The following is a 110,310-nucleotide window of genomic DNA, read 5'->3' on the forward strand; positions in this document are numbered from 1 at the left end:
TACTCGTCGGCGGTGTTCAACTTCATCCCCAAGACGGCGATGGACTTCTACAAGGCGGTGGCGGCCGACGACATGGCCACGCAGCACAAGCTGCTCAAGGAGTTCTTCATGCCTTACCTGGACATCCGCAACAAGGTGGAAGGCTACGGCGTGAGCATCATCAAGGCCGGCGCCAAGCTGGTGGGCCACGATGCGGGCCCGGTGCGCGCGCCGCTGACGGACCTCAAGCCCGCCGAGCTGGAGCAGCTCAAGGCGCTGATCGACAAGCTCGGCCCGCAGTAAGCCCACGCAAGGGCCTGGACCACGCCCCAGGCCCTTTTTTCATCGCTTTCAGATCTCCAGGCGCCTGGCCGTGCACGGGCTCCCGGTGTAGACGCGGCACGCCCATCTTTTTTCAAACACAACAATGGAGACAGACAAGATGTTCAAGAAAATCGTCCTCGCAGCCGCGGCTGCCGTGGCCATCGCGGCCCTCTCGGGCTGCGCCAGCAACCCACCTGCCGCATCGTCCGCCGCATCCGAGCAATCGGTGGCAGCCGCGGCCGAACGCCTGCGCGTGGCCATGATCGACCCCACCCAGGCCGCCCTGGCCCAGCTGGTGGCCGACGACCTGAGCTATGGCCACTCGGGCGGCCGCGTGGACACCAAGGACAGCTTCATCGGCGACCTGCTCGCCGGCAAGTCTGACTTCGTGACCATCGCCATCACCGAGCAGACCATCAAGGTGGTGGGCAACACCGCCATCGTGCGCCACACCCTCACGGCCGACACCAACGACTCGGGCAAGCCCGGCAAGGTGCAGATCAAGATCCTGGGTGTCTGGCAGCAGCAGGGCAGCGGCTGGAAGCTGCTGGCGCGGCAAGCAGTGCGCGTAGCGACGTAAGATCGTCGCCATGGTCCGCCGCCACGGTGCTGCGGACCGCCATTCACAACGGCCGGTTCGGCTCCACGCCACCGGCCTTTTTCCTGCCCTTCATGACCCAGCCCTCCAAACCCCGCCTCCTGCAGATCGCCCGCCTGCCCCTTGCCGCGCTGGAGACCGACCTGGCCGCCCGCTATGACGTGGTCTGCCTGTCCGACCAGGCCGACCCGGCTGCCTTCCTGGCCGCGCACGGCACCAGCTTCACCGGTGTGGTCACGTCGGCCTCCATCGGCCTCAAGGCCGAGGTGATCGCAGCACTTTCCAAGCTGCAGGTGGTGAGCAGCTTCGGCGTGGGCTTCGATGCACTGGACATTGCCGCGTGCCAGGCGCGTGGCATCCCCGTGGGCTACACGCCCGACGTGCTCAACGACTGCGTGGCCGACATGGCGTTTGCGCTGATGCTCGACGTGTCGCGCGGCGTGGCCGCGAGCGACCGCTTCGTGCGCCGCGGCGAATGGCCCAAGGCGCGCTACGCGCCGCAGACCCGGGTGTCGGGCAAGCGCCTGGGGATCGTCGGCATGGGCCGCATCGGCCTGGCCGTGGCCGAGCGCGCCGCAGGCTTTCGCATGGAGGTCGGCTACTACAACCGCCGCCCGGTCGAAGGCTCTGCGCTGCCCCGCCTCGACTCCCTGCTGGCGCTGGCGCAGTGGGCCGACTACCTGGTGCTCACCGTGGCCGGTGGCGCCTCCACGCGCCACATGGTCAACCGCGAGGTGCTGGAGGCCCTGGGGCCCCGGAGCTACCTCATCAACGTGGCGCGAGGCAGCGTGGTGGACCAGGCCGCGCTGGTCGAGGCCCTGCAACAAAAACGCATCGCCGGTGCCGGCCTGGACGTGTTCGAGGACGAACCCCAGGTGCCTGCTGCACTGATGGACCTGGACAACGTGGTCCTTACCCCGCACACCGCCAGCGCCACGCACGAAACCCGCCGCGCCATGGCCGACCTGGTGCTGGAGAACCTGGAATCCTTTTACGCCACAGGCGCCGTGCGCGTGCCGGTACCGGTCACCTGACATAAAAAAGCCCCCACCGGCATGCGCCGGCGAGGGCCGAGACAAGGCGCGCCGCCAGGGGCGCACCATCCCTGTTACTTCAAGACGCCCTTGGAGATGTCCATGATCATGCGCGCGGCCAGGTACAGGCGCGGCACGATGGTGTTGATCTGCACGTACTCGGCATCGTTGGAATGGGCACCGTAGCCCGACAGGCCCATGCCCTCCACCACGGCGCCCTTGGTCTTGAGCGCAGCGAAGGCCGCATCGGTGCCACCGCCCGTGGCCTTCTCGACCACGGCGAGGGGCAGGCCCAGCTCCTGGTAGATGACCTTGCCGTAGCCGGCCACGCGGCGCGAGGCCTCGCTGGCTTCGAGCGGCGGGCGGCGCACCTCGAACTTCACGTCCACCTTGGAGGCGGGCAGCAGTTTCGTCTTGATCTTTTCCTGCAGCGCCTTTTCCAGCCCGTCGAAGTCCGCCACCTTGAGCGCGCGCGCATCGGCCTGGGCCGTGGCCTCGGCGGGGATCACGTTGCGGTTGGTGCCGGACTTGGAGACGGTCCAGTTGAGCTTGAGGCCTTCGTCGTTCTTGGACAGGTCCTTCATCTGCAGCAGCTGATGCGACAACTCGTACAGCGCGTTCACGCCATCCTCGGGCTTGGCGCCGGCATGCGATGCCTTGCCCTGCACCGTGAGGTAGGCCGCGCCGATGCCACTGGTGGCCAGGCGCAGCGTGCCGTCGGTGCCGCCACCTTCGAACGAGAACACCACGTCGTGCTCCGAGGCCACGCGGGTGATGGTGCTGCGCCAGCCGGGCGAGCTGATCTCCTCGTCGCCATTGATCAGCACCGTGAGCGTGCCGTAGTCCTTGAAGTTGAGCTTTTGCAGCAGGGCGATGGTGTGGATGATGAGGGCGATGCCCTGCTTGTCGTCGGAGATGCCCAGGCCATAGGCCTTGTCGCCGTCGATGCGGAAGGGCTGGCCCTTGAGCATGCCCTTCAAGTACACCGTGTCCATGTGCGCGATCAGCATGATCTTCTTCGTGCCGGTGCCCTTGAACACGGCCTGCACGGCGGGGCCCACCTTCTCGGGCGTGTCGTCCAGGCGGTAGACGTCGCTGGTCTGCAGCACGTCCACCGTGCCGCCCAGTTGCTTGAGCTGGCTGGCGATGCGCTCGGCGATCTGGTTCAGGCCCTCGATGTCCTTGCTGCCCGACTCGATGTGCACCAGGTCGCGCAGGGTGTCGAGCAGGGGTTGCTGTTCCTTCTGCGCCAGGCCATGCACCTCAGCCACGGGGGCGGCGTGGGCCATGGCGGCGGCGAAGGCCAGGGAGAGGGAGGCGATCAGGGGGCGGAGGGGGTGGGACATGGTTTGGCTGCTGGCAGCGGCAAGTGAATGGCGAAGGCTGATTATGTTGCTGATGGCGGGGGCTTTGCTGGTTGCCGCAAGTGTCGGCTGTTTTGACAGCATGCTTTGTTGAAGGGCGGGAGCCGGGATGTGCGCCCGGCGGCGCAGTAACTTTCTCTTGGGCCGCCAAGAGAAAGTCACCAAAGAGAAGGCGGCCCCGCTGCCCGTGTCCCCCTCGCCGGTGGCGAGGGGGCAGCCTGCGATGCTCGGTCCTGGGGTGCACCGCGGAACTCGCTGCGTTCCCCCTGCGGGTGAACTCCGCTCAAACATCCGCGGTGAGTCAGACAACGATGCGCGTGTCCTTCGGCACGCGCTCACCCCAGGCCCTGCGCTTCTCGGCACGGTCAGAGGGGGGTGGATACCAACACGGGCCATTGCTTCGCTCGGCCCGATCTGCCTCGCTGCGCTTGGCCTGGGCAGGGCCGCCGCGCCAGTGGCGTTGGCAGCGCACAGCGCGTAACCGACACCCGGCGCAGCTGCTAAAGCAGCAGCCGGGTGGTACCCGCTCCCCACCCCCTCTGGCTGCGCCGAGAAGCGCAGGGCCTGGGGTGGGCGTGTGTGCCGAAGGACACACACGCTTCGTGATCTGGCTCGTCGCAGATGTTTGAGCGAAGTTCGAAGAACGCAGCGAGTTCTGCGACGCCACCCCAGGATCGAGCATCGCAGGTTGCCCGAAGCGAAGCGCAGGGACGCAGACAGCGGGGTCGCCTTTTCTTTGCCTTCTTTCTTTTGGCGACGCAAAAGAAAGAAGGTGCGCCGCCGGGCGCACATCCCGGCCTCCGACCTTCAAAAAAGCATGCGGCCCAAACAGGCTCGATCACCCTCCAGAAACCCGCCTCGCCTCAGCCAACTTTACCAACACCTGCAACGCCCGGTTCAAAGGCGTGGGCACGCCCAGCGCCTCTCCACGACTCACCACATACCCATTCAGATGATCGATCTCGGTGGGCTTGCCCCGCGCCAGGTCCTGCGCGGTGGACGAATGCTGCCCCGGCATGGTGGCCGGGATACCGCGCACAGCCGCATCGATATCGCCCGGAATGGTGACGCCATCGGCCTTTGCGACGGCTAGGCATTCGGCCACGGTATCGGCAATCACGTCTGTCACACCAGGGGCCTGCACCAGTTGCCCGTAAGGCTGCTGCGACAGGGCCGACAGCGCGTTGTAGGCGCAGTTGAGCACCAGCTTGGCCCAGAGCGCGCCGCGCACGTTGTCCGAAATCTGCGTGGGAATGCCCGCGGCGGCGAACTGCGCGGCCACCGCCTCGCTGCGCGGCGACGGCGCGATCACCAGCTCGCCCCGGCCGTGGTGGCGCACATGGCCGGGGCCGGCCATGGCGGTGGCCACATAGACCACGGCGGCCGCCACGGGCGTGCGGCGGTCCAGCACGGCGCGCACGCGCTCGTCGTTGTCCACACCGTTCTGCAGCGTGAGCACCAACGCCCCAGGCGCCAGGTAAGGCTGGATCGCGCGCGCAGCGGCCTCCGAATCCGTGGACTTCACGCAGAACAGCACCACGTCGGCACCCTGCACGGCGCTGGCCTCGGTGCTGGCCTGCATGGGCACCTGTACGTCAAGCACGGCCGTCTGCAGGCGCAGGCCATGCTGCTGCACGGCCTGCACATGGGCTTGGCGGCCAATCAGGCTGACCGCATGGCCGGCCCGCGCGAGCAGCGCGCCGTAGTAGCAACCCACGGCGCCAGCGCCCATGACGGCAATGCGCAAGAGGGGAACATCGGCAGCAGCAAACGAGGCGGTGGTGGTCATGAAAAGGACGTGCGGAACACGGGCAAAGGACAGGGACGGTCTTCGACTATATCGGCCCGCAAGCACCCGCGCAGGGCATCCACCAGCCGCCACAAATCCCCTGACATCGACTCGGAAATTAATTGATTGCAAAGACAATCATTGTCTAGTCAATTAAATTACCACTCCATGACATCGACACCTCCCCCCTCTTCCCCCGACGTGTCCTTCTACGGCAACGGCCACAGCCCTGCCGAGGAGAGCGTGGGCTACCTGATGCGCAAGGTGATGTCGTCCATCCGCACGCAGGCGGACGCCCAGCTGTCCACGCACGACCTGACGTTTGCGCAGTGGCTGCCTCTGTTCAAGATCTCCAAATGCCAGGCCGTGGCCTCCGGCCAGGCAGCCACGCTGGCCGTGATGGCGCGGGAGCTGGAGACGGACGCCGCCTCCATGACGCGCACGCTCGATCGCCTGGAGGCCAAGGGCCTGGTGCTGCGCGAGCGCTCTACCACCGACCGGCGCGTGGTGCACGTGGTGCTCACGCCCGAGGGCGAGAAGGTCGCGGCCAAGGTGCCCCCGGTGCTGGCCGAAGTGCTCAACAACCACCTGCGCGGCTTCACCCATGACGAATGGCAGCAGTTGCTCAGCCTGCTGCGCCGCATGCTGGCCAACGGCGATGCCGTGCGCCTGGAACAGCAGCAGGAGCCGCCTGCCGCCTGAACGGCCCCTCCATCCCGGACCTTTCCAAGAAACAACCACAACAGACCATGTCCCAAGCCACCACCCCCCTGTCCACCCGTGCCGCCGTGGCGGCCCATTTCGCCGTCTCGGCCGTCGCGCTGGCGGCGGCCCTGTTCCTGGTCGGATGCGCCAGCCCGGGCCCGGCCCATGCGCCATTGGCGCAGACCACGCCCGCCGCCCTGGGCCTCAATGCCTCGGCCGGCGAATCGGCGGCGCCCTCACAGTGGTGGACCACGCTGGGCGATGCCCAGCTCAATGCCCTGGTCGACAAGGCCCTGCAGGGCAGCCCCAGCCTGGCCGTGAGCCGCGCCCGCCTGGAGCAGGCCGTGGCGCTGAGCCAGGTGCGCGAAGCCGCCAACGGCCCGCAGGTGAACCTGGGCGTGGACGCCACGCGCCAACGCTACACCGCCCACGGCCTGGTGCCAGCCCCGGTGGCCGGCAACACCTACAACAGCGGCACGGTGCAGGCGACGTTCAGCTGGTCGCCCGACTTCTTCGGCCAGCATGCCGCCGAGCTGCAGGCCGCCCTGGGCCAGGCGCGGGCCGCCCAGGCCGATGCCGCCGCCGCCGCCAACACCCTGGCCGCCCAGGTGGGCCGCAGCTATGTGGCCCTGGCGCGCCTGGTCTCGCAGCGCGAGGTGGCCGTGCGGGCCCTGGAACAGCGCGAAGAACAGCGCCGCCTGACCAATGACCGCGTGGCCGCAGGACTGGACAGCCAGGTCGAGCTGACCCAGGCCCAGGCCGCCGTGCCCGATGCGCGCACGCAGATCGAGGCGCTGGACGAGCAGATCACCCTGGCACGCCGCCAGGTGGCCGTGCTCACCGGCCAGGCGCCCGATGCACTCACCACCCTGACCCCGCAACTGGCCTCCCTGCAGCCCACGCCCGTGCCCGACGCGCTGGGCGCCGACCTGCTGGGCCGCCGCCCCGACGTGGTGGCCGCGCGCTGGCGCGTGGAAGCCGCCACCCAGGGCGTGAAGGTCGCACGCACGGAGTCCTACCCCAACATCAACATCGGCGCCTTCATCGGCCTCAATTCGCTGGGTCTGGACAACCTGTTCAACGCCGGCTCGCGCCAGATGGGCGTGACGCCCGCGCTGCGCCTGCCGATCTTCGATGGTGGCCGGCTGCGTGCGCAGCTGGGTGGCCGCCAGGCCGAGCTCGATGCCGCCATCGCCCAGTACAACGGCATGGTGCTCGACGCGGTCAAGGAAGCCGGCGACGCCATGGCCTCCGTCCAGTCGCTCACACGCCAGCAGGCGCTGCAGGACGATGCCGCCGCCAGCGCCGAAAAGGCCTACCGCTTTGCGCAGGAGCGCTACCGCGCGGGTCTGGGCAACTACCTGGTGGTTCTGTCCACCGAAAGCCAGGTGCTGGCCCAGCGCCGCCTGGCCGTGGACCTGCGCGCGCGCCAGCTCGACACCCGACTGCAGCTGATGAAGGCCCTGGGCGGAGGCTGGACCGACGACACGGCCACGCTGCAGACCGCCGCAGCGCACTGAACCGCATCCATCCAAAAACCATACACAACAAGCACACCCAGAGGACCCTTGCCATGAGCGAATCCGCCACCCCCAACAACCAAGCATCCAACCCCGCGCGCCGCCGCGGCCTGACCCTGATCGCCGCCGCCGTGGCCCTTGCCACCATCGGCTGGGGCGGCTGGCACTGGGCCAATGGCCGCCATGTGGAAACCACCGACAACGCCTACGTGGCAGGCAACGTGGTACAGATCACGCCGCAGATCGGCGGCACCGTGGTCTCCATCGGCGCGGACGACACCGACTATGTGAAAGCCGGCCAGTTGCTGGTCAAGCTCGACCCCGCCGACGCCCGCGTGGCGCTGGAGCAGGCCGAAGCCCAGCTGGCCCAGACCGTGCGCGAGGTGCGCACCCTGTTCGCCAACAACTCCACCCTGAAGGCCCAGGTCAGCCTGCGCAGCGCCGACCTGGCGCGCGCCCAGGCCGATGCCGCGCGCCTGCAGGACGACGTGGCCCGCCGCGCTCCGCTGATGGCCAGCGGTGCCGTGGGCAAGGAAGAGTTCCAGCACGCCAACGCCCAGGTGACCTCTGCCAAGAGCACGGTGGCTGCGGCCCAGGCCGCCGTGGTAGCGGCGCAGGAACAGCTGGCCGCCAGCCAGACGCAGACCGAAGGCACCTCGATCGAGCAGCACCCCAACGTGCAGCGCGCCTCGGCCCGCGTGCGCGAGGCCTACCTGGCGGTGCAGCGCGCCCAGCTGGTGGCGCCACTTGACGGCCATGTGGCCAAGCGCGGCGTGCAGGTCGGCCAGCGCGTGCAGGCCGGTGCCCCGCTGATGACGCTGGTGGCCCTGAACGACCTGTGGGTGGACGCCAACTTCAAGGAAAGCCAGCTGCAGAACCTGCGCATCGGCCAGCCGGCCGAGCTGGTGGCCGACGTGTACGGCACCAAGGTGGTCTACCACGGCAAGATCGCCGGCCTGGGTGCCGGCACCGGCGCCGCCTTCGCCCTGCTGCCCGCGCAGAACGCCACCGGCAACTGGATCAAGGTGGTGCAGCGCGTGCCCGTGCGCATCACCCTCGACCCCAAGGAAGTGACCGAGCACGCGCTGCGCGTGGGCCTGTCGATGGACGTGCGGGTGGATACCGCCGACCAGAGCGGCAAGACCCTGTCCGACACGCAGCGCACCACGCCCGTGGCCGCCACGGCCGTGTTCGACGCGCAGTTCAAGGCCGCCGACGATGAGGTGGCCCAGATCATCGCCGCCAACCTGGGCCGCAAGGCCGTGGCCGTGGCATCGCCCAAGGTCGGCCAGACGCCGGGCAGCAACGCCGTGCAGGCACAGAACCACGCCTCCGCCCCCGTGCGGTCCCCTGTGGTGCAGTAAGCCGGGGGCTTTTCCATGACTGCCGCCAACCCCACCGCAGACCAGGCTGGCGCCTCGGCGCCGCCTGCTGTGACAACGCCGCCGCCAGCCGCCCCGCCCGGGCCGCCTGCGGCCTACCCCCCGCTGCAGGGCACCGCCCTGCTGCTGGGCACGCTGTCCCTGTCGCTGGCCACGTTCATGAACGTGCTGGACTCGTCCATCGCCAACGTCTCGATTCCCGCCATTGCCGGTGACCTGGGCGTGAGCCCGGGCCAGGGCACCTGGGTGATCACCAGCTTCGGCGTGGCCAATGCCATCTCGGTGCCGCTCACGGGCTGGCTCACGCAGCGCTTTGGTGCGGTGCGGCTGTTCACCATGAGCGTGCTGCTGTTCGTGCTCACCTCGTGGCTGTGCGGCTTCGCCTCGTCGCTGGAGATGCTGGTCTTCTTCCGCGTGCTGCAAGGCCTGGTCGCCGGGCCGATGATCCCGCTGTCGCAGACGCTGCTCCTGGCCAGCTACCCGCGTGCCCTCGCCGGCACGGCGCTGGCCCTGTGGGGCGTGACCACGCTGGTCGCGCCCGTGGTCGGGCCGCTATTGGGCGGGTGGATCACGGACAACATCTCCTGGCCGTGGATCTTCTACATCAACGTGCCGGTGGGGCTGCTGGCCGGCGTGCTCACCTGGGGCATCTACCGCAAGCGCGAGACCCCGATCCGCAAGCTGCCGATCGACACCGTGGGCCTGTCCCTGCTGGTGCTATGGGTGGGTGCGCTGCAGCTCATGCTCGACAAGGGCAAGGAACTCGACTGGTTCGCCTCCAACGAGATCATCCTCATGGCCGTCGTCGCGGTCGTGGCGTTCGCCGTGTTCCTGGTCTGGGAACTCACCGACAAGCACCCGGTGGTGGACCTCAAGCTCTTCAAGGGCCGCAACTTCACCTTCGGGGCGCTGGCGCTGTCGGTGGCCTACGCGCTGTTCTTCGGCAACGTGGTGCTGCTGCCCCTGTGGCTGCAGCAGTGGATGGGCTACACCGCCACCTCGGCCGGCATGGCGCTGGCGCCGGTGGGCATCTTCGCCATTTTGCTCACGCCGCTGGTGGGCAAGAAGGTGGGCCAGTGGGACCCGCGGCGCATGGCGACGGGCGCGTTCATCGTGTTCGGCGTCGTGCTCTGGATGCGTTCGCAGTTCACGGTGCAGACGGACTTCATCCACATCCTGATCCCCACGCTGCTGCAGGGTGCGGCCATGGCGTTCTTCTTCATCCCGCTGACCACGCTGACGCTGGCCGGGGTGGCGCCCGAGCGCATCCCGGCAGCCGCCGGGCTGAGCAACTTCGTGCGCATCACCGCCGGGGCCATGGGCACGTCCATCGCCACCACGCTGTGGGAGAGCCGCGCCGCCATGCACCATGCCCACCTCACCGAGGGCCTGATCCAGGGCCAGGGCGTGTTCGGCGCCACGCTGGACAACCTGATGGCATCGGGCATGACCCAGCTGCAGGCGCTGGCCCAGGTGAACCGGCTGATCGACCAGCAGGCCTTCACGCGGGCGGCGAACGATATCTTCCTCGGCTCGGCCGGCCTGTTCCTGCTGCTGATCGGGCTGATCTGGCTGACCAAGCGGCCCGCGCAAGGGGGCGCTGCACCCGCCGACGCGGGTGGGGCCCACTGAGCGCCAGGCCCTGAGGCTGGACAAGGCGGCGCAGCCCTCGGGCTCGCCGCTTTTTTCATTCCTAGCCCTTGCTGGCCTTGGCCCGTGTGCGCGAGGCAGGCAGCTCGGGTGTGCTGGTGACGCTGGGCGCCCGGCTGAGCACGTTGTTGGCGTTGACCAGGGTCTTGAGCATGGCCATGAACAGCTCGCCCTGCTCGGGCGGCAGGGGCGCCAGCATGCGCTTTTGCGCGCGGCGCATGCCGGGCTCGACCTGGCGCAGCAGGTCTTCTCCCGCGGGCGTGAGCGTGAGCAGGCGCACGCGGCGGTCGCCCGGGCTGCTGTTGCGCACCATCCAGCCCCGTGTTTCGAGCCGGTCGATCACGCTGCCGATGGTCGAGGTGTCGAAACCGATGCGCCCGGCCAGGCGGCGCTGGTCCAGCCCCGGCTCGCGCTGCACGGCCGCCAGCGCGCCGAACTGCACGGGGGTGATGCCGAACTCCTGCGTCTCCTCCAGGAAGATGGCCACCGCGATCTGCTGCAGCCGGCGGATGTAGTGGCCAGGCAGTTCTTCGAGCGCAGGGGAATGGGATGGAGAGGACATGGGCAGCAGCAGGGGCGACAGAAAGGAAACGGCGTCAATCCGCGAGGCCGCAGTCTATCGGATGCCGCGGGCAGCCCGCAGGCTCAGTCCGCGTGCGCCATGGGCGCTGCCAGACGGAACGCAGGCAACTCCGCGCAGGCCGCGTCCACGGCGCTGATGAGCGGCCAGCGCGCCAGGTCGACCTGGAAGCGGCGCGCGCTCTCCACCTGGGGCACCAGGTAGACGTCGGCCAGGGTGGGGGCATGGCCGAAGCTGAAGGCACCGCGCCCGGCATCGCGCGCCAGCAGCGCCTCGCAGGCGTCGAAGCCCGCAGTGATCCAGGTGGCGCACCAGGCGTTCACCGCCGCCTCGTCGCAGCCCAGCTGGTGGCGCAGGTACTCGAGAATGCGGCGGTTGTTGACGGGGTGGATGTCGCAGCCCACCAGCGCGGCCAGGGCCCGCACCTGGGCGCGCGCATCGGCGCCGGCGGGCAGCAGCGGCGGCTCGGGGTGGCGCTCCTCCAGCCATTCGATGATGGCGGGCGACTGGATGAAGGTCTGGCCTGCATGCTCCAGCGCGGGCACCAGCATTTGCGGGTTGACCGCCCGGTAGGCCTCGCCCAGGTGCTCTTCGCGGCGCAGATCCACCGGCACATGCTCGACGGCAAGGCCCTTGAGGTTCAGCGCGATGCGCAGCCGGTGCGAGGTGCCGCTGCGAAAGAAGTGGTGCAGCTTCATTCTGCGGGGCCCACGGTGAGGGCGATGCTGCCCACGCCGTCCACATGGCCCTCGATGCGGTCGCCCGGCAGCACGGCGCCCACGCCCTCGGGCGTGCCGGTGTAGATGAGGTCGCCGGGCTGCAGGTGGTAGAACTGCGACAGGTCGGCCAGAAGCTCGCGGATGTTCCAGATGAGCTTGTCCACGTCGGACTGCTGGCGCACCTGGCCGTTGACGCTGAGCGCGATGGCACCGCGCTCGATCACCACGCCGGGCAGAGGGACGATCTCGGAGGCGATGGAGGACTGCTCCACGTCCTTGCCCAGGTCCCAGGGCCGGCCCTTGTCGCGCGCCACCAGCTGCAGGTCGCGCCGCGTCATGTCCAGGCCGCAGGCATAGCCGTAGATGTGCGTGTGCGCCTGCTCGGGCGCGATGCGAAAGCCGGCCGTGCCGATGGCCAGCACCAGCTCCATCTCGTAGTGGTAGCTCTCGGTGCCCGGCGGATAGGCCACGGTGGCGCCGGATTCCACCACGGTGGACGGCGACTTGGTGAAGTAGAACGGCCGCTCCTGCGACTTGTCCACGGGCCGGCCCATCTCGACGGCATGGGCGTGGTAGTTGCGGCCCACGAAGAACAGGCGGTTCACGGGCAGGCGCGCGGCCTGGCCACGCACGGGCAATGAGACGGTGGCGGGAGGGGTCCAGAGGTAGGTGGTGGACATGCTAAGGCTTTCCAAAAAAACAAAAGGGATTGCGCAACCATCAGCCGCGGTTCTCGAACACGCCCAGCTTGCGGTGCAGCGGGCTCTCGTCGGCGATGAAGAGAAAGGCCGGCGCATCGGCCGAGCGGTTGGCCAGCGTGACCGTGGTGTAGCCGGGGGCGCAGCAGGTGTCGGCCTCGGCCAACGCAAAGCACTGCTCCTGCACGCGCACGTCGGCCGCACCTTCGATCAGGTGGAACACCATGGCCGGCGAGCGCGCGGGCAGGCGCAGCACCTGCCCCGGGCGCAACATCTGCGCATAGAAGCCCAGGATGTTCTCGGCGTCGGCACCGGTCTCGGGGTTCACATAGGTGATCTGCACCGACGCGAGCGCGGGCTGATCGGCGGCCAGTGCCTGCAGCGCCGCCCGTGCCTGGAACCAGGGGTAGCGCAGCAGCGGGTAGGCACGCTGCGTGCGCTCGAATACCGGCGTGGGCAGCATGCCGCCGCGCGCATAGGCGCGGTCGCCCGCCGCCTCGGTGATTGCCTGGCGCGGGCCGTCCACGTGGTACGAGACCTCCAGGTAATAGGCCAGCGGCAGGTCCAGCACATCGAGCCAGATCACGGGCGCGGTGCCCTCGTGGCCATGCTCGTGCCACAGGCCGGTGGGGGTGAGGATCAAATCGCCGCGCTCCATGGGACAGCGCTCGCCGTCCACCGTGGTGTACGCGCCCTCGCCTTCCACCACCATGCGCACGGCATTGGGCGTGTGGCGGTGCGCAGGTGCCCACTCACCCGGCAGCAGCAACTGCATGCCCAGGTACATGGCCGCGCTGGCCTGCATGCTGTCCGGCCCATGGCCGGGGTTGGCCAGCACCAGCACCCGGCGCTCGGCCTTCTCGATGGGCGTGAGCTCGCCGGCCCGCATCAGCAGCGGCCGAAGCGCCGCATAGGGCCAGTGCGTGGCCTGGGTGCGCGGCCGGGGCGTGCCGGGCGGCAGCATGGCGCGCAGGCTGGGCCACAGGGGCACGAGGTTGCGCTCGGTGAGCGCATCGCGGTAGTCCTGGGGCAGGTCTTCCAGGCGTCCTAGTTCTTGCATGTGTCGTGTCTCCTCAAGGTTCAGTGCGCGGCCAGGCAGTTGCCTACGTTCCAGCCGTAGAGCCACTCCATCGCGTCGTAGAAGCGCTCGGCGCTGCGGCCGCGCCACAGGTCGTTGCGCACCAGGCGCTCCACGCCCCTGGCGTGGTAGATGCGGCCCATCTCGCGGCCGGAGAGCACGATGCGCGCGGTGCGTGCCACGCGCGAGCGCTGGTACCGATCGAGCGCAGCGCCCCAGTCGTTGCCATGCACGCGCAGGGCCTCGCCCAGGGTCACGGCATCCTCCAGCGCCATGCAGGCGCCCTGCGCCAGGTACTGGGTGGTGGGGTGGGCCGCATCGCCGAGCAGCGTGGCGCAGCCGTATGTCCACTGGGCGATGGGGTCGCGGTCGGCGGTGGCCCAGCGCTTCCAGCTCTTGGGCAGGTCGATGAGCAGGCGGGCGCGCGGGCAGATGTCCTGGAAGTAGCTCTGCACCTCCTCGCGGCTGCCTTCGGTGACGCCCCACACCTCTTCCTTGCGGCTGTGGAAGGTGACCACGACGTTGTACTGCTCGCCACCGCGCAGCGGGTAGTGCACCAGGTGGCAGTGCGGGCCCACCCAGATGCTGGCGGCGTTCCAGCGCAGCTCCTCGGGGAAATCCTCGCGCTCCACCACGGCGCGGTAGACCACGTGGCCGGTCACGCGGGCCGGGTCGCCCACATACTGCTGGCGCACCACGGACTTGACACCGTCGGCGCCGACCAGCGCCGCCCCGTGCCAGGCCTTGCCGTGCTGGTCGATGGCGGTGACGCCGCTGGCGTCCTGCTCCACGCGCTCAATGCGGGTGTGGGTCTGCAGGCGCACGCGCCCGGTGGCCAGTGCCCCTTCGAGCAGGCAGTTGTGCGCATCCACCCGGTGGATGACCGCATAGGGATTGCCGAAGCGCGCGCGGAAGGCATCGTCCGTGGGGATGCGGCCCACCTGGTACTCGTCCAGCGCGTCGTGCATCACCATGTAGTCGGTGAACACCGAGCGGCTGCGCGCCTGCTCGCCCACCCCCAGCGCATCGAAGGCATGGAATGCGTTGGGCCCCAGCTGCATGCCGGCACCGATCTCGCCGATGGCGGGCGACTGCTCCAGCACCTGCACCTCGAAGCCCTGGCGCACCAGGGCCAGCGCCGCCGCCAGGCCACCGATGCCACCGCCTGCCACCAGCACGGGAAGGCCCGCGGCGCTCTCGATTGTCTGCTCCATGGTCCACCTCTTGAAAGAATTTAATCAGTATGCTGATAATTAGTGTAGCCATGCATGGACCATGCGCGCAAGCCCTTGCCGCCGAATTTTGCGCCTCAACGGGAATCAAGGGTTTCCACCAAGCGCTTCGCCATGGAGCCGGACCTATGATTTTCATCAGCATACTGTTGATCAGTTATCCAGCAATCCACACTTCCAGGAGACACCCGTGAACCCAACCACCCGACGCCCCTTGCTCCTGTCGCTCGCCTGCGCCGGCATGCTGGTGGGCGCCCTGGGCACCAGCCATGCCCAGGGCAGCGACTTTCCGGCCAAGCCGGTCACGCTCTACACCGCCTTTGCCGTGGGCAGCGGGCCCGATGCCGTGCTGCGGCTGGTGGCACACAAGCTGTCGACCCAGTGGAAGCAGACGGTGACCGTGGACAACCGCCCTGGCGGTGGCGGCTTCATCGCCATGGATGCGGCCAAGCGCGGCGCGGCCGACGGCTACACGCTGCTGCAGCTCGACAGCGAGCACCTGGCCGCCGTGCCCCACCTGTACAAGAAGCGCAACGTGGACACGCTCAAGGCCTTCGACCCCGTGGCGCCGCTGTTCCGCACCCCCTTCATGGTGGCGGTGCCGGCCCAATCGCCCTGGAAGAACATGACCGACCTGCTGAACGACGCCAAGGCCAAGTCCGGCGGGCTGAGCTATGGATCCTGGGGCGTGGGCAGCCCGGGCCACCTGGGCGGCGAGTGGCTCGAATCCATCACCGGCGTGCGCATGACCCATGTGCCCTACAAGGAGGTGAGCCAGCTGTACACCAACGTGGCCACCGGCGAGGTGGCCTGGAGCTTTGCCAGCATTCCGTCGAGCCAGGGCGTCTACAAGGCCGGCAAGATCAAGTACCTGGCGGTGGCCGCCCCCAGGCGCATCCCGCAGCTGCCCGACGTGCCCACCGTGGCCGAGGCCGGCGGCCCAGCACAGCTCGACGTGAACTCCTTCGTGGTGCTGGTGGCCCCCAAGGGCGTGCCTGCCGCCGTGCGGGGAAAGATCCATGCGGACGTGCTGGCCGCGCTGGCGGACCCCGAAGTGCGCGAGCGCTTCAACACCTTTGCCTTCGAGCCCCTGGCCTGGTCGGTGGAGGAGATCGGCCGCAACGCGGCGGCCAAGTCCAGCCAGTACGAGCAGTTGATCACCAAGGCCGGGATCACGCTCGACTGACGCCGGCCAGCCAGCCAGCCAAGCCCGCGCCTCCCACACACTGCGTCGGAAAAGCCTGACATGGGGGCGCGCCTGCCGCCTGCGATCTGGCGCAGGGGCTGATCGAACAATGCAGTCACCACAACAAAAGGAACTGCCATGTCGCTCTCCCTCATTCTCCTGATCGTCCTGATCCTCATCCTCGTCGGCGCGCTGCCCACCTGGGGCCACAGCCGTTCGTGGGGCTATGGGCCCAGCGGCGGCATCGGCTTGGTGGTGCTGATTCTGGTCATCCTGCTGCTCATGGGCAGGATATAAACCTCCGGCGGCCTGTAGAGGGCCCAAAAAGCAAAAAGCGTGGCCAGGCCACGCTTTTTGCTTTTTGGACGTCCCTGGACGGGTGCTGGCAGGCGCTCAGGCCGCCTTGCGCAGCTGCGCGTTGGCAAAGGCCGTGGTGAGCTGCGCCAGCTCGGTCTGGTTCACGACGCCGTTGGCATTGCCATGGCGGTCCACCAGTTGCAAGAGCGACTGCGACAGCTCGCTGCCCCCCTTGTTCCCCGACGTGGCTGCAACCCCCTTGAGGAATTCATCGCGCGATATGGCGCCGTCCTGGTTGGCATCGAAGCCGGCGGCCAGTTGTTCCTTTTGTGCATCCGTGGCGCCGAAGCTGGCGAGCAGTTCCTGGAAATCCTTCTTGGACACCGCGCGGTCGGCCTGCGATGCCGTCAGCGCCGTGCCCGCATCGGCACCCGCACGCGTGCCCAGCGGGCCATCGAGCTTGCCGGAGGTCATCAAGATGCCCTTGCCGGCAAAGCCGGTCAGGGCCTCGGCCTCCTTGCTCAGCGTAACCACGGCAGATGGTTCGGCGGCGGCCGGCTGGCTGGCGCGCGCCGTGGCCGCCGACTTGCTGCCCGAGGCGGCGTTGTAGAGAAAGGACGCGACGGACGCGAGGCCGGAAATAAGGGGTGACATGGCCAGTGGACTCCTGTGCGCGGCTTGGCTGCCGGTGCTTCCCGACAAAGCACCAGGGCAGACCATCGCCCGGTGGTCCAGCATATGCGGCAAGCGCTTCCTGTAATGGGCAGAAAAGCGGCGCTGCACAGCCGCTTTTCCGGACCATGCCTCTATTTCAGCACGTAGCTGGCGAGCACGCTCTGCACGTCGTAGATGCTGAGCTTCTTGTTGAACTGCTTCTGGAACGGGGTGGCGCTGCCCGAGATCCAGATCTTGAGTTCGGCATCGAGGTCGAAGGTGCCCCCGGTCTCGATGCTGAAATGGGTGATGCTCTTGTAGGGCAGCGAGTGGTACTCGACCTTGCTGCCCGTGATGCCCTGCTTGTCGACCAGCACCAGGCGCTTGTTGGTAAAGACGAAGTAGTCGCGGATCAGTTGGTAGGCGTGCTCGACGACCTCGCCCGGCATCAGAATGCGGGCGAACTCTTCCTGAATCTTGGATGCATCGATCTTCGACGCATTGCCCATCACTCCGTCCAACAATCCCATGGTGGTCTCCCCGTTGCGAGGCGATGATCGTAGTCCGGCTAGCGATACCCCTGCCCGAAGGCGACGAATTCGCCCGTGAGCCTTGCCGCGGGCTGCCCGTGGTACATCAGCACCGATGTTTGCGCGATGCGGCCCAGGCCCTTGCGCTCGAACACGCGCACGAAGGATCGCCAGGCCTGCTCGGTGGGTGCCTCGGCCACGGCCGTGAAGGTCCCGTCGATGGGCAGCTGGTAGTCCATGGTGTTGCGCTGGATCACCAGGCGGCTGCCCAGGCCGTGGGCCGACAGCCGCAGGTGCAGCATGGACCAGGCGGCGAGAATGGCCACTGCCGAGGCGCTGCCGCCGAACACCGTCTCGCGGTGGTTGATGTTGGGCGCCAGCGGCGCGCTCAGCACCACCCGGTCCAGGGAGGCTTCGAGCACCGAGACCGCCATGGCGCCGGACAGGGGGATGTGCTGGTGCAGGTAGGCCTGCAGGTCGTTGTCAGCTTGCATGCATGGCTTTCTCAGTCAGGAGGATCCGAAGGTCGCGGCCCCAGCAGGATCCTGCGGGTCGCGGTAGACGATGTGGAGCACGCCGGGGTGCCGTTCCCGCGCGAGCGCTTCGCGCAGAAAAGGCGGCTTGAGGTCCAGGCCTGCGAGGGCCGTGCGGTCGAACCAGGCAAACTCCAGCCGGCGCCGGCCCTCCACCCCCTCATAGGGCCCCGGGGACTGGTCCAGCAGGCCCCCGGGCTGCGGCTGCACCTGCAGGTACAGGCCCGTCTCATGGTAGGCCATGCCCTCGTAGGTGAAGAAATTTTCCACCACGCAGACCAGGGCGCCGGGAGCCACCACCAGGCCCAGCTCTTCCTGCATCTCGCGCACCAGGGCTTCGCCAGCGCTCTCGCCCGGTTCGATGCCGCCACCGGGCAGGGCCCAGAAGGCATCGCCCTCTGCACGGTGCAGCAGCACCTGGCCGGCACGCTCGATGACCGCGGCGGCGCGCAGGCGCATGCGGCGCTGGGCAGGCGTGGCGGGGACAGAGAGGACGGCGGACAGGCTCATGGGCCCGATGCTATCGCGCCGGGCAGTGCGGGCAGCAGCAGCCCCTGCTGCGCCGCCACCGTCTCGCGCAGGAAGGCCCAGGTGGCCTGCATGCGCGCCACATGCTTGTTCTCCTCGGGCATGGACATCCAGAAGGTGCGCGTGAAGCGCGCCTTGCCGGGCAGCACGAGCGTGAGGGCCGGGTCCTGCGCGGCGACGAAGGCTGGCAGCACCGCCAGCCCGGCCCCGGCGCGCACCGCTTCGTACTGCGCCAGGATGCTGGTGCTGCGCAGCGCAAAGCGTGCGGGGCGGTGCAGTTCGTCCAGGATCTGCAGTTCCTTGGTGAACAGCAGATCGTCCACGTAGCTGATGAAGCTGTGGCCACGCAGGTCGTCGGCCGTGCGGATAGGCGCATGGCGGGCCAGGTAGTCGCGCGTGCCGTAAAGCTGCAGCACGTAGTCGGTGAGCTTGACCACCAGCACCGCGCCACGCGCCGGACGCTCCAGCGAGATCACGATGTCCGCCTCGCGCCGCGACAGGTGCACCAGGCGCGGCAGGGCCAGCAGGTCCAGCACCAGGCCCGGGTGCTCCAGGGCAAAGTGCGCCAGCTGGGGCGCCAGCACCAGGTTGCCAAAGCCCTCGGTGGTGCCGATGCGCACCAGGCCCTGCAGGCCCTGGCGCACGCCGGGGGCGGCATTCTCCACCGCGAGAAAGGCGGCCTCCATGGCCTCGACCTGGGGCAGCAGCGCGCGGCCGGCCTCGGTCAGCCGGTGGCCGCCGGCCTCGCGGGCGAACAGGGCCGATCCGACCTGCTTTTCGAGTGCCTGGATGCGGCGCGCCACCGTGGTGTGGTCCACCGTGAGGCGGCGCGCCGCGCCCACCAGCGTGCCGGCGCGCGCAAGCTCCAGAAAGTAGCGCAGGTTGTCCCAGTCCATGGCGTCGGGCAGGTTAGGGCCGCGCGGGCGTGGCAGCGGCTTTCTGGCCGCTTGGGGTGGCTGCTGCGGCGGACGCGCCGTCCGCTTCGTCCGCGTCGTAGACCAGGACCATGGCCAGCAGCACCTCGTCGCGGCCACGGCCGTTGGTGACGAACAGGTAGGCGGGCCGGTCGTTGATGCGGCCGGTGTAGGTGGGCGCCACCTTGTGCGCCGTGCGGATGAAATCCCGGGGCGTCGGCACCGCGCGCCACTGCCCGGGCTTGAAGAACTTCTGCCAGTCGCCCGCCCCCACCCGCGAGGTGACGAACAGCCGCGACAGCGCCCCTTCCGGCGTGGTCCAGGCGCCGATGTCGTCGTCGCGCTGCACCGATGCCGGCCGCCGGGGCGCATAGAAGGCGTCCAGCGCGGCATCGGCTTCGGCGGCCATGCGCTTTTCCAGTTCGGGCGTGGGTTGGTGGTTGGGTTCGGCGTCCCAGGGGTACAGCGGGTACAGACCATGGCTGCGCACATGCGCCAGCATGATGGCGTTGTACTCCCTGGCAAACTGCTGCAGCCGGCTCATGCGCTCCACAGCCGTGCCGCCGACGACGGCCTGGCACTCCAGAGGCTGCGCATGGTCCCGGCCCTTCCACCAGGCCGACGGCTCGGACGGCATTCCCGGCACCTGGTTGGCGACACAGGCGGGCACGCCCATGAAACGGGTGTCGCCCTTCTCGGCCGCAGCCTTGGCGGCGGTGGCGGGGGAGCCGGCCAGCAATGCCTCCAGGCCCGGTGCGGCCACCACGGGGGCCGCCTGGGCAAGGCAGCTTGCAGCCACCAGCATCATCAACCAGTTTTTCATCTCGTGCGCTTTCCGGGTCTGGGCAAAGGGTAGGCAGGCGCCCTGCCGGTGGGGTGCCGCACCGATCTGCATTTTTGCAAACCTTGTGCGCAGTATTGTCTATTGTCTTCACAATTTTGCACAGCTACCATGCGTGGCTTGCACGATCTTCCCCGGTTTTCGCGCCCCTACCTTTCAGGAGACACACTGATGAACGCACCTACCTCTTCGGCCGTACTGGCCCCCACCGTCAAGCTGCTGATCGGCGGCAAGTTCATCGAGTCCAAGACCACCGAGTGGCGCGACGTGGTGAACCCCGCCACGCAGCAGGTGCTGGCCCGGGTGCCGTTTGCCACGGCCGAAGAAATCGATGCCGCCGTGGCCTCCGGCAAGGAAGCCTTCAAGACCTGGAAGAAGACGCCCATCGGCACGCGTGCGCGCATCTTCCTCAAGTACCAGCAGCTGATCCGCGAGAACATGGCCGAGCTGGCCGCCATCCTCACGGCCGAGCAGGGCAAGACCCTGCCGGACGCGGAGGGCGATGTGTTCCGTGGACTCGAAGTGGTGGAGCATGCCGCCGCCATCGGCAACCTGCAACTGGGCGAGCTGGCCAACAACGTGGCCGGCGGCGTGGACACCTACACCCTGATGCAGCCCCTGGGTGTGTGCGCGGGCATCACACCGTTCAACTTCCCGGCGATGATCCCGCTGTGGATGTTCCCGATGGCGATCGCCACGGGCAACACCTTCGTGCTCAAGCCCTCCGAGCAGGACCCGATGGTGACCATGCGCCTGGTGGAATTGGCGCTGGAAGCCGGCGTGCCCCCGGGCGTGCTCAATGTGATCCACGGCGGCGAGATGGCCGTGAACGCGATCTGCGACCACAAGGACATCAAGGCGATCAGCTTCGTGGGCTCCACCAAGGTGGGCACCCATGTCTACAACCGCGCCAGCCTGGCCGGCAAGCGTGTGCAGTGCATGATGGGCGCGAAGAACCACGCCATCGTGCTGCCCGATGCCAACAAGGAGCAGACCCTGAACGCCCTGGCCGGCGCGGCCTTCGGTGCCGCAGGCCAGCGCTGCATGGCGCTGTCGGTGGTGGTGCTGGTGGGCGAGGCGCAAAAGTGGATCCCCGACCTGGTGGCCAAGGCCAAGACCCTGAAGATCAGCGCCGGCACCGAAAAGGGCACGGACGTGGGCCCGGTGGTCTCGTGCGCTGCCAAGGAGCGCGTGCAGGGCCTGATCGAGCGCGGCGTGGCCGATGGCGCCACGCTGGAACTCGATGGCCGCAACCCGCAGGTGACCGGCTATGAAAAGGGCAACTTCGTCGGCCCGACGGTGTTCAGCGGCGTCAAGCCCGGCATGAGCATCTACGAGCAGGAGATCTTCGGCCCCGTGCTGTGCCTGTCGGCCGCGGCGGACATCGACGAAGCCATCGCCTTCATCAACGACAACCCCAATGGCAACGGCACCGCCATCTTCACCCAGTCGGGTGCGGCCGCGCGCAAGTTCCAGGAGGAGATCGATGTGGGCCAGGTCGGCATCAACGTGCCGATCCCCGTGCCGGTGCCGCTGTTCTCGTTCTCGGGTTCGCGCGCCTCCAAGCTCGGCGACCTGGGCCCCTATGGCAAGCAGGTCGTGCTGTTCTACACACAGACCAAGACGGTGACGGCGCGCTGGTTCGACGACAGCACCATCTCGCACGGTGTCAACACGACGATCAGTTTGAAATAAGGCAAAGGCCCCAGGCGGCGTGGCGCAGCGGCAGGGCATGGTGAAATCGGTGCATGCACCGTGACCTCCCTTCCATGCTGCGCGCCGCAGCCTGTAGCCTGCCCTTGCTCATGGGTTCCTCTGCCGTCTTCGCCCAGGCCGGCGCCGCATGCCGCCCGGGCGGTACGGTGGCCGAGACCAACGCCTGCGCGGTGCAGGATTTCCAGGCCGCCGACACGACCATTGCCGTGCTGTACGCCGACGTGATGCGCGCCCTGTCGGCGCACGAGCGCCCGCAGCTACGCCAGGAGCACACGGCCTGGATGCGCGCACGGGCCACGCAGTGCAAGCAGGCCACCCGCGCCACCGAGCAGCAGCCCGAAGGCCCGCGGATCTACCACGAGTGCCTGACCCGCGAAACGCAGGAGCGCCGCAAGGGCCTGATGCGCTGGCTCTCGATGGACAGCCCGGCCAAGCCCTGAGGCACTCACAGAACAACAAGGATCACAGAGACATGGACTTCGAGCTCTCCGAAGAACAACGCGCCTTCGCCCAGACGGCCCGCGACTTTGCGCGGGCCGAGTTCGCGCCGCATGCCGCGCACTGGGACGCCGAAGGCATCTTCCCCAAGGAGGCGATTGCCAAGGCCGGCGAACTGGGCTTTTGCGGCCTGTACGCGCCCGAGGCTGCAGGCGGCCTGGCCCTGCCCCGGCTCGATGCCACGCTGGTCTTCGAGGAAATGGCGGCCGTGGACCCGTCCACGACGGCCTTCATCACCATCCACAACATGGCCACCTGGATGCTGGGCACCTGGGCCACGCCGGCCGTGCGCGACCATTGGGGGCCGCTGCTGACCACGGGCGAGAAGCTCGCCTCCTACTGCCTGACCGAACCCGGCGCGGGCTCGGACGCGGCTTCGCTCAAGACCCGGGCGGAACTGGTGGGGCACGAGTACGTGATCAACGGCTCCAAGGCCTTCATCTCGGGCGCTGGCGCCACCGACGTGCTGGTGCTCATGGCGCGCACGGGGGACGCGGCCTCGGGCGCGGGTGGCATCTCGGCCTTTGCGGTGCCGGCCGATGCGCCCGGCATCAGCTACGGCAAGAAGGAAGAGAAGATGGGCTGGAACAGCCAGCCCACGCGCACCATCAGCTTCGACAACGTGCGCATCCCGGCCGACCACCTGCTCGGCCGCGAGGGCGAGGGTTTCAAGATCGCGATGAAGGGCCTAGACGGCGGGCGCATCAACATCGCCACCTGCTCGGTGGGCGCCGCCCAGGGTGCGCTCACCCAGGCCCAGCAGTACATGCACGACCGCAAGCAGTTCGGCAAGCCGATCGCGAGCTTCCAGGCGCTGCAGTTCAAGCTGGCCGACATGGCCACCGAACTCGTGGCCGCGCGCCAGATGGTGCGCATGGCCGCGAGCAAGCTCGATGCGGGCGACCCGAATGCGAGCACCTACTGCGCCATGGCCAAGCGCTTCGCCACCGATGCGGGCTTCACGGTCTGCAACGAGGCGCTGCAGCTGCATGGCGGCTACGGCTACATCCGCGAATACCCGCTGGAGCGCCTGCTGCGCGATGCGCGCGTGCACCAGATCCTGGAAGGCACCAACGAGATCATGCGCGTGATCATTGCGCGCCGCATGCTCGATGGCGACGCACCGGACGTGATCCGCTGAGCCTGCAGCCACCACCATGCCCGCCCGCCCGCTCTCCGACGAGACCCTGCACCTGATCGACGCCGTGCGTACCGCGCTGGAGGTGCGCAGCGACGTGGAGGAACGCAACCTGTTCGGCAGCTATGCCTTCTTCGTGGACGGCAAGGTGTGCATCGCCGTGAAGAACGACGACCTGCTGGTGCGCCTGCCGCCCGAGCGGCACGAAGAGTTCCAGGAGATGCAGAACACGCGCGAGCTTTCGCCGGGCGGAGGCATGAAGGGCTATTTCTGGATCGAGCCCAATGGCTACGCCACGCGCGCACGCTGGAACTTCTGGGTGCAGGAAGCCCTGGCCTACAACCCGCGGGCCAAGGCCACGCCCAAGCGCAAGCCTGCTGCGGCAAAGACAGCGGACAAGAAGAACCCCGCCACGAAGAAGAAGCCTGCGGCCAAGCGCCACAGCATCTTCGAGGCCGACGACTGACCCCCTCCATTGCCCAGGAAGCCACCACCATGCCCCTTCGCATCGTCCGCCTCGGCACCCCGCGCGTCCCCGGTGAAGGCACCCGCATCGGCACCGTGCGCCGCCCACCGCGCGGCGTGCCCAAGGCCGAGTTCGCCAGCCAGAACTGGTACGACGTGTGGTACCCGCTGCTCTCGCCCAGCGCCGAGCTCATGGCCCAGGGCCAGCAGGCGCACAGCGACAAGGAGTGGCAGGCCTTCGTGAAGCATTTCCGCAAGGAACTGGCCCAGCCCGAGGCCAGCCGCACGCTGGACCTTTTGGCCACCCTGTCGCACCACGGCGCCATGTCGCTCGGCTGCTACTGCGAGAACGAGGCGCGCTGCCACCGCTCGGTGCTGCGCGAGGAACTCGCCGGCCGGGGTGCCGATATCGCCACCGACTGATCCATTCAGACAGCCATCCCATCACCAACAACGACATCCAGGAGATAGCACCATGAAGATTGCATTCATCGGCCTCGGCAACATGGGCGGCCCCATGGCCGTGAACCTGCACAAGGCGGGCCACGAAGTGCGCGCGTTCGATCTTTCGCAGCCTGCGCGCGACAAGCTGGCCGCCGACGGCGTGGCCGTGGCGGCAGATGCCCATGCCGCCGTGCAGGGCGCCGAGGTCGTCATCAGCATGCTGCCCGCCAGCCAGCATGTGGACAGCCTGTTCCTGGGCCAGGGCGAGCTGCTGGCCCAGCTGCCGGCCGGCACGCTGGTGATCGACTGCTCGACCATCGCTGCCGCCACCTCGCGCAAGGTGGCCGAAGCCGCCAAGGCCCGGGGCGTGGCCTTCATCGATGCGCCGGTATCGGGCGGCACGGGCGGCGCCATTGCCGGCACGCTGACCTTCATGGTCGGTGGCGACACCGCCGACCTGGAACGCGCGCGCCCGGTGCTCGAGAAGATGGGCGCCAACATCTTCCACGCCGGTGGCGTGGGCGCGGGCCAGACCGCCAAGATCTGCAACAACATGCTGCTGGGCATCCTGATGGCCGGCACCAGCGAGGCGATTGCCCTGGGCGTGGCCAATGGCCTGGACCCGAAGGTGCTGTCGGAGATCATGCGCCGCAGCTCGGGCGGCAACTGGGCGCTGGAAAAGTACAACCCCATGCCCGGCGTGATGGAGACCGCGCCCGCGAGCAAGGGCTACGCGGGCGGCTTCGGCACCGACCTGATGCTCAAGGATCTGGGCCTGGCGCAGGAGAACGCCGCCGCCGTGAAGGCCGCCACGCCCCTGGGTGGCCTGGCGCGCAACCTGTATGCCGCACACAGTCTGGCCGGCCATGGCGCGCTCGATTTCTCGAGCATCATCAAGTCGGTGCAGAAGAAGGTCTGACAGGGCGCCGGCGCGCTCAGCCCCCGCGGGGGTTGAGCACCATGGAGTCGCGCTTGATCTCCACGTCGAACTGGCGCAGGAAGTTCTGGCCGAGCAGCGCATCGTCCTCGCTCTCGCCGGTGTAGCCCGTGCCCACGCGCAGGCCCGACACCGCGAGGTTGCGCGCGGTGATGGATTCGGAGACCGAGACCCGCCCCTCGCGGTTGCCGTTGGCCGTGCGGAAGGTGGTGGGCACGCCGCCCGTGAGGCCGGCCTTCTTCGCCACCTCGTCGGTCACCGCGATCAGGCTGGCGCCGGTGTCCACCATGAAGTTCACCGGCACGCCGTTGACCGTGCCCGCCACGCGGAAGTGGCCGTCGCTGTGGCGCGGTATCACCAGCGAACCGCTGGAGGTGACCGTGGCGCCGCGCGGCGCCATGAACTGCTTCATGCCGAAATACAGAACCCCCATGACCACCAGCCAGAAGGCGAGGATGGCCAGGGTGTTCGTGCGCAGCACGCGGCGCGTGTGTTCGTCTGCGGGGGGTGGTCGCTGGTGGTCGTGTTCTTCGCCCATGGGCCGTCATAGATGCCGGGCCCGAGGGACCTGGCATGCAATTGCTGAGCCCCAAATCATAGGGCAGGCGCGTCAGGCTGCCGGCTGCGCAGGAACTGCCGCTCGAAAACCTCCGCCGGCACGGGCCGGCTGTAGAGGAAGCCCTGGATCTCGTCGCAGCCGAGCAGTGCCAGCAGGCCGGACTGCTCCTCGGTCTCCACCCCTTCGGCCACCACCTTGAGCCCCAGCGAGTGGCCCAGGTTGATGATGGTGGACACCAGTGCGCTGCCTTTGGCTCCTGCGGCGATGTGCTGGATGAAGGATCGGTCGATCTTGAGCGTGTCGAGCGGCAGCCGCGCCAGGTAGCTCAGCGACGAAAAGCCGGTGCCGAAGTCGTCCATGGCCACGGTGATGCCCATCTCGCGGATGGCGTGCAGGCTCTGGGTGCTGTGCTCCACGTCGTCCATCACCATGCTCTCGGTGATCTCCAGTTCGAGCCCGGACGCGGCCCGCGGATCGTGCGCCACGGCCGCGCGCACCTGCTCGATGAAGGCACGGTGGCGCAGTTGCAGGAACGAGACGTTCACCGCCACCCGTATCGGCGCCAGGCCTGCGGCACGCCAGCGCAGGTTGTCGGCCAGGGCCTGGCCCAGGGCCCAGCGGCCCACCTCGTAGATCAGGCCGGTCTCTTCGAGGATGGGGATGAACTGCCCGGGAGGCACCAGGCCGCGGCGCGGGTCGTTCCAACGGATCAGGGCCTCGGCACCGGTCACCTCGCCGCTGGCCAGGTGCAGCTTGGGCTGGTAGTGCAGCACGAATTCGCCGCGCTCCAGCGCTTCGCGCAGGTGGTTCTCCAGGCTCAGCGCCTCGGCCACGCGCAGGTTCATCTCCGAGGTGTAGAACATCAGGGCGTCGGCCGAGGCCTTGGCCTTCTTGAGCGCCGCCTCGGCATTGCGCAGCAGCCCTTCGGCATCGCCGCCATCCATGGGGAACAGGGCGACGCCCGCCTTGGCGGTGATGCGCAGCTCCTGCTGGCCGAGCTGGAAGGGCTCGTCGAAGCAGGCCCGCATCAGGTGGTCCACGGCCATCGCCACCGCGCTCGCATCGCGCGCCTCGCACACGGCCACGCCGAAGCTGTTGACGCCGATGCGCGCCAGCATGTCCATGGCGGAGGCATGCAGCTGCAGGCGCTGCGCCACCAGCTTGAGCAGCTCATCGCCCAGGGAGCGCCCCAGCGTGTCGTTGACGATGCGAAACCGGTTCACGTCGATCAGCGCCACACCCAGGAAGGGCGAGGCATGTGGCCTGTGGCCTTCGCGCGCGCGCATGTGCTGGTTCACCCGGTCCAGAAACAGCGTGCGGTTGGGCAAGGTGGTGATGTCGTCGTAGTAGGCCAGGTAGTTCAGGCGGTCGGACTTTTCGAGGTGGTCGAGCGCGAAACTGATGTCGCCCGCCAGCTCGCCCAGGAGCTTCATCTCGGTGGCATCGAAGAAGCTGGCCTCGTCGGAGAACAGCGCCATCACCCCCACCACCTCGTGGGCCACCATCAGGGGCAGCACCGCCATCGAGGCCACAGAACGGGCCCTCAGCTTGGCCGGCAGCAGCACCCGCGGGTCACCCTCGACGCGGTCGCAGACCAGCGCGCGCCTTTCGCGCACCACCGTGGCCGTCAGGCTGTAGACGCCCGAGGGCTCGTCGGCATACGAGAGGCGGCCGGCGAGGTCGTCGAAGAAGTCCGGGTCCGAGCCGGAAATCGCCATCGGGATCACCTGCTGCGCCGCGCGGTCCACCCGGCCGATCCAGGCCATGCGGAACTGCCCGTGCCGCACCGCGATGTCGCAGGACTGGGCAAACAGCTCCTGGCGGTTGCGCATGCGCACCAGCAGCGTGCTGATGCCACTGAGCACCGCGTAGACGCGGTTCAGGCGCTTGATCTTGTGCTCGGCCTCGCGCCGCTCGGTGATGTCCTCGCCCAGGCAGGCGATGCCGATGGCCTCGCCATCGACGGAGCGCAGCACGGTGTTGTTCCAGTACACCAGCCGGCGCCCGCCCGAGCGCGTGAGGATTTCCTGCTCGAAATGCCAGGTGGCGGGCCGGTCGGCCAGCATGTCCTCGAAGACGCGCTGCATGCCGTCCATGCCCGGCGGCAGGAACAGCTCGAACCAGTTGCGCCCGAAGATCTCGCCGCGCTCCCAGCCCGACAGGCGCAGCAGGCAGTCGTTGCAATAAGTAATGCAGCCATTGCGGTCGAGCATCAGCGAGGCCATCTCGACCTTGTCGAGCAGCTCGTTGAAGCGCCGGTCGCTTTCGCGCAGCGCCTCCTCGGCCCGCTTTTGTGCCGTGACATCCTGGATGGTGTTGAACCAGCGCAGTCCGTCGGGAGCGGCGCCTTCGCCGGGCAGCGGCTCCATCACCTGGCGCAGGTGCAACAGGGCTCCATCGGCGCGCCACAGGCGGTAGTTGAAGTCCATGCGCACGCCCTCGCGCACCGCCTGCAGCGCCATGCTGCGCACCAGCGCGCGGTCGTCGGCATACACCATGGTGATCCATTCCCTGGCCGATGCCGGCATGGTGTTCGGGTCGCGCCGGAGCATCTGGGCCAGGGTGGCGGGCCAGCTCTCGAACTGGCCACCGGGGCCGCTGATGATGTGGGTGATCCTGGCCAGCAGCTGGGCCCGGTGCAGCCCGGCCTCGCTGGCGCGCAGCTCCTCCAGCGCCCGGCGCCGCTCGATCACCTCGATGTGCAGTTGCTCGGCATGGCGCTGCACTTCCAGGTAGAGGCTGCCGTTTTCATAAATTCGCCCGACCTGGGCCGCGAGGATGGACAGGATGCGCTCGTCCTCAGCACTGAAGTGATCGCCCCCCTCCTTGTTGGCCAGGCAGATCCAGCCATAGGACGAGGCCAGCGAGGCGACCGGGGCTTCCAGCGCGCAGTACAGCGGCGGGTAGCCGGTCGGCAGGCCGGCCATGGTGGGATCGCCGCCGGGGTTGAGCAGCCGCTGCGAGCGGCGCTCCTTCTGCAGCCGGCCCAGCAGGCCCGACGAGGCGTCGGGCGCGGGCAGCGAGCGCGCCAACACCGGGTCGATGCCGCTGGTGCACACCAGCGAGGCGTCGCCCGGCTTGCGCACGGCGCACAACACGGCGTACTGTGCGCCGATGAGTTCACGGGCCCCGGCGCAGACCTTGTTGAGCAGCATGGCGGGGTCGCGCTCGGACGCCAGTTGCAGGTTGAGTTCGGTGAGCGCGGCCAGCCGGCGGTTGGTGGCCTCGAGCTCCACTACGTTGCCCCGCAGCTTGTCGGTCACCAGGCGCAGGTGCTGGGAGCGGAAGGCCTGCTCCAGGGCCTCGGGCGCATCCCGGGAGACCTGGGCCGACTGCGCCAGCGCGCGTTCGATGGCGTGCAGGATGTCCTGGGGTTCGCAGGGCTTGACCAGCACCTCGGACACCCCCCCGGCCAGCGCCAGGCTGCGTGCATCCTCCCCCTGGTAGTGGGCGCTGTAGAAGATGACGCGGGTGGCCGCCAGCGCGGGATCGGCGCGCAGCTGGCGCACGAACTCGTAGCCGTCCATGGTCGGCATGAGGATGTCCGAGATCACCAGCGCGGGCCGCTCGGTGCGCACCAGTTGCAGCGCATCCGCACCGTCAACGGCCTCCAGGGCCTCATGGCCACTGTGGTTGACGAGCGTGACGATCAGGGCCCTGTTGGGGGCCTGGTCGTCCACGACGAGGATCTTTGCCATGGCTGCAGCCCTCCTTGTGTCATCACCTCGGCGGGGAACCCGCCCGCAGTGCCGGCGCGAGATAGGCCTCGACCTGGTGCACGAAGCGCTCCGGGTCGATGGGCTTGGAGATATGGTCCTGGAAGCCGACCTCCAGCGCCTTCTCCCGGTCGCCGGGCATGGAAAAAGCCGTCACCGCGACCAGCGGGGCCCTGCGCCAGCCGGGGTCGGCATGCAGCCGCCGGGCCACCTCATAGCCGTCCATGACCGGCATCTGCAGGTCCGACAGGATCAGGTCAGGCCCGTGCTCCAGCGCGGCGCGCACACCCTCGCGGCCATCGGGCGCGCTGTAGACATGGTAGCCATCGGCCTCCAGCAGGTAGGTCAGCAGCATGCGGCTGGCTTCGTCGTCCTCGATGACCAGAATGCGGGCAAGCATGGCTTAGCTCTCCACCTCGGAGGGCAGCGCCCCCGGCAGATCCAGGATGAAGGTACTGCCCTCGCCAGGCTGGCTGTGCAGGGTGATGTCGCCGCCCAGCGCCTGGGCGAGCTTGCGGCTCAGGTGCAGGCCCAGGCCAGAGCCTTCCTGGCGCCGTGCGGCGCCCTCCACGCGGGAGAAGGGCTCGAACAGCCGCGCCTGGTCCGCGAGCGGAATGCCGGGGCCCGTGTCCTGCACGCGCAGGCTCAGCCGCTGGCTCGCCGGGTCTGGCGCATCAAGCTGCACCAGCACGCGCCCCTGGCCCGTGAACTTGATGGCATTGCCCACGAGGTTGATGGCCACCTGGGTGAGTGCGCGCCGGTCGGTGCGCGCCAGCACCGCCTGCCCGGGCACGCTCACCAGAAAGGCCAGACCCTTGCGCTGCGCGTCGGGGCCCAGGGTGGCGGCCACCTCCTCCACCACCGCGCGGCAATCCATCGCCTCCAGTTGCAGGCTGTGGCTGCCGTCGCCGAGCTTGGCCACATCGAGCAGGTCATTGATCAGCGACAGCAGGTGGCGCGCACCGGTCTGCACGATGCGCAGCTGCTTCTCCTGCTCGGTGTTGAGGGGGCCCGGCAGGCGCATGAGCAGGGTGCCCGTGAAACCGATGATGGCGTTGAGCGGCGTGCGCAGCTCATGCGACATGCTGGCCAGGAACCGGTCCTTCACGCGCGCGGCGTTCTCCAGCTCCAGGTTCTTGTCGCGCAGCGCCTGCTCGAAGCGCTTGCGCTCGGTCACGTCGCGGATGGCGCTGGAGACGAACAGCCCCTCCTCGGTCTCCAGCGGGCTCAGGCTGATCTCGACCGGGAACTCCGTACCGTCCTTGCGCAGCCCGTACAGGTCCAGGCCCGCCCCCATGGAGCGCGTGCGCGGCTCGGCGAAGAAACCGCCGCGGTGGTGCGGGTGCTGGCTGCGGTGGCGCACCGGCACCAAGAGCTCGATCTGCCGGCCCAGCAGCTCCTCGCGCGCCCAGCCGAACAGCTTCACCGCCTGGGAGTTGACCAGCACGATGTGCCCGTCCCGGTCCACGATCACCATCGCATCGGGCGCCGATTCGAGCAGGTCACGGAACTTCTGGTCGGCCTTCTTGCGCGCGGTGATGTCGCGGATGGCGCTCATCACCATGGTGCCCTCTTCCGTTTCCAGCGGACTCAGGCTGATTTCCACCGGAAACTCGCTGCCATCGCTGCGCACACCGTACAGCTCCAGGCCCGCACCCATGGTGCGGGTGCGCGGCTGCGCGAAGAAGCCGCTGCGGTGCCCCAGGTGGGCGTTGCGGTAGCGCTGGGGCAGCAGCACTTCGATGGCCTGCCCCAGCAACTGGCCGCGGGGGTAGCCGAACACGCGCTCGGCCTGCGAGTTCACGAGCACGATGCGCCCGGTCGCATTCACCATCACGATGGCATCGGGCGTGGACTCGAGCAGGTCGCGAAAGCGCGCCTCGACCAGCTTGGCATCGCGCAGCACCTTGAGCTGGGTGACATCCTTCTTGCTCGACAGGAAATAGTCCAGCCGGCCATCGGCGCCGAAAACCGCCCGGGTGGATACATTCACATGGACCAGCGAGCCATCCTTGCGCTGGCGCACCGACTCGTGCACGGCAAGCCCGGACTGCAGGGCCTTAGCGCAGATCGATTCCTCGTCCTGCACCTGGTCCGGCGGCACGATCAGCTGAACGAGGCGGCGCCCCCGAGCTTCGGCCTCGGTGTAGCCGAAGGTGGCCTCTGCGGCAGGGTTCCAGTGCAGTACCGTGCCGTCCGGCGCGATGACCAGCAGCGCGTCGGGGTTCTGCTCCCAGTGGGCCCCGGAGAAATCAGATGCCATACCGCCCCTCATCGTGGTGGGGCTTCGCCGTCGCTCACACGCCCATCCGGGTCCCGCCTCCCCTTTGGAACATCTTAGGCATGCGCCAGGCAAACTCCAAGCCAAATATTCCCCGGCCGGTGTGGCCACGGCCAGCGGTATGCCCCGGCGGCACGGCCGGTATCCCCTGCCGGTACTGCGGCACCGGGCGTTCCCGCCCCCTGCCAGTCAGGCTACATTGGCGCCCATCCCACCCAGCACGGAGATCCCCATGGGCCTGTTCACCCGCCGCCTGCAGACCGTCGTTTTCGGTGCCCTGTGCGCCGAGGGCCAATCCAAGGTCTGGGAAGGCGAGATCGGCATTCCCCACCTGGGCGACGGCTTTGCCCTGCGTGTGCATGGCACCAGGGATGGACCGACGCCAACCCAGACCGAGGCCTTTGCGCGCCTGGCCGCCAATGCCCGGCAGGTCCGCGACGAGGCCACCCCGGCCCTGGTGGCCTTCCTCCTCGAATGCGGGGTGGTGCCGCCCGGGGTCCGCCTCGACGCAAGCACCCTGTGGGGCTTTCTGACGCCCTGCTTCATCGAAGTGCATCCCGACCCCGGCCTGGGCGCCGCAGAAAGCACCTGCTCGGTGGGCTACGAGATTCCCTGGGAGCCCAGCCAGCTGGTGCACATCAACGCCACCCATGGCGTCTTCACCGACGTGCATTCGGAGTGAGCATGCTGCCATTCGACCGCCTGCGCCCCTTGCTCGCCCCCTGGGGCCGCCTGCAGCCCCAGCCCGCCAGCGACTGGCAGGGGCCCTTTGCCCTGCCTGCCATCGTGGAGGCCTTCTACCGCGAGCTGGGCCCCTGGGGCGAGACCTGGCATGCGTCGGTGGGCCCGGTGGGCCTGACCATCAACGCGGGGGGCAACCCGGTGGACGTGCCGCCGCTGCACAAGCTCTGGGCGCGGCAGGACGGCTATGCCTGGTCGCGCAACCCCGACAACCCGATCCCGGGCTGGCCGGGCCACTGGCTGGTGATTGCACAGGAAGGCGCCAACCCGTTCATCCTGGACCGCAACGATGGCAGCGTCTGGTTCGACATGGCGGGCCGGGGGCACTTCAACGACCCGAGCCGGTTCGCCGACGACCTGCCCACCGCCCTGGGCGCCATCGCCACGGTGGCCAATGCCCTGGCCGCACTGGGCGACGATGCACTGGACGAGACCTTTGCACTCAAGCCCGAAAGCCGCGCACAGGTGGCGCAAGCGCTCGCGGCCTTCACGGGCAGCGATGCCAGCGCAGAGCGCATGCTGCAGGCATGGAGGTGGTACCTGTGAGCGTGCTGCAGGCCCTCGAAGCGGTGTCTGCGGACACCGGCATCGCCCTGCCGCCCTTGCTGCGGCACCTGGTGGCGGGTGGGGCCACGGTCTATGGCCCCGACTGGGCCACCACCTGGAGGGACCGCTGCCTGAGCGCGCCGCCACCGCTGATCAGCTGCAGTGACTTCGAATGGCTGGATGCCCCGGGCGTGCGCACCACCGCCGGGGAATGGCTGAACCCCGCATACCAGAATGGCCAGCGCCTGCTGCCCTTTGCCGAAATCGGTGCCGGCGATGCATGGTGCCTGGTGCCCATCGATGGCGCTTTGCAGCCCGGCGTGGCCCTGGTGCGGCACGACAGCGGTGTGAGCGAAGTGGGGTACCGCTCGTTCCAGGATTTCGCCTGCGTGCAGCTGCTGCAGGCCCTGGCCGACCTCAGCGACTGGACCGGCGAGGACGGTTTCAGCGCCGAACAGGCCTGCCAGGTGGTGCGCAGCGACGTGGACCAGGTGGCCGCCGGCATGGATGCGACCACCGGCGCCTGGCTGCGCGCGCTCAGCCGTGCGCAGCCCCTGCTGCGCGAGGTGCGCGATGGCCCGCGCAGCCCACCGCGCACGGTGCTCTCCTTGGTATCGCAGAGTGCTTTGTACGAAGCACTGGGCCGCTTCTGCCCACCCGATGTTCCAGCACTCCCGATCACCGCGCGCTGGGAATGTGCGCCCGCCATGGCGCGCAGCAAGGCCTTGCTGGCAGCCAAGGCGCCGCCCGACTGGCGCGCGCTTGCACGCAAGCCCGGCGGCAAGCTGGCGGCATTGCGCGCCCACCAGCAGGCCCATGGCAGCACCTTGCAGCAGGCCAAGGCCGCCGTGGACGATTTCATCAACCAGAACCCCGCTCCAACCCCATGAACCACCAGGAACGCCTGAATGCACTGATCGCGCGCGTGGACCAGGTGGCACAGCAGTCGGAGGGCGAGTACAGCGTGCAATGGGCAGGCGCCAGCTCGCAAGCAGCCATCGCCGAATTGGAGCAGGCGCTGGGCGTGCGCATCAGCGGCTCGTTCCGCGACTTCATTGTGCAGACCGGCGGCGGCGGACTGGACACCCTGAGCATCTCCACCATCCCGGCGCATGAACCGCTGGGCGGCCTGGGTACCGTGCATGGCGACACCCTGCGCTACCGCCAAGGCTGGGCTGCACCCCTGCCGGCCCACCTGGTCGTCATCCAGCGCAGCGAGGACGACAACGAGCCCTTCTGCCTGGACACCTCGCGCGTGCAGGATGGCGAGAACCCGGTGGTGCTGTTCTACCACCAGAGCACGGGTTCCGTGGAACCCATTGCGGACAGCTTTCTCGAATTTCTGGAGGGGTATCTGGAGCCCTACTGGGGGGACCTGCCCGAATGATCCGGCCCGCGAAGACGGCCTGCGCCGCACTGCTGCCCCTGTGCATGGCCCTGCCACCGGCCATGGCGCTGTGCCTGGACGGGCGCGCGCCCACCGTAGCGCAGGAAGCCGCCACGGCCTCGGGCGTGGTGGTGGCCGAGGTCGGGCAGGCAGAGCCGCTGCACGAGGACCCCGCGGACCCGGACGGCGTCACGGCCACGCTGTACGTGCTCAAGGTGCTGCGCAGCGTGCGCGGCCACATGCCGCCAGGCCTGGCGCTGTACAGCGAGAACACGAGTTCGCGCTTTCCCATGGAGGTGGGTGGGCGCTACCTGCTGTTCCTCTCGCGCGACCGGAACCACCGCTACTTCGTGGACCCTTGCGGCAACTCCGGCCTGCTGGTGGAGCGGCGGCACGCGCTCAGAGCATTGGGAAGCGCGAAAGGCGCCCCGTAGAGGCTCAGCTCAGGCGGCGAGCGTTTTCGGCGTAGATGGCCAGGTAGATCGAGTCCGAGCCCACGTAGGGTGCCTTGCCGCCAAAGCCCACGTTGAAGTCGCCGAACGAAAGCGAGCGGATGCCGGCCAGGCCGGTGCGCAGCCGGTCGCGCGTGAGCTCCTTGCCTGCGTTCTTGAGGCCTTCGATCATGATCTGGGCATTCACCCAGCCCTCCAGGGCGCTGCCGCTGTTGAAGAAGGCGGCGTTGCTGTTGGTGGTTTTCATGGTGCTCTGGAACTTGCGCACCACCACCGATTTCTGCGAGTTGGCATCGGGGAACACCTGCACCAGCGCCATGCCGCGTGTGGCGGCGGCCAGCTTGGGCAGCTCCGAGGAGATCACCGTGACCGACAGGCCGGCCAGCGGCACGCCAGCCGCCTTGGCACGAAAGGGCAGCACGAAGGCCGTGTTGGCCGTGCCGGTGGTGGCCAGCAGCACGGCGCCCGGGCGCTCGGCGGCCACCTTGTCGGCCAGCTCGGCACCGTTCTTGCCATCCACGGCCAGCGCGAATTCGCCAGCGCGTTCGACCTTGATCTCGTCGAGCGCGCGCGACATGTCCTTGAGCACTTCCTTGCCGAAGGGGTTGTCCAGGTAGACCACGGAAATGCGCTTGAGGCCCATCTCCACCACCTGCTTGACCAGGCGCTGGGTTTCGTCGCGGTAGCTCGGGCGCACGAAGAACACATTGCGCTGCTCAGCCGAGCGCAGCGAGGGCGCGCCCGTGATGGGGCCCACGGTGGGGATGCCCTTGCCTTCGATCAGAGGCAGGATGGCCGCCGTGTTGGCCGTGCCCAGGGGCGAGATCAGTGCGAAGATGGACTGCGCCTCCAGCATCTGCGTGACGTTCTGCAGGGTGCGGCTGGCAACGTAGGCATCGTCCTTGGCATCCATGCGGATCTCACGGCCGTGCACGCCGCCGGCCTGGTTCACTTCGGCAAAGGCCGCCTTCATGCCTGCCACCTGCTCGATGCCGGCCTGGCCCAGGGGGCCGGTCAGGGCGATGGAGCAGCCCAGGTTGATGTGCCTGGAAGACAGGGCCTCTTCGGCCGCAATGGCCGACGAAGCCCACGCGGGCAGGCTGGTGGCCGCAGCCACTTGGGTGGCGCGCAAAAGAAAGTGACGACGGCTCATGGTGTGAAAAATGCCCGGATGTGTGCAAAGGGGCGCAGGCTACCGGTGCCAGGGCCTGCAACTTGTCCGGTGTGCGACAGTCTGTCGCGCAAAGCGCACAATTTTGGGGCACGCCCCTAAAGTAGGCTTGGCGCTCAGGCCGCCAGCAGCTGCGGCAGCAAGGCGGCCGAGGTACCGCGCAGCACGGCATCGGCAGTGCCGTCGAGCTCGCTCGGGTTCGGGTTGAGCACCACCACCCGGGCACTGGCCGAGCGCGCCTGGTGGGCCAGGCCCGCGGCGGGGTAGACCGCACCGGCGGTGCCGACCACCAGCATCAAGTCGCACGCCTGCGCCGCCCGCTCTGCGGCCTCGAACACGGCCAGCGGCAGCATTTCGCCAAACCAGACCACGCCGGGGCGCAGCTGGTTGCCGCAGCGCTCGCAGGTCGGGGGCCGGCCGGCCACCGCATCGTCGATGTGGCAGCAGTTGCGCGGGGTGTCGAGCCAGCGGTTGGCGAACAGGTCGCCGTGCAGGCACAGCACGCCCGTGCTGCCCGCGCGCTGGTGCAGGCCGTCGACGTTCTGGGTGATCAGCGTGAGCCGGCGCGGGTGGGCCGCCTGGAACTGCGCCAGCGCCTGGTGCCCGGCATTGGGCTGCACGCCGTCCATGAGCTGGCGCCGGTGCTGGTACCAGTCCCAGACCCGCTCCGGGTGGGCACGAAAACCGGCCTCGGTGGCCATGTCCTCGGCACGGAACTGGGCCCAGTAGCCCGTCTGCGCATCGCGGAAGGTGGGCACGCCCGATTCGGCGCTCACGCCCGCACCGGTGAGCACAGCGATGTGCCCTGCTTCACGCACCCAGCCGCGCACCGTTTCAAGAAAATGTTCCTGCATGGGTTGTGCCTCAACTTTCCACCTTGTGCCGTACTGCCCGCGACACACGAAACTGGCGCGGCCCAGGCCAGTGCCCCCGCGCAAGGGCCGCCCCGCCGCGCTGGGGGCGTCCCCCTCCCGCATCGCGCAGCGAGGCGAGAGAGGGGTGAAGGCGCGAAGCGACTCAGGGGGTGTTCACGTCCTCTGGCGCAGGGCCTCGTAGAGGCAGACGCCGCTGGCCACGGACACGTTGAGGCTTTCCACCGCGCCCTTCATCGGGATGCTGACCAGTTCGTCGCAGGTCTTGCGCGTGAGCTGGCGCATGCCGTCGCCCTCGGCGCCCAGCACCAGGGCCACGGGGCCCTTCAGGTCCACCTGGTAGACGGTCTTGGGCGCGTCGTCGCTGGTGCCGATGCACCAGATGTTGCGCTCCTTGAGCTCGCCCAGGGTGCGCGCCAGGTTGGTGACCATGAAGTACGGCATGGTCTCGGCCGCGCCGCTGGCCACCTTGGCCACCGTGGCGTTGATGCCCACGGCATGGTCCTTGGGGGCAATGACGGCATGGGCGCCGGCACCGTCGGCCACGCGCAGGCAGGCGCCCAGGTTGTGCGGGTCGGTCACGCCATCGAGCACCAGCAGCAGCGGGTTCTCGACACCGGCCGCCTCGAGGTTCTCCAGCAGCTCGTCGAGCGAGGTGATCTGGGCCACGGGCTCCACGCGCGCCGCCACGCCCTGGTGGCCATGGCTGCCGGCCAGCTTGGCAATGCGCTCGCTGTCGGCTTCGATCAGGCGGGCGCCGGCTTCGCGGGCCCGGTCGAGGAACTGGCGCATGCGCGCATCGCGCCGCGTGACCTCATAGTAGATCTCAATGACGGATTTCGGCGCGGTCTTCAGACGCACGCCCACGGCGTGGAAGCCGAAAAGAACTTTGGGGGAGGACATCCCCCGATTATCGGTTGCCCGCAAGAGCTATTCTTTTAATAGCGCCGAGCAGGCCGCCATCCGACCTCAAAAAATCAGTTCTCTGCGACCTGGCCGGCATCGATGGTGATGCGCCGCTCGCAGCGCGCGGCGATGCCGCGGTCGTGCGTGACCAGCACCAGCGTCGTGCCCTGTTCGCGGTTGAGCTCGAACATGAGCTGCATGATGGTCTCGCCCGTGGCGAAGTCCAGGCTGCCCGTGGGCTCATCGGCCAGCAGCACCGCCGGGTGCACCACGAAGGCGCGCGCCAGTGCCACGCGCTGCTGCTCGCCGCCCGACAGCACCTTGGGGTAATGCGACAGGCGCTGGCCCAGGCCCACGCGGGCCAGCATGTCGGCAGCGGCCTTGCGTGCGTCGCGGCGGTTGGCCAGCTCCAGCGGCAGCATCACGTTCTCCAGCGCCGTGAGGTTGCCCATGAGCTGGAAGCTCTGGAACACGAAACCGACCTTCTGCGCGCGCAGCGCGGCACGCTCGTCCTCGTCGATGGCGAACAGGTCATGCCCGTCCAGGCGCACCGTGCCGCGCGTGGGGGTATCCAGGCCGGCGATGATGGACAGCAGCGTGCTCTTGCCCGAGCCCGACGCGCCCACGATGGCCGCTGTTTCCCTCGGCGCCAGGCGGAAATCGATATCCCGCAGAATGTCCAGCGTACCGGTCGAATCCGTGACCGACTTGAAGACGTGTTCGACGGCAATAATGGGGGTCACGGGCGATGGGGAAGATTCGGACATGAAAGGTTCTTCGCTTTGATTCGAGATCTGCAGTATCGGCGCCACTTTATCCTCTCGGCAGGCATCCTGGGTTTGGCAGGGATTTGCGCCCCCGCCGCATGGGCCCAGGCCACAGCACCAGCATCTTCCGCGCCAGCCATCCTGGTGCTGGGCGACTCGCTGAGTGCCGAGTACGGCCTGGCCCGCGGCGCCGGCTGGGTGGCCTTGCTGGAAAAGCGCCTGCAGGAAGAAAAGATCGAGCGCCGCGTGGTCAATGCCAGCGTGAGCGGCGAGACCACGTCGGGCGGGCGTTCACGCCTGACCGCCCTGCTCGCCCAACACAAGCCTGCCGTGGTGGTGATCGAGCTGGGCGGCAATGACGCACTGCGCGGCCTGCCGCTGAAAAATACCGAAGAGAACCTGACTGCCATGACCGATGCGGCGCAAAAGGCCGGGGCCAAGGTCTTGCTGGTGGGCATGCAGGTGCCGCCGAACTATGGCACCGACTATGCCAACCGGTTTGCCGGCCTGTTCACCACCGTGGCCCAGGCCAAGAAGGTGGCCGTGGTGCCGTTTTTCCTCAAGGGCGTGGCCGATGGCCCGGACCCTACCCGCCTGTTCCAGGCGGACCGCATCCATCCGCGTGCAGAGGCGCACCCGCAGATGCTGGCCAATGTGTGGCCAGAGCTGAAGAAGCTGCTGCGCTGAGCGCCGTGCCTGCGGACCTGCCTGCTGCCTTGGTGGCGCGGCGGGTTGCAGGACACGGCGGTCGAAGGCTCAGCCGCCTTCTGCGCCCGTGGGCTGGTTGGCGCCTGGAGCGCCGTCGCCATTGCCACCGGCAGGCTGGTCACCCTGTGGGTCATCCGGCCTGCGCTGGGTTTTGGAACGCAGCTTCTCTTCTTTTTTTTGTTTTTTGGCGAGCTCGCGCTGGCGCTTTTCGTATCCGTAGTTGGGTGTTGCCAAGGTGTTTGCTTCCTGAAGTAGAGACCCACTGTAACAGCTAGGCCCCTGTTTGCCGACATACCCCCGCGCCCGTCAAGCGGCGGCAAAGGCCCGCTGCAAGGACTGCAGCAGGTCCTGGCGCAGGTCCTCCACCGCCTCCAGCCCGATGGAAAACCGCACCAGCGTCCCGGGCTTCAGATGGGCCGCCGGCCGGTTGCGCATGCGGGCCAGGTCGTAGGGCACGACCAGGCTCATGGGCCCACCCCAGCTGTAACCCAGCTTGAACAGGCGCAGGCCGTCGCAGAAGGCGTCGACCTGCTCCTGGCTGTGGCGCGCATCGACGAGCACGCTGAACAAGCCCGCCGCCGCACCTGCACCACCATAGGCCGCGCCACACAGCGCCGCCCAGTGCGCATGGCCCGGCGCACCGGCCAATGCCGGGTGCAGCACCTGGGCGATGGCGGGCTGCTGCTGCAGCCACTGCGCCAGGCTGCGCGCCGCCTCGTCGTGCGCACGGTAGCGCAGGCCGATGCTGGGCAGCGAACGCAGCACCGCCTCGGCATCGTTGCCGCCGATGCCCAGGCCCAGGCGCATGTGGGTGAGCTTGAGTTTCATGTGCAGGGCTTCATCGCGTGTGACGATGCTGCCCATGAGCACGTCGCCGCCGCCGCTGGGGTACTTGGTGAGCGCATGCGCGGAAATGTCCACGCCCAGGGATGCATCCCCCAGCAGGTCGAACGGCGCGAAGGCCAGGCCCGCGCCCCAGGTGTTGTCCAGCGCCGTGGTCACGCCGCGCGCGCGGCAGATGCGCACCTGCTCGCACAGGTCGGGGAACTCCATGGTGACCGAGCCGGCCGCTTCGAGCCACACCAGGCGCGTGGCGGGCGTGATGCGCGCGGCCAGGTCGGCCGGGTCCAGCGGGTCGTAGACCGCATGCCCGATGCCGAAGCGGCGCAGCTCGCCGTGGATCAGGTCCTTGCTCGGGCCGTAGACGTTGTCGGGGATCAGCAGTTCGTCGCCAGGCTTGAGCAGGGCCAGCGCCACGTTGGCGATCGCCGCCAGGCCGCTGGGGACCAGCAGGCACTGCAGGCCGCCTTCCAGGGCGCACAGGCGCTCTTCGAGGATGAAGGTGGTGGGGGTGCCGTGCAGGCCATAGGTGTAGCCGCTCTTGTCCTTCCACTCGCGGCTGCGCATGGCGGCCACGTTGGGGAAGATCACGGTCGAGGCCTTGTAGACGGCGGTCTGGGGGGCCTGGAATCCCGCGGGCGGAAGGTAGTCGTGGTGGACGAGGCGGGAGGCGATGTCGGTGGCATGGTCTTGCATGCAGCCAATGGTAGCGCGCCGCACAAGGGTCACCTTGTGCGGCGCGGCCCCTTTGCCGTGGCCCCTGTTCGGGGGGCAGGCAAAGGCCAGGGCATGGCCGAGGGCTTGCGTTGCACGCATCACTTGCCCGGGCGGTCTTCGAGTGCCAGTCCTCGCAATGAAGATGAAGGAGGCAGCCTGCTCGCTGCCCGACTGGCGGGTCGGAAGTCCATCCCTGCCCGGTGCGCGTGGGGTCCGGTCTCTTTACAGTCCCGGGGCCCGGTGCAAGCCGTCAGGTACGGCCGTGCCTTAGCTCGGTGTCACGGTCAACTGGTTGTTGACCGAGGTCACGCCCTTCACGGCGCTGGCGATCGTCTCTGCACGCTCCTTGGCAGCGGGCGTGGTGGCAGGGCCGTTGAGCGTCACGGAGCCGTTCACGGTGTCCACGTTGATCTTGATGGCGCTCAGGTCGGGGTCCTTGGCCAGGCCGGCGGACACCTGGGCCGTGATGGTCGCGTCATCGATCTTTTCCATCGCAGTCTGCGAGCCTTGCTGCACCTTGGTTTCGGCGTTCTGCATGGCGGCCTCGGCCTTGATGCGGGCGTCGGTGGCAGCCTGCTCGGTGCGGCCAACGGCCGAATCCAGGCGCTGGCCCACGGTGGCATCCTCGGTCTTGCTGCAAGCAGCCAGGCCCAGCGCCAGGGCGCTGACGGCCAGCACGCTGGCGATGCGGTGGGTGGAACGCTGTGCGGTCTGTGCGGTGTTCATGGGAAAACTCCTTGCGGTTGAGAACATGGTTGGTACTTTAGGCAGCCGGGCCCGCGCCGCGGGTCGGAGAGCTCCGAAGTGGCTGTAGGACACCAGGCAGGCCTGCCGGGCGGGCGACAATCGGGGCCATGCCTTCCCTGCCGTCCCTGTCCCGCTGGTTTCCCTTTCTCGCCTGGCCCCGCCCCGACCGCCACCTCCTCAAGGGCGAGTTTTCCGCGGGCATGACCGTGGGGCTGATGCTGGTGCCGCAGGGCGTGGCCTATGCAGCCCTGGCGGGCATGCCGCTGGTCACCGGCATCTATGCCTCGCTGATCCCGGCCCTGGTGGCCGTGCTGTTCAGCTCCTCCACCCGGCTGGGCGTAGGGCCCACGGCGCTCACCAGCCTGCTGATCGGCGCCTCCCTGACCGGGCTGGCCGAGCCCGGCAGTGCGCAATGGGTGGCCCTGGCGGCGTGGATGGCCCTGCTCTCGGGCCTGCTGCAGCTGGTGATGGGGGTGGCCCGCTTTGGCTGGCTGCTCAACCTGGTGACCTCGCCGGTGCTCAGCGGCTTCACCCAGGCAGCGGCCCTGCTGATCCTGGCCTCGCAGCTGCGCGCCTTCACCGGCCTGCGCTCGGACCTCGGGGCGCTCTGGTCCACCCCGTCGCTGGGCCACTTCGACCTGGTGGCAGCGGCCTTCGGCGTGTGCAGCCTGGCCTTGCTGGTGCTGGCCCGGCGCTGGCGCCCGAACTTTCCGGCCGCCATCGTGGTCGTGGGCGCCGCCGGGGCGCTGAGCTGGGCGCTGGGCTACGCCGACGGCGGCGGCTCCGTGGTGGGCACCCTGCCCGAGGGGCTGCCCTCCCTGTACTGGCCGGGCCTGCTGTCCTGGTCGCAGTTTTCCGCCCTGGTGATGCCGGTGCTGGTGGTCACACTGGTGAGCTTTCTCGAAACCGCCTCCAGCGCCAAGGTGGAGAGCCAGCGCTCGGGCGAGCGCTGGAACGAGAACCAGGACCTGATCGGCCAGGGCCTGGCCAAGATCAGCAGCGGGCTGTGCGGCAGCTTTGCCACCAGCGCCTCGTTCTCGCGCTCGGCCATCAACCTGTATGCCGGCGCGCGCACCGGCTGGGCCACGGTGTTCGCCATCGCCCTGGTGCTGGTGGTGCTGCTGTGGCTCACCCCCGCGCTCTACCACGTGCCACAATCGGTGCTGGCGGCCGTGGTGATCACGGCCGTGACCAGCCTCATCAAGCCGGCCACCCTGCTGCGCCTGTGGCGCATCTCCCGCGTCGAGGCCATGATGGCCGGCGTGACCTTTGCGCTGACCCTGGCCACCGCGCCGCGCATGTACTGGGGCGTGCTCGTCGGGCTGGTGATGAACCTGAGCCACTTTCTGTACCAGCGCCTGCACCCGCGCATCATCGAGGTGGGCCTGCACCCCGACGGCAGCCTGCGCGACCGCCACCTGTGGCACCTGCCGCCCCTGGCACCCCGCCTGCTGGCGCTGCGCATGGATGCGGAACTCGATTTCGGCTCCGCCAGCGCGCTGGAGCGGCACGTGACGGACCACCTGGCCATCCAGCCCGAAATCACCCACCTGTGCCTCATGGCCCAGCCCATCAACCGCATCGACATCACCGGGGTTGAAACCTTTGCCACGCTGCGCGCCCTGATGCAGGCGCGCGGCGGCATCCTGCACGTGAGCGGCATGAAGCTGCCGGTGGACCAGGTGCTGCGCCGGGCCGGTTTGCTCGAGCCCGGCCCGGGGCTGCAGATGTACCGCACCGATGCCGAGGCGCTGCTGGTGCTGCAGCAGATACCGGCAAATGCCCCTGCTCCCGGAAACCCGCTCAAAATCCCCTGAAACGGGTTCCCGGCCCCGCCTCGCTGCTACACTCAACGAACTCTGCCCTATCCATTTGTGTCTGACTCTGCGGCCTCTCATCTCGTAGACCTGCGCGATCTGCGCCTGGACATTGCACACGCGCTCGTGGCGCAGGCGGTCGGCAGCGAAGCGTCCCTGCAACGCGAAGCGCCGTCCCGCTACCTCCAAGGCCTGATCGACGGTCTGTGCGAGCTTTCCCTCAAGGACCCCCTCACCGGGCTGGCCAACCGTCGGCATTTTCGCGCCGTGCTCGAACGCGAGATCGACCGCGTGACGCGCTCTGGCGAGGCGGCCCTGCTGCTGATGCTGGACATCGACCACTTCAAGGCGGTCAACGACACCCACGGCCATTTGGCGGGCGATGTAGTGCTGCAGTCGGTGGCGCGCACCCTGAGCGCCTGCGTGCGCCCCATGGACACCCTGGCGCGCTATGGCGGCGAGGAGTTCGCCGTGGTGCTGCCCGCCTGCCAGGCGGCTTTTGGCAAGGTGGTGGCCGAGCGCATCCGCCGCGCCGTGGCCAATACGCCGGTCAGGATTTCGCCCTCCGTGGAGCTGAATGTCACGGTGAGCGTCGGCGGGGCCTTCGCCCTGCAATGGATCCGCTCGACCACCCTGCTGTGGACCGACCGGGCCGACCACCAGCTCTACCAGGCCAAATCGTCGGGCCGCAACCGGGTGAGCATCGAAGAGCAGCCCGACAGCACCGTCAGTGCCGAAGAAAAGAGCCTGTTGTTCGGCCCCTTGTACACCCCCTCGGGCTGGGGCGATCTGCCCCCGCTGGACCCAACAGGCAGCGCCAACTGAAAGTTAGAAGATGAGCGACGCGCTGTCCCCCCCACCCACATCCTCCGACGCCCCACCCTCGCCTGGACGCCCACCCGGCGCGGCGGCCACCGGTGCGCGCATCATTGCCATCACCAGCGGCAAGGGCGGCGTGGGCAAGACCTTCGTGTCAGCCAACCTGGCAGCGGCGCTCACGCGGCGCGGCCAGCGCGTGCTGGTGCTCGATGCCGACCTGGGCCTGGCCAACCTCGACGTGGTGCTCAACCTGCACCCCAAGATCACGCTGCACGACGTGTTCACCGGCAAGGCCCTGCTTGAGGACGCCATCATCCAGGCGCCCGGCGGCTTCGCGGTGCTGCTGGCCGGCTCGGGCATGGTGGAGTACTCGCGCCTCACGCCCGAGGTGCGCAACCAGTTCCTGAACGTGATCCAGGCGATTGCGCCGAACTACGACGTGATCCTGCTGGACACCGGGGCCGGCATCTCGGACGTGGTGCTGTTCTCGATTTCGCTGGCCTCCGAGGTGCTGATCGTGGCCACGCCCGAGCCGACCTCGCTGACCGACGCCTACGCCGCCATCAAGGTGCTGGCCATGCAGCAAAAGCGCCAGCATGTGCGCATGGTGATCAACCAGGCGGCCCGCCCGGGCGACGGCCGGGCCATCACCAGCCAATTGCAGCAGGTGCTGGACCGCTTCGTGAGCACCGAATCGGGCCGTGCCGTGCGCCTGATCCACATGGGCGACATCCCGGCCGACCCCTCGGTGCGCGACGCCGTGATGCGCCGCCAGTTGCTGCTGCTCAATACACCGGGCTGTCCGGCCTCGCTGGCCATTGCCCAACTGGCCAACAAGATCGAGACCACGCTGCTGGTACCTACGGTCTGACAGCCAGGCGGGCAAGCCACCGCCGGCCGCCGCGCGACAATCAGGGCCCGCCGCCAGGAGAATGCTGCCTGGCGGACGCCTCCTTTTCCCATTCCGTGTGAACAACAGGCCATCGCCGTGATGAACGACGTCCTCAATATCTCCTGCTACAAGTTCGTGCCGCTGCCCGATGCGCAGGCGCTGCGCGACCTGCTGCACGAGCGTGCGCTGGCGGCGCAGCTCAAGGGCACGATCCTGCTGGCCGAGGAAGGCATCAACTTCTTCCTGGCGGGCACGGCCGACGCGGTGCACGGCTTCGTCGACACCATGCGCACCGACGCACGCTTTGCCGACCTGGCCCCCAAGGAGAGCTGGTCGGACACGGTGCCGTTTCGCAAGATGCTGGTCAAGGTCAAGCGCGAGATCATCCGCATGGACCATCCCACGATCCAGCCCTCCACCGGCCGCGCCCCGGCCGTAACGCCGGCCACGCTGCACCGCTGGCTGGAGCAAGGCCATGACGACGAGGGCCGCGAGGTGGTGACGCTGGATACCCGCAATGCCTTCGAGGTGGACGAGGGCACGTTCGACAACGCCATCGACTGGCGCATCGACAAGTTCACCGAGTTCCCGCCGGCCCTGCGCGCCCACAAGGCCGAGCTGGCCGACAAGACCGTGGTGAGCTTCTGCACCGGCGGCATCCGCTGCGAGAAGGCGGCCATCCTCATGCGCGAGGAAGGCCTCGATCACGTCTACCAGCTCGAGGGCGGCATCCTCAAGTACTTCGAGGAAACCAATGGCGCCCACTACCACGGCGGCTGCTTCGTCTTCGACGAGCGCCGGGTGCTGGCTGCCGACCTCTCCACGGACACGCCGGAAAAGGCCTGACCAGGCCTTTCAGGCCTTTGCTCAATCCGCGCGGAAGCGGTGCTCCGGCAAGGGTATGAATTCCGTTTCGCCCGGCACCGGCTTCATGCGGCCGGCCTCCCAGTCGGCGGCCGCCTGGACGATGCGCTCCTTGCGGCTGGAGACGAAGTTCCACCACATGTGGCGCGGGCCGTCGAGCGCATCGCCGCCAATGAGCATCAGGCGCACGGCGCTGGCGCCAGCCTGCAGCCGCACGGGCGCCGCAGCACCTGCGGGCAGCACCGCCAGGGTCTGGGCCACCAGCGGCTCGCCATCGAGCGACAGGTCGGCATCCACCGGGTAGAGCGCCATCTCCTGCGCCAGGGCCGGCAGCTCCAGCACCGCGCCGGCAGGCAGTTGCACGTCCAGGTACAGCGTGGGTGCATAGGTGGCCACGGGCGAGGTCTGGCCAAAGGCCGTGCCGATCAGCACGCGCACCACGGCCTCGCCCACCTGCACCTCGGGAATCGCCGCGGCCGGCGTGTGCACGAACGAGGCATCGACCTCCTCGGCCGCCACCGGCAGGGCCGCCCACAGCTGGATGCCGTGGTTCACGTAGGTGGTTTCCGCCAGCAACTCGGGCCGGCGCTCGGAGTGCACGATGCCCTTGCCGGCCGTCATCCAGTTGATGGCGCCGGGTTCGATCTGCTGCACATGGCCCAGGCTGTCGCGGTGCATGATGGCGCCGGAGAACAGGTAGGTCACCGTGGCCAGGCCGATGTGCGGATGGGGCCGCACGTCGTGCGCCGCGCCGGGCACCACCGACACCGGGCCGAAGTGGTCGAAGAAGATGAACGGCCCGACCGATCGGCACTGCACGGCGGGCAGCAGACGCCGCACGGTGAAGCCGCCGCCGAGGTCCTTGGCGTGGCCGGACAGGCGCAGGACGGCGCTCATGGACGTCCTCCAGCGGTGAGGGCGCGAAGGCGATGGCATCGTGGCATGGTGTGAGCTCCTGTGATCGTGGGGTTGGTGTCAGTCTTGGTGGAATCGGGCCGCCAGCTCGGCCACCCGCTGTCCCAGCACGCGCGCGGTGTCCAGGTCGCCCGGGGCCATCTCGCCCGCCGAGGCGTCCGACGGCGACTGGGCCATGGCGCCACTGTAGGCACCCAGCCAGTTCACGTCGTTGCGCGTGGCGGTCTTGGAGTTCGACGGCAGCACGCCCGCCCCCACCCACAGGCCGCCATGCTGCATGGCCAGGTGGAACAGGTAGTCGAGCGTGATCTGCTTGTCGCCATTGGTGGCGGCGCTGTTGGTGAAGCCGGCGAACAGCTTGTTCTTCCAGGCCTGGCTGAACCAGGGCTTGGACGAGGCGTCGGCAAAGCGCTTGAACTGCCAGCTCGGTCCGGCCATGTAGGTCGGCGAGCCGAAGATGATGGCGCTGGCGGCCGCCAGGCTTTCCCAGCCGCCCTCGGGCAGGCCGCCGTCCGCATCGATGGCGATCAGCTCGGCGCCGGCCCCATCGGCCACGGCCTGGGCCATGCGCTGGGTGTGGCCATAGCCCGAGTGGTAGACGACGGCGATCTGCGGCATGCGGCGGTTCCTTGCAAGGTCAAAGCGCCATCATGCCGCAGGATGGCGACGTCAGCGGGAAGAACGGCGCGCGTCCACGCTCCAGGCACCGGCGCCAAAGGCGGCCAGGGCCAGCAGGCCGCCGACGACGCCCACGTTCTTGAAGAACATCAGCTGCTGCATCATCTGCTTGTCGGCCGGCAGGGCCCAGTAGGCATGGAAGAAGAAGCTGGCCACCAGCGTGAAGAACGCCAGCGCCAGCGCGGCAAAGCGCGTGCCGAAGCCGAAGATCAGCGCCAGACTGCCCAGCACCTCCACGGCGGCGGCGATGGCAGCGGCCACGGTGGGCATGGGCAGGCCGACCGAGCTGATGTAGCCCACGGTGCCGGCAAAGCCGGTGAGCTTGCCGATGCCGGCGGGCAGGAACAGGGCGGCCAGCAGCAAGCGCGAGGCCAGGGCCAGGGGGTTTTGCAGGGAATTGAACATGGTGGACTCCTTCAGGTGACAGGTTAAAACAGTATGGGACAGCAAGGTATCAATTGCTCATGGCGCTGCGCGCCACTCGCGACGTATAAAACCGACGCGGCCAAGGCCAGTGCCCCCGTGCAAGGGCCGCCCCGCCGCGCTGGGGGCGTCCCCCTCCCGACTCGCGCAGCGAGGAGAGAGAGGGGGAAGGCGCGGAGCGACTCAGGGGGTGCTTCACTTCAGGGGGCCAGGTCGAACACCAGCACCTCGGCATCGCGGCCTTCGGTCAGCGCCAGGGCCGTCTCGTGCTCGATCAGCGCGGCATCCCCGGCCGACAAGGCCTGGCCATTGGCCTTCAGGCTGCCGCGCACCAGGTGCACATACACCTTGCGTGCGGGGTCGAGCACCAGGCTCGCCGATTCGCTGCCATCGATCAGGCCGGCGTAGAGCGTGGCGTCGGCATTCACCTGGACGGAGCCTTCGGCGCCATCGGGCGATGCCACCCGCCGCAGCGTGCCGCGCTTTTCGGCATCGGTAAAGGTCTTTTGCTCGTAGCCGGGCGCGATGCCCTGCACGTCGGGCAGCAGCCAGATCTGCAGGAAGTGCGTGGTCTGGCCCTCGGCATGGTTGAACTCGCTGTGCTGCACCCCCGTGCCGGCGCTCATGCGCTGCACGTCGCCGGGCGGGATGCCCTTGATGTTGCCCATGCTGTCCTTGTGGGCCAGCTCGCCCGACAGCACATAGCTGATGATCTCCATGTCGCGGTGGCCATGGGTGCCGAAACCCATGCCCGGGGCGATGCGGTCTTCGTTGATCACGCGCAGGTTGCCGAAGCCCATGTGCTCGGGGTCGTGGTAGCCCGCGAACGAGAAGCTGTGGTACGAATGCAGCCAGCCATGGTCGGCATGGCCGCGGTCTTGGGATTTGCGAACAGTCAGCATGGTGTGTGCCCCTTTCAAGACTCGACTGTAGGCCTGTCCCCCCGGCACCGGGGGCTGGCATATTGATGGCATGATTCAAAAAAATTGAATTAACATGGCATCACCATGCAAAACCCGCGCGATGTGCTGACCCCCGACAGCCTGGCCATGCTGCAGGTGATCGCCGAGGCCGGCAGCTTTGCGGCCGCAGCGCGCCAGCTGGGCCTGGTGCCCAGCGCCCTGACCTACCGCGTGCGCCAGATCGAGGACGCGCTGGACGTGCTGCTTTTTGACCGCAGCGCGCGCCAGGCCCGCCCCACCGAGGCCGGCGTGGAGCTGCTGCGCGAAGGCGCGCGGCTGCTGCAGGACATCGACGCCGTGGCGCACCGCGTGCGCCGCGTGGCCACGGGCTGGGAGCCGCAGCTCACGCTGTCGGTCGATGGCGCCATTTCGCCGCACACCATGATGGAGCTGGTGGATGCGTTCTACGCCATGGCGCCGCCTACGCGCCTGAAGCTGCGCGACGGCATCATGACCGGCACGCTGGAGGCCCTGACCTCGGGCCGGGCGGACCTGGCCGTGGGGGTCACCATCGCCGGCTCCAGCGTGGCCGGGCTGCAGCAGGCGCCGCTGGGCGACGTGCTGTTCATCTACGTGGTGGCACCCCACCACCCCCTGGCCACCGAGCCCGAGCCGATCACCGATGCGACCTTGCTGCAGCACCGCGCCGTGGCCGTGGCCGACTCGGCCCTGCGCGGTGGCGCTACCATGGGCCTGCTGGGCGGGCAGGACGTGCTCACGGTGGACACCATGCAGGCCAAGGTGCGTGCCCAGTTGCGCGGCCTGGGCGGCGGCTTTCTACCCGAGCCCATGGTACGCCCCTACCTGGAGGCCGGGCGCCTGGTGGCGCGCAAGGTGGCCCGGCCCGAACGCCTGGTGCGCGTGAACTATGCCTGGGGCGGCCCCGGCTTCACCGCGCCGGGCCGTGCGCTGCAGTGGTGGCTCAACCAGTTGCAAAGCCCGGCCACGCGGCGCGCACTGCTGGAAAACCACCATCATTTCTGATGCGCAGCCCTGTGCGGGGCGTGTAGAGTGGTCGGTGTCGGAGTTTTCCAGCCAACCGTTCCCGAAAGGCCTCCCATGAGCAAACCTGTTTCTCGCCCTGCCAAACGGCCCCGACGCCCTGCACCCAGCCCTGCTGCGGCGACCACGACGACAAGCTCCCCCCGCAAAACCACCGGAGGCGCCAAGGCCCCCCGGCATTTCGCCATCATCGGCGCCGGCATGGCCGGCATCGCCTGCGCCCGCACCCTGGTGCAGGCGGGCCACCAGGTCACCGTCTTCGAGAAATCCTCCGCCGCCGGCGGACGCACGACCACCATCGACTCGCCCTTTGGCGGCTTCGATGCCGGCGTGCAGTACTTCACCGTGCGCGATGCGCGTTTCGCGCGCGCCATCGACACCGTGCCCGGCGTGTGCAAGCGCTGGAGCGCCAATTCCGTGCGCGTGCTCGACGCAGCCGGCCGCGTGACCGCCGCCGGCCTGCCCACGCGCGAAGCCCACTGGGTCGCCAGCCCCGGCATGCAATCGCTGGTGGCCGCCTGGGCCGCACCGCTGGCCCAGGCTGGCCGGCTGATCACCGACACCCGCGTCACGCGCATCGAGCACGACGCCTTGAACGCCACCGGCTGGCAGTTGCGCACCGAAGGCCCCGATGGCGGCCAGCATGTGTACGCCGGCTTCGATGCCGTGCTGCTGGCCCAGCCCGCCACGCCGGCCCAGGCCCTGCTGTCCACCTCGGCCATCGACAGCAGCCTGACCAAGGCCCTGTCCAGCGTCGCCATCGCCCCCTGCTGGACGCTGATGCTGGCCTACCCGCAGGCCGTGCGCCCGGGCCTGACCACCCTGGGCCCGCAGTGGAATGCCGCACGCAGCACGCACCACCGCATTGCCTGGCTGGCCCGCGAATCCTCCAAGCCCGGCCGGCCCAGCGTGGAGCGCTGGACCGTGCAGGCCAGCCCCGCCTGGTCGGCAGAGCACCTCGAGGACGATGCCGAGCGCGTGCAGGCCAAGCTGATCAAGGCCTTTGCCGAGGTGACCGGCATCCGCGCCGAGCCCGCGCACGCCCAGACCCAGCGCTGGCGCTACGCCCAGACCACGCATCCCCTGGGCCGCAGCCACCTGTGGGATGCCCAGATCGGCCTGGGCGCCTGCGGCGACTGGTGCCTGGGCCACCGCCTCGAAGATGCCTTCGTGTCCGGACTGGAGCTGGCACTCGCCGTGGCATGACACAAGGTGAGGACGCGACCCTTGGCCCCGGGCCCGGCGCGGGCTACACCGGTCGTTTTGCGCCGTCGCCGACAGGGCCCCTGCATGCCGGCTCGCTGGTCGCCGCGCTGGCCAGTTGGCTCGATGCCCGCACCTTCAACGGCGGGCGGGGCGGGCGCTGGCTGGTGCGCATCGAAGACGTGGACACGCCGCGCTGCATCCCGGGCGCGGGCGAGTTCATCCTGCAGCAGCTGGCCGCCTGCGGGCTGGTGCCCGACGAACCGCCGCTGTGGCAGTCCGCACGGGGCGCCGTCTACCAGCAGGCCCTGGACCGCCTGGTGGCCGAAGGCGCGGCCTACCCCTGCGCCTGCTCGCGCAAGGACATCGAAGAAGCCCAGCTCGCGCTCGGCCATGCGCGCGAGCGGCATGCGGCCCTGCCCTATCCCGGCACCTGCCGCCATGGCCTGAATGGGCGAGACGGCCGGTCCTGGCGCTTTCGCGTGCCGGCGGGCCTGCCCCCGAAGGACTGGACCGACCGGCGCCTGGGAGCCCAGCAGCAGGATGTGGCCGCGGACATCGGCGACTTCGTGCTGCGCCGCGCCGATGGCCTGTGGGCCTACCAGCTGGCCGTGGTGGTCGATGACGCCGCCCAGGGCATCACCCACATCGTGCGCGGAGAGGACCTGGCCGACAACACGCCGCGCCAGATCCTGCTGCAGCAGGCGCTCGGCGTGTCCACGCCGCAGTACCTGCATACCCCTCTGGTCTGCGGTGACAATGGCGAAAAGCTGTCCAAGCAGAACGGTGCCCAGGCCCTGGACCTTGGCAACCCCGTACAGGCGCTGGAGCAGGCGGCACGGGCCCTGGGCCTGCCGGCGCTGGCACATCTGCACAACACTTGCGTCGGGGATGCGCTGGCGCAATGGGCCACAGCGTGGTTCAGAAACTACAATGGCCCATCGTGACCGAACTGCCATCCCTTTCCCCCGCCCCCGACAGCGCGGCAACTGCTGCCCAAGCGCCCCAAGCCGGCAGTGCTGCGCCCGCTGGCGTTGCCTACCCCAAGACCATCAAGAGCTTCGTGCGCCGCGCCGGGCGCACCACCACGGGCCAGGCCAAGGCCTTCGAGGACCTGGGCCCGCGCTTCGTGCTGCCCTATGCCGCCGCCCCGCTCGACGCCCCGGCCGCCTTTGGCCGCACGGCCCCGCTGATCCTGGAGATCGGTTTCGGCATGGGCGAAGCCACGGCCCACATCGCACGCGTGCGCCCGGGCGACAACTTCCTGTGCTGCGAAGTGCACGAGCCCGGCGTGGGGGCCCTGCTCAAGCGCATCGGCGAGCAGGAGATCGGCAACATCCGCATCCTGCAGCACGATGCCGTGGAAGTCATCGACCACATGCTGGCACCGGCCAGCCTCGATGGCGTGCACATTTTCTTTCCCGACCCCTGGCACAAGACCAAGCACAACAAGCGCCGGCTGATCCAGTCGCCGCTGGTGGCCAAGCTGGCCGCCCGGCTCAAGCCCGGCGGCTACCTGCACTGCGCCACCGACTGGGAGCCCTACGCCCAGCAGATGCTGGAAGTGCTCGGTGCCGAGCCCCTGCTGGCCAATACCGCCAGCGGTTTCGCGCCGCAGCCCGACTACCGCCCGCTGACCAAGTTCGAGAACCGCGGCCTGCGCCTCGGGCATGGTGTCTGGGACATCGTGTTCGTGCGGCGCAACTAGAAGACCGCGCCCCACCCACCGGACCGCCACCATCCCGCCTATGAAGCCCATCCTGCAACACCTGGTTGAAATGACCGGCCACCGCGACCACTTGCGGCTGGAGGTGTCGGTGCTCTCCACCCTGCAAAAACTCAGCGGCATCAAGGCGGTCCGGGCGCTGGAGCTGTTCACCGACAAGGGCGTGGCCCATGTGCGCCCCCGCACCTGGGTCGAGGAAGGCCAACTGGTCTCCACCGACTCCGAGGCCGCGGCCGACCCGCGGCGCGAGCTGCTCGAGCAGTACCCCGAACTGTGCGAGTGCGTGAAGAACCAGGGCGACAGCGCCCTGACCCATCGCCCCGGGCGGCACACGCTCTGGCTGCCGGTCTGGATGCACGAGAAGGTCAGCACCTGCCTGGAGGTCACGCAGTCGCGCCCGTTCTCGGCCCACAAGCTCGAAGTGATCAAGGGCGTGTTCCTGGTCTACCAGAACTACCAGAACCTGCTGGACTACAGCGAACGCGACGCGCTCACCGGCCTGTTCAATCGCAAGACCTTCGACGAGCAGTTCTCCCGCAACGCCGCCAGCGGCCTGAGCAGCAGCCGCCCCCAGGGCGCCGAGGCGCTGGTCAACGAGGAAGTGACCGCCGAAAGCGAACCTGCACAGAACTGGCTGGCCGTGGTGGACATCGACCACTTCAAGCTGGTCAATGACCGCTTCGGCCACCTCTACGGCGACGAGGTGCTGATCCTGATCGCCAACATCCTGCGCAGCTCGTTCCGCTCGCACGACCGCATCTTCCGCTTCGGCGGCGAGGAGTTCGTGGTGCTGCTGCGCAACATCACGCTGGCACGGGCGCACAAGGTCTTCAACCGCTTTCGCGAGACCGTGCAGGAGTACGATTTTCCGCAGGTCGGCCGCGTGACGGTCAGCCTGGGTTTCGTCGGCACCTCGCGCGGCTCGCCGGTGGAAATCCTGGGCCAGGCCGACCAGGCGCTCTACTACGCCAAGGAGCATGGCCGCAACCAGGTGTGCTTCTACGAAGACCTGGTGGCCGGCGGACACCTGACCGCCAAGGTCGCCAACGACGACGTCGAGCTTTTCTGACCCACTGAGGTCCGCCGCAGGCCGCCTTCGCCCTCGCAGGTCAGCGGCCGAATGCCTTGTTCAGCGCAGCCAGCAAGGCCTTGCGCGACTGCTCCCGCGCCGCCGGGTGGCCACCCACATGCACGCCCTGCCCCGGGTACACCCCGTTGGGCACATCGGTGCGCAGGCGCAGGGGCACGGTGCCGTCGAAGCCATGGTAGGCCCCCTCGTAGGCCAGCACCCGCACCTCGCGGCTGCCCGGGGCCGCGCCGCGTGGCGCAGCCAGGGCCTGGCAGGGGGCGGCCGGTGTCCAGTCGTCCGCCTTGCCGACGAGCATCAGCGTGTCGGCCGCCGGCCGGTAGCCACCGCGCAGGTCGGAGCCGCAACCGGGGTAGAAGGCGACGGACAGGCGCGGCAGCACCTTGGCAGCGGCCACGTCGGCATGGCGCAGGTTGCTGGCTGCCAGCACGGCGCTGCCGCCATGTGACCAGCCCAGCAGCGCCAGCCGCTGGCCATCCACGCCCGGCTGGGCCGCCAGCCACTGCAGGGCAGCCAGGGCATCGCGCCGCCGGTCGTTCTGGTTGATCTTGCGCGTGCCGATGCGCTGGGTGCACAGCTCCTTTTCGCCGCGCGGTGTCATTGAGTCCACCGCCAGCGCATGCCAGCCCTGCTCGTTGAGCAGCGCCGCATACTCGCGCATGCGCTCGGCCGGCTGGCCACGCCGGTTGAGCATGCCGCCGCAGCCGTGCAGCAAGACCACGGCGGGCAAGGGCTTGCCGGCATCCTTGGTGCCAGGGGCGAGCAGCGCTGCTGGCGGGCGGTACCACCAGGCCTGCAGGGTCACCGCCGCATCGGAGTCACCGGCGGGCGCCTGGAACTGCACCCGCTCGACCGCGTCCGGAGCCTGCGCCCGGGCCGATGCCAGCCACAGAAGGCCGACCAGTCCCAGTGCACCCGCACGCAAGGCAGGCGCTACGGCGATGGTGGTCAGCACGGGCCGGCCCATCCGATGCGCCTGCTGTCCGTGCCCGGGCCCGGCCTGTGGCCTCAGGCGCGCTCGCGCACCCAGGCCTCGACGCTGGCCAGCGCGGCCGGCACACCGGCTGCGTTGGTGCCGCCGGCCATGGCCATGTCGGGCTTGCCGCCGCCCTTGCCCCCGACCTGCTGGGCCACGAAGTTGACCAGCTCGCCGGCCTTGACCTTGCCAATGCTGTCGGCCGTCACGCCCGCGGCGATCTGCACCTTGTCGCCATCGATGGCGGCCAGCACGATGGCGGCGGTCTTGAGCTTGTCCTTGAGCTTGTCCATGGTGTCGCGCAGGGCCTTGGCGTCGGCGCCGGGCAGGGCCGCGGCCAGCACCTTCAGGCCGTTCACGTCCACGGCCTGGTTCACCAGTTCGTCGCCCTGGTTCGAAGCCAGCTTGCCCTTGAGCGCGGCGATTTCCTTTTCCAGCGCCTTCACGCTGTCCAGGGTCTGGCCAATGCGGCTGTTGAGCTCGGCGACCGGGGTCTTGAAGCTGCCGGCCGCCTGGGTCACCGTGTCCTCGAGCTGCTGCAGGTAGGCCAGCGCATTCGTGCCGGTCACGGCCTCGATGCGGCGCACGCCTGCGGCCACGCCGCCTTCGGCCACCACCTTGAACAGGCCGATGTCGCCCGTGCGCTGCACGTGCGTGCCACCGCACAGCTCGCGGCTGGTACCGATGTCGAGCACGCGCACGGTCTCGCCGTACTTCTCGCCAAAGAGCATCATGGCGCCGGTCTTCTGGGCCGATTCGATGTCCATCACGCGCGCCTGCGTGGGCACGTTGGCCAGCACTTCCTCGTTCACCAGGCGCTCGATCTCGCGCACCTGGGCGTCGGTCACGGGGGCGTTGTGGGCAAAGTCGAAGCGCGTGCGCTCGGCGTTCACCAGGCTGCCCTTTTGCTGTACGTGGCTGCCCAGCACTTCGCGCAGGGCCTTGTGCATCAGGTGGGTGGCCGAGTGGTTGCGCACCGTGGCGGCGCGCAGGGCCGTGTTGACCTCGGCCTGCACGGTGTCGCCCACGTTCAGCGTGCCCTCTTCGAGCGTGCCGTGGTGGCCGTAGACGTCGGCTTTGATCTTGAGCGTATCGCCCACCGCGAAGCGCGCCGAGCCGCTGGTGATGGTGCCTTCGTCACCCACCTGGCCGCCGCTTTCGGCGTAGAACGGGGTGGTATCGAGCACCACCACGCCGTTCTGGCCGGCCTTGAGGGCAGCGCTGCTGGTGCCGTCCACATAGATGGCGGTGATCTTGGCGGTTTCGGCCAGTTGCTCGTAGCCGGTGAAGCGGTTCACGTCGCCGGTGTAGTCCAGGGCCTTGTCCATCTTGAACTTGCCGGCAGCGCGGGCCTGGGCCTTCTGCTTTTCCATGGCGACCTTGAAGCCGGCCTCATCCACCTCGACGTCGCGCTCGCGGCACACGTCGTTGGTCAGGTCCAGCGGGAAGCCGTAGGTGTCGTGCAGCTTGAAGGCCACGTCGCCGGGCAGCACCTTGGCGTCACCGGCCAGGGCCGTGTCGAGGATTTCCATGCCGTTGGCCAGGGTCTCGAAGAAGCGTTCTTCCTCGGCCTTGAGCACCTCGGTGATGCGCTGCTCCTGCTCGCGCAGCTTGGGATAGGCGTCGCCCATCACGCGCACCAGCTCGGCCACCAGCTTGTGGAAGAACGGCGTCTTCTTGCCCAGCTTGTAGCCGTGGCGGATGGCGCGGCGCACGATGCGGCGCTGCACGTAGCCGCGGCCTTCGTTGCTTGGGATCACGCCGTCGCTCACCAGGAAGGCAGTGGCGCGGATGTGGTCGGCGATCACGCGCAGGCTCTTGTTGTTCAGGTCGGCCACGCCGGTCTCGCGGCCGGCGGCCTTGATCAGCGCGTCGAACAGGTCGATCTCGTAGTTGCTGTGCACGTGCTGCAGGATGGCGGCCAGGCGCTCCAGGCCCATGCCGGTGTCCACGCAGGGCGCGGGCAGCGGCGTGACCGATCCGTCCTCGGCCATGTCGAACTGCATGAACACGTTGTTCCAGATCTCGATGAAGCGGTCGCCGTCTTCATCGGGGCTGCCTGGGGGGCCGCCGGGGATGTGGTCGCCGTGGTCGTAGAAGATCTCGCTGCAGGGGCCGCAGGGGCCGGTGTCGGCCATCATCCAGAAGTTGTCGGACTTGTAGCGGCCGCCCTTGTTGTCGCCGATGCGGATCACGCGCTCGGGCGGCAGGCCGATTTCCTTGGTCCAGATGTCGTAGGCCTCGTCGTCTTCCTGGTACACGGTGGCCAGCAGGCGCTCGGGCGGCAGCTTGTACACGGTGGTCAGCAGCTCCCAGGCCCAGTGCAGCGATTCGCGCTTGAAGTAGTCGCCGAAGCTCCAGTTGCCCAGCATCTCGAAGAAGGTGTGGTGGCGCGCGGTGTAGCCCACGTTCTCCAGGTCGTTGTGCTTGCCGCCGGCGCGCAGGCAGGCCTGCACCGATACCGCGCGGTTGTAGGGGCGCTTGTCCGTGCCCAGGAACACGTCCTTGAACTGCACCATGCCGGAGTTGGTGAACATCAGCGTGGGGTCGTTGCCCGGCACCAGCGAGCTCGAGGCCACGATGGTGTGGCCCTTGGAGGCAAAGAAGTCCAGGAAGGACTTGCGGATGTCGGCAACCGAGAACGAAGGCGTGGTGTGGTTGGTCATGTGCGAAAAGGGGCAACAGGCCTGGGTCAGTGAGGGGCCTCGCGCGCAAGGCGCGGCCACCCGGTTTATGGGGAGAACCCTCGATTCTATCGAGACAGCAGGGTGACACAGCCCGCAGCAGCCAGAGACACTGCACTTCGCTGCCCTGAACGCGGTCTGGACGCGGCTTCGCACAGGCTGCAGGGGCCCGGCGCGCAACGGCATGCCCCGTCCGCCCTACGCGCCTGCCGCTGTGCAAAGCGTGCCCCGTTGCAGTGCCTGGCGCCCCACCCCAGGGCAGGCGCCGACCCGAAAACGCCCCATCTTCGCCCCTGGCGCCCAGGCATGCCCCTCGCGCCGAGGGCGAGCAAGCGCAAATCCGGCTGGCACGCAAGCTGCTAAATACCCTGACAAGATATTTCAAATATTTTCTTAATATATTTACCAATTCGACTGCACGCACTTCCGACCCCGCCTGTTTTCTTCCGTCCTTTGTTGTCTTCTTCTTTCTTTCCAGGAGTCCATCCATGAGCAATCCCCGCTGGCAAGGCATCTTCCCCGCCATCACCACCAAGTTCCACGCCGATGAGAGCATCGATGCCGAAGGCACGGCGCGCCACATCGACTTCCAGATCCGCAACGGCATCCACGGCCTCGTGACCTGCGGCTCGCTGGGCGAGGCCAGCACCCTCACGCTGGAAGAGAAGCTGCAGGTCGCCAAGATCGCGCTCGAAGCCGCCGACGGCCGCATCCCCGTGCTGGCCAACGTGTCGGAGACCAGCACCCGCGAGGCCCTGCGCTACATCGACGGCGGCAACAAGCTCGGCGTGGCCGGCTACATGGTGATGCCGTCGGTGATCTACGTGGCCGACGCACGCGAAGCCATGGCCAACGTACGCGCCATGGCCAAGGTGGCCCAGAAGCCGCTCATGGTCTACAACAACCCCGTCGCCTACCGCGTGGACCTGAAACCCGAGCACATGCTGGAGCTGGCCGACTGCGAGTGGATCGCCGCGATCAAGGAGAGCACGGACAACATCCGCCGCATCACCGACCTGCGCAACACCGTGGGCGACCGCTACCAGCTCTTCCTGGGCGTGGACGACCTGGCCTACGAGGGCCTGGCGCTGGGCTGCGACGGCCTGCTGGCCGGCGTGGGCTGCGCCTTCCCGCGCGAGACCGTGGCGCTGTACGACCTGATGAAGGCGGGCCGCTTTGCCGAAGCGCTCAAGCTCTACCAGTGGATGACGCCCATGCTGCACCTGGATGTCTCGACCAAGCTGGTGCAGAACCTCAAGCTCATCGACGTGCTGGTGGGTGTGGGCACCGAGCACATGCGACGCCCGCGCCTGCCGCTGATCGGCGAGGAACGTGCCTTCATCGAGCGCGTCGTCAAGAAGGCGCTGGACACGCGCCCCACCGAGTACCAGTCGGTCGCCTGATCGCCGGCGCTCCCCCGCCCTCTTCACCCTCCATGCAAAGGCCTCCCATGACATCCAGATTCATGACCCCCTCGGCGCTGGCAGCCCTGCTGCTGGCGGCACCGGCATTCGCGCAGCAGCAGGTCGTCAAGATCGGCCACAGCGGTCCGCTGTCGGGCCCCAATGCGTTCGCGGGCAAGGACAACGAGAACGGCGTGCGCCTGGCCGTCGAGGAGCTCAATGCGAAGAAGATCGTGGTGGGGGGCAAGACCCTCCAGTTCGAGCTGGTGTCCGAGGACGACCAGTGCGACGCCCGCACCGGCGTGAGCGTGGCGCAGAAGCTGGTGGACAGTGGCGTGAAGTTCGTCATGGGCCCGTACTGCTCGGGCGTGGCCATCCCGGCCTCGCGCGTCTACAGCGACGGCGGCGCCATGGTCTCCACCGTGGGCACCAACCCCAAGGTCACCGAGAACGGCTACAAGAATCTGTTCCGCATCATCGCCAGCGACACCCAGATCGGCTCGAACATGGCCGTGTATGCGGCCCAGGTGCTCAAGGTCAAGCAGGTGGCGGTGATCGACGACCGCACGGCCTTCGGCCAGGGCGTGGCCGACCAGTTCACCAAGGAGGCGAAAAAACAGGGCCTGACCGTGGTGGGCCAGGAGTTCACGACCGACAAGTCCACGGATTTCCTGTCCATCCTCACCAGCCTCAAGGGCAAGCAGCCCCAGGCCATCTTCTTTGGCGGCTACGCACCGCAGGCCGCGCCCATGGCCCGCCAGATGAAGCAGCTGGGCCTCACGGCCAAGCTGCTGGGCGGCGACACGCTGTGCAGCCCCGAGGTCGGCAAGCTCGGCGGCGAGGCCGTCAACGACACCGTGTTCTGCGCCCAGGGCGGCACCATGCTCGACAAGGCCGCCGCCGGCCCGGCCTTCAAGGCCAAATACAAGGCGCGCTTCAAGCTCGATGCCGATGCCTACGCGGCCTCGTACTACGACCAGGTCATGTTCATGGCCGATGCCATGCAGAAGGCCCAGTCCGTGGAGCCCGCCAAGGTCGGTGCGCAGATGGGCCAACTGAGCCACCAGGGCGTGGCCGGCACCTATGCCTATGACGACAAGGGCAACCTCAAGCAGGCGCCGATCACGGTGCTCACGTTCAAGAACGCGGCGCCCGTTCCTCTGGCCAGCTATTGAAAGCCCCCCTGAGTCGCTTCGCGCCTTCCCCCCAGGGGGACGCCCCCGGTGCGGCGGGGCGGCCCTTGCACGGGGGCACTGGCCTTGGCCCTGCCAATGCCCAGAGGCTGTGGCGACACGGCACATCTGCCAAACGAACCCGCAGCCCGCTACGATCCCGGAACACTTTCAGCCCCTTGACGCCATGAACCCCAACCGCGCCATGCAACGCATCCAGATCCTCGACTCCCACACCGGGGGTGAACCCACGCGCCTCGTGGTCGGCGGCTTTCCCGACCTGGGCACGGGCAGCATGGCCGAGCGCCGCGCGCTGCTGGCCAGCCGGCACGATGCCTGGCGTGCGGCCACGGTGCTCGAGCCGCGCGGCAACGACGTGATCGTGGGGGCCCTGCTGTGCACGCCGCAGGACCCGGCCAACGCGGCGGGCGTGGTCTTCTTCAACAACACCGGCTACCTGGGCATGTGCGGCCACGGCACCATCGGCCTGGTGGCCTCGCTGGCCTACCTGGGCCGCATCCAGCCCGGCGAGCACGGCATCGAGACACCCGTGGGCACGGTGATGACCACGCTGCACGAGGACGGCTCGGTCAGCGTGCGCAATGTGCCGGCCTACCGGCTGCACCAGGGGCTGTCGCTCACGGTGCCGGGCATCGGCAGCGTCACGGGCGACGTGGCCTGGGGTGGCAACTGGTTCTTTCTGATGAGCGAGCACGGCCAGCGCGTGGCCAGCGACAACCTGCAGGCGCTGACCGACTACACCTGCGCCATCCAGCAGGCCCTGAAGGACCAGGGCATCCGCGGCGACAACGGCGGCGAGATCGACCACATCGAGCTGTTTGCCGACGACGAGCAGGCCGACAGCCGCAACTTCGTGCTCTGCCCGGGCGGTGCCTACGACCGCTCGCCCTGCGGCACCGGCACCAGCGCCAAGCTGGCCTGCCTGGCGGCCGATGGCAAGCTGCAGCCCGGCCAGGTGTGGCGCCAGGCCAGCATCATCGGCAGCAGCTTCGAGGCGCGCTACGAGCCCGATGCCCAGGCCGGCAGGATCATCCCCACGCTGCGCGGCACCGCCCACATGAGCGCCGAGGCCACGCTGCTGATCGCCCGGGACGACCCCTTTGCCTGGGGCATCCGCCTCTGAGCCTCGATCCACCCCATGCAAGCTGCAGACGTGATCGTCATCGGTGCCGGCATGGTGGGCGCGGCCTGCGCCCACCTGCTGGCCCATGCGGGCCTGTCCGTCCTGGTGCTCGATGCGCGCCGGGGCGGTGCCACGCAGGCCGGCATGGGCCACCTGGTGGTGATGGACGACAACGCGGCCGAGCTGGCGCTGAGCCAGGCCTCGCTGGAGCAGTGGCATGCCTGGGGTCCGCGCATGAATGCCGACCTGCCCGGCTGCGCCTATTCCAACTGCGGCACGCTCTGGATCGCGGCCAATGCCGAGGAAATGGCCGGCGCGGAGGCCAAGGCTGCCGGGCTGCGCGCGCACGGCATCGCCTGCGAGCTGCTGGACGCCGCCACGCTGGCGCGGCTGGAACCTGCGCTGCGCCCCGGCCTGCACGGCGCCCTCAAGGTCGGTGGCGACAGCGTGGTCTATGCGCCCAATGCCGCACAGTGGCTGCTGGCCCACGCCGCACGCCCCATCACCGTCGAACATGCGCAGGTGGAACGCATCGAGGGCCGGCGCGTGCACCTGGCCGATGGCGGCGTGCGCGAGGGCGGTGCGGTTCTGCTGGCCGCGGGCATCCACGCCACGAACCTGTGCCCAGGCCTGCCGATACGCCCCAAGAAGGGGCACCTGGCCATCACCGACCGCTACCCCGGTACCGTGCGGCACCAACTGGTGGAGCTGGGCTACATCACCAATGCGCACCAGAGCGATGGCACCTCGGTGGCCTTCAACCTGCAGCCGCGGCCCACGGGGCAGTTGCTGATCGGTTCGTCGCGCCAGTTCGACACCACCGACCCGGCCATCGACAACGCTGTGCTGGCGCGCATGCTGCAGCGCGCGCTGGAATACTTGCCAGGCCTGGCCGAGCTCAACGCCATCCGCACCTGGACCGGCTTTCGCGCGGCCACGCCCGATGGTCTGCCCATCATCGGCCGGCACCCGCAGCACCGCGACCTGTGGCTGGCCGTGGGCCACGAGGGCCTGGGCGTGACCACGGCGCCGGCCACGGCCCAGTTGCTGGCCGCGCAAATCACGGGCGCCACGCCACCGCTGGAGCCAGCGCCCTACTCCCCCGACCGCTTTGCCCGGAGCCTCATGGCATGAGCACCGCCCCCACCCTCCAGATCCATGCCGACGGCGTGCGTCTGCAGGTCGCCGCCGGCACCAGCGTGGCCGCGGCCCTGGCCCAGGTGCCGCCGGGCCGCACGCGCACCTCCACCAGCGGCCAGCCGCGTGCGCCGCTGTGCGGCATGGGCGTGTGCCATGAATGCCGCGTGCGCATCGACGGCCGCGTGCGCCTGGCCTGCCAGACCGTATGCACCGAGGGCATGCAGGTCCATACCGATACCGGCATGCCTTGCCCATGAACACCTCCACCCCCTGGTCGGCGCATGCGCGCTGCGACATCCTCATCATCGGCGCAGGCCCTGCAGGCATGGCTGCGGCACTGGCCGCAGCCCCGAGTGGCGCGGCCATCACGATCGTGGACGACAACCCCGAGGCCGGCGGCCAGATCTGGCGCGACGGCCCCGGCGCCACCCTGCCTCCGCTGGCCCGCCAGTACCGCGAGGCGCTGGCCCGGCACGCCAACATCAACCTGCTGCGCGGCACGCGCGTGGTGGGTTTGGGCGATGCGCCCTTGGCAGGTGATGCCCCCACCCTGCTGCTTGAAGACGCCGAGCGCGGCTGGGCCCAGCACAGCCACCGACTCGTTCTGTGCAATGGCGCGCGCGAGTTGCTGCTGCCCTTTCCAGGCTGGACGCTGCCGGGCGTGACGGGTGCGGGCGCCCTGCAGGCCCTGGTCAAGGCGGGGCTGCCCGTACAGGGACAGCGCATCGTGGTCGCAGGCACGGGCCCGCTGCTGCTGGCTGCAGCCGCCACAGCTGCCAAGGCCGGTGCACTGGTGGTGCGCGTGGCCGAGCAGGCCGGCTGGCGAGCGCTCGCGGGCTTTGCCGCGCAGTTGCCGCGCTGGCCCGCCAAAGCCGTGCAGGCGCTGACGCTGCTGCACCCGCAACTGCGCGCGGGCAGCCATGTGCTCGAAGCCCGTGGAGATGGCCAGGTGCAGTCCGCGCGCCTGCGCACCGCATCCGGTGAGGAAACCATCGCCTGCGACCGCCTGGCCTGTGGCTTTGGCCTGGTGCCCAACACGCACCTGGGGCAGCTGCTGGGCTGCGCACTGGGCGGCCCCCTGAGCAATGGTCTGGGCCTGCAGGTGGACGCGCAGATGCGTACCAGCGTGGCCGGTGTCCATGCTGCAGGCGAGTGCACGGGCTTTGGCGGCAGCAAGCGTGCACTGGCGCAGGGCGCCCTTGCCGGCCATGCCGCAGCAGGTGACACCACGCCGGTGCATGCGCTGCAGGCCACGCTGCGCCGCTGGGAAGGCTTTGCCCGGGCGCTGCAGCATTCCTTCGCACTGGACGATGGCCTCAAGGCCCTGCCGCGGCCGGACACCCTGGTGTGCCGCTGCGAAGACGTGCCGCATGCCGAACTGGCCGGGCGCAGCAGCTGGATCGACGCCAAGCTGCACACACGCTGCGGCATGGGCGCCTGCCAGGGGCGCATCTGCGGTGCCGCCACGCAGCAGCTCTTCGGCTGGACACCGGCGCCGCCCCGCCACCTTCTGGCACCGGCGCGCATTGCCACGCTGGCCATGGTGGCCGACAGGCCGCCCCCCGGCTGAGACAGAGAACCCAGGGATGGGGCCCGGCCCTGCTACCGGGCACTCATCTTGCTTCTACATATATTAAGAAAATATTTACCCTGGTGCAGCCGAGTTTCTTCCCATAAGCACTCCAACGGAGCCGACCCGCATGCCCTCCCCAGCCCCCGCCGCCACCCCTCCTGCCACCCCGCCGCGCGCGCCCGTCCGCTGGCTGCTGGATTTTTCCAGCGGGCTGCTGCGCATGGAGCGCCACCTGCTCACGGCCCTGATGACGCTGCTGGTGGGGCTGATCCTGCTCAACGTGGTGACGCGCTACACCGGCATGCCGATCTACTGGATCGACGAGGCGGCGGTGTACACGGTGGTCTGGCTGACCTTCGTGGGGGCCTCGGTGATGACGCGGCTGCGCATGGACTTTGCCGTGACCATGCTCACCGACCAGCTGGGCGCGCGCGCTGCGAAGGCCATCAAGGGTGTGGCCACGGCCGGCGTGGTGCTGTTCGGCATGGCCATGCTCTGGATGTGCTGGCAGTGGATGGACCCGATCGGCATCGCGCGCTATGGCTTCGACGCCAAGGAGTACGCGGCCGAGAGCTTCAACTTCCTCTACACCGAGCGCACGCAGACGCTCAACTGGCCCACCTGGGTGCTGCAGCTGATCCTGCCGATCTTCTCGGCCACCTTCAGCGTGCATGCGCTGGCCAACCTGCTCGAGGACCTCGGGTGCGCCGAGCGGCGCACGCACCCGGGCTTCGACGTGGTCAACGCCGATGCCGTGAACTGAACGAACCCGAAGGCCCCTCCCATGATCACCACCCTGTTCTTCACCCTGGCCCTGCTGGTGGGCGTGCCCATCGGCGTGTGCCTGTGCCTCTCGGGCATCGTCTACATCTTCGCCACTGGCGGCACGGTGCTGTTCCAGTCGTTTCCCATGCAGATGTTCGCGGGGGTGGACAGCTATGGCCTGATCGCCATCCCGCTGTTCATCCTGATCGGCGAGATCATGAACAGCGGCGGCATCACGCGCCGGCTGGTGGACCTGTCCATGGCCTTCATCGGCTCGGTCAAGGGCGGCCTGGCCTACGTCAACATCCTGGCCAACATGCTGGTCTCGTCCATCATCGGCTCGGCCACCGCGCAGGTGGCCATCATGTCGCAGGTGATGGTGCCCGAGATGGAAAAGCAGGGCTACGACAAGACCTTCGCCGCCGGCCTCACGGTGTATGGCGGCATGCTCGGGCCCATCATCCCGCCGTCCGTGATGTTCGTGGTGTTCAGCGTGCTGGCCCAGGTGGCCGTGGGCGACATGCTGATCGCCGGCATCCTGCCGGGGGTGCTGCTCACGCTGCTGTTCTTCGTCGTGATTGCCCTCATGGGCTTCATCTACGACTACCCGCGCAGCGAAAAACGCACCCTGGCCCAGCGCGCGCGCACCATCGTGCTGGCCAGCCCCACGCTGCTGATCCCCATCGTGATCGTCGGCTCCATCCTGGGCGGCCTGGCCAACCCCACCGAGGCCGCGGCCGTGGGCGCGCTGGCCTCGGCCCTGGTGGGGCGCTATGTGACCAAGGAGTTCCGCTTCAACGCCATGCCGGCCATCCTGCTGCGCTCGGCGATCTACTCGGCCATCGTGCTCTTCCTGGTCGCCGCGGCCGCGGTGTTCTCGTGGCTGCTGATCTACGGCAAGGTGCCGCAGATGGTGGCGGCGTGGATACAGACCGTGGCGCACGACCCAGTCACCTTCCTGCTGCTTACCAATTTGATCCTGCTGGTCATCGGCACCGTGATCGACGGCATTCCCGGGCTCATCATGACCGTGCCCATCCTGCTGCCGATCGCCACCGAGGTCTACCACATCGACCCGCGCCACTTCGGCGTGGTGGTGGTGGTCAACCTGGTGCTGGGCCTGATGACGCCGCCCGTGGGGCTGAGCTTCTTCGTCGCCTCGGCCGTGACCGGAGCCAAGCCCGGAAAGATGTTCATCGTCACGCTGCCCTTCTTCCTCATCAGCTGCGTGGCGCTGGTGCTGCTGTCGCTGTTCCCCAGCCTGTCGCTGGCGTTGCTCGAGTAGCGCCGCTCCTTCTGCCTTTTCCGTTCCTGCAAGTTCCCTTCCCAGACCAAGGAGAGTCCACCATGACCACCACCCGCCGCCAGTTCGTCCAGCGCCATGCCGTGGCCGCTGCCGCCAGCCTTGCTGCCCCGCTCGTGTTCGCGCAGGGCGCGGGCGCCAAGGAATTCCGCCTGGGCCTGATCACCCCGGCCGGGCATTCGTGGAACCGCGCCGCGCTGCAGTTCGGCGAGGCGCTCAAGAAGGAGAGCGATGGCCGCCTGAGCGTGACCGTGTTCCACTCGGGCCAGCTCGGCAACGAGGCGGCCATGATGCAGCAGCTGCAATCGGGCGCCCTGGACATGGGCTGGATCCAGGCGGCCGAACTGGGCTCGCGCGTGGCCAGTGTTGCCGCCATCAATGCGCCCTACCTGGTGCGCTCCACGCCCGCCGTGGCCAAGCTGGTCAAGCACCCGGCCGCCACCAAATTGCTCGAAGTGTTGCCACGCGAGACCGGCACCATCGGCCTGGGCTGGGGCATCACCGGCATGCGCGCGGTGTTCTCGACCAAGGACATCGCCAGCCCCACCGACCTCAAGGGCATGAAGCTGCGCATCAACCCCACGCCGGTGTACCGCGACTTCTACCAGATGCTGGGTGCCGCGCCCACGCCCATCCCGACACCCCAGGTGTTCGACGCCATGAGCAACGGCCAGGTGGACGGGCTGGAGGCGGACATCGAGTTCTCCTGGAACCAGCGCTTCGACAAGGTCGCCAAGACCCTGCTGCAGATGAACGCGCTGTTCATGCCCTTCGCGCCGCTGGTGTCGGGCCGCATCTGGCAGGGGCTCGATGCCAAGGACAAGGAGCTGATCCGCAAGCTCGTGGCCCAGTCGCTGGACGCGCAGATCAACGACATCGTGACCACCGAGGCGGGCCTGATCGACAAGTTCAAGGGCACCTCCATCGCGTTCAAGAGCGCGTCGTCCTTCAACCCCGAGGCCACCATCCAGGAGTTCGACAAGCTGTGGCTGCCCAAGGCCCCGCAGATCGCCGAGCTGCGCAAGGCGGGTGCCACGCTCTGATTTAAGATCGGCCCAGCAAGGCCCCAGGCGGGGCCGCGCCCCACCGGCACCCCACCCTTGATGACCTTGAGCAGCAGCCCCCCTCCCCGCAAAGACACCGGCCCCAAGCGGCGCGCGGCGGACGTGGCCTATGACGCCATCGAGGCCATGATCTCCACCCTGCAGCTGCAGCCCGGCAGCCCCGTGGTGGAGGCCGAGATCGCCGAGAGCACCGGCCTCGGGCGCACACCGGTGCGCGAGGCCTTGCTGCGCATGGTGTCCATCGGCCTCATCGTGCAGCAGCCGCGCCGCGGGCTGCAGGTCTCCAACATCGACCTGGCGGACCACCTGGACGTGATCCAGACGCGCCGCGTGCTGGAGCGGCTGATCGCATCGTGCGCCGCACGGCGCGCCACCGCGCCGCAGCGCCAGGCCATCGTGCGCTGCGCCGAGGAGATGGTGCGCGCCGCGGAACGCGGCGAGCTCGACGGCTACATGCTGGCCGACCATGGGCTCGACCAGATCGTGCACCTGGCCTGCCAGAACCAGTCGGCCGTCAAATCCGTGGCACCGCTGATCGTGCAGTGCCGCCGCTTCTGGTACGCCTACCAGCACGAGGGCGACGTGACCGAGGGTGCGCGCGCCCACATGCACCTGGCGCAGGGCATCGCCAGCGGCGACGAGGCGCATGCCGTGGCCGGCGCCAACCAGCTCATGGACTACCTGGAGCAGTTCGCGCGCCGCATCATCGACCGGTGAGCGCAGCCATGTTCACGCTCACCACCATCGCGGAGCTTCCCGCAGCATTCAGCGCGCCATCCTGGCTGCGGCCCACGGACCCGGTGCTGCTGCACACAGGCGATCTGGCGCTGAATGGCGACCTGTTGCTCGACTGGAGCGCTGGCTGGGAGGATGGCCACATCGCAGCGGCGCTTGCGGGCCTGCAAGGACAGGCCGTCAGCGGCCTGTGCGTGCAGGGCGACCTGCATCTTGCGGGTGCCCTGGTGAATGCCGACGGCGACTCCGGCCCGCTGCTGCTGGTCACCGGCGCGCTCGGCGCGCGCCAGGCCAGTTGCGGCGGCTCCCATATCCGGGTGGACGGCGACCTGCGCGTGCTGGAGGTCGTCTACGGCCACTACAACCACGGCCAGCTGATCGTGGGCGGCCAGGTCATCGCCCAGGCGCTGGTCAACGACGACCATGGCATCGACGTGCGGGGCCAGCCGGCCAAGGGCAGCAAGCTGCTGCGCATCGACCTGTCCGAAGGCCGGGACCCCGACGACCCGGAGACCCTGCCCGCTGCGCTGAAAAAGCTGCTCAAGAAATCGCCGCTGTCCCTGGAATCGGTGCGGGACGGCCTGCGCCAGGGCCGCAGCCTGGCCTCCATGGCCACCCCGCAGACGGCCGAGGAATGGCGCAACGTGGTGTGGCGCGACTACACGCGCATCGCCAAGATCCCCAAGGAGCTGCGCACCGAGGCCATGTACCTGGCGCTGCTGACGCCCCAGTGCCCACTGCCCCGGCCCGAGGTGCACGAGCTGTTCTCGAAGATCCCGCCCAGGGAACTGACGCGCGCCGTGCGCCAGGCGGCCTTTGCGCTGGCCCCCAAGAGCCTGCTGATGCTGCCGCCGAAATTCGACCTGCAGCAGGAGTACGAGGCGTGCTTTCTCGCGCTGGGCGATCCACAGGCCGTGGCGGCAGAGATTCCCACCCAATTCATGAGCCCCGCCATGGCCGACCACCTGGCAGCCCGCAGCGCGAAACCCTAGCCCGCGCCAGCCAAGCTACTGGGTGCCCTGGCTTCCCAGCGCGATGCGCTGCTCCAGAAAACGCCACAGGCGTTCATCGCCGCAGAAGGCCACGTTGAAACGCAGCCAGCCCGTGGGCCGCGGCTCCACCAGGAACAGCGCTCCCGGCCCGAGCATGATGCCCTCTCCCGTGCCCTCCATGGACAGCTCGGCACTGTCGGGCAGATCGGGATGGCGGGCCCACAGGTACATCCCGGCCTCGGGCTCATGGAACAGCTCGAAGCCCAGGGCCTGCAGCCTGCGGCCCACGCTGCGGTGCGCCTCAGCCAGGCGCTCGCGCAGCGACTTGAGGTGCTTGCGCCAGCGGCCGTCCGTGACCACGCCGAAGGTGATGCGCTCGGTGATGTCCGACGAGGTGAGGCCCGAGACCATCTTCAGCTGCAGCAGGTCGTCCAGCACGTCACGCCTGGCCGCGACATAGCCCGTGCGCAGGTTGGGCGAGATGGTCTTGGAGAAACTGCCCACGTAGATCACGCGGCTCAACTGGTCCAGGCTCGCCAGCGAGGGACGCACGCTGCTGTCCATGTCGACGTAGATGTCGTTTTCCACCAGGGTGAAGCCGTGCTGCTCAGCGAGCTGCAGCAGCCGGTGCAGGTGCGCCACCGAGGCCATGGAGCAGGTGGGGCTCTGCAACCGTGGCTGCGTGAAGAAGGCCTTGGGCTTGTGCTGCACCAGCAGCGCCTCCAGCGCAGGCAGGTCATAGCCCGTGGCGGTGCGCGGCACGCCGACCAGATGGGCCCCTGCAAAGCGCAGCATGAACAGCAGGTTGGGGTAGCCGGGGTCGTCCACCAGCACCACGTCACCGGGCTTGAGCAGGAGCCGCGCTGCCAGGTCCAGCGCCTGGCTGGAGCCCTGGGTCAGCAGGATCTGGTCGGGGTCCACCGCCAGGTGCTGCTCGGCCAGCGATTCGGCCACCACCATGCGCAGCGCCATGTGGCCGTGCGGCAGGCCGTAGCCATCGAGTTCGGGGCCATCCGAGGACAGCTGGCGCATGCTGCGGCGCACCGCATCGCCAAACAACCAGTCGTGCGGCAGCCAGCCGCACCCCGGTTTCATCGGCAGGTTGCGGTTTTCGAAAATTTGCTTGAGGTACCAGCGTGCATCGAAACGGGGCACGGGCCGCTCCCGCGCACCACCTGCGGGCACACCGGTCTCGTCGCCGCGCCGCTTGACGAAGAAGCCCGCGTGCGCACGCGAGACCAGCCAGCCCTGGGCTACCAGCCGGTCATAGGCCTCGACCACGGTGAACACGCTGACACCATGGGAGGCCGCGAACGCGCGGATCGAGGGGAGCTTGCTGCCAGGCTTGAGCACCTGGCTGACGATGAGGCCTCGCAGACCATCGACGATCTGGCTGACCAGAGGTGTCTGGAGGTCCGGGCTGAGAGTGAGCATCGGGAAAGCAAAGAGGGGAGCGAATTGTGCACCGTGTTGGCGCACACCAGATCAGGGAATGCCTGTACAGGATTCTAGACCTGCACAGTGCGCGGCAAAGCGCCTGTGTGTGTACATGGACGGGCTGCGGCACGGCTTCCAGAATCCGCTCCATTCCTTCACATCCGCTGGTTCAACCCGCCCGCCAACGCCATGCAGCACGACCGCCACTTCACCAATGCCGCCCTCCTCGCCCGCCGCCACGCCGCCGTCGCCCGCGGCGTGGGCCAGGCCCACGAGATCTTTGTCCAGAAGGCGCTGAACGCCGAACTGTGGGACGTGGAAGGCCGCCGCTACATCGACTTCGCAGGCGGCATTGCCGTGCTCAACACCGGCCACCTGCATGCGGGCGTGATCGCCGCCGTCAAGGCACAGCTCGACCTGTACACCCACACCTGCTTCCAGGTGGTGGCCTATGAACCCTATGTGGAAGTGGCCGAGCGCCTGAACACCCTGGCGCCCGGCGCCTTCGCCAAGAAGACCCTGCTGCTGACCACCGGCGCCGAAGCGGTGGAGAACGCCGTGAAGATCGCCCGCGCCCACACCGGCCGCCCGGGGGTGATCGCCTTCACCGGCGGATACCACGGCCGCACGAACATGACGCTGGGCCTCACGGGCAAGGTCGCACCGTACAAGACCGGCTTCGGCCCCTTCCCCGGCGAGGTGTACCACGCGCTGTTTCCCAATGCGCTGCATGGCGTGGGCGTGGAACAGGCCCTGCATTCGGTGGAGCTGCTGTTCAAGAACGACATCGAGCCCGGGCGCGTGGCGGCCTTCATCATCGAGCCCGTGCAGGGCGAAGGCGGCTTCTACATCGCACCACCCGAGTTCATCACCGGTCTCAAGGCGCTGGCCGACCGCCATGGCATCTTGCTGATCGCCGACGAGGTGCAGACCGGCGCCGGCCGCACCGGCACCTGGTTCGCCTGCGAGCAATGGCCCGTGGCCCCCGACCTGATCACCACCGCCAAGTCGCTGGCCGGCGGCTTCCCGCTGGCCGGCGTGGTGGGCCGCGCCGAGGTGATGGACGCCCCCGCCTCCGGCGGCCTGGGCGGCACCTATGCCGGCAGCCCCGTGGCCTGCGCCGCGGCACTGGCCGTGATCGAGGCCTTCGAAAAGGACCAGCTGCTGGCCCGCAGCCAGGACATGGGCGCGCTGCTGGTGCGCGCGCTCAAGGACCTGGCGAGCCGGGTGCCCGGCATCGGCGACGTGCGCGGCCTGGGGGCCATGGTGGCCATCGAGCTGTTCGAGGGCGGCGACCCCGCCAAGCCCGATGCAGCCCTCACGAAGAAGGTGGTGGCCGAGGCCGCACGCCGCGGGCTGGTCCTGCTGTCCTGCGGCACCCACGGCAATGTGATCCGCATCCTGGTGCCGCTCACGGCCTCCAACGAACTGCTCGACGAAGGCCTGGCCATCCTGGCCGACAGCTTCGCTGCCGTGGTCTGACCCAACCGGCTCCAACGCCTCATCCTGACGACACCCATGACTTCCGACGAACCCCTGGTCCGCTTCAGCGGCGTGCAAAAGAGCTATGACGGCGAACAGCTGGTCGTGCGCTCGCTGGACCTGGACATCCATCGCGGCGAATTCCTGAGCCTGCTGGGGCCCTCGGGCTCGGGCAAGACCACCACGCTGATGATGCTGGCCGGGTTCGAGTCGCCCACCACCGGCGACATCCTGCTCGACGGCCGGCAGATCACCGGCACACCGCCGCACAAACGCAACTTCGGCATGGTCTTCCAGAACTACGCGCTGTTTCCGCACCTCACGGTGGAGCAGAACGTGGCCTACCCGCTCACCGTGCGCAAGGTGCCCCGCGCCGAGCAGCAGGAACGGGTACGCAAGGCGCTGGACATGGTGCGCCTGGCGGGTATGGGCGAGCGCCTGCCGGCCCGCCTGTCGGGTGGCCAGCAGCAGCGCGTGGCGCTGGCGCGCGCCCTGGTCTTCAACCCGCAGCTGGTGCTGATGGACGAGCCCCTGGGCGCACTGGACAAGCAGCTGCGCGAGCACATGCAGATCGAGCTCAAGGAGCTGCACCGCCAGCTCGGGGTGACCTTCGTGTACGTGACCCATGACCAGGGCGAGGCCCTGACCATGAGCGACCGGGTGGCGGTGTTCAACGAAGGCATCATCCAGCAGCTGGCCGGCGTGGAGGAACTCTACGAGAGCCCGGCCAACCGCTTCGTGGCGGGCTTCGTGGGCGACAACACCGTGCTCAGCGGCACCCTGCAGGGCGCGGGCGATGGAACGGCCATCCAGATGCCCGGCGGCTACCTGCTGCCCGGGGTGAACATCAACACCGCGGCCCTGGGCAGCCGCGTACAGGCCTGCGTGCGCCCCGAGCGCATCGTGCTGCATCCGTACGCCTCCTACCCCCGTGGCTCGGCCGTGCCGGCCACGGTGGCGCGCTCCATCTACTACGGCGACCACCTTCGCCTCATGTGCGACCTGGGCCACGGCCAGGAGCAGGCCACCGTGAAGCTGGCCCTCACCCATTCCGACGCATCGGCCTACCCGCAACCGGGGCAGAACGTGCTGCTGGAGTTCCCGCCGGAGTCCACCCGCATCTATGCGGTCTGAGGCCCCGGCAGCTTGTCCTTTTTGTTCTTTTCACGCCCTCCCCTTTCCCAACGCCCTTTCCAAGGAAACCGCACCATGAAAAAGAGTCTGATCGCCTGCGCAACCCTTGCCGCATGCATGGCACTGCCCAGCTTTGCCCAGCAGCAGATCACCGTCGTGAACTTCGGCGGCGCCAATGCCAATGCCCAGAAGAAGGCGTTCTACGAACCCTACGAGAAGGCCGGCAACAAGATCGTGGCTGTGGAGTACAACGGCGAGCAGGCCAAGATCAAGGCCATGGTCGAGACCAGGAAGGTGACCTGGGACGTGGTGGAGGTCGAGTCGCCGGACGCGGCGCGCGGCTGCGATGAGGGCCTGTTCGAGAAGCTCGACTACAGCAAGATCGTGGACAAGGGCGACCTGCTGCCCGCTGCGGTGAACGACTGCGCCGTGGGCATTTTCGTGTGGTCCACCGTTATGGCGTACAACGGCGACAAGCTCAAGACCCCACCGACCAGCTGGGCCGATTTCTTCGACACCCGGAAGATCGCCGGCAAGCGCGGCATGCGCAAGGGTGCGCGCTACAACCTGGAGTTCGCGCTGCTGGCCGACGGTGTGAAACCCGCCGACGTGTACAAGGTGCTGGCCACCAAGGAGGGTGCCGACCGCGCCTTCAAGAAGCTGACCGAACTCAAGCCCAGCATCCAGTGGTGGGAAGCCGGAGCCCAGGCGCCGCAGTTCCTGGTGGCGGGCGACGTGGCGCTGACCACCGTGTTCAATGGCCGCATTGACGCGGCCAACCGCGAAGGCCGCAACCTCAAGATCTTCTGGCCGGGCGGCATCTACGACCTGGACTACTGGGCCATCCCCAAGGGCACGCCCAACAAGGATGCAGCCGTGAAGTTCATCGCCTTCACCATGCAGACCGCCAACCAGGCGGCCTACGCGCAGCACATCGCCTACGGCCCGGCCAACACGAAGGCCCTGGCCCAACTCGACAAGAAGGTGCTGGACGACCTGCCCACCTCCACTGCCAACGCCAAGGAGGCGCTGCAGTTCAGCGTGGGCTTCTGGGCCGACCAGGGCGAGGCGCTCGAGAAGCGCTTCGCCGCCTGGGCAACGCAGTAAGCGGCAGCCGGAGCACAGGACACCATGCAGCCAGCCACCCTCGCCATCCCCGCCGCAAGCGCACCGGGCGCCAGCACGCCCGGCGCACTGCGCAAGGCCCTGTCGCGCGCAGAGTCACGCCGCAAGTGGCGGGCGTTCGCACTCACCCTGCCGCTGCTGGTGTTCCTGCTGCTCACCCTGCTGGTCCCCATCGTGGCGCTGCTGCAGCGCGCGATCGAGAACCCCGAGGTGGCCAACGCGCTGCCGGCCACCATTTCCGCGCTCGAAGGCTGGAACCGCCAGGAGGCGCCCGGCCCGGCCGCGTATGCCGCGCTGGTGCGCGATCTGGCGCGCCTGCCGGACAGCGCCGACGCCGGAGCGCTGGCGCGCCGGCTCAACTCCGACGTGCCCGGCGCCCGCTCCCTCATCATGGGTGCGTACCGCGCCCTGCCCACGGCGGGCACGCCCGAATCCATGCGCGACCAATTGATCGCCAAGGACCCGCGCTGGAGCGAAGCGCCGCTGTGGCGCGCCATCGCGCGCAATGGCGCGCGCTGGACACCGGACTACCTGCTCGCCTCGGTGGACCTGCAGCGCGACGCGCTGGGCCAGGTGGAACGCATGCCCGAGCAGCAGCGCGCGTTCGGCAGCATCCTGCTGCGCACCTTCCACATCAGCCTGGTGGTCACGCTCATCTGCCTGGCCATCGGCTACCCGCTGGCCTGGTGGCTGGCTTCGCTGCCGGCGCGCCCGGCCAATGTGCTGATGATCCTGGTGCTGGTGCCGTTCTGGACTTCCATCCTGGTGCGCGTGGCCGCCTGGATCGTGCTGCTGCAGTCCGAAGGCCTGGTCAACCGCGGGCTGATGGGGCTGGGCCTCGTGAGCGAACCGCTGGCCCTGCTGTTCAACCGCACGGGCGTGGTGATCGCCATGGTGCACATCCTGCTGCCGTTCATGATCCTGCCGCTGTACAGCGTGATGAAGAACGTGCCCGCCACCTACGTGCGTGCCGCCGTGTCGCTGGGCAGCCCGCCCCTGGCGGCCTTCTTTCGGGTGTATGTGCCGCAGACCTACCCGGGCATCGGTGCCGGGGCCTTGCTGGTGTTCATCCTCGCCATCGGCTACTACGTGACACCGGCGCTGCTGGGCGGCGCCGACGACCAGATGCTCAGCTACTACATCGCCCGCTACACCAACGTCGAGGTGAACTGGGGCATGGCCTGCGCGCTCGGTGCCGTGCTGCTGGCCGCCACGCTGGTGCTGTATGGCGTGTACCGCCGCATCGGCAAGGCCGAGCTGAGCCTGGGCTGATCCGCCTGACTGTGCACCTCCCATCATCCCCCGCCCCACCCGCCATGTTCCGACTGCCCGAATTCCCCCGTTACGCCACGCTGACCGACAAGGCACTGTGGTGGCTGCTGCGCGCGCTGTGCGTGGCGGTGCTCGCGTTCCTGCTGGCGCCCATCCTGGTGATGGTGCCCCTGTCGTTCTCGGAGAGCTCGTTCCTGGCCTACCCGATCACCGGCTGGTCGCTCAAGTGGTACCGCAACCTGTTCGAATCGGCTGAATGGGCGCGCGCCACGCGCAACAGCTTCATCGTGGCGCCGGCCGCCACGCTGGTCGCCACGGTGTTGGGCACGCTGGCGGCGGTGGGCCTGTCGCGCGCGGACTTCCGTTTCAAGGGCTTGCTGATGGGCGTGCTCATCGCGCCCATGGTGGTGCCCATCATCGTGGTCGGCGTGGCCACCTACCTGTATTTCGCACCGCTGGGCCTGGCCGACAGCTATGCGGGCCTGGTCATCGTGCACGCGGCGCTGGGCGCGCCCTTCGTGCTCACCACCGTGCTGGCCACCCTGGCGGGCTTCAACCACAACCTGGTGCGGGCATCGCTGAGCCTGGGGGAGACGCCGTTCAAGACCTTCTTTCGCATCACGCTGCCGGTGATCGCACCCGGCGTGGTCTCGGGGGCGCTGTTCGCCTTCGCCACCTCGTTCGACGAGGTCGTGGTCACGCTCTTCCTGGCCGGGGCCGAACAGGCCACGCTGCCGCGCCAGATGTTCACCGGGATCCGCGAGAACATCTCGCCCACCATTGCCGCCGTGGCCACGCTGCTCATCCTGTTCACCACCAGCCTGCTGCTGGTGCTGGAGTGGCTGCGCGGGCGCAGGGCCTGAGTGCGAACACACGCCCCAACCACTGGTACACCCGAGACACCCCCCGCTTTCAGCCTGCCGCTATGCTTGCCATGCGGCAGTGCGCCTACCACCCCTGACCACCCCCAAGAGACATCACCATGGACATGAAGAACTCCCCCCTTTCCCTGCTCAAGGACCCGAGCCTGCTCAAGACCGATGGCCTCATCAACGGCCAGTGGGTGGCGGGCACGGGCCGCTTCGACGTGAACGACCCGGCCACGGGCCTGAAACTCGCGAGTGTGGCCAACCTGGGCCCGGCCGACGCCGAGGCCGCGATTGCCGCCGCCAACGCCGCCTGGCCTGCGTGGAAGGCTCAGACCGCCAAGGAGCGCAGCATCCTGCTGCGCAAGTGGTACGACCTGCTCATGGCGAACCAGGACGACCTGGGCCGCATCATGACGGCCGAGCAGGGCAAGCCCCTGCCCGAGGCCAAGGGCGAGGTGGCCTACGGCGCGAGCTTCGTGGAGTGGTTTGCCGAGGAGGCCAAGCGCATCAATGGCGAGACCCTGCCCCAGTTCGACAACAGCCGCCGGCTGATGGTCTTGAAGCAGCCGATCGGCGTGTGCGCCGCCATCACGCCGTGGAACTTTCCGCTGGCCATGATCACGCGCAAGGTCGCGCCAGCACTGGCCGCCGGTTGCCCGGTGGTGATCAAGCCGGCCGAGCTGACGCCGCTGACCGCGCTGGCAGCGGCCGAACTGGCCATCCGTGCAGGCATCCCGGCGGGCGTGTTCAACATCCTGCCGGCCGACAGCGGTAACTCGATCGCCATCGGCAAGGTGCTGTGCGCGAGCGACGTGGTGCGCCACATCAGCTTCACGGGCAGCACCGAAGTCGGCCGCATCCTGATGGCGCAATCGGCCCCCACGGTCAAGAAGATGTCGCTGGAGCTGGGCGGCAACGCGCCCTTCCTGGTGTTCGACGACGCCGACATCGACAGTGCCGTGGAAGGCGCCTTCGCCAGCAAGTACCGCAACGCCGGCCAGACCTGCGTGTGCACCAACCGCTTCTATGTGCAGGAAGGCGTGTACGACCAGTTCGTCGCCAAGTTCGCAGCCAAGGTGAAGACGGCCAAGGTGGGCAATGGCTTCGAGGACGGCGTGAACCAGGGCCCGCTGATCGAGGAAGCCGCGCTGGTGAAGGTGCAGCGCCATGTGGACGACGCCCTGGCCAAGGGCGGCAGCGTGGTGGCCGGCGGCAAGCGCCTGGCGGGCCAGTTCTTCGAGCCCACCGTGGTGGCCAACGCCACGCCCGACATGCTGTGCGCGCGCGAGGAGACCTTCGGGCCCTTCGCCCCGGTCTTCAAGTTCAAGACCGAGCAGGAGGCCATCGACGCTGCCAACGCCACCGAGTTCGGCCTGGCCAGCTACTTCTACACCCGCGACGTGGGCCGCATCTTCCGCGTGGCCGAGGCGCTGGAATACGGCATGGTCGGCATCAACGTGGGCATCCTGGCCACGGAGCATGTGCCCTTCGGCGGCGTCAAGCAATCGGGCCTGGGCCGCGAGGGCTCGCACCATGGCATCGACGACTATGTGGAGATCAAATACCTCTGCCTGGGCGATATCCAGAAGTAAGCCCGGCTGGGGCCGACGGCGGCCTCGCTGGGGCACAATCGCCGGCGTGCGGCCGGCAACGCAGGCAGCCCCACCCGGGGCTGCCGTGCTTTCCACCACCAAGAGGCTCCCGTTCCAGGGCGGCCCACCGGCTGCACGCACCCAGAGGGAACCCACCAACATGAAAGCCTTGATCCTTGCGCTGCTGACTGCAGCGACTTCCGCCGCGCACGCGCAAACGCTCGACGTCTTCGAATCCCACGGCAACATGCACTACGCCATGGTGCCCACCGACAAGGCGCGCGACACCCAGTACATGGAAAGGGTGGCCTACAAGTTCTGCCAGGACCAGAACAAGGGCAGCTGCCGGGTGATGATCTGGTCCGACAGCCTGGACAAGCCCACGGGCAACCCCTTCCATACACGGTACGACGAGAACAAGCTGGCCGAGTACATGCGCAACTACAGCGGCATCGCCGATGGCATCCGGTTCAACTGCAAGCTCGTGACCACCGCCAGCCGCTGCTACCAGCAGTGAGCGGCCGCCGAAGCGCCGGTGGACAATTCGTCCAGTCGGGCAGCACCGCGCCGACGCAGAATCCCGAGGCCGGCCGGCCACCGTGCGCAGCCCATAGGGGGTTGCGCGCATCCATCCCAGAGGCAGTGAGACATTGCCCGCTGGCCGCGCGCTCTGGAGGGAACCCGCCATGAAAGCCTTGATCCTGGCGCTGCTGACCGCAGCGACCGCCGTTGCCCACGCCCAGACGCTGGACGTCTTCGAGACCCACGGCAACACGCACTACGCCATGGTGCCTACCGACAAGGCGCAGGACACCGACTACATCGGACGGGCGGCCTACAAGTTCTGCGCCGACCAGAACAAGGGCAGCTGCCACATCAAGGTCTGGTCCGACAGCCTGGACAAGCCCACGGGCCAGCCCCACCACACCCGCTACAACGACAACCAGCTTGCCGACTACACCCATGGGCCCATGGGCGTCAGCGCAACCCTCTTCAACTGCAAGATCGTGAAGAACGCCAGCCGCTGCTACCAGCGCTGAAGACTCAGCCCTGGCCCGGCGCATCGCGCCGGTTGGTGAAGCTGGCATTGCCCAGCCCCGTGCCCACGGTGAGGATGGCCCAGCGCTCCACGTCGTTGGTGAAGGGCATCTCCGAGAGGCCCTGCACCACGGCGTCGTTGTGCAGGCAGACCTGGGTGCGGCCATCGCCGATGGTCGGCAAGCGCTCGCACAGGTCGCGCGGCAGATGGAAGCGCGTGCTCTCCCAGTTGCCCGGCAGGTTCTGCGTGCCACCGGCCAGCGAGCCGTCTTCGACGATCAGGCCCGGGCAGGCCACGCCGATGTACGGTGCCAGGCGGATCTCCTTTTTCTCCGCGTAGGCGATCAGGTCTTCGAGGATGGTGGCGATGCCCTCCACCAGTTCATCGCGTTTGGGCTCGTCGTCGGCATGGGCCCATTTCTCGCGGCGCACCACCTCGGCCAATGACATGTCGGGTGCCTTGTGCAGGTGCGTCTGCACGATGCCGCAGCGCACGTTGGTGCCGCCGATGTCCACCGCCAGGATGGCATCGTAGCTTTGCAGCAGGGCCGGGGGCGCCAGGTGCACCCAGCCGATCAGGCCCCCCTCGTCCGCATGGTGGTGCAGGGTGCGCAGCTCCACGGGCGCCTTCTCGGCCTTGAGGATCTTGCCGGCGCGCGCGATGGAGCGGCTGCCCACCTCGCTCTGGTGAAAGCCTCCGCCGATGATGATGCGCTCGACGCCGCGCCAGGTCTTGTGCTTGAGAAAGCGCTGCACCACGTGCGCCAGCTGCAGCGCATAGTCTTCCGACGCGGCCGCTATGGCCTGGGCGGCGATGCCGTCCTTTTCGAGCATGGCATCGAGCTGGTGCTTGCTCAGCTCGCGCGTGGACTTGCGCCCCATGGGGTCCTTGCCGTCCATGGCCGCGAACAGCTTGCGCCAGGCGTCGAGCATGTGGCGAAAGGCCGTGCGGCTGGCCACGTCGCCCACGAAGCCGTCGCCATCGCGCAGCTCCAGGCTGTAGCCCTCGATCACGACCGAGGCCAGGCGCATGTCGCCGTGCGGGCCGACGATGCCCAGCTCGCGCTGGGCCTTGGCGTCCTTTTCCTGCTGCGCGGCACTGGGCTTGTCGGGCGTGGCTTTCTTGGCCTTGCTGTCCTTGTCCTTGTCTTTGTCCTTGGAAGCCATTCGTTCCCTCATGCGATGGGGCCCCGCACCCGGGGCCGTGCCTGCATGGTGCCGCAGGCTGCGGTGCCGTGGCGTCAGCCAACGCCTTGACATGCCCCCACCAGCCTCAGGCCTTTGCAACGCCGCCGAGCAAGGCCTTGGCACGCAGACCGGCCCATACCGCAAGGAACAGGGCCGCCGCGAACACCCAGCCCGAGAGTGCCCCGGCCATGCCGCCCGAGAGCAGGGTACCGATGGTGCAGCCCAACCCGGTCATCGCGCCCCAGCCCAGCAGCACGCCGCCCGAGAGCCCGCGCACGGCATCGCGCCAGGTGGGCCAGCGCGGCGCGAACTGGCGGCTGGCCAGCGCGGCGATGAAGGCACCGGCCACCAGCCCGGCGAGCAGCAGCGCATTGGGCGTGAGCCAGGTGGACTGGGGCAGCGTGGCGCAACCGGCAAAGCCGTCGAGCCCGTCGAGCCGATCGGGGATCCAGCCCTGGCCTTGCGCCCACTGGCGCGCCGCGCTGCCCAGCGTGGCCGTCACGCCCAGCGGGCGCATGCGCACGATGGCCAGTGCACCGATGAGCCCCACGGCCAGGCCGCCGACCCAGTAGCTCCAGCGCCCGACCCACAGCCGCCGCCACACGGCGCGCAGGCCTGGGACGCCCACCCCGCGCACGCCCTCGCCCACCGGCTCGCGCGCAAAGCCGCGCCACAGCCAGGCCGCCAACGCGGCCAGCACCGCCAGTTGCGCGAGCAGCGCTCCGCCGTAGCCCAGGTGTGCGGGCAGCCAGACCACGGGTGCATCGGCCACACTCAGGCTGTACAGGCCGTTCCAGGTCTTGAACCCGAGGATGAAGCCCAGCGCCGAGCCCAGCAGCGCAAACGGCGAGACCGCCGAGCCCTCGGCCAGCCGGTACCAGTGCGCGCTGATGCACGAGCCCGAGACCACCATGCCGGCACCGAACGACAGGCCGGCGGCCACCAGCACCCAGCTCACGGGGCCGATGTGCATGTCCGGCGGCAGCTTGCCCGGCTGCGGCACCGGCAGCCAGCCGCCCAGCACCACGGTGTAGCCCACCAGGCCCACGGCCAGCGCCAGCACGATGGCCAGCAGGCCGCGCGGGTTGCCGTCCTCGAACCAGTCGCGCGCATGGCAGTAAAAGCAAAAGCGCGAGCGCTGCAGCACCAGGCCCAGCACGGCACCGGTCACCAGTGCAAAGACCAGCGTGCGCCCACCGGCCAGGCCCTCGATCCAGCGGGTGGACAGGGCCAATGCCGTCAGCAGGGCCACTGCAGCGATGGGAGAAAGGAATGGGAATGGCTGCTTGTTGCTTGTCGTCGTCATGTGGCACCGGAACGAAAAAAAGCCCGCCGAAGCGGGCTGTAAAGAGACCCCCTACCAAAAAACTCGGTACGCCTTATTTGGCGGCCCAGACCGTGCCGGCCGGGTTGTTGATGGGCACGCCCACGGCGTTGCCGTATTCCGTCCACGAGCCGTCGTAGTTCTTCACGCTGTAGCCCAGGATCTTGGACAGCGCGAACCAGGTGTGGCTGGAGCGCTCGCCGATGCGGCAGTAGGTGATGACCGGCTTGCTGCCGTCGATGCCCACGTTGGCATAGAGCTTCTTCAGGTCGTCCGCCGACTTGAAGGTACCGTCTTCCTTGACCGCCTGGCCCCAGGGTACGTTGGCAGCACCAGGGATGTGGCCGGCGCGGATGCTCAGCTCGGGCACGCCGGCCGGCGCAAAGATCTTGCCGGAATATTCGTCGGCCGAGCGGATGTCCACCAGCTTGGCGTTGCTCTTGCCCTCGGCCGCGGCCAGGGTGTCGGCAAGGCGGGCGCGCAGCTGCGTGTTCACCTGCGTGACCTTGTAGTTGCTGGCCGTGAACTCGGGCACGCGGTTGTTCAGCGGCTGGTTCTCGGCCTCCCACTTCTTGCGGCCCCCATCGAGCAGCTTGACGTTCTTCACCCCGTAAATGTCGAACACCCAGGCGCCCCAGGCGGCAAACCAGTTGTTGGTGTCTCCGTAGAGCACCACGGTGGTCTCGGGCGTCACGCCGGCCTTGGACAGTAGCGCCTCGAAGGCCTCCTTGCCGACGATGTCGCGGCGCACCTTGTCGTTCAGGTCCTGGTGCCAGGAGAAGTTCACGGCGCCGGGCACGTGGCTGCGTTCGTACAGGCCCGGGTTCACGCTGACCTCGACGATGCGCACCTGGGTGTTGTCGAGGTTCTGCGCCAGCCACTCGGTGCTGACCAGCGGGCCCGCCGGGATGGGCGTGGCCGCCCAGGCCAGCGATGCGCCCAGCGCCATGCCGGCACCCAGTACCCATGCGCCGAGGCGGCGGCCCAGGGGCTGGGTGGGGTGGATCGTCGTCGTGTGCTGTGGCTGGCTCATGCGGGTCATCCTCTCTTGTCGGGTGGCCGGTGCTGCAACCATTGCGGCAACCGATGAACGGAATTTAGGGGCTCGGCGCCGGCTGCGGAACAAAGCAAAACGCGCTTGGTTATGCGAAAAAGGCGCGAGCATGCCCGGATGGGACGTATGGGATCTGCCCGGCACGGGCCCTGGTTTACCCCCAATGGGAATGGCCTGGAGCTGCGCCGCATGTAGTAGCCGGCTAACACCCACCACACGCCCCGCAACCCAACAATGGACTCCCCTGACCTTTGAGGAGACACACGATGGCGGCGAAAAAGATACTCATGCTGTGCGGCGACTACTGCGAGGACTACGAGACCATGGTGCCCTTCCAGGCCCTGCTGGCCGTGGGCCACACGGTGCATGCGGTGTGCCCGGACAAGAAGGCCGGCGACCACATCAAGACGGCGATCCACGACTTCGAGGGCGCACAGACCTACAGCGAAAAGCCGGGCCACAACTTCACCTTGAACGCCACCTTTGCCGGCCTGGACGTGGCCAGCTACGACGCGCTGGTGATCCCCGGTGGCCGCGGCCCCGAGTACCTGCGCACCTACCCGGCGGTGGTCTCGGCGGTAAAGCACTTCTTCGACACCAACAAGCCTGTCGCCGCCGTGTGCCATGGCGCGCAACTGCTGGCCGGTGCCGGCGTGCTCAAGGGCCGCACCTGCTCGGCCTACCCGGCCTGCCGGGCCGAGGTGGAGATCGCGGGCGGCACCTACGCCGAGATCGCCATCGACGCCGCCGTGACCGAAGGCAACCTGGTGTCCGCCCCGGCCTGGCCGGCGCACCCGGCCTGGATTGCACAGTTCCTGGCCTTGCTGGGCACGCGCATCAGTTTGTAAGCACCGTTTGACGCCACGGCAACGGCCTCCGATGATGGAGGCCGTTTCTGAAAGGCCGCAAGCATGTGCCAGGTATTCATCAGCGCCGATCCCACCCTGTACGAAAGCCGCGCCCGCTCGGTGCGGCTGCACGGGGTGGCCACCAGCATCCGGCTGGAAAACCTGTTCTGGCAAGTGCTCGGCGAGATCGCCCGGCGCGATGGCATGGGCGTGCCCCAGCTGTGCACGAAGCTGTACGACGAACTGGTGGCCGAGCGCGGCGAGGTGGACAACTTCGCTTCGTTCCTGCGCGTGTGCTGTGGCCGCTACATGGCGCTGCAGCTGTCGGGCGGCATCCCGCAGGATGCATCGATCCCCATCCGCAGCCTCAATGCCCAGCAGGTGCTGGCCACCGAGGGACGGCGCACCGTGCTGGCGCAGGCTGCGTGAATCGGCCCGGCAGCAGTGCCCCTATAATCCGGCGCACTGCGGGTGTAGCTCAATGGCAGAGCTGTTGCTTCCCAAGCAACTGACGAGGGTTCGATTCCCTTCACCCGCTCCAGTTCTTCTCTCGGACGTCCGTCCTCTCCCCCTGGTTCCTGTTCCCCCGAGCCACGCAGTCAGCGTGCCGCGCTGAGGCGCGCCTGCGGCTTGCCGCGCAGGGCCGGCACAGGGTGCGCGCCGCCGCTGCCCAGCTCAAACTGCGCAACGGCCCCGACCATCTGCTCGGCCTGGGTGCGCAGGCTGCTGGCAGCGGCCGCCATCTCCTCCACCAGGGCGGCATTCTGCTGCGTGGCCTGGTCGAGCTGGGTGACGGCTTCGCCCACCTGGCCGACGCCGGCGGTCTGCTCGCTGCTGGCAGCGCTGATCTCGGCGACCATGCTGGCCACGCGCCCGATGGACTGCACGACCTCCTGCATGGTGGCTCCGGCCTGGTCGGCCAGCACCGAGCCCTGCTGCACCATGGCGCTGCTGGCCCCGATCAATTCCTTGATGGCCTTGGCCTCGGCCGCCGTGCGCTGCGCCAGGTTGCGCACCTCGGCAGCCACCACGGCAAAGCCGCGGCCCTGCTCGCCCGCGCGCGCGGCTTCCACGGCGGCGTTGAGCGCCAGGATGTTGGTCTGGAAGGCGATGCCGTCGATCACGCCGATGATGTCGGCAATCTTTTGGCTGCTGGTGTTGATGCCATGCATGGTGCTGACCACCTGGGACACGACCTTGCCGCCATCGGTCGCCACCTGGCTGGCGCGCACGGCCAGCTGGTTGGCCTGGGCGGCACCGTCCGCGTTGTGGCGGATGGTCGCGCCCAGCTCTTCCATGCTGGCCGAGGTCTGCTCCAGCGAACTGGCCTGGCTTTCGGTGCGGGCCGACAGGTCCTGGTTGCCCTGGGCGATCTGGGAGCTGGCGGCCGACACGCTTTCGGCACTGGCGCGCACCGTGCCCAGGCTCTCCAGCAGGCGCAGGCGAAAGCCTTCCATGGCCTGCGCCAGCGTGCCGATCTCGTCGCGGGACTTTATGCTGACGCCGTGCGTCAGGTCACCCTGCGCGAGGTAGCCCAGGGCCGTGCTCAACTGCTGCACCGGTGCGCCCACCAGGCGCCGGGTGGCCTGCACCAGCACCACGGCCAGCAGCACCAGCGCCACCAGCACCCCCAGCCACAGCCAGGTCAATGCGCTGCGCGCCTCTCCCGTGAGCTCGGCCACGGGCGCCTCGGCCACGACGGCCCAGTTCCAGGGCTTGTAGCGTTCCACCGCAACATAGCGGCGCGCGCTGGCATTGCCGGAAGGGCGCGGGGACCAGGACGCCTCGAAGTCGCCGGACTGCTCCGCCGCCGTGAGGGATGCGAGCCAGGCCTTGCCCTCCTCCCCCTTCTCGTCCACGACCGGCGGCGTGCCCGAGCCGCCCAGGCCTGTGATGCGGCCGCGCGCCGGCCCCGACGAGACGTCGACCGCGTAGACGGCCCCTGTGTCGAACAGCTTGCGGCTGGCCATCAGTTCGCCCAGGCTGCCCAGGATGGGCGCGATGTCGGAGCCGATGAACAGGATGCCAATGGTGCGGTTGCCCTCGCGGATGGGTTCGTACACGGTCATGTAGTCCCGGCCGAACAGGTTGGCGCGGCCGATGTAGGGCTTGCCCTCGGCCATGAGCGCATAGGCCGGGTGCTTGCGGTCCAGCAGGGTCTTGAAGGCACGCTCGCCGTCCTGCTTCTTGAGCGAGGTGGTCACGCGGATGAAGTCATCGCCCGTGCGCGCGAAGATCGTCGCCACCGCACCTTGGGCGTCGCTGGAAAAGCGGTCCACCAGTTCGAAATTGCCATTGAGCGGGTTGCCCTGGAAGCTCAGTACCGCCTCGGGCTTGCCATCGGCACCAGGCTGCTCGGCCAGGCTGAAAGCCCCCGCAAAGCGTGATTTCAACAGGCCGAAATCACGCCGTGCCAGTTGCTGGGCCGATTCGTCCATGGTCTTAACCAGGGTGGCGACCTGCGATGCGTATTGCCGCACCTCGCCACGGGACGCTGCACCAAAGCTCTTCCACACCATGCTGCTGACCAGGGCCATGGTGGACAGCAGCACCACCAGCAGGCTGGCCAGGGCCACGAAGGACAGCTTGAAGGCAATGGATCGGGAGGCAAAATTTCTCATGGCATGGACCCTTCGAATAAAAATATTCAAATGTCAATAGGTGTTTTCAATCAGTCCAAATGTAAACGCCGCCGTCAGCCCTCCGGCATTGGCCCGGCATCGCCTGGGGCCATCTGTCTCCATCTTGCGTCTTTGTGACGCATAAAGGCCAGCCCCGCAAGCGTGCAAACAGCAATGCGCAGCCCGAACCCCTGCATGGATACACTGCAGCACGCCCCCGGCAGCCCTGTATCCGGGCTTGCCAGGGAGGCTGGTCGCATCCACCCAGGAGCCCGCTGAACATGACCCCCGACACACTCCTCGCGCACTACGACAGCGGCCTGCTGTGGCCTGCCCAGGCAGCCGCGGGCATCGAGGGCGATGTGCCCACCGCCTACCAGCAGGCCCTGGCCGTGCGCGCGTTGCGCACTGCCCGCGGCGAGGTGCCCCGCGGCTACAAGATCGGCTTCACCAACCGCAATATCTGGGCGCACTACAACGTGTTCGGGCCGATCTGGGGCACGGTATGGTCGACCACGCTGGGTTTCTGCGCGGGTGACGGCAGCGTGTCGCTGGACCACTGCGCCCAGCCACGCCTGGAGCCCGAGGCGGTCTTCGGCCTGAAGGCCACGCCGGCGCCTGATGCGTCGCTGGACGATCTGTTCGATGCCATCGACTGGGTGGCGCCGGGTTTCGAGATCGTGCAGTCGCACCAGCCGGGCTGGAAGTTCACCGCCGCCCAGACCGTGGCCGACAGCGCGCTGCATGCGCGGCTGCTGGTGGGCCCGCAACGCCCGGTGCGTGAATTCGCCCGCTCGGCGGCCGGGCTCGACCAGCAGCTGGCGGCCGCGCGCGTATCGCTGCTGCGCGATGGCGAAGCGGTGGAACAGGGCCAGGGCGCCAACGTCCTGGGCGGCCCCTTGAACGCCCTGCACCATTTCCTGAAAGAACTGCGCGCCTGCCCTGGTGCGCCGGACCTGCAGCCCGGCGACGTGGTGACCACCGGCACCTGGACCGATGCCTGGCCCGTGCAGCCCGGCCAGCGCTGGAGCGCGGATTTCGACGCGCCGCTGTCGCGGCTGTCGGTCACACTCCGGGGCTAACGCTTCGCGTACTGCCGTGCCCCGAACAGCACCTCGCGCGCCCGTTCATCGTGAGCGGGCTTGCGCAGGTCGGCCAGCACGGCGATGCCGCGCTGCACGGCGGGGCGGCTGCCCACGGCGGCAAACCAGCGTTCGAGGTGCGGGTGGTCCGACAGGGTAATGCCCTGCTTTTCCCAGTTGCGCAGCCAGGGCCATACGGCCATGTCGGCAATCGAGTATTGCTCGCCGCCCAGCCAGGGGCTGGCCGCCAACCGCCGCTCGATCACGCCATAGAGTCGCTTCGCTTCGTTGGTGTAGCGGTCGATGGCGTAGGGGATCTTCTCGGGCGCATACAGCCTGAAATGGTGGTTCTGCCCCAACATGGGCCCCACGCCGCCCATCTGGAACATGAGCCACTGCAGCACCTCGTAGCGCCCCCGATCACCGGGCGGCAGAAAGCGCCCGGTCTTGCCCGCCAGGTACAGCAGGATGGCGCCCGACTCGAACAGGGTGATGGGTTCACCGCCCGGGCCTTCAGGGTCCCGGATCGCCGGGATCTTGTTGTTCGGGCTGATGGCCAGGAACTCGGGCCGGAACTGCTCGCCCGTGCCGATGTTCACGGGGTGTGCCCGGTAAGGCAGACCGCACTCCTCCAGCAGGATGTGGACCTTGTGGCCATTGGGCGTGGCCCAGGAATAGACGTCGATCATCGGTCACTCCACCTTCACGTTGGCGTTCTTCACGCGCTCGAGCTGGGCCCTGCCGGCCCCGGCGGCCCAGGCACTGAACTCCGCCACGGACTTGAAGGGTGCTGCCTCGTTGCCGGTGGACAGCAGCTTCTCCTGCACCTGCGGGTCGGCCAGCACCTTGTTGGACGCAGCAACCAGGCGCGCATGCACCTCGGGCGGCAGCCTGGCCGGGCCGAACAGCCCGAACCAGAACGAGAACTCGAAACCCGGCAGCCCCTGCGAGTCGAGCGTGGGCACGCCGGGCGCCACGGCCGAGGGCTGCTGCGTGGTCACGCCCAGCATTTTCACCACGCCCTGGCGGCCCAGGGGCAGCACCGAGGCCGCGGTACCGAACGACAGGTCCACCTCGCCGGTGGCCACGGCCTGCAGCGCCGGTGCGCCGCCCTTGAAGGGGATGTGCACCATGGCCGCGTCGATGGCCTTCTCGAAGGTCAGCGCCGCCAGGTGCGGTGAGCCGCCGATGCCCGACGAGGCGTAGTCGAGCTGGCCCGGCCGCGCCCTGGCCGTGGCCACCAGGTCCTTGAGCTGCGTGATGCCGCTCTTGGGGCTGACCGCCAGCACCAGCGGCGAGACAGTCAGGCGGTTGATGGGCGTGAAATCTGCAGGGGTGTAGCGCACGCCGTACAGGTGCTGGTCGATGCCGTAGAGCGTGCCCGTGGCCAGGCCGATGGTGTAGCCGTCGGCCGGTGCACGCGACAGCAGGGTGGAGGCCAGTGTGCTGCCGGCGCCGGGCTTGTTGTCGACGACGATGCCCTGCCCCAGCTCCCTGCCCATGGCCTCGGCCACGATGCGCGCGATGCCATCGCCCGCACCCGAGGGCGAATAGCCCACGATGAGGCGGATGGGTTTGGCGGGGTAGTCGCTGGCCTGGGCCGAGGCTGCCAGGCCCAGCAGCAGGCTCCAGGCAATGCAGTGCAGTTTCATGGGGGAGGTCTCCGTTGCAGGCCGTTCATCACCGACCCGTGAATTGGGGCGTGCGCTTTTGCGCCCAGGCCGCCTGGCCCTCGCGCAGGTCGGCCGACTGGTAGGCGCGCAAGGCATCGGCGTTGAACGCCTCCACGTCCAGCGTGCCCCGGGCCATGCGGTTGAGGTGGCGCTTCATGCCCACCAGGGCCAGCGGCGCCATGCTGGCGCAGTCGCGCGCCAGGTCGGCCACCTCCTGCTCCAGTTGCGCCGCCTCCACCAGCAGCGTGAGGTAGCCGATGCGCAGCATCTGCGCTGCTCCGATCTTGCGCGCGGTGAGGAACAGCAGCTTGGCATTGTCCAGCCCCAGCCGGCTCACATAGCGCTCCATGCCCGAGCGGTAGTAGTGCAGGCCCAGGCGCGCGGCCGGCATGAACATGTCGATGCCCTCGGCCCCCACGCGGAAATCGCAGGCCAGCGCCAGGTCGGTGGCGCCGCCATAGACGCCGCCGTGCAGCACGGCGATGGTCACGGGCCGAGCCATCTCCAGCGCATCGACCATGCCGGCGAAATCGATCTTGCGCGGGGCGCCGATGCTGCCGATGTCGTAGCCGCTGCAGAAGTATTTGCCGGTGCTGCGCAATTGCAGCACCAGCAGTTCAGGGCGCGCATTGACCTGCTCGATCAGCCCGGCCAGGTGCTCCAGGTCATCGGCCGTGAGGCGGTTGGCCTGGTCGGGCCGACGCAGGGTGATGGTGGCCACGGCGCCATCGGTGGTGAGTTCGGGAAGTGCGTTCATCGGGGATCTCATCGGCCTTGGAATTGGGGTTGGCGTTTGGCCAGGAAGGCGCGGCGGCCTTCCCGGTAGTCCTCGCTGTCGAAGCAGCGCAGCACCAGGGCTGCCACCGCGTCGGCGCCTTCGGCCGCATCGGAATAGTGCTCGAATGCCTGCAGCGCCTGCTTGGCGGCATGCACGGTCAGCGGGGCATTGGCGGCGATCTGCGCGGCATAGGCGGCCACGCGCTCCCCGAGCGGTGCGCCATCGTCGACCACGCAATTGACCAGGCCCACGCGCAGCGCCTCGTCGGCCTCCAGGAAGCGCGCGCTGAACAGGATGTCCTTGGCGGTGGACGGCCCGACCAGGCGCGCCAGCGCCGCCACGCCCCGGTAGTCGTAACCCAGGCCGAGCCGGGCTGCGGGGATGGCAAAGCGCGAGGATGCCGCCGCGAAGCGCACGTCGGCCGCCAGCGCGATCGCCAGGCCGCCGCCCACGCAATAGCCTTCGATCATGGCGATCAGCGGCTTGGTCAGCGCGGCCAGGCCGGCGTGGCCACGCGCGGCGATCTCGTCGTAGGTCTGCTTCTGCGCTGCGTCCGCGCGGTGCTGCTCGAATTCAGAAATGTCGGCCCCCGAAACGAAGGCCTTGCCGCCCGCCCCTTTCATGACCACGGCACGCACGGCCGGGTCGCGCTCGAAGGCCTCGGCCGCGATGCCCAGGCCCTGCCACATGTCCAGCGACATGGCGTTGCGCCGCTCGGGATGGTTGAAGGTGATCCAGCCCACGCCGCCCTGCACCTCGGCCAGGATGCGTGGCGTTTTCAGGTCCAGCGCGCTCATGCCACGGCCCCTTCGCTGCGCAGGGCAGTGATCGCTTCGGCGCCATAGCCCAGCTCGCGCAGCACGTCGTCGGTGTGTTCGCCGGCATCGGGCGCGGCGCGGTGGAAGGCCTCGGCATGCGCGCAGGCCGACAGGTTGATGGGCGAGCGCAGCAGCTGCAACGCACCCAGCTCGGCATGGGGCGCCGGGCGCGTCATGCGCAGGTGCCGGGCCTGCGCATCCTCGAAGGCCTGGCCGATGTCGTACACCGGCCCGCAGGGCACGCCGGCCTGGTTCAGGCGTTCCACGAGTTCGGCCACGCCGAACTGGCGGGTGATCGCACTGATGGCCTCCTCCAGCTCGCGCCGGTGGGCCAGGCGAGAAGGCTGGTCCTTGTAGCGTTCGTCCTGGGCCAGGTGCGGCGCCTGCAGAAAGTCGCAGAGCTTGGCCCACATGGCAGCGCCGGGCCCGCAGATGTTGACCTGGCCATCGCGCGCCTCGAAGGTACCCATGGGCACCAGCGTGGGGTGCGAATTGCCCTCCTGGCCTGGCACCTTGCCGTCCACGGTGTAGCGCGCGCCCTGGAAGTCGAGCTTGTTGAGCATGGCCTCGAGCAGCGAGGTGTGCACCCACTGGCCCTCACCCGTGCGCTCGCGGTGCAGCAGCGCCAGCAGGATGCCCTGGCCAAGAAACATGCCGGCCGTGGTGTCAGAAATGGCGATGCCGGTGCGGTAGGGGCCGCGCCCCGGCTCGCCGGTGACGGAGCTGAGCCCGCTCATGCCCTGCACGATCTGGTCGAGCCCTGGGCGCTCGGCATACGGGCCGGTCTGCCCGAAGCCCGAGATGCTGGCCAGGATGATGCGCGGGTTCACCGCGCTCAGGGCTTCGTAGGTGAGCCCCAGGCGCTGCTTGACCGAGGAGCGGAAGTTCTCCACCACCACGTCGCTGCGCTCGACCAGCTGGCGCAGCACGCGCATGCCCTCGGCGGTCTTGAGGTTGACGCTCAGGCTGCGCTTGTTGCGGTGCAGGTTCTGCTCGTCGGAGCCGCGGCGCGGCCCCAGCGTGGGTTTGCGGTCGGGCGGATCGATGCGCACGACGTCGGCACCCCAGTCGGCCAGCAGGCGCACGGCCACCGGGCCGGCACGTGCGATGGTCAGGTCGAGCACGCGGTAGCCCGCCAGGGGCATGGGAGCGGTGGCAGTGGAGGGGACTTGCATGGGGAGTTCGTTCATGGAAGACATCACTGCACCGCTGCCACGGCTGCGGGATCGACGTAGATCACCGATTGCTGCCCCACCTCGAGCACCATGGACGGCACCGCGTGGACCTTGAGCGTGCCGCCGCCCGCGCTGGGCTGCACCAGGTAGTGCCAGTACTCGCCCAGGTAGGTGCGGCCCACGACCGACACGGCACCCAGCGGCACGGCGCCATCGGGCCCGGCGCCCAGGTACAGCGACTGCGGGCGGATGGAGGCCTGCAGGCTGGCGCGGTCGCCATCCAGCCCGGCCTGCAGGGGAATGCCATCGGGCAGGCCGTCGAGCCGCATGTGCCCGCCCTGCACCGCCCCCTGCACCAGGTTGGTCTTGCCGATGAAGCCCGCGACGAAGGGCGTCTGCGGGCGGTTGTAGAGGTTCCAGGGCGTGTCGATCTGCTCCAGGCGGCCCTGGTGCAGCACGGCGATGCGGTCGGAGATGGCCATCGCCTCGGTCTGGTCGTGCGTGACGTAGACGGTGGTGAAGCGGAATTCGTCGTGCAGACGGCGGATTTCCGCGGCCATTTCCTCGCGCAGGTTGGCGTCGAGGTTGGACAGCGGCTCGTCGAGCAGCAGCACCTCGGGCCGCACGATCATGGCCCGGGCCAGGGCCACGCGCTGCTGCTGCCCGCCCGACAGCTCGGCCGGGTAGCGCTGCGCGTAGGGGCCGAGCTTGACCACGTCGAGCATCTCCTTGACGCGCTGCGCGGTCTCGGCCGCGGGCGTCTTGCGCACCTGCAGGCCGAAGCCCACGTTCTCGGCCACGGTCATGTTGGGCCAGATGGCATAGCTCTGGAAGATCATCGACATGCCGCGGTGCTCGGGCGGCACCGAGCGCGTGGGCGTGGAGACCTCGCGCCCGTCCACCAGGATGGCGCCGGCGCTGGGTTCGATGAAGCCCGCGATCATGCGCAAGGTGGTGGTCTTGCCGCAGCCCGAGGGGCCCAGCAGGGTGACCAGTTCGCCGCGCCGCAGCTGCAGGGACACGCCATCCACCACGGACGCGCTGCCGTAGTTCTTGCGCAGGTCTTTGAGTTCGAGTTTGGACATTTTTGTTTGCTTTCTGAATGCATCAGCCCCGGCGCAGCATGAAGTCGCGCCCCGCGAGCTTCATGCCGATGGCCACGACCACGGTGACGATCACCACCAGCACCACGCCCATGGCGGCCAGCGTTTCGTAGTTGCCCTGCTCGCTCAGGTCCAGGGTGAGCACCGAGACCACGCGCGAACCCGGCCCGGTGAGGAACACCGCGGTGGACAGCTCCTTGGTGCAGATCACGAACACCAGGATGAAGGCCCCCACCAGCGTCTTCTTGAGCAGCGGCGCGACCACCCGCGTGAGCACCGTGATGCGGCCACCGCCCAGGATGCGCACGGCCTCCTCCAGCTCGGGGTTGAGCGCGCGCACGCCCGCCGCGCTGGCGGCCACCGAGATCGGCAAAAAGCGCGTGGTGAAGGCGATCACGATCAGCACACCCATGCCGTACAGCGAGAACGGTGGCCCGGCGTACGCGGCATACAGGCCGATGGCCAGGATGAGCCCCGGCACCGCCACGGGCGCCAGCGCCAGGAACTGCACCAGCACCGGAAACGGCGTGATGCGCCGCTGCGTGGCGTAGGCGATGCAGATGCCCATGCCCACGCAGACCAGCGCCGTGGCGCCCGAATACAGCACCGTGTTGGCGATGGCCGAGCGCACCGTGAGCTGCTCGAAGAAGATGCCGTGGAAATTGGCCAGCGTGAGGTTGCTGAGCGCCAGCCCCTTGCCCCAGGCTTTGGAGAACGAGGCCAGCACCAGGATGGCCAGCGGCATCAACACGCTGAGCAGGGCCACCAGCGCCGAGTAGGCCAGCAGCAGCCACTTCCAGGCGCCGATGTCGAAAGGCCGCCGCTCCCCACCCTTGCCCGACACCGACACATAGCCGCGCCGCGCCAGCAGCTTGCGCTGCAGCATGAGCATGACGATGGTGAGCAGCAGGATGGGCATGGAGAACGCCGCCGCCTGCTCCACCTGCAGCGGGTACTGGAAGAACGACACGATCTGCGTGGTGGCCAGGTTGATGCGCGCGGGGATGGCGATCAGCGCCGGCGTGCCGTACAGGGCAATCGCCTCCAGAAAGATCAGGATGGCCGCACCGATGATGGAGGGCAGCACCAGCGGAAGCGTCACGCGCGCCATGGTCTGGAACTTGCCAGCCCCGTGGATGCTGGCGGCGTCTTCCAGCTCGGTGGACACCAGGTCGAGCGCCGACTTGGTGAACACGTAGATCAGCGGGTAGGTGTACAGCGCGATGACGAAGGCCAGGCCCCAGAAGCTGAAGATATTGAAGGGCCCCTTCTGCACCCCGGTGAGTTCCACGACCAGGCGGTTGAGCCAGCCGGCATTGGGGCCGGCGAGCAGGATCCAGGCGATGGCGCCCAGGAAGTTGGGCATGACGAAGGCCGCCAGCACGCTCAGGTGCGTGAATCCGCGGCCCGGCATGTTGGTGCGCGAGACCGCCAGCGCCAGCGGCACGCCCAGCGCGAGGGCGATGGCCGTGACCGCCGCACCCAGGTACAGCGAGTTGAGCAGTGCCTGCAGGTTGCGGCCACGGCCCAGGGCCTGCGCATAGCTCTGAAGCGACCAGGCGCCCTCTGCGGTATGGAAGCTGTCCCACACCAGGCGCAGGATGGGATTGGCCACCAGCAGGATCAGCACGGCAATGAGCACGCCGAACAGCCACACGGCCGGGTCGCCGAAGCGGGCGGAAAAGCGGCCCATGGCCGGGGCGGGGATGGCCATGGCGTCAGACACCGAAAGCCTCCCGCCAGGCGTCGATCACCTTGGGGATCTGCGCCACCATCTGCGGGGGCGTGGGCGCCAGCAGCGGGCTGGCGTCACCCAGGCCGATCACGCCGGGCGCAGGCTTGGCGTTGGCGCGCAGCGGCACGCTGAACTCCTCGACCGAGATGCGCTCGGTGTCCTCGCTGCCCAGCATCCACTCCATGAACAGCCTGGACGCATGGGGCCGGCGCGTGTTGGCCAGGATGCCCGTGGGCGAGAGGATCAGCACCGGGCCCTCCTTGGGCGCCAGCGTGGCCACCGGGTTGCCCTTGGATGCCGAGCGCGCGGCCAGGCTCATCGGCCCGGCGGAGACGGAGGACTCGCCGGAAATCACCGCCGTCACCGCGTCGATGGTGGAGCGGCTGACGTGCGCCTTGTTGGCGGCCAGCTTCTGGAAGAAGCCGTCTCCATAGAGCTTGCGCATCTCGATGCACCAGGCACCGGCCGCGCCGCTGTACGCGGGGTGCGCCACCAGGCCGGCACCGCTCCACTTCGGGTCGAGCAGGTCGCTCCAGCTTTTGGGCGCCGCGGCGGCCGACACCTTCTGGGTGTTGTAGATCAGGCCCATCATGAAGCAGCTCGACGCGTGGAAGTAGCCGTCCGGGTCCATGTTCTGCACGCGCTTGTCCTGGCGGGCCACGGCGGCCGGCAGGAACTTGAGCAGCAGGTTGCGGCCCTTGAGGTCCACGTAGTGCGCCAGGTCCGTGGAGGTGAACACGTCGCAGTTGGGCGTGCCGGCCTTGAGGTCCTGGTTCAGCCGCTGGTAGGCCACTTGCGCCGTGGTGCGCACCACGTTGACCTTGATGCCCGGGTAGCGGGCCGTGAAGGTGCGGCCCATCTTCTCGGCCACCTCGGAGGTCTGGGGCACGGTGTACCAGGTGAGCTCGCCTTCCTTGCGGGCAGCATCGTGCAGGGCGCCCAGGCTCGCGGCCTGGGCGCGGACTATCGCGGGAAAGGCCAGTGCGCTGGCCGCCATCACACCGAACTCTCGTCTGCGCAAGAACATGGGTTGTCTCCTGATCGTTGGTGACCGATCGGTGTCGGCCTCTTTTCAGTATGCACAGAACATTTATAAAAATACACTAATGGTTTGTATGTATTTTTTACAACCGATTCAGAAGCTCTAATGGCGCTGCCATGACACAAAGCCCCTCCATCCATTTCCACCGCCACGGCGAGGCCGACGTGCTCGAAGCCGTGGACGTCGACGTTCCCGCGCCTGCACCTGGCGAGGTCCAGGTGCGCCAGACGGCCATCGGCCTCAATTTCGCGGACATCTACCAGCGCCGCGGCGGCCATGGGCCGCACGCGGCCACGCCCTTCCCCGTCACCCCGGGCGCACAGGGGGCAGGCGTGGTGGAGGCGGTGGGTCCGGGGGTCCGTGAATTCACCCCGGGTCAGGCCGTCGCCTACCTGCACCCGGGGGCCTACCAGGTCACGCGCAACGTGCCGGCACACCGCGTGGTAGCGCTGCCGGACTGGATACCGCAGGACATCGCCGGGGCGAACCTGCTGCGCGGGCTCACGGCCGAGTACCTGCTGCGGCGGCTGTATGCGGTGAAGCCCGGAGAGGCGGTGCTGGTGCATGCAGCCGCGGGCGGCATGGGGCTCATCCTGTCGCAATGGGCGCGCGCGCTGGGCGCCACGGTGATCGGCACCGTGGGTTCGGCCGCCAAGGCGGAGGTGGCGCGGGCACATGGCTGCCACCACGTGATCGACTACCGCCGCGAAGACTTCGTGGCCCGCACGCTGGAGTTCACCGGCGGTGTCGGTGTGGGCGTGGTGTACGACGCCGTGGGCAAGGACGTGTTCCTGCCCTCGCTGCAGTGCCTGCGCCCGCGCGGCCTGGCGGTCAACTACGGCACGGCGTCGGGCGACGTGGAAGCCTTCGACCTGCAGGTCCTGCATGCGAAATCGCTCAGCGTGTGCCGCCCCACCCTGCGCAGCTTCGTGGCCGACCCGGCCGAGCTGCGCGCATCGGCCCAGGCCTTCTTCGACGCCGTGCGCGACGGCCGTGTGCAGCTGGGCATAGGCCAGCGCTACCCGCTGGCCGAGGTGCGGCGCGCGCACCGCGACCTGGAAAGCCGCGCCACCACCGGCGCACCCGTCCTCATCCCCTGATCTTTACCACTGCCCCACCATGAGACTCTTCCATGCCTGGCTGTCCAGCGCCTCGCGCCGCGTGCGCCTGTGCCTTGCCGAAAAGAACATCCCCTACGAGAGCGTGGCCGTGGACCTGAGCCGGCAGGAGCAGCACGCACCGGAGTTCCTGGCCATGAACCCCAACGGCGTGGTGCCGGCGCTGGAGATCGCGCCCGGCCGCTTCCTGCACGAAAGCTCGACCATCTGCGAGTACCTGGACGACACCGTGCCCGAGCCCCCGCTGCGGCCCACGGACCCGTACGCGCTGGCGCAGATGCGCAATTTCGTGCGCTGGACCGACGAAAAATCGCTACCCCACCTGCTGATCCTCAACTGGAGCCTGATGCTGCAGTCCACCGCGCAACAGTGGAGCGACCAGGAGCTGCAGGACAAGCTGGCGCGCATCCCCACGGCCGAGCGGCGCGAGGCTTGGGTGCGCATTGCGCGCAAGCCCTACACCGAGGAGGAAAAGGCCGAGGCCTTGCGCAAGCTGCTGCTGCTGGTGGACCGGATGGAAGGGATGCTGGCACCCTCTTCGCCGTGGCTGATGGGCGCCAATTACTCGCTGGCGGACATTGCGGCTGCGCCCTTCGTCGCGCGCATTGCGGAGATAGCGCCCGCAGCGCTGGCCGAAGCGGCGCACCCGCGCGTGCACGGCTGGTGGCAGGCCATGCAGCAGCGCCCGGCGTTTGCCGCAGCGCGCCTGCAATTGTTCGGCGAGGTGCTGCAGGAGCGCCAACGCGGTACCACCACCCCGAGCTGAGCCCGAGAGCGATGCGAGCGCCCGCGCATTATCATTCGGCCACTACGAACATGGCCACCACAACCACGACCCCGCCCCGCGTCAACCTCAGCGACAAGATCCGCGAAGCCCTGGAGGAAGAGATCATCTCCGGCAAGCTCTATGCCGGCTGCAGCATCGACGAGCAGGAGCTGATGGAGCGCTTCGAGGTCTCGCGCACCCCGGCGCGCGAGGCGATCCAGCAACTGGCCACCGCCGGCCTGGTGGAGATGGTGCCGCGCCACGGCGCCGTGGTCGCCACCCTCTCGCTCACCGAATACGTGGCCATGCTGGAGATGCTCACCGAGCTCGAAGGCCTGGCCGCGCGCCTGTCGGCACGGCGCATGCCGGCGGCCTTGCGGCGGGACCTGCAGGCCTCCTTCCAGGCCTGCGAGACCGCAGCCGCCAAGGACGACTCCGTGGCGTATGAAGAGGCCAACCGCTGGTTCCACCAGACCATCTACGACGGCAGCCTCAACGAGGTGCTGGCGCGCCAGTTGCGCCAGATGCGCCTGCGCATGCGGCATCCGCAGCGCTCGCTGTTCGACCGGCCCATCCGCGTGCGCAACTCGCTGGCCGAGCACCAGGACATCATGAAGGCCATCCTCGACGGCGACGAGGACGCGGCAGACCGCCACATGTGCCGGCACATCTCGAGTGGCGGCAATGTCTACGTGGACGCCGTGGCCCGCGGCAGTGTGCCGCGCGGCTGATCAAGCCAGAGAATTCAGCTGCAGCTGGCTGGTGAATTGCCGGCCCTCGCCTGTCAGCGGATCGGTGAACGCGAGCGAGCGCGCCAGCAGCTGCAGCGGGCGCGAGTAATCGCCCTCTGGCGGATCATTGACCACCGGGTAGAACGGGTCGTTGCGCAGCGGCAGGCCCAGTGCCGCCATGTGCACGCGCAGCTGGTGGCGCTTGCCGGTGATGGGCGACAGGCGGTACAGCGCCCAGTTGCCCTGCCGCTCCAGCACCTCCATGTGGGTGTGGCTGTTGGGTTCGCCCGGCACCTCGTGCATGCGAAAGAACTGCGGGCTTTCCTCCATGCGGCTCACATGCTCGCGCGGAAAGGCCAGGTCGTCGCGCCAGGGCGCCACGGCCTCGTAGTGCTTGGTGATGGTGCGGTCGCGGAACATCGCCTGGTAGGCGCCGCGCGTGCGCTGCTGCACCGAGAACAGCACCAGCCCGGCCGTATCACGGTCGATGCGGTGCAGGGGCGACAGTTCGGGCAGGCCCAGGCGGCGCTTGAGGCGCACCAGCAGCGTGTGCTGCAGGTAGCGGCCGGACGGCGTGACGGGCATGAAATGCGGCTTGTCGGCCACCAGCAGGTGCCCGTCCTGGTAGAGCACGGTTTCGGTGAACGGGATCTCGGGCTCGTCGGCCAGGTGCCGGTAGTAGTACAGGCGCAGCCCGCCTTCGAACGGGCGCCCGGGTGCCACCACGGCTCCGCGCTCATCGACCACGTCGCCGGCCTGCATGCGCGCCAGCCATTCGCTGCGGTCCACAGCAGGCAGGCGCTCGGCCAGAAAGTCGAGCATGCTGCCCTGCCCGAGGGTGGGCAGCACCACGCAGCTCGGGCCCACGCCATCGCGCATGGGCGGGGTGAAAAGATGGTGGGGGCTGTGCATGGTGGCGCATTCTAAGAGGCCACCATCGCCCGCCCGCTACAGCCGCCAGCCTTCCCATGCCGTCCAGGCCGACGCCAGCAACAGCAGGCCTCCCACGGCCCGCGCCGTCCACACGCTGGCCTGCGGATTGCCCTGCAGGCTGCTCTGCGCCCGGGCCGCGCCCAGCGCCACCACGCCGTAGACCCCGGCCTGGGTGGCGGCGATGATGAGCCCCATGACCACGGCCTGGGCCCAGATGGGGCCGTGCTCGGGCCGCAGGAACTGCGGGAACACGGCCAGCATGAAGACATAGGCCTTGGGGTTCATCAGGCAGGTGAGCACGGCCTTGCCGAAGGTGGCGGCCAGCGGCCGCCGGCGCGTGTGCACCGCCCCATCGAAGGCCGAGCGGCTGCGCAGCAGCGCCACGCCCATCCAGGCCACATAGGCCGCGCCCGCCAGCAGCAGCGCATTGAAGGCCGCGGGAAACAGCTTGAGCACCACCCCCACGCCCAGTGCCCCCATGGCCGTGTGGCAGGCGCCACCGGCGACGATGCCCGCCACCGCGCCCAGGCCCGCCCGACGCCCGCCCACCAGCGAGCTGGCCATGACGAAAGCCATGTCCAGCCCCGGCAGCGCCACCACACCGAGCAGCACCACGAAGAACAGCCACAGGTGCGCCGTGTGCTGCAGCGCCAGGGAATCGATTGCCCAGTCCATCTTTCATCTCCTTCATCCGGCCCCGGGTTGGGAACCGCCTGCCAGCCAATGTAGGGATGAATCAGGACACAATCGGCCCTGATTCGGGTGCATGATGGCGCCATGGCCTCCCCCACCACCCGCGTGCTCAGCGTGCTGGAACTGCTCCAGGCGCGCGGCGCCATGAGCGGCACCGAGCTGGCCCAGCGGCTGGAGGTGGACGGACGCACCCTGCGCCGCTATATCCGCAAGCTCGAGGACCTGGGCATTCCGGTGGTGGCCGAGCGCGGGCGCTACGGCGCCTACCGGCTGATGCCGGGCTTCAAGCTGCCGCCCATGGTGTTCACGGACGACGAGGCCCTGGCCCTGTCGGTGGGCCTGCTGGCCGCACGCCGCCTGGGCCTGGCCGAGGCCGCGCCAGCCGTGGAAAGCGCGCGCGCCAAGCTCGAGCGCGTGATGCCCGAGCCGCTGCGGCGCCGCATTCGCGCCCTGGGCGACACGGTGCAGCTGGACCTGGCGCACCCCGACACGCCCGCAGACAACCAGGCCCTGTTCACGCTGAGTGCGGCGGCCCATGCGCGCCAGCGCGTGCAGCTGGCCTACCGCACGCCCCAGGGCGAGGTGACCGAACGCGGCTTCGATACCTATGGCCTGGCCTGGCGCGGTGGGCGCTGGTATGCCGTGGGGCACTGCCACCTGCGCGGCGGGCTGCGCTCGTTCCGGCTCGACCGGGTGCAGGGGGTGCAGCCGCTGCCCGCCTCGTTCGGCGTGCCCGAGGATTTCGATGCCGTGCGCCACCTGGCGCTGGGCGTGGCCTCGCTGCCGCGCGCGTTCAGCGTGCAGGTGCTGCTGCACACCGACCTGGCCACGGCACGTGAAGAGCTGTTCGATGCCATCGGCCTGTTTGCCCCGCACGATGGCGGTGTGCTGCTGCACAGCCAGGTGGACGACCTCGCCTGGTATGCGCGGCAACTGGCACGCCTGTCCTTCGATTTCGAAGTGCTGCACCCGCCAGCCCTGCGCGACGCACTGCGTGCATGCGCCCAGGCCTTGCTGCGCAAGGCGGGCGCTGGCGGCCCCGCACCGGGGTTGTAGGACAAGGGCGGCAGTTGGGCGCGCGCCCGCCCCGCAAGCGCGGTTGCGGGCTAGCATGACCCGAACCGCATGCAACGGCCCATGGCCGTGCGGCATGTGCACTGATCTTCGCTCTTTTGGATAAAACCTGTCCCCATGCCCGCCACGCCATCGACCGACCTGCCCAGCCCGCCACCGGCGGCCGGCCGCCCTGCCCGCAAGCCCCTGCACCGGCTGATGAAGTGGTTGCTCGTACTGGCCGGCCTGCTGGTGGGCCTGGCCATCCTGGTCGGTGTGGTGCTGGCACTGATGGACTGGAACCGCTACAAGCCCTGGGTCAACGAGAAGGTCAGCGAAGCCACGGGCCGGCGCTTCGAGATCGAGGGCGACCTGTCGGCCGCCTGGCGTTGGCCGCAGCCGCTGGAAGAAGGCTGGCGCCGCTGGGTGCCGGGCGTGACGGTGAAGGCCGAGCGCCTGGTGATGGACAACCCTGCCGGGTTCGAGCCCCCGTTCAGCGGCGATGACCCCAAGAAAGGCAAGGCCAGGGGCAGCGACAAGGCGCAAGGCACCACGGCGGCCCGGGCCCCGGCCAGCGCCGCTTCGGTGGGGTCTGCCTCGGCATCCACGCCGCCGACCACGGCCACCCTGCCCGGCACCGCGACCATGGCCAGCATCGGCAGCGCGAGTGCCTCCATCAGCCTGCTGCCGCTGCTGCGCCGCCACCTGGCCGTGGACACCGTGGCCCTGACCGACCCGGAGATCGCGCTCGCCCGCACCAAGGATGGCAGCAACAACTGGACCTTCAAGCACAAGGACGAGGACGCCCCCAAGAGCCGCTGGACCTTCGACCTGGACCGGCTGGTGGTCAACCAGGGGCTGCTGGCCTATGCCGATGCGATGAAGGATGTGGACCTGCAGGCGCGGGTGAACACCACGGAGCTGATGGATCCCGCACGGGCAGGCAGCGCGAAGACGGCCAAGGCATCCGTCCTGCCCGCTTCAGCAGCGGCCTCCTCGGCCGAAGCTGCGGCCTCGCGCGATGTGGCAGCCGACAAGGGCAGCGCGAGCAGCACGCCCGTGCCCTACGGCCTGCAATTCGAGCTGCAGGGCCGCATTGCCAAGGCACAGGTCCAGGGCAGCGGCCGGGCCGGTCAGGTGATCAGCCTGCGCGACAGGGTGGTCAACTACCCGCTGCAGATCGAGGCCACAGCAGGCAGCGCGGTATTGTCGGCAGAAGGCACCCTGGCCAACCCCGGGGCCCTGTCGGGCATGGACTTCGACGTGAGGCTCAAGGCCGGCAGCATGGCCGACCTGTACGAGGTGACGGGGCTGGTGCTGCCCAGCACACCGCCCTTCGAGACGCGCGGGCACCTGACCGGCAGCCTGGAGCCCGAGCGCGCCGTGTGGAGCTACAGCGATTTCCACGGCAAGGTGGGCCAGAGCGACCTGCACGGCAACCTCAAGTACACCTCGGGCAAGCCGCGGCCCAAGCTCACGGGCAGCATGAATTCGAACCAGTTGCGCCTGGCCGACCTGGGCCCGGCCCTGGGCACCACGGCAAGCGACAACACCCACCGCGGCAAGAGCGATGGCAGGGGCGATGGCAAGGACAAGGGCAAGGTGTTGCCGGACGCGAAATTCGCGGCCGAGCGCTGGAACGCGATGGACATGGACATCCAGTTCAAGGGCAAGAACATCATCCGCCCCGAAAGCCTGCCGCTCGAGAACCTGAGCATGCGCGCCGTGATGGACAACGCACAGCTCAGGCTGGCGCCGCTGACCTTCGGCGTGGCCGAGGGCAAGATCGAGTCCGAAGTGAGCATCGACGGGCGCGCACCGCCACTCAAGGCACAGATCCGCGGCAAGGTCGAAGGGCTCAAGCTCTCGGCCCTGTTCCCCAAGGTCGAGCTGATGAAGAAGAGCTTCGGCCGCATGGACGGCGCAGTGGCGCTGCAAAGCCAGGGCAACAGCGTGGCGGGCCTGCTGGGCAAGGGCACGGGCGAGGCGCGGCTGTATGTGCGCGAGGGCACGCTGAGCAAGCAGATGCTGGACCTGGCCGCGCTGAATGTGGGCAGCATCATCGTCGGCAAGCTGTTCGGCGACGACAAGGAAGTGCACCTGCGCTGCGCAGTGGCCGACTTCACCGTGGTCCAGGGCCTGGCCCAGACGCGCGTGGTGAAGATGAGCACCGACGATGCGGTGATCGAGGCCACGGGCACCATCGACCTGGGCACCGAAGCCCTGGACCTGCGCATCAAGCCCGAGTCGCTGAAGTGGAAGTTCTTCTCGCTGCGCACGCCGCTGTACGTGAAGGGCACTTTCGGCAACCCCAACGTCGGTGTGGAGCCTGGCCCCCTGCTACTGCGCGCGGGCGCCGCGGTGGTCGCCGCCGTGGCAGCGCCTGCAGCGCTGGCTCTGGTGCCCGTGACGGTGCCGGCCGCCGATGACGACACCTACTGCAAGCCGCTGCTGGACCTGGCCAAGGAGCCCGTAAAGCCCGGAGCCCAGGGGGCAGCAGGCACCGCGTCCGAGCCTGCACGGCGTGCCGCGAGCAAGCCGGCCACCGCGCGCTGATGGGCCAGGGACAACGGTTGCAGGAATAATCCCACCCGTTGCCATTCCAAGCGCGCGCCAAGCTGCAGCGCTTTTCCCTCCATGAAGATTCTCAAGTACCTGGTGCTGGCCGCCCTGGTGGTGCTGGCCCTGGGCCTGGCCATGCCGGAGCGCATCCGGATCCCCGTGGCCGGAGCCACCCCGAAGGACTGGAACGCCCAGTCATTCTGGTTCGAACCCTGGGGCACCTCGGGTGTGCACAAGGGCATCGACATCTTCGGCAAGACGGGCACGCCGGTGCTCAGCACCACGGACGGCATCGTGCTCTTCACAGGCGAGATCGCCAAGGGCGGCAAGGTGGTGGTGGTGCTCGGCCCGCGCTGGCGAATCCACTACTTTGCCCACCTGGACCGCATCACCACCTATGCGCTGGCGCCGGTGGCATCGGGCAGCGCCATCGGCACCGTGGGGGCCAGCGGCAATGCCCAGGGCAAGCCGCCGCACCTGCACTATTCCATCGTGCGGCTACTGCCTGCACCATGGCAGATCGACGGGGCGACCCAAGGGGTCAAGAAAGCCTTCTTCATCGACCCAGGGGCGTACCTGAAAGAGCAGTAGCCGCAGCGCCCATACGGATTTGCATTGGATCGTATGGCTAGGCGGGAAGCCGCAGACAGTGCTACAGCACGGCAAGGCGAACCAACGACGCCAGACGGTCAAAGGCACACCCGTATCAATGGAAGTCCCGGCTGCCATCGAGCGCCCCGGCCATGCGGCCCAGCAGCGGCGTCAGGTCCTTGAAGCGCTGGGCCACCAGGTGGCGCACCACGAAGGACTCCCCTGCAGAGTCTTTCGCCCCCTTCTCCTCGTCCTCGCCATGCCGGCTGCACTGCCAGACCCCTTGCACGGCCAGCAGGCGTGAGCGCAGGATGGCGTCGCGCCACTGCTCCACCATGGCGGGCCAAACGATGACGTTGACGGGGCCGGTCTCGTCCTCCAGGGTGACGAACATGGTGCCCTTGGCCGAGCCGGGCCGCTGGCGCACGGTGACGATGCCGCAGGCACGCACCAGCCGGCCATCGGGCACGTTGCGCAGCTGCAGCGCCGTGAGCAGGCGCCAGCGTTCGAGCCGGTGGCGCAGCAGCGCCAGCGGGTGGCGGCGCAAGGTGAGGCCGGTGGCCGCATAGTCGAACAGGATCTCCTCGCCCTCGGGCGCCTCGGGCAATTGCAGCGGGGACTCGTTCACCGGCACATCGCGCAGCAGGGCCGGTGCGGCATGCTGGGCAGACGCATCCCACATCTGCTGGCGCCGGTGGCCCGAAAGGCGGGCCAGCGCGTCGGCCGCCGCCAGCACCTGCATGTCCTGGTGGTTCAGGCGCGCGCGCAGGGCCAGGTCTTCGGTGCTGGCAAAGGGCCCCTGCGCACGGGCCGCCACCAGGCGCTCGGCCGCGCCCTGCTCCAGGCTGCCGACCAGGCGCAAGCCCAGGCGCACCGCGGGCTGGGGCAGCAGTGGTGCCGGCAGACCCTTGTCGGGCCGCAGCCTCTCGGGCGTGCCTTCGAGCGTGCAGTCCACGTCGCTGCGGGTGACGTCGATGGGCAGCACGCGCACGCCATGGCGGCGGGCGTCCTGCACCAGTTGCGAAGCGGTGTAGAAACCCATGGGCAGCGAATTGAGCAGCGCCGTGAGAAAGCAGGCCGGCTCATGGCACTTGAGCCAGCTGCTGCTGTAGGCCAGCAGGGCAAAGCTGAAGGCATGGCTTTCGGGGAAACCGTATTCGCCAAAGCCCAGCATCTGCTTGAAGACACGCTCGGCGAATCCACGGTCGTAATCGTTTTTCACCATGCCCTCGACCAGGCGCTCTTCAAAGCGGTGCACCCCGCCAGTGCGCTTCCACGCGGCCATGGAGCGGCGCAGGGCATCGGCCTCCGATGCGGAAAACTTGGCGGCGATCATCGCAATCTGCATCACCTGCTCCTGGAAGATCGGAATGCCCAAAGTGCGTTCCAGGGCTTCTCCAAGCTCTGCCTTTTCCAGCTTCAGCGGTTCTTTCTTGCGCTGCTTTTCGCGCGCCTGCAGATAGGGATGCACCATGCCGCCCTGGATAGGCCCTGGCCGCACGATGGCAACCTCCACCACCAGGTCATAGAACACCTTCGGCCGCAGGCGCGGCAGCATGCTCATCTGGGCGCGACTTTCGATCTGGAACACGCCCACGGTATCGGCGGCGCAGATCATGTCGTAGGTGGCAGGGTCTTCGGCCGGTATCTGGTGCAATGCCCAGCGTTCGCCGCGCAGGCCAGCGCGCAGGTCCAGGCAGCGGCGCAGCGCGCTGAGCATGCCCAGGGCCAGGACATCCACCTTCATGAGGCCCATGTCGTCGAGGTCGTCCTTGTCCCACTGGATGATGGAGCGGTCGACCATGGCCGCGTTCTCCACCGGCACGATGCGCGTGAGCAGCCCCTGCGTGAGCACAAAACCGCCCACATGCTGGCTCAGGTGCCGCGGGAAGCCCTTGAGCTGCCCCGACAACTTCAACCACGTTTCGGCTGTGTGCAGGCTCAGGTGCTCGCCCATGGCGAGTGCCATCTCTTGCAGGCGGTGCGCAGCAAATGCTTCATCGAACCAGTGGTGGTCCTTGGCAAAGGCGTCGACCAGTTGCGCAGGCACGCCCAGCGCCTTGCCCACATCGCGCAGCACGCTGCGGGTGCGGTAGCTGGTGACCACGGCGGCAATGGCGGCGCGGTTGCGGCCGTACTTGGTGTAGACGTACTGGATGACCTCTTCGCGCCGGTTGTGCTCGAAGTCCACGTCGATGTCGGGCGGCTCCTTGCGCTCCTTGCTGATGAAGCGCTCGAACAGCAGCTTGGTGCGCTCCGGGTCCACCTCGGTGATGCCCAGGCAGTAGCACACGGCCGAGTTGGCGGCCGAACCCCGGCCCTGGCACAGGATGCCCTCGCCACGCGCAAAGCGCACGATGTCGTGCACGGTGAGGAAGTACATCTCGTACTGGCAATCGGCGATCAGTGCGAGCTCGCGCAGTATCTGCGCCACCACCTTGTCCGGCACACCCTGCGGATAGCGGCTTTGCGCCCCCGCCCAGGTCAGCCAGGCCAGGCCCTCCGCCGGCGTCATGCCCTCGGGCACAGCCTCCAGCGGGTACTGGTACTTGATCTCGTCGAGGCTGAAGGTGCAGCGTGCCGCAATCTCCAGCGTGGCCTCAAGCAGTTCGGGTGGGTAGATGCCGGCCAGGCGCACGCGCTGGCGCAGGTGGCGCTCGGCATTGGGCTGCAGCGCAAAGCCACACTCTGCCACGGTGCAGCCCTGGCGCACGGCGGTGATCACGTCCTGCAGGCGCTTTTGCGAGCGCAGGTGCATGTGCACATCGCCCGCAGCCACCAGGGACACGCCCGCCTGGCGTCCCACCTGCTGCAGCGTGGCCAGCCACAGGTCGTCATCGGGCGCGAGCAGCAGTTCCACGCCCAGCCAGAAGCGCTGACCGAAATCCACCTGTGCCTGGCGGACGCAAGCCAGCAAGGCATCGGTCTCCATCGCATGTTGCAGGCTGCGGTCGGGAATGAGCAGCAGCTCGCAGTCCTGCAGCCGCGCCACATCGGACACAGGTCCCAGTTCATAGGTCCCCTTGGGCGCGGTACGGCGTGCCGCACTGATGAACTCGCACAGGTTGCCCCAGCCCTCGACGTTGCGCGGCAATGCCACCAGCCGAAAGCCCGGGTAGGCGAACTCGCTGCCCGGGATGAACTGCAGGCCCAGCTCCTTGGCCGGTCCATGGGCCCGCACCACGCCGGCCACCGAGCACTCGTCGGTCAGCGCCAGCGCGCGGTAGCCCAGCTCGGCCGCGCGTTCCACCAGGTCCCGGGGCTGCGAGGCGCCGCGCTGGAAGCTGAAACTGGAGATGCAGTGCAGTTCGGCATAGTCCGGCAAGGCAGGCGGCGAGGCCACCCCGGTGGGGCTGCGGTCAGGAAGGGTGTGGGTCATGTGCCGGTCCGCTCATGCATACAGGCCCTGCAGGAACCAGTGGTCTGCCGACGTCGCCGGCAGCGCATGCACCGGTCGTTCACGGAACACCCAGACACGCCCTGCCCCCGGGCTCACGGCCACGAAATAGTCGCGCTGCACCATGTCGCTGGCACTGGCGGGGACCTGGCTCTCGCCTTCCTCCCACCAGGCCATGTCGAACCGGTGCGGCCCGGCCAGCATGCGCAGCGGGCCCTGGTAGCACGGCCGGTGGCCCTGCATGGCCAGGCGCTGCGGCGTGCGCAGCAGCCAGGTAGGCCACAGCACGGCTTCGGGTGCATGGTCGCCCTGTGGTGGCTTCGCTGAGGGCACCGGCCCGGCTTCGGCCATGGGCCGCCAGCGCTGCATGCATTCGGGCCGGTGGTCTGCCAGCAGGGTGACGGACTGCACCGCATCCGTGCCCAGGCGGGCCGAGAGGCGCTCGACCAGTTGGTGCCAGGCCTCGCCCTCCTGGTCACCGGTGGCCGACGATCCATCGGGCGGCAGCAGGTGGGCGCTGGCATGCGGCAGCGGTGCGGTCTCCAGCGCGCGCAGCGTGATCTGGTTGGCGGGCGCGGCCAGGGGCGTGCGCGCCAGGTTCTCGGCCAGCAGGCGGCGCAGGTGGGCCAGCTCGTGCGTGGGCTGGGCCGTGCGCACGGGCAGCGCATGCCAGGGGGCGATGAGCACGCCGTCGACCCGGCGCAGGTCGTGCCGCCAGGCCAGCTCCAGCGCCAGAACGCCCTGCTGGCGTGCCTGCAGCCAGGCCTGCAGGGCCGAGAGCAGCCGGCTCGCGGACCACAGCAAGGCGTCGGCCGAGGTGGCCAGCGCGGGCAGCTCGGCCGTCAGCTCGAAGCGCTCGGGCAGCTCCACCCAGGCATGGTTGTGGGCGATGTGGCCATAGGCCCGGTCCAGCGCCAGCAGCACGGCCGCGCCCAGGCGCCGCGCCACACCGTCGCGCGGCAGCGCACGCAAGGCCCCCCAGGTACGGCAACCCATGCGCGCCAGGCTGGGCAGGTGCGGGTGCAGCGCCGTCAGCGTGTGCAGCGGCAGGCCATCGGGCAGGTGCCGGGGCACGGGCTGGCCTGCCAGTTGCAGGCGCAACAGGGCCAATGCCTGCAGCGAGGTGGGGGCCTCGGCAAAAGGGGTTGGGCACTCCTGCTGCGCAGGCCCTGGCGGCGGCTGGCCCGCTTCTGCGGGCGGGTGGCCGGACCAGGGCGGGCTGTGCCGTTGCAGTTGGGCGAGCAATGCTGCGCGCCCGCCCCACAGGCGCTCCGTGGCAGACACTTCGAGCAGCAAGGCCTCGTCCTCCACCCGCGCCACGCGCGGCGTGAACTGCAGCGCCCACCAGTGTTCGTGCGGCGCCTGCGGCAAGGGTGGGTGCGGCCCGGCAGCGGCCGGCGCGCCAGCACCAGGGCGGGAGGATCCGCCGTCAGTGGGGGTGGTGGGCGGCAACGGCCATGCGATCCAGTGCATGCTGCACACCTCCTGCGGGCAAGCGGTCCAGCCACGCCGCCAGCGGCAGCAGCACGGCAGGCCTTGCTGGCTGCTGCTGTGGTGGCGCACGCCGCCCCTCTCCGCGCGTGGCCGACGCGGCCAGCACCCGGGCCAGCGCCGCGTTGCTGGCCGGCAGCACCAGGGGCTGCTCCATGGGGGGCCCACGGCGCTTGAGCACCTGCACCTGCAGCTCGGCGCCGCCCGATGCGGCCACGGCCTCGACCCACAGCCGCAGCGGCGCGGGCGATGCCTGCTGGCGCACCTTGGCCGGGCGAAACACCCACAGCAGCTGCCCCATCTGCGCGGCAGCCAGCTGCAGCCGCCTTAGCGATTCGGGCGCGGCCTGCGGCAGCCAGGCCAGCACCGCCTGCACATCGCGGCAGCGCAGGGCCTGCTCGGCCGCCCACAATGCCTGCGCCGCCGAGGTGGCCTGCACGCGGCACAGCCGCGCCGCGTCCAGCCCACCCGCGCGCAGGGCGGGGGCAAAGGGCTCATGGGGCGGCGCCACCAGCACCACGGCCCCCGGCCGCTCAGCCGTGGCCTGGGCCAGTGCCGGCAGCACCAGTTGCCACACGTGCAGCCCGGCTGCAGGCTGCAGCACCTCGGTCAAGGCCCCCAGGGGCCAGCCCCCACCCGGCAGCTGCGCATCGAGCAGCGCATGCCCCGTGGCCTGCACCCGCGCTGCGGCGGATGTGCCCAGTTGGTCGGCCAGCCACACGCCTGCCAGCCGGGGCGGGGCACCAGCGGGCACGGAACGGAGGGGGACGGCGGACATGAGCGAGGCAACCCGGGATGGACATGCACGGGGTCAGGCAGAGAGGTGCGGCTTGCGCACCCAACCCCGGAGCATCCTGCACGGCAGGGCTGGGGGAGCGATGAGATACTGTATTTTCATACAGTTATCGTACCCCATTCCGCTAACCGCGGCGGCTTTTCAGAGCATTCCCGCGGGTCATTGGAGCCATGCCAGGAAGGGGCGCCGCTTGCAGTGGGCCAAAAGAAAAGGCCTGCGCAGTGCAGGCCCTGAAATGACAAAAGGCCTGCAGAATTGCTTCTGCAGGCCTTGCCAATAATGGTCGGAGCGGCGGGATTCGAACTCGCGACCCTCTGCTCCCAAAGCAGATGCGCTACCAGGCTGCGCTACGCTCCGACAGCTCGTATTCTAACCCGGGAAATTTCGGGTTCTGACCAAATGCGCGCTTTTTTTGATTTTTTTGCAGCGACTGCATCGGACCAGGGTTCCATCGGCAGTGCTGTCATGCATCCAGGGCGATGCAAACTGCGGCGATGGGAGGGAAAACTCAATCAATAACCAACAACCAACGGGGAAGACACTACGGCGAGCCCACAGGCACCAGCACACGACCGCGCATCAGCGGCCGCATGGTGGCCTGCAATCAGCGGCTCGACGGGCCTGGGCCGCGGCCGGCCAGGTGGCGGAAGGTGATGCGGCCCTTGGAGAGGTCGTAAGGCGACATTTCCAGTGAGACCTTGTCGCCC

107 protein-coding genes and 2 tRNA genes (1 of these 109 only partly in view) are annotated in these 110,310 nt (G+C 68.6%); 59 read left to right on the plus strand and 50 right to left on the minus strand.

Annotated elements, in window-relative coordinates:
- From AC07PF_RS21645 to AC07PF_RS21655, 3 genes are all read left to right on the plus strand, one after another.
- Positions 1 to 282 (plus strand): dihydrodipicolinate synthase family protein (locus AC07PF_RS21645; RefSeq protein WP_494613231.1); only part of this gene is annotated, 282 nt, incomplete at its 5' end.
- A gap of 139 nt (positions 283 to 421) precedes the next feature.
- The gene (locus tag AC07PF_RS21650) at positions 422 to 883 is read left to right on the plus strand and encodes a nuclear transport factor 2 family protein (RefSeq protein WP_494613232.1); all 462 of its coding nucleotides are present in this window, start codon (positions 422 to 424) and stop codon (positions 881 to 883) included.
- Positions 884 to 975: 92 nt separating this feature from the next.
- Positions 976 to 1,935 (plus strand): 2-hydroxyacid dehydrogenase, encoded by a 960-nt coding sequence (locus tag AC07PF_RS21655; protein WP_494613233.1) that lies wholly within the window; start codon positions 976 to 978, stop codon positions 1,933 to 1,935.
- Between the two features lie 74 nt (positions 1,936 to 2,009).
- Here the strand turns inward: AC07PF_RS21655 and AC07PF_RS21660 are convergent, their stop codons facing one another.
- Together AC07PF_RS21660 and AC07PF_RS21665 are read right to left on the minus strand one after the other, a co-directional pair.
- Complete coding sequence (locus AC07PF_RS21660; protein WP_494613234.1) at positions 2,010 to 3,281, minus strand: M20/M25/M40 family metallo-hydrolase; 1,272 nt, start codon at positions 3,279 to 3,281, stop codon at positions 2,010 to 2,012.
- Positions 3,282 to 4,137: 856 nt separating this feature from the next.
- Entirely contained in the window at positions 4,138 to 5,088 is a 951-nt protein-coding gene (locus tag AC07PF_RS21665; protein WP_494608464.1) for a ketopantoate reductase family protein, read from the minus strand.
- A gap of 168 nt (positions 5,089 to 5,256) precedes the next feature.
- Here AC07PF_RS21665 and AC07PF_RS21670 point away from each other — a divergent pair, with 168 nt between their 5' ends.
- The 4 genes from AC07PF_RS21670 to AC07PF_RS21685 are packed head-to-tail and all read left to right on the plus strand — an operon-like array spanning position 5,257 to position 10,327.
- Positions 5,257 to 5,790, plus strand: a complete 534-nt coding sequence (locus tag AC07PF_RS21670; protein ID WP_494613235.1) for a MarR family winged helix-turn-helix transcriptional regulator — start codon at positions 5,257 to 5,259, stop codon at positions 5,788 to 5,790.
- A 47-nt stretch (positions 5,791 to 5,837) separates the two neighbouring features.
- Positions 5,838 to 7,313 carry an efflux transporter outer membrane subunit gene (locus tag AC07PF_RS21675; protein WP_494613236.1) on the plus strand — a complete coding sequence of 492 codons (1,476 nt, stop codon included), beginning with the start codon at positions 5,838 to 5,840 and terminating at the stop codon, positions 7,311 to 7,313.
- A 53-nt stretch (positions 7,314 to 7,366) separates the two neighbouring features.
- Positions 7,367 to 8,677: an HlyD family secretion protein gene (locus tag AC07PF_RS21680; protein WP_494613237.1), complete on the plus strand. Its 1,311-nt coding sequence runs from the start codon at positions 7,367 to 7,369 to the stop codon at positions 8,675 to 8,677.
- Between the two features lie 15 nt (positions 8,678 to 8,692).
- Complete coding sequence (locus AC07PF_RS21685) at positions 8,693 to 10,327, plus strand: DHA2 family efflux MFS transporter permease subunit (protein WP_494613238.1); 1,635 nt, start codon at positions 8,693 to 8,695, stop codon at positions 10,325 to 10,327.
- 61 nt (positions 10,328 to 10,388) lie between these two features.
- Here AC07PF_RS21685 and AC07PF_RS21690 read toward each other — a convergent pair whose 3' ends face one another.
- The 5 genes from AC07PF_RS21690 to AC07PF_RS21710 form a co-directional block, all read right to left on the minus strand.
- Positions 10,389 to 10,907: a MarR family winged helix-turn-helix transcriptional regulator gene (locus tag AC07PF_RS21690; RefSeq protein WP_007856375.1), complete on the minus strand. Its 519-nt coding sequence runs from the start codon at positions 10,905 to 10,907 to the stop codon at positions 10,389 to 10,391.
- Positions 10,908 to 10,990: 83 nt separating this feature from the next.
- Complete coding sequence (gene maiA, locus AC07PF_RS21695; protein WP_494613239.1) at positions 10,991 to 11,623, minus strand: maleylacetoacetate isomerase; 633 nt, start codon at positions 11,621 to 11,623, stop codon at positions 10,991 to 10,993.
- Complete coding sequence (locus AC07PF_RS21700; protein ID WP_494613240.1) at positions 11,620 to 12,324, minus strand: fumarylacetoacetate hydrolase family protein; 705 nt, start codon at positions 12,322 to 12,324, stop codon at positions 11,620 to 11,622. The genes maiA and AC07PF_RS21700 overlap by 4 nt, the downstream gene beginning before the upstream one ends.
- A 40-nt stretch (positions 12,325 to 12,364) precedes the next feature.
- Positions 12,365 to 13,402 carry a cupin domain-containing protein gene (locus AC07PF_RS21705; protein ID WP_494613241.1) on the minus strand — a complete coding sequence of 346 codons (1,038 nt, stop codon included), beginning with the start codon at positions 13,400 to 13,402 and terminating at the stop codon, positions 12,365 to 12,367.
- A gap of 20 nt (positions 13,403 to 13,422) precedes the next feature.
- Positions 13,423 to 14,634: a 3-hydroxybenzoate 6-monooxygenase gene (locus AC07PF_RS21710; protein WP_494613242.1), complete on the minus strand. Its 1,212-nt coding sequence runs from the start codon at positions 14,632 to 14,634 to the stop codon at positions 13,423 to 13,425.
- A gap of 259 nt (positions 14,635 to 14,893) precedes the next feature.
- Here AC07PF_RS21710 and AC07PF_RS21715 point away from each other — a divergent pair, with 259 nt between their 5' ends.
- Both AC07PF_RS21715 and AC07PF_RS21720 read left to right on the plus strand, forming a co-directional pair.
- Complete coding sequence (locus AC07PF_RS21715; protein ID WP_494613375.1) at positions 14,894 to 15,838, plus strand: Bug family tripartite tricarboxylate transporter substrate binding protein; 945 nt, start codon at positions 14,894 to 14,896, stop codon at positions 15,836 to 15,838.
- Positions 15,839 to 15,976: 138 nt separating this feature from the next.
- Entirely contained in the window at positions 15,977 to 16,135 is a 159-nt protein-coding gene (locus AC07PF_RS21720; RefSeq protein WP_007856361.1) for a DUF3309 family protein, read from the plus strand.
- Between the two features lie 96 nt (positions 16,136 to 16,231).
- Here the strand turns inward: AC07PF_RS21720 and AC07PF_RS21725 are convergent, their stop codons facing one another.
- From AC07PF_RS21725 to AC07PF_RS21750, 6 genes are all read right to left on the minus strand, one after another.
- The gene (locus AC07PF_RS21725; RefSeq protein WP_494613243.1) at positions 16,232 to 16,789 is read right to left on the minus strand and encodes an EF-hand domain-containing protein; all 558 of its coding nucleotides are present in this window, start codon (positions 16,787 to 16,789) and stop codon (positions 16,232 to 16,234) included.
- Between the two features lie 152 nt (positions 16,790 to 16,941).
- Positions 16,942 to 17,319 carry a PH domain-containing protein gene (locus tag AC07PF_RS21730; RefSeq protein ID WP_057203736.1) on the minus strand — a complete coding sequence of 126 codons (378 nt, stop codon included), beginning with the start codon at positions 17,317 to 17,319 and terminating at the stop codon, positions 16,942 to 16,944.
- Between the two features lie 38 nt (positions 17,320 to 17,357).
- Complete coding sequence (locus AC07PF_RS21735; protein WP_494613244.1) at positions 17,358 to 17,813, minus strand: YiiD C-terminal domain-containing protein; 456 nt, start codon at positions 17,811 to 17,813, stop codon at positions 17,358 to 17,360.
- Between the two features lie 15 nt (positions 17,814 to 17,828).
- Positions 17,829 to 18,362, minus strand: coding sequence for an NUDIX hydrolase (locus AC07PF_RS21740; protein ID WP_494613245.1), 534 nt, complete (start codon positions 18,360 to 18,362; stop codon positions 17,829 to 17,831).
- Positions 18,359 to 19,276, minus strand: a complete 918-nt coding sequence (locus AC07PF_RS21745) for a LysR family transcriptional regulator (protein WP_145697453.1) — start codon at positions 19,274 to 19,276, stop codon at positions 18,359 to 18,361. The genes AC07PF_RS21740 and AC07PF_RS21745 overlap by 4 nt, the downstream gene beginning before the upstream one ends.
- A 13-nt stretch (positions 19,277 to 19,289) precedes the next feature.
- Positions 19,290 to 20,117: a hypothetical protein gene (locus tag AC07PF_RS21750; RefSeq protein ID WP_494613246.1), complete on the minus strand. Its 828-nt coding sequence runs from the start codon at positions 20,115 to 20,117 to the stop codon at positions 19,290 to 19,292.
- A 189-nt stretch (positions 20,118 to 20,306) separates the two neighbouring features.
- On the opposite strand from AC07PF_RS21750, the gene AC07PF_RS21755 reads away from it, so the two are divergent.
- From AC07PF_RS21755 to mmsB, 6 genes are read left to right on the plus strand one after another with little or no spacing between them, the layout of a single operon-like run.
- Positions 20,307 to 21,830, plus strand: coding sequence for a CoA-acylating methylmalonate-semialdehyde dehydrogenase (locus AC07PF_RS21755; RefSeq protein WP_494613247.1), 1,524 nt, complete (start codon positions 20,307 to 20,309; stop codon positions 21,828 to 21,830).
- A gap of 53 nt (positions 21,831 to 21,883) precedes the next feature.
- On the plus strand, positions 21,884 to 22,291 hold the full coding sequence (locus tag AC07PF_RS21760; RefSeq protein WP_494613248.1) for a lysozyme inhibitor LprI family protein: 408 nt from the start codon (positions 21,884 to 21,886) through the stop codon (positions 22,289 to 22,291).
- 32 nt (positions 22,292 to 22,323) lie between these two features.
- Positions 22,324 to 23,490: an acyl-CoA dehydrogenase family protein gene (locus AC07PF_RS21765; RefSeq protein WP_007856344.1), complete on the plus strand. Its 1,167-nt coding sequence runs from the start codon at positions 22,324 to 22,326 to the stop codon at positions 23,488 to 23,490.
- 16 nt (positions 23,491 to 23,506) lie between these two features.
- Positions 23,507 to 23,953, plus strand: a complete 447-nt coding sequence (locus tag AC07PF_RS21770; protein WP_494613249.1) for a TfoX/Sxy family protein — start codon at positions 23,507 to 23,509, stop codon at positions 23,951 to 23,953.
- Between the two features lie 29 nt (positions 23,954 to 23,982).
- The gene (locus AC07PF_RS21775; protein ID WP_494613250.1) at positions 23,983 to 24,375 is read left to right on the plus strand and encodes a DUF488 domain-containing protein; all 393 of its coding nucleotides are present in this window, start codon (positions 23,983 to 23,985) and stop codon (positions 24,373 to 24,375) included.
- A 52-nt stretch (positions 24,376 to 24,427) separates the two neighbouring features.
- Positions 24,428 to 25,315 carry a 3-hydroxyisobutyrate dehydrogenase gene (gene mmsB / locus AC07PF_RS21780; RefSeq protein WP_494613251.1) on the plus strand — a complete coding sequence of 296 codons (888 nt, stop codon included), beginning with the start codon at positions 24,428 to 24,430 and terminating at the stop codon, positions 25,313 to 25,315.
- 16 nt (positions 25,316 to 25,331) lie between these two features.
- Here mmsB and AC07PF_RS21785 read toward each other — a convergent pair whose 3' ends face one another.
- Genes AC07PF_RS21785 through AC07PF_RS21800 form a run of 4 tightly spaced genes read right to left on the minus strand, consistent with a single transcriptional unit; the run spans position 25,332 to position 31,871 of the window.
- On the minus strand, positions 25,332 to 25,871 hold the full coding sequence (locus AC07PF_RS21785; protein WP_494613252.1) for a retropepsin-like aspartic protease family protein: 540 nt from the start codon (positions 25,869 to 25,871) through the stop codon (positions 25,332 to 25,334).
- Positions 25,872 to 25,927: 56 nt separating this feature from the next.
- Positions 25,928 to 29,590 carry an EAL domain-containing protein gene (locus AC07PF_RS21790; RefSeq protein ID WP_494613253.1) on the minus strand — a complete coding sequence of 1,221 codons (3,663 nt, stop codon included), beginning with the start codon at positions 29,588 to 29,590 and terminating at the stop codon, positions 25,928 to 25,930.
- Between the two features lie 22 nt (positions 29,591 to 29,612).
- A complete protein-coding gene (locus AC07PF_RS21795) occupies positions 29,613 to 30,008 on the minus strand; it encodes a response regulator (RefSeq protein ID WP_494613254.1) in 396 nt (131 codons plus the stop codon).
- A gap of 3 nt (positions 30,009 to 30,011) precedes the next feature.
- Positions 30,012 to 31,871, minus strand: coding sequence for a PAS domain S-box protein (locus AC07PF_RS21800; RefSeq protein ID WP_494613255.1), 1,860 nt, complete (start codon positions 31,869 to 31,871; stop codon positions 30,012 to 30,014).
- A gap of 250 nt (positions 31,872 to 32,121) precedes the next feature.
- On the opposite strand from AC07PF_RS21800, the gene AC07PF_RS21805 reads away from it, so the two are divergent.
- From AC07PF_RS21805 to AC07PF_RS21825, 5 genes are read left to right on the plus strand one after another with little or no spacing between them, the layout of a single operon-like run.
- The gene (locus AC07PF_RS21805) at positions 32,122 to 32,571 is read left to right on the plus strand and encodes a hypothetical protein (protein ID WP_494613256.1); all 450 of its coding nucleotides are present in this window, start codon (positions 32,122 to 32,124) and stop codon (positions 32,569 to 32,571) included.
- Positions 32,572 to 32,573: 2 nt separating this feature from the next.
- Positions 32,574 to 33,176, plus strand: coding sequence for a hypothetical protein (locus tag AC07PF_RS21810; RefSeq protein ID WP_494613257.1), 603 nt, complete (start codon positions 32,574 to 32,576; stop codon positions 33,174 to 33,176).
- On the plus strand, positions 33,158 to 34,066 hold the full coding sequence (locus AC07PF_RS21815) for an SMI1/KNR4 family protein (protein WP_494613258.1): 909 nt from the start codon (positions 33,158 to 33,160) through the stop codon (positions 34,064 to 34,066). The genes AC07PF_RS21810 and AC07PF_RS21815 overlap by 19 nt, the downstream gene beginning before the upstream one ends.
- The gene (locus tag AC07PF_RS21820) at positions 34,063 to 34,563 is read left to right on the plus strand and encodes an SMI1/KNR4 family protein (RefSeq protein ID WP_494613259.1); all 501 of its coding nucleotides are present in this window, start codon (positions 34,063 to 34,065) and stop codon (positions 34,561 to 34,563) included. The genes AC07PF_RS21815 and AC07PF_RS21820 overlap by 4 nt, the downstream gene beginning before the upstream one ends.
- Positions 34,560 to 34,997: a hypothetical protein gene (locus AC07PF_RS21825; protein WP_007856326.1), complete on the plus strand. Its 438-nt coding sequence runs from the start codon at positions 34,560 to 34,562 to the stop codon at positions 34,995 to 34,997. Before AC07PF_RS21820 ends, AC07PF_RS21825 begins: the two co-directional genes overlap by 4 nt.
- Positions 34,998 to 35,001: 4 nt before the next feature.
- Here AC07PF_RS21825 and AC07PF_RS21830 read toward each other — a convergent pair whose 3' ends face one another.
- The 4 genes from AC07PF_RS21830 to AC07PF_RS21845 form a co-directional block, all read right to left on the minus strand.
- Positions 35,002 to 36,168 carry an ABC transporter substrate-binding protein gene (locus AC07PF_RS21830; protein WP_007856324.1) on the minus strand — a complete coding sequence of 389 codons (1,167 nt, stop codon included), beginning with the start codon at positions 36,166 to 36,168 and terminating at the stop codon, positions 35,002 to 35,004.
- Between the two features lie 134 nt (positions 36,169 to 36,302).
- Complete coding sequence (locus tag AC07PF_RS21835) at positions 36,303 to 37,040, minus strand: SIR2 family NAD-dependent protein deacylase (protein WP_494613260.1); 738 nt, start codon at positions 37,038 to 37,040, stop codon at positions 36,303 to 36,305.
- Between the two features lie 174 nt (positions 37,041 to 37,214).
- Positions 37,215 to 37,961, minus strand: coding sequence for a 23S rRNA (guanosine(2251)-2'-O)-methyltransferase RlmB (rlmB, locus tag AC07PF_RS21840; protein WP_007859295.1), 747 nt, complete (start codon positions 37,959 to 37,961; stop codon positions 37,215 to 37,217).
- A gap of 74 nt (positions 37,962 to 38,035) precedes the next feature.
- Positions 38,036 to 38,731 carry an ABC transporter ATP-binding protein gene (locus tag AC07PF_RS21845; RefSeq protein ID WP_007859298.1) on the minus strand — a complete coding sequence of 232 codons (696 nt, stop codon included), beginning with the start codon at positions 38,729 to 38,731 and terminating at the stop codon, positions 38,036 to 38,038.
- A 15-nt stretch (positions 38,732 to 38,746) separates the two neighbouring features.
- Here AC07PF_RS21845 and AC07PF_RS21850 point away from each other — a divergent pair, with 15 nt between their 5' ends.
- Positions 38,747 to 39,418, plus strand: coding sequence for an arylesterase (locus AC07PF_RS21850; RefSeq protein ID WP_494613261.1), 672 nt, complete (start codon positions 38,747 to 38,749; stop codon positions 39,416 to 39,418).
- A 69-nt stretch (positions 39,419 to 39,487) separates the two neighbouring features.
- Here AC07PF_RS21850 and AC07PF_RS21855 read toward each other — a convergent pair whose 3' ends face one another.
- From AC07PF_RS21855 to AC07PF_RS21865, 3 genes are all read right to left on the minus strand, one after another.
- Positions 39,488 to 39,673: a hypothetical protein gene (locus AC07PF_RS21855; protein WP_081497407.1), complete on the minus strand. Its 186-nt coding sequence runs from the start codon at positions 39,671 to 39,673 to the stop codon at positions 39,488 to 39,490.
- A gap of 72 nt (positions 39,674 to 39,745) precedes the next feature.
- Positions 39,746 to 40,975, minus strand: coding sequence for a PLP-dependent transferase (locus AC07PF_RS21860; protein ID WP_494613262.1), 1,230 nt, complete (start codon positions 40,973 to 40,975; stop codon positions 39,746 to 39,748).
- A 288-nt stretch (positions 40,976 to 41,263) separates the two neighbouring features.
- Positions 41,264 to 41,722 carry a BON domain-containing protein gene (locus tag AC07PF_RS21865; RefSeq protein WP_007859305.1) on the minus strand — a complete coding sequence of 153 codons (459 nt, stop codon included), beginning with the start codon at positions 41,720 to 41,722 and terminating at the stop codon, positions 41,264 to 41,266.
- Positions 41,723 to 41,850: 128 nt separating this feature from the next.
- Between AC07PF_RS21865 and AC07PF_RS21870 the strand changes: the two genes are divergently transcribed.
- From AC07PF_RS21870 to AC07PF_RS21885, 4 genes are all read left to right on the plus strand, one after another.
- Entirely contained in the window at positions 41,851 to 43,560 is a 1,710-nt protein-coding gene (locus tag AC07PF_RS21870; protein WP_007859306.1) for a SulP family inorganic anion transporter, read from the plus strand.
- A 57-nt stretch (positions 43,561 to 43,617) separates the two neighbouring features.
- Entirely contained in the window at positions 43,618 to 44,385 is a 768-nt protein-coding gene (locus AC07PF_RS21875; protein WP_007859307.1) for a GGDEF domain-containing protein, read from the plus strand.
- Positions 44,386 to 44,395: 10 nt separating this feature from the next.
- A complete protein-coding gene (locus AC07PF_RS21880; protein ID WP_007859308.1) occupies positions 44,396 to 45,250 on the plus strand; it encodes a MinD/ParA family protein in 855 nt (284 codons plus the stop codon).
- Positions 45,251 to 45,370: 120 nt separating this feature from the next.
- Positions 45,371 to 46,117, plus strand: a complete 747-nt coding sequence (locus AC07PF_RS21885) for a sulfurtransferase (protein ID WP_494613376.1) — start codon at positions 45,371 to 45,373, stop codon at positions 46,115 to 46,117.
- A 21-nt stretch (positions 46,118 to 46,138) separates the two neighbouring features.
- On the opposite strand, the gene AC07PF_RS21890 is transcribed toward AC07PF_RS21885, so the two are convergent.
- The 4 genes from AC07PF_RS21890 to AC07PF_RS21905 form a co-directional block, all read right to left on the minus strand.
- The gene (locus AC07PF_RS21890) at positions 46,139 to 47,032 is read right to left on the minus strand and encodes a pirin family protein (protein WP_494613263.1); all 894 of its coding nucleotides are present in this window, start codon (positions 47,030 to 47,032) and stop codon (positions 46,139 to 46,141) included.
- 78 nt (positions 47,033 to 47,110) lie between these two features.
- Positions 47,111 to 47,668, minus strand: coding sequence for a flavodoxin family protein (locus AC07PF_RS21895; protein WP_007859312.1), 558 nt, complete (start codon positions 47,666 to 47,668; stop codon positions 47,111 to 47,113).
- Between the two features lie 51 nt (positions 47,669 to 47,719).
- The gene (locus AC07PF_RS21900) at positions 47,720 to 48,133 is read right to left on the minus strand and encodes a DoxX family protein (protein WP_007859314.1); all 414 of its coding nucleotides are present in this window, start codon (positions 48,131 to 48,133) and stop codon (positions 47,720 to 47,722) included.
- Between the two features lie 218 nt (positions 48,134 to 48,351).
- Entirely contained in the window at positions 48,352 to 49,053 is a 702-nt protein-coding gene (locus AC07PF_RS21905) for a pirin family protein (RefSeq protein WP_494613265.1), read from the minus strand.
- 105 nt (positions 49,054 to 49,158) lie between these two features.
- Between AC07PF_RS21905 and AC07PF_RS21910 the strand changes: the two genes are divergently transcribed.
- The 5 genes from AC07PF_RS21910 (at position 49,159) to AC07PF_RS21930 (ending at position 54,113) form a co-directional block, all read left to right on the plus strand.
- Positions 49,159 to 50,097, plus strand: coding sequence for a LysR family transcriptional regulator (locus AC07PF_RS21910; RefSeq protein ID WP_494613266.1), 939 nt, complete (start codon positions 49,159 to 49,161; stop codon positions 50,095 to 50,097).
- Positions 50,098 to 50,172: 75 nt separating this feature from the next.
- Positions 50,173 to 51,321: an FAD-dependent oxidoreductase gene (locus AC07PF_RS21915; protein ID WP_145697420.1), complete on the plus strand. Its 1,149-nt coding sequence runs from the start codon at positions 50,173 to 50,175 to the stop codon at positions 51,319 to 51,321.
- Positions 51,318 to 52,265, plus strand: coding sequence for a tRNA glutamyl-Q(34) synthetase GluQRS (gene gluQRS, locus AC07PF_RS21920; protein WP_494613267.1), 948 nt, complete (start codon positions 51,318 to 51,320; stop codon positions 52,263 to 52,265). Before AC07PF_RS21915 ends, gluQRS begins: the two co-directional genes overlap by 4 nt.
- Positions 52,223 to 53,026 carry a tRNA (guanosine(46)-N7)-methyltransferase TrmB gene (gene trmB / locus AC07PF_RS21925; protein ID WP_007861463.1) on the plus strand — a complete coding sequence of 268 codons (804 nt, stop codon included), beginning with the start codon at positions 52,223 to 52,225 and terminating at the stop codon, positions 53,024 to 53,026. Before gluQRS ends, trmB begins: the two co-directional genes overlap by 43 nt.
- 40 nt (positions 53,027 to 53,066) lie before the next feature.
- The gene (locus AC07PF_RS21930; RefSeq protein WP_007861461.1) at positions 53,067 to 54,113 is read left to right on the plus strand and encodes a GGDEF domain-containing protein; all 1,047 of its coding nucleotides are present in this window, start codon (positions 53,067 to 53,069) and stop codon (positions 54,111 to 54,113) included.
- Between the two features lie 40 nt (positions 54,114 to 54,153).
- Here AC07PF_RS21930 and AC07PF_RS21935 read toward each other — a convergent pair whose 3' ends face one another.
- On the minus strand, positions 54,154 to 55,086 hold the full coding sequence (locus tag AC07PF_RS21935; protein WP_494613268.1) for a dienelactone hydrolase family protein: 933 nt from the start codon (positions 55,084 to 55,086) through the stop codon (positions 54,154 to 54,156).
- Positions 55,087 to 55,139: 53 nt separating this feature from the next.
- Entirely contained in the window at positions 55,140 to 57,773 is a 2,634-nt protein-coding gene (gene alaS, locus AC07PF_RS21940; protein WP_494613269.1) for an alanine--tRNA ligase, read from the minus strand.
- A gap of 506 nt (positions 57,774 to 58,279) precedes the next feature.
- Here alaS and AC07PF_RS21945 point away from each other — a divergent pair.
- The 11 genes from AC07PF_RS21945 (at position 58,280) to AC07PF_RS21995 (ending at position 69,082) form a co-directional block, all read left to right on the plus strand.
- Positions 58,280 to 59,194, plus strand: coding sequence for a dihydrodipicolinate synthase family protein (locus AC07PF_RS21945; RefSeq protein ID WP_494613270.1), 915 nt, complete (start codon positions 58,280 to 58,282; stop codon positions 59,192 to 59,194).
- A 47-nt stretch (positions 59,195 to 59,241) separates the two neighbouring features.
- Positions 59,242 to 60,369: a branched-chain amino acid ABC transporter substrate-binding protein gene (locus AC07PF_RS21950; protein ID WP_494608496.1), complete on the plus strand. Its 1,128-nt coding sequence runs from the start codon at positions 59,242 to 59,244 to the stop codon at positions 60,367 to 60,369.
- Positions 60,370 to 60,571: 202 nt separating this feature from the next.
- Positions 60,572 to 61,510, plus strand: coding sequence for a 4-hydroxyproline epimerase (locus AC07PF_RS21955; protein ID WP_494613377.1), 939 nt, complete (start codon positions 60,572 to 60,574; stop codon positions 61,508 to 61,510).
- Positions 61,511 to 61,525: 15 nt separating this feature from the next.
- A complete protein-coding gene (locus tag AC07PF_RS21960; protein WP_494613271.1) occupies positions 61,526 to 62,644 on the plus strand; it encodes an NAD(P)/FAD-dependent oxidoreductase in 1,119 nt (372 codons plus the stop codon).
- Positions 62,641 to 62,907 carry a (2Fe-2S)-binding protein gene (locus AC07PF_RS21965; protein WP_007861453.1) on the plus strand — a complete coding sequence of 89 codons (267 nt, stop codon included), beginning with the start codon at positions 62,641 to 62,643 and terminating at the stop codon, positions 62,905 to 62,907. The genes AC07PF_RS21960 and AC07PF_RS21965 overlap by 4 nt, the downstream gene beginning before the upstream one ends.
- Positions 62,904 to 64,220: an FAD-dependent oxidoreductase gene (locus AC07PF_RS21970; RefSeq protein ID WP_494613272.1), complete on the plus strand. Its 1,317-nt coding sequence runs from the start codon at positions 62,904 to 62,906 to the stop codon at positions 64,218 to 64,220. The genes AC07PF_RS21965 and AC07PF_RS21970 overlap by 4 nt, the downstream gene beginning before the upstream one ends.
- A 130-nt stretch (positions 64,221 to 64,350) precedes the next feature.
- Positions 64,351 to 64,986, plus strand: a complete 636-nt coding sequence (locus tag AC07PF_RS21975; protein ID WP_494613273.1) for a TRAP transporter small permease — start codon at positions 64,351 to 64,353, stop codon at positions 64,984 to 64,986.
- A gap of 21 nt (positions 64,987 to 65,007) precedes the next feature.
- Positions 65,008 to 66,273, plus strand: coding sequence for a TRAP transporter large permease (locus AC07PF_RS21980; RefSeq protein WP_494613274.1), 1,266 nt, complete (start codon positions 65,008 to 65,010; stop codon positions 66,271 to 66,273).
- Between the two features lie 62 nt (positions 66,274 to 66,335).
- Positions 66,336 to 67,334 (plus strand): TRAP transporter substrate-binding protein, encoded by a 999-nt coding sequence (locus AC07PF_RS21985; protein WP_494613275.1) that lies wholly within the window; start codon positions 66,336 to 66,338, stop codon positions 67,332 to 67,334.
- Positions 67,335 to 67,394: 60 nt separating this feature from the next.
- Positions 67,395 to 68,072 (plus strand): GntR family transcriptional regulator, encoded by a 678-nt coding sequence (locus tag AC07PF_RS21990; RefSeq protein ID WP_007861446.1) that lies wholly within the window; start codon positions 67,395 to 67,397, stop codon positions 68,070 to 68,072.
- Positions 68,073 to 68,080: 8 nt separating this feature from the next.
- The gene (locus AC07PF_RS21995) at positions 68,081 to 69,082 is read left to right on the plus strand and encodes a hypothetical protein (protein ID WP_494613276.1); all 1,002 of its coding nucleotides are present in this window, start codon (positions 68,081 to 68,083) and stop codon (positions 69,080 to 69,082) included.
- A gap of 15 nt (positions 69,083 to 69,097) precedes the next feature.
- Here AC07PF_RS21995 and AC07PF_RS22000 read toward each other — a convergent pair whose 3' ends face one another.
- On the minus strand, positions 69,098 to 70,516 hold the full coding sequence (locus AC07PF_RS22000; protein WP_494608505.1) for an aminotransferase-like domain-containing protein: 1,419 nt from the start codon (positions 70,514 to 70,516) through the stop codon (positions 69,098 to 69,100).
- 192 nt (positions 70,517 to 70,708) lie between these two features.
- On the opposite strand from AC07PF_RS22000, the gene gabT reads away from it, so the two are divergent.
- The 8 genes from gabT (at position 70,709) to AC07PF_RS22040 (ending at position 79,033) form a co-directional block, all read left to right on the plus strand.
- Positions 70,709 to 72,001, plus strand: a complete 1,293-nt coding sequence (gene gabT / locus AC07PF_RS22005) for a 4-aminobutyrate--2-oxoglutarate transaminase (protein WP_494613277.1) — start codon at positions 70,709 to 70,711, stop codon at positions 71,999 to 72,001.
- A 36-nt stretch (positions 72,002 to 72,037) separates the two neighbouring features.
- Complete coding sequence (locus AC07PF_RS22010; protein ID WP_494613278.1) at positions 72,038 to 73,135, plus strand: ABC transporter ATP-binding protein; 1,098 nt, start codon at positions 72,038 to 72,040, stop codon at positions 73,133 to 73,135.
- 75 nt (positions 73,136 to 73,210) lie between these two features.
- On the plus strand, positions 73,211 to 74,242 hold the full coding sequence (locus AC07PF_RS22015) for an ABC transporter substrate-binding protein (RefSeq protein ID WP_007861440.1): 1,032 nt from the start codon (positions 73,211 to 73,213) through the stop codon (positions 74,240 to 74,242).
- A 24-nt stretch (positions 74,243 to 74,266) separates the two neighbouring features.
- Complete coding sequence (locus AC07PF_RS22020) at positions 74,267 to 75,532, plus strand: ABC transporter permease (protein ID WP_494613279.1); 1,266 nt, start codon at positions 74,267 to 74,269, stop codon at positions 75,530 to 75,532.
- 44 nt (positions 75,533 to 75,576) lie between these two features.
- Positions 75,577 to 76,395, plus strand: coding sequence for an ABC transporter permease (locus AC07PF_RS22025; RefSeq protein ID WP_494613280.1), 819 nt, complete (start codon positions 75,577 to 75,579; stop codon positions 76,393 to 76,395).
- Positions 76,396 to 76,514: 119 nt separating this feature from the next.
- Positions 76,515 to 77,993, plus strand: coding sequence for an NAD-dependent succinate-semialdehyde dehydrogenase (locus AC07PF_RS22030; RefSeq protein ID WP_494613281.1), 1,479 nt, complete (start codon positions 76,515 to 76,517; stop codon positions 77,991 to 77,993).
- Between the two features lie 160 nt (positions 77,994 to 78,153).
- The gene (locus tag AC07PF_RS22035) at positions 78,154 to 78,510 is read left to right on the plus strand and encodes a hypothetical protein (protein WP_007861430.1); all 357 of its coding nucleotides are present in this window, start codon (positions 78,154 to 78,156) and stop codon (positions 78,508 to 78,510) included.
- Positions 78,511 to 78,679: 169 nt separating this feature from the next.
- Positions 78,680 to 79,033 (plus strand): hypothetical protein, encoded by a 354-nt coding sequence (locus AC07PF_RS22040; RefSeq protein ID WP_007861428.1) that lies wholly within the window; start codon positions 78,680 to 78,682, stop codon positions 79,031 to 79,033.
- Positions 79,034 to 79,037: 4 nt separating this feature from the next.
- Here AC07PF_RS22040 and AC07PF_RS22045 read toward each other — a convergent pair whose 3' ends face one another.
- The 3 genes from AC07PF_RS22045 to AC07PF_RS22055 all read right to left on the minus strand — a co-directional run bounded on the left by AC07PF_RS22045 (position 79,038) and on the right by AC07PF_RS22055 (position 82,576).
- Positions 79,038 to 80,198: an ROK family protein gene (locus tag AC07PF_RS22045; RefSeq protein WP_494613282.1), complete on the minus strand. Its 1,161-nt coding sequence runs from the start codon at positions 80,196 to 80,198 to the stop codon at positions 79,038 to 79,040.
- A 106-nt stretch (positions 80,199 to 80,304) separates the two neighbouring features.
- Positions 80,305 to 81,525: a YeeE/YedE family protein gene (locus tag AC07PF_RS22050; RefSeq protein ID WP_494613283.1), complete on the minus strand. Its 1,221-nt coding sequence runs from the start codon at positions 81,523 to 81,525 to the stop codon at positions 80,305 to 80,307.
- Between the two features lie 73 nt (positions 81,526 to 81,598).
- Positions 81,599 to 82,576: a sulfurtransferase gene (locus AC07PF_RS22055; RefSeq protein WP_494613284.1), complete on the minus strand. Its 978-nt coding sequence runs from the start codon at positions 82,574 to 82,576 to the stop codon at positions 81,599 to 81,601.
- Positions 82,577 to 82,863: 287 nt separating this feature from the next.
- Here AC07PF_RS22055 and AC07PF_RS22060 point away from each other — a divergent pair, with 287 nt between their 5' ends.
- The 3 genes from AC07PF_RS22060 (at position 82,864) to AC07PF_RS22070 (ending at position 83,986) form a co-directional block, all read left to right on the plus strand.
- Positions 82,864 to 83,445 carry a DJ-1/PfpI family protein gene (locus AC07PF_RS22060; protein ID WP_007857818.1) on the plus strand — a complete coding sequence of 194 codons (582 nt, stop codon included), beginning with the start codon at positions 82,864 to 82,866 and terminating at the stop codon, positions 83,443 to 83,445.
- Between the two features lie 63 nt (positions 83,446 to 83,508).
- The gene (locus tag AC07PF_RS22065; protein ID WP_007857819.1) at positions 83,509 to 83,874 is read left to right on the plus strand and encodes a ribbon-helix-helix domain-containing protein; all 366 of its coding nucleotides are present in this window, start codon (positions 83,509 to 83,511) and stop codon (positions 83,872 to 83,874) included.
- A gap of 38 nt (positions 83,875 to 83,912) precedes the next feature.
- Positions 83,913 to 83,986: transfer RNA gene (locus AC07PF_RS22070), tRNA-Gly, on the plus strand.
- 58 nt (positions 83,987 to 84,044) lie between these two features.
- Here AC07PF_RS22070 and AC07PF_RS22075 read toward each other — a convergent pair.
- Positions 84,045 to 86,066 carry a methyl-accepting chemotaxis protein gene (locus AC07PF_RS22075; RefSeq protein ID WP_494613285.1) on the minus strand — a complete coding sequence of 674 codons (2,022 nt, stop codon included), beginning with the start codon at positions 86,064 to 86,066 and terminating at the stop codon, positions 84,045 to 84,047.
- A gap of 281 nt (positions 86,067 to 86,347) precedes the next feature.
- On the opposite strand from AC07PF_RS22075, the gene AC07PF_RS22080 reads away from it, so the two are divergent.
- The gene (locus tag AC07PF_RS22080; protein ID WP_494613286.1) at positions 86,348 to 87,148 is read left to right on the plus strand and encodes a 2-keto-4-pentenoate hydratase; all 801 of its coding nucleotides are present in this window, start codon (positions 86,348 to 86,350) and stop codon (positions 87,146 to 87,148) included.
- Here the strand turns inward: AC07PF_RS22080 and AC07PF_RS22085 are convergent.
- Genes AC07PF_RS22085 through AC07PF_RS22120 form a run of 8 tightly spaced genes read right to left on the minus strand, consistent with a single transcriptional unit; the run spans position 87,145 to position 95,457 of the window.
- Positions 87,145 to 87,837 (minus strand): glutathione S-transferase N-terminal domain-containing protein, encoded by a 693-nt coding sequence (locus tag AC07PF_RS22085; RefSeq protein ID WP_494613287.1) that lies wholly within the window; start codon positions 87,835 to 87,837, stop codon positions 87,145 to 87,147. The genes AC07PF_RS22080 and AC07PF_RS22085 overlap by 4 nt on opposite strands.
- Positions 87,838 to 87,840: 3 nt before the next feature.
- Complete coding sequence (locus AC07PF_RS22090; RefSeq protein WP_494613288.1) at positions 87,841 to 88,800, minus strand: Bug family tripartite tricarboxylate transporter substrate binding protein; 960 nt, start codon at positions 88,798 to 88,800, stop codon at positions 87,841 to 87,843.
- 28 nt (positions 88,801 to 88,828) lie between these two features.
- On the minus strand, positions 88,829 to 89,578 hold the full coding sequence (locus tag AC07PF_RS22095) for an enoyl-CoA hydratase/isomerase family protein (RefSeq protein ID WP_494613289.1): 750 nt from the start codon (positions 89,576 to 89,578) through the stop codon (positions 88,829 to 88,831).
- 8 nt (positions 89,579 to 89,586) lie between these two features.
- On the minus strand, positions 89,587 to 90,396 hold the full coding sequence (locus tag AC07PF_RS22100) for an enoyl-CoA hydratase (RefSeq protein WP_494613290.1): 810 nt from the start codon (positions 90,394 to 90,396) through the stop codon (positions 89,587 to 89,589).
- A complete protein-coding gene (locus AC07PF_RS22105) occupies positions 90,393 to 91,616 on the minus strand; it encodes a CaiB/BaiF CoA transferase family protein (protein WP_494613291.1) in 1,224 nt (407 codons plus the stop codon). Before AC07PF_RS22105 ends, AC07PF_RS22100 begins: the two co-directional genes overlap by 4 nt.
- On the minus strand, positions 91,616 to 92,677 hold the full coding sequence (locus AC07PF_RS22110) for an ABC transporter ATP-binding protein (protein WP_145697358.1): 1,062 nt from the start codon (positions 92,675 to 92,677) through the stop codon (positions 91,616 to 91,618). The genes AC07PF_RS22105 and AC07PF_RS22110 overlap by 1 nt, the downstream gene beginning before the upstream one ends.
- Before the next feature lie 22 nt (positions 92,678 to 92,699).
- Positions 92,700 to 94,409 carry an ABC transporter permease gene (locus AC07PF_RS22115; RefSeq protein ID WP_494613293.1) on the minus strand — a complete coding sequence of 570 codons (1,710 nt, stop codon included), beginning with the start codon at positions 94,407 to 94,409 and terminating at the stop codon, positions 92,700 to 92,702.
- Positions 94,410 to 94,413: 4 nt separating this feature from the next.
- The gene (locus tag AC07PF_RS22120; protein ID WP_494613294.1) at positions 94,414 to 95,457 is read right to left on the minus strand and encodes an ABC transporter substrate-binding protein; all 1,044 of its coding nucleotides are present in this window, start codon (positions 95,455 to 95,457) and stop codon (positions 94,414 to 94,416) included.
- A gap of 131 nt (positions 95,458 to 95,588) precedes the next feature.
- On the opposite strand from AC07PF_RS22120, the gene AC07PF_RS22125 reads away from it, so the two are divergent.
- From AC07PF_RS22125 to AC07PF_RS22135, 3 genes are read left to right on the plus strand one after another with little or no spacing between them, the layout of a single operon-like run.
- Positions 95,589 to 96,572, plus strand: coding sequence for a quinone oxidoreductase family protein (locus AC07PF_RS22125; protein WP_494613295.1), 984 nt, complete (start codon positions 95,589 to 95,591; stop codon positions 96,570 to 96,572).
- Positions 96,573 to 96,591: 19 nt separating this feature from the next.
- On the plus strand, positions 96,592 to 97,356 hold the full coding sequence (locus tag AC07PF_RS22130) for a glutathione S-transferase family protein (RefSeq protein WP_494613296.1): 765 nt from the start codon (positions 96,592 to 96,594) through the stop codon (positions 97,354 to 97,356).
- A 50-nt stretch (positions 97,357 to 97,406) separates the two neighbouring features.
- Positions 97,407 to 98,087 (plus strand): GntR family transcriptional regulator, encoded by a 681-nt coding sequence (locus tag AC07PF_RS22135; RefSeq protein WP_494613297.1) that lies wholly within the window; start codon positions 97,407 to 97,409, stop codon positions 98,085 to 98,087.
- Here the strand turns inward: AC07PF_RS22135 and AC07PF_RS22140 are convergent, their stop codons facing one another.
- Together AC07PF_RS22140 and AC07PF_RS22145 are read right to left on the minus strand one after the other, a co-directional pair.
- Positions 98,088 to 98,999 carry an RluA family pseudouridine synthase gene (locus AC07PF_RS22140; protein ID WP_494613298.1) on the minus strand — a complete coding sequence of 304 codons (912 nt, stop codon included), beginning with the start codon at positions 98,997 to 98,999 and terminating at the stop codon, positions 98,088 to 98,090.
- A 36-nt stretch (positions 99,000 to 99,035) separates the two neighbouring features.
- Positions 99,036 to 99,695: a LysE family translocator gene (locus AC07PF_RS22145; protein ID WP_145697345.1), complete on the minus strand. Its 660-nt coding sequence runs from the start codon at positions 99,693 to 99,695 to the stop codon at positions 99,036 to 99,038.
- Positions 99,696 to 99,797: 102 nt separating this feature from the next.
- On the opposite strand from AC07PF_RS22145, the gene AC07PF_RS22150 reads away from it, so the two are divergent.
- The 3 genes from AC07PF_RS22150 (at position 99,798) to AC07PF_RS22160 (ending at position 103,919) form a co-directional block, all read left to right on the plus strand.
- The gene (locus tag AC07PF_RS22150; protein ID WP_494613299.1) at positions 99,798 to 100,769 is read left to right on the plus strand and encodes a helix-turn-helix transcriptional regulator; all 972 of its coding nucleotides are present in this window, start codon (positions 99,798 to 99,800) and stop codon (positions 100,767 to 100,769) included.
- 135 nt (positions 100,770 to 100,904) lie between these two features.
- Positions 100,905 to 103,322, plus strand: coding sequence for an AsmA family protein (locus tag AC07PF_RS22155; RefSeq protein WP_494613300.1), 2,418 nt, complete (start codon positions 100,905 to 100,907; stop codon positions 103,320 to 103,322).
- Between the two features lie 81 nt (positions 103,323 to 103,403).
- The gene (locus AC07PF_RS22160; protein ID WP_494613301.1) at positions 103,404 to 103,919 is read left to right on the plus strand and encodes a M23 family metallopeptidase; all 516 of its coding nucleotides are present in this window, start codon (positions 103,404 to 103,406) and stop codon (positions 103,917 to 103,919) included.
- A 115-nt stretch (positions 103,920 to 104,034) separates the two neighbouring features.
- On the opposite strand, the gene AC07PF_RS22165 is transcribed toward AC07PF_RS22160, so the two are convergent.
- From AC07PF_RS22165 to infA, 5 genes are all read right to left on the minus strand, one after another.
- A complete protein-coding gene (locus AC07PF_RS22165) occupies positions 104,035 to 107,298 on the minus strand; it encodes an error-prone DNA polymerase (protein ID WP_494613302.1) in 3,264 nt (1,087 codons plus the stop codon).
- A gap of 12 nt (positions 107,299 to 107,310) precedes the next feature.
- The gene (locus AC07PF_RS22170) at positions 107,311 to 108,789 is read right to left on the minus strand and encodes a Y-family DNA polymerase (protein ID WP_494613303.1); all 1,479 of its coding nucleotides are present in this window, start codon (positions 108,787 to 108,789) and stop codon (positions 107,311 to 107,313) included.
- Positions 108,746 to 109,585, minus strand: a complete 840-nt coding sequence (gene imuA, locus AC07PF_RS22175) for a translesion DNA synthesis-associated protein ImuA (RefSeq protein WP_494613304.1) — start codon at positions 109,583 to 109,585, stop codon at positions 108,746 to 108,748. Before imuA ends, AC07PF_RS22170 begins: the two co-directional genes overlap by 44 nt.
- A 298-nt stretch (positions 109,586 to 109,883) precedes the next feature.
- Positions 109,884 to 109,960 (minus strand) — tRNA-Pro (locus AC07PF_RS22180).
- A 247-nt stretch (positions 109,961 to 110,207) separates the two neighbouring features.
- Positions 110,208 to 110,310: the 3' portion of a translation initiation factor IF-1 gene (gene infA, locus AC07PF_RS22185; protein WP_007856902.1), read on the minus strand. The gene runs 146 nt beyond the window's last position; the window shows 103 of its 249 coding nt (coding positions 147–249); its start codon lies beyond the right edge, outside the window; it ends in the stop codon at positions 110,208 to 110,210.

Source organism: Acidovorax sp. GW821-FHT10A04, from assembly GCF_059415825.1.

Bases quoted from the DNA above. Each gene is read 5' to 3' on its own strand.
- AC07PF_RS21700 (WP_494613240.1), bottom strand. From the start codon at position 12,324: ATGTCCACCACCTACCTCTGGACCCCTCCCGCCACCGTCTCATTGCCC.
- AC07PF_RS22145 (WP_145697345.1), bottom strand. From the start codon at position 99,695: ATGGACTGGGCAATCGATTCCCTGGCGCTGCAGCACACGGCGCACCTG.
- AC07PF_RS22075 (WP_494613285.1), bottom strand. From the start codon at position 86,066: ATGAGAAATTTTGCCTCCCGATCCATTGCCTTCAAGCTGTCCTTCGTG.
- AC07PF_RS21880 (WP_007859308.1), top strand. From the start codon at position 44,396: ATGAGCGACGCGCTGTCCCCCCCACCCACATCCTCCGACGCCCCACCC.
- AC07PF_RS22050 (WP_494613283.1), bottom strand. From the start codon at position 81,525: ATGACGACGACAAGCAACAAGCAGCCATTCCCATTCCTTTCTCCCATC.
- AC07PF_RS21990 (WP_007861446.1), top strand. From the start codon at position 67,395: ATGACCTTGAGCAGCAGCCCCCCTCCCCGCAAAGACACCGGCCCCAAG.
- AC07PF_RS21815 (WP_494613258.1), top strand. From the start codon at position 33,158: ATGGAGGTGGTACCTGTGAGCGTGCTGCAGGCCCTCGAAGCGGTGTCT.
- AC07PF_RS21660 (WP_494613234.1), bottom strand. From the start codon at position 3,281: ATGTCCCACCCCCTCCGCCCCCTGATCGCCTCCCTCTCCCTGGCCTTC.
- AC07PF_RS22015 (WP_007861440.1), top strand. From the start codon at position 73,211: ATGAAAAAGAGTCTGATCGCCTGCGCAACCCTTGCCGCATGCATGGCA.
- AC07PF_RS21970 (WP_494613272.1), top strand. From the start codon at position 62,904: ATGAACACCTCCACCCCCTGGTCGGCGCATGCGCGCTGCGACATCCTC.
- AC07PF_RS21765 (WP_007856344.1), top strand. From the start codon at position 22,324: ATGGACTTCGAGCTCTCCGAAGAACAACGCGCCTTCGCCCAGACGGCC.
- AC07PF_RS21790 (WP_494613253.1), bottom strand. From the start codon at position 29,590: ATGGCAAAGATCCTCGTCGTGGACGACCAGGCCCCCAACAGGGCCCTG.
- AC07PF_RS22085 (WP_494613287.1), bottom strand. From the start codon at position 87,837: ATGATCGACGTCTATTCCTGGGCCACGCCCAATGGCCACAAGGTCCAC.
- AC07PF_RS22130 (WP_494613296.1), top strand. From the start codon at position 96,592: ATGAGACTCTTCCATGCCTGGCTGTCCAGCGCCTCGCGCCGCGTGCGC.
- AC07PF_RS21735 (WP_494613244.1), bottom strand. From the start codon at position 17,813: ATGCAAGCTGACAACGACCTGCAGGCCTACCTGCACCAGCACATCCCC.
- AC07PF_RS21985 (WP_494613275.1), top strand. From the start codon at position 66,336: ATGACCACCACCCGCCGCCAGTTCGTCCAGCGCCATGCCGTGGCCGCT.
- AC07PF_RS21810 (WP_494613257.1), top strand. From the start codon at position 32,574: ATGCTGCCATTCGACCGCCTGCGCCCCTTGCTCGCCCCCTGGGGCCGC.
- rlmB (WP_007859295.1), bottom strand. From the start codon at position 37,961: ATGTCCTCCCCCAAAGTTCTTTTCGGCTTCCACGCCGTGGGCGTGCGT.
- AC07PF_RS21710 (WP_494613242.1), bottom strand. From the start codon at position 14,634: ATGGAGCAGACAATCGAGAGCGCCGCGGGCCTTCCCGTGCTGGTGGCA.
- AC07PF_RS22020 (WP_494613279.1), top strand. From the start codon at position 74,267: ATGCAGCCAGCCACCCTCGCCATCCCCGCCGCAAGCGCACCGGGCGCC.
- AC07PF_RS22165 (WP_494613302.1), bottom strand. From the start codon at position 107,298: ATGACCCACACCCTTCCTGACCGCAGCCCCACCGGGGTGGCCTCGCCG.
- AC07PF_RS21890 (WP_494613263.1), bottom strand. From the start codon at position 47,032: ATGAGCGCCGTCCTGCGCCTGTCCGGCCACGCCAAGGACCTCGGCGGC.
- AC07PF_RS21690 (WP_007856375.1), bottom strand. From the start codon at position 10,907: ATGTCCTCTCCATCCCATTCCCCTGCGCTCGAAGAACTGCCTGGCCAC.
- AC07PF_RS21730 (WP_057203736.1), bottom strand. From the start codon at position 17,319: ATGGGATTGTTGGACGGAGTGATGGGCAATGCGTCGAAGATCGATGCA.
- AC07PF_RS21800 (WP_494613255.1), bottom strand. From the start codon at position 31,871: ATGGCATCTGATTTCTCCGGGGCCCACTGGGAGCAGAACCCCGACGCG.
- AC07PF_RS21860 (WP_494613262.1), bottom strand. From the start codon at position 40,975: ATGCAAGACCATGCCACCGACATCGCCTCCCGCCTCGTCCACCACGAC.
- AC07PF_RS21650 (WP_494613232.1), top strand. From the start codon at position 422: ATGTTCAAGAAAATCGTCCTCGCAGCCGCGGCTGCCGTGGCCATCGCG.
- AC07PF_RS22100 (WP_494613290.1), bottom strand. From the start codon at position 90,396: ATGAGCGCGCTGGACCTGAAAACGCCACGCATCCTGGCCGAGGTGCAG.
- AC07PF_RS21895 (WP_007859312.1), bottom strand. From the start codon at position 47,668: ATGCCGCAGATCGCCGTCGTCTACCACTCGGGCTATGGCCACACCCAG.
- AC07PF_RS21960 (WP_494613271.1), top strand. From the start codon at position 61,526: ATGCAAGCTGCAGACGTGATCGTCATCGGTGCCGGCATGGTGGGCGCG.
- AC07PF_RS22105 (WP_494613291.1), bottom strand. From the start codon at position 91,616: ATGTCTTCCATGAACGAACTCCCCATGCAAGTCCCCTCCACTGCCACC.
- AC07PF_RS21750 (WP_494613246.1), bottom strand. From the start codon at position 20,117: ATGAAAAACTGGTTGATGATGCTGGTGGCTGCAAGCTGCCTTGCCCAG.
- AC07PF_RS21885 (WP_494613376.1), top strand. From the start codon at position 45,371: ATGAACGACGTCCTCAATATCTCCTGCTACAAGTTCGTGCCGCTGCCC.
- AC07PF_RS22110 (WP_145697358.1), bottom strand. From the start codon at position 92,677: ATGTCCAAACTCGAACTCAAAGACCTGCGCAAGAACTACGGCAGCGCG.
- AC07PF_RS22035 (WP_007861430.1), top strand. From the start codon at position 78,154: ATGAAAGCCTTGATCCTTGCGCTGCTGACTGCAGCGACTTCCGCCGCG.
- AC07PF_RS21915 (WP_145697420.1), top strand. From the start codon at position 50,173: ATGAGCAAACCTGTTTCTCGCCCTGCCAAACGGCCCCGACGCCCTGCA.
- AC07PF_RS22040 (WP_007861428.1), top strand. From the start codon at position 78,680: ATGAAAGCCTTGATCCTGGCGCTGCTGACCGCAGCGACCGCCGTTGCC.
- AC07PF_RS22170 (WP_494613303.1), bottom strand. From the start codon at position 108,789: ATGCACTGGATCGCATGGCCGTTGCCGCCCACCACCCCCACTGACGGC.
- AC07PF_RS22150 (WP_494613299.1), top strand. From the start codon at position 99,798: ATGGCCTCCCCCACCACCCGCGTGCTCAGCGTGCTGGAACTGCTCCAG.
- AC07PF_RS22000 (WP_494608505.1), bottom strand. From the start codon at position 70,516: ATGCTCACTCTCAGCCCGGACCTCCAGACACCTCTGGTCAGCCAGATC.
- AC07PF_RS22060 (WP_007857818.1), top strand. From the start codon at position 82,864: ATGGCGGCGAAAAAGATACTCATGCTGTGCGGCGACTACTGCGAGGAC.
- AC07PF_RS21930 (WP_007861461.1), top strand. From the start codon at position 53,067: ATGAAGCCCATCCTGCAACACCTGGTTGAAATGACCGGCCACCGCGAC.
- gluQRS (WP_494613267.1), top strand. From the start codon at position 51,318: ATGACACAAGGTGAGGACGCGACCCTTGGCCCCGGGCCCGGCGCGGGC.
- AC07PF_RS21820 (WP_494613259.1), top strand. From the start codon at position 34,063: ATGAACCACCAGGAACGCCTGAATGCACTGATCGCGCGCGTGGACCAG.
- AC07PF_RS21910 (WP_494613266.1), top strand. From the start codon at position 49,159: ATGCAAAACCCGCGCGATGTGCTGACCCCCGACAGCCTGGCCATGCTG.
- AC07PF_RS21950 (WP_494608496.1), top strand. From the start codon at position 59,242: ATGACATCCAGATTCATGACCCCCTCGGCGCTGGCAGCCCTGCTGCTG.
- AC07PF_RS21795 (WP_494613254.1), bottom strand. From the start codon at position 30,008: ATGCTTGCCCGCATTCTGGTCATCGAGGACGACGAAGCCAGCCGCATG.
- AC07PF_RS21975 (WP_494613273.1), top strand. From the start codon at position 64,351: ATGCCCTCCCCAGCCCCCGCCGCCACCCCTCCTGCCACCCCGCCGCGC.
- AC07PF_RS21705 (WP_494613241.1), bottom strand. From the start codon at position 13,402: ATGCAAGAACTAGGACGCCTGGAAGACCTGCCCCAGGACTACCGCGAT.
- AC07PF_RS21655 (WP_494613233.1), top strand. From the start codon at position 976: ATGACCCAGCCCTCCAAACCCCGCCTCCTGCAGATCGCCCGCCTGCCC.
- mmsB (WP_494613251.1), top strand. From the start codon at position 24,428: ATGAAGATTGCATTCATCGGCCTCGGCAACATGGGCGGCCCCATGGCC.
- AC07PF_RS22115 (WP_494613293.1), bottom strand. From the start codon at position 94,409: ATGGCCATCCCCGCCCCGGCCATGGGCCGCTTTTCCGCCCGCTTCGGC.
- AC07PF_RS21945 (WP_494613270.1), top strand. From the start codon at position 58,280: ATGAGCAATCCCCGCTGGCAAGGCATCTTCCCCGCCATCACCACCAAG.
- AC07PF_RS22045 (WP_494613282.1), bottom strand. From the start codon at position 80,198: ATGGCTTCCAAGGACAAAGACAAGGACAAGGACAGCAAGGCCAAGAAA.
- trmB (WP_007861463.1), top strand. From the start codon at position 52,223: ATGGGCCACAGCGTGGTTCAGAAACTACAATGGCCCATCGTGACCGAA.
- maiA (WP_494613239.1), bottom strand. From the start codon at position 11,623: ATGAAGCTGCACCACTTCTTTCGCAGCGGCACCTCGCACCGGCTGCGC.
- AC07PF_RS21785 (WP_494613252.1), bottom strand. From the start codon at position 25,871: ATGGGCGAAGAACACGACCACCAGCGACCACCCCCCGCAGACGAACAC.
- AC07PF_RS22095 (WP_494613289.1), bottom strand. From the start codon at position 89,578: ATGAACGCACTTCCCGAACTCACCACCGATGGCGCCGTGGCCACCATC.
- AC07PF_RS22160 (WP_494613301.1), top strand. From the start codon at position 103,404: ATGAAGATTCTCAAGTACCTGGTGCTGGCCGCCCTGGTGGTGCTGGCC.
- AC07PF_RS22090 (WP_494613288.1), bottom strand. From the start codon at position 88,800: ATGAAACTGCACTGCATTGCCTGGAGCCTGCTGCTGGGCCTGGCAGCC.
- AC07PF_RS21980 (WP_494613274.1), top strand. From the start codon at position 65,008: ATGATCACCACCCTGTTCTTCACCCTGGCCCTGCTGGTGGGCGTGCCC.
- AC07PF_RS21900 (WP_007859314.1), bottom strand. From the start codon at position 48,133: ATGTTCAATTCCCTGCAAAACCCCCTGGCCCTGGCCTCGCGCTTGCTG.
- AC07PF_RS21755 (WP_494613247.1), top strand. From the start codon at position 20,307: ATGAACGCACCTACCTCTTCGGCCGTACTGGCCCCCACCGTCAAGCTG.
- AC07PF_RS21745 (WP_145697453.1), bottom strand. From the start codon at position 19,276: ATGGACTGGGACAACCTGCGCTACTTTCTGGAGCTTGCGCGCGCCGGC.
- AC07PF_RS21665 (WP_494608464.1), bottom strand. From the start codon at position 5,088: ATGACCACCACCGCCTCGTTTGCTGCTGCCGATGTTCCCCTCTTGCGC.
- AC07PF_RS21715 (WP_494613375.1), top strand. From the start codon at position 14,894: ATGCTGGTGGGCGCCCTGGGCACCAGCCATGCCCAGGGCAGCGACTTT.
- AC07PF_RS21830 (WP_007856324.1), bottom strand. From the start codon at position 36,168: ATGAGCCGTCGTCACTTTCTTTTGCGCGCCACCCAAGTGGCTGCGGCC.
- AC07PF_RS21955 (WP_494613377.1), top strand. From the start codon at position 60,572: ATGCAACGCATCCAGATCCTCGACTCCCACACCGGGGGTGAACCCACG.
- AC07PF_RS21865 (WP_007859305.1), bottom strand. From the start codon at position 41,722: ATGAACACCGCACAGACCGCACAGCGTTCCACCCACCGCATCGCCAGC.
- AC07PF_RS22155 (WP_494613300.1), top strand. From the start codon at position 100,905: ATGCCCGCCACGCCATCGACCGACCTGCCCAGCCCGCCACCGGCGGCC.
- AC07PF_RS22080 (WP_494613286.1), top strand. From the start codon at position 86,348: ATGACCCCCGACACACTCCTCGCGCACTACGACAGCGGCCTGCTGTGG.
- AC07PF_RS22065 (WP_007857819.1), top strand. From the start codon at position 83,509: ATGTGCCAGGTATTCATCAGCGCCGATCCCACCCTGTACGAAAGCCGC.
- AC07PF_RS21720 (WP_007856361.1), top strand. From the start codon at position 15,977: ATGTCGCTCTCCCTCATTCTCCTGATCGTCCTGATCCTCATCCTCGTC.
- AC07PF_RS21825 (WP_007856326.1), top strand. From the start codon at position 34,560: ATGATCCGGCCCGCGAAGACGGCCTGCGCCGCACTGCTGCCCCTGTGC.
- gabT (WP_494613277.1), top strand. From the start codon at position 70,709: ATGCAGCACGACCGCCACTTCACCAATGCCGCCCTCCTCGCCCGCCGC.
- AC07PF_RS21905 (WP_494613265.1), bottom strand. From the start codon at position 49,053: ATGCTGACTGTTCGCAAATCCCAAGACCGCGGCCATGCCGACCATGGC.
- AC07PF_RS22010 (WP_494613278.1), top strand. From the start codon at position 72,038: ATGACTTCCGACGAACCCCTGGTCCGCTTCAGCGGCGTGCAAAAGAGC.
- AC07PF_RS21870 (WP_007859306.1), top strand. From the start codon at position 41,851: ATGCCTTCCCTGCCGTCCCTGTCCCGCTGGTTTCCCTTTCTCGCCTGG.
- AC07PF_RS22030 (WP_494613281.1), top strand. From the start codon at position 76,515: ATGGACATGAAGAACTCCCCCCTTTCCCTGCTCAAGGACCCGAGCCTG.
- AC07PF_RS21775 (WP_494613250.1), top strand. From the start codon at position 23,983: ATGCCCCTTCGCATCGTCCGCCTCGGCACCCCGCGCGTCCCCGGTGAA.
- AC07PF_RS21770 (WP_494613249.1), top strand. From the start codon at position 23,507: ATGCCCGCCCGCCCGCTCTCCGACGAGACCCTGCACCTGATCGACGCC.
- AC07PF_RS21725 (WP_494613243.1), bottom strand. From the start codon at position 16,789: ATGTCACCCCTTATTTCCGGCCTCGCGTCCGTCGCGTCCTTTCTCTAC.
- AC07PF_RS21740 (WP_494613245.1), bottom strand. From the start codon at position 18,362: ATGAGCCTGTCCGCCGTCCTCTCTGTCCCCGCCACGCCTGCCCAGCGC.
- AC07PF_RS22120 (WP_494613294.1), bottom strand. From the start codon at position 95,457: ATGTTCTTGCGCAGACGAGAGTTCGGTGTGATGGCGGCCAGCGCACTG.
- AC07PF_RS21845 (WP_007859298.1), bottom strand. From the start codon at position 38,731: ATGTCCGAATCTTCCCCATCGCCCGTGACCCCCATTATTGCCGTCGAA.
- AC07PF_RS21760 (WP_494613248.1), top strand. From the start codon at position 21,884: ATGCACCGTGACCTCCCTTCCATGCTGCGCGCCGCAGCCTGTAGCCTG.
- AC07PF_RS21680 (WP_494613237.1), top strand. From the start codon at position 7,367: ATGAGCGAATCCGCCACCCCCAACAACCAAGCATCCAACCCCGCGCGC.
- AC07PF_RS21670 (WP_494613235.1), top strand. From the start codon at position 5,257: ATGACATCGACACCTCCCCCCTCTTCCCCCGACGTGTCCTTCTACGGC.
- AC07PF_RS21995 (WP_494613276.1), top strand. From the start codon at position 68,081: ATGTTCACGCTCACCACCATCGCGGAGCTTCCCGCAGCATTCAGCGCG.
- AC07PF_RS22140 (WP_494613298.1), bottom strand. From the start codon at position 98,999: ATGCACAGCCCCCACCATCTTTTCACCCCGCCCATGCGCGATGGCGTG.
- AC07PF_RS22125 (WP_494613295.1), top strand. From the start codon at position 95,589: ATGACACAAAGCCCCTCCATCCATTTCCACCGCCACGGCGAGGCCGAC.
- AC07PF_RS22025 (WP_494613280.1), top strand. From the start codon at position 75,577: ATGTTCCGACTGCCCGAATTCCCCCGTTACGCCACGCTGACCGACAAG.
- AC07PF_RS21965 (WP_007861453.1), top strand. From the start codon at position 62,641: ATGAGCACCGCCCCCACCCTCCAGATCCATGCCGACGGCGTGCGTCTG.
- AC07PF_RS21835 (WP_494613260.1), bottom strand. From the start codon at position 37,040: ATGCAGGAACATTTTCTTGAAACGGTGCGCGGCTGGGTGCGTGAAGCA.
- imuA (WP_494613304.1), bottom strand. From the start codon at position 109,585: ATGTCCGCCGTCCCCCTCCGTTCCGTGCCCGCTGGTGCCCCGCCCCGG.
- AC07PF_RS21685 (WP_494613238.1), top strand. From the start codon at position 8,693: ATGACTGCCGCCAACCCCACCGCAGACCAGGCTGGCGCCTCGGCGCCG.
- AC07PF_RS21675 (WP_494613236.1), top strand. From the start codon at position 5,838: ATGTCCCAAGCCACCACCCCCCTGTCCACCCGTGCCGCCGTGGCGGCC.
- AC07PF_RS21805 (WP_494613256.1), top strand. From the start codon at position 32,122: ATGGGCCTGTTCACCCGCCGCCTGCAGACCGTCGTTTTCGGTGCCCTG.
- AC07PF_RS22055 (WP_494613284.1), bottom strand. From the start codon at position 82,576: ATGAGCCAGCCACAGCACACGACGACGATCCACCCCACCCAGCCCCTG.
- AC07PF_RS22135 (WP_494613297.1), top strand. From the start codon at position 97,407: ATGGCCACCACAACCACGACCCCGCCCCGCGTCAACCTCAGCGACAAG.
- alaS (WP_494613269.1), bottom strand. From the start codon at position 57,773: ATGACCAACCACACCACGCCTTCGTTCTCGGTTGCCGACATCCGCAAG.